Raw genomic sequence first — 109,034 nt, 5'->3', positions numbered from 1 at the left:
GCGCTCACGCTGGTGCAGGCGGGCGGCGGGGGCGGTGGTGGAGGCGGCGGCGGTGCCGTCCCACCTTCGGACGCGTGGCGCGAAAAGAAATCCCACACGATGTCCGGGTAGCTGGGCCCGCGCTGCAAGGCCCATTTGCCGTCGCGGCCCTGCGCGCCGCCGATCCAGTAATGGCCGTGGTCGGTGTCGCCCGGGTCGGGCGTGGCAGTGGGCCCGTCGTAGAACACGGTCTCGACCAGCGAGCGGCTGCCGACCCGCGCATCGACGGTGTAGAAGCTCTGCTGGCAGCCGTAGCCGCTGCCGTTGACCGGCGTGCAGGCGCGCTGCTGCGCCAGCGCCTCGGCCGGCGTGTCATGGCCCGTATCGCCGTTGAGCTGCAGCTGCGCATCGCGCAGGTTGCGGCCGGCGGGCTGGATCACGGTGCAGTCGCCGTTGTTCTGCAGCACCATCAGCGGGATCGGGTTGGCCGCGTTGCGCTCGGCCCGCATGTCCGACACCACCCGGCTCACCGCATGGAAGGTGGCACTGCCCGGACACCCGGAGAACGACACCGAGGCCGAGTCCTCGCCGTAGGGCAGCCCCGAGGCGCTGGCCGCGGCGGCGAAGTACTCGTTGTGCGTGACCGAGAGCACCACCGCCATCGCGCCGCCGGAGGACAGCCCGGTCACGTAGCGCCGCTTCGGATCGACGGCGAAGCGCGCCTCCACCTGCCGGCCGATCTGGTGCAGGTCCTCCGGCTCGCCGCGGCCCTGGTGCCGGTGCTGATCGAGCCAGAAGCCCCAGCAGTTGGTGTTGCGCAGGCCGTCGTAGCTGGTGATGAAGGGGGTGACGAGGATGAAGCCGTAGCGGTCGGCCGCCGCCGCCAGGCCCCAGTCGCGCAGCACGTCGTCGTGCGTCTGCTGGCAGCCGTGCAGGGCCATGACCATCGGCGCGGGCGCCGTGAGGCCGTCGGGCACATAGACCTTGTACTGGCGCTCGCGGGAGCCCGCGTAGCTTTGCGCGGAGAGGGTGAAGGCGCTGGTGGTGCCGGCGTCGGCCGGCAGCGCGGCGATGGCCAGCAGGGCGCAAGCGGCGAACCTGCACAACAGGGGGAAAGCCATGGGTCACCGTCCTTGCGGGGTAGTGCGGGCAACTGTATCAACGCGCAGGCTCGGCGAAGAAAGAAATCGCGACACATCCCCCATATTGCTGAAGCGAACGTCGACGGGTTGCCTCAGCATGCGCGGTGTGAATTCTTCGAAGTGACCACGATGGCCCAACGACCGGACGATGAAGACAATGAGCGCGAGACCACGCTGTACCACGGCACAACACTGGATGTCGCCGAGCACATCCTGGCCAGGAAGCAGTTCGAGGCGCGAGAGACCTACTTCGCGGCAACCCGGGACCTGGCGTGCCTGTTCGCGATCCGCTCGAGCAGGAAACGAGCGAATGCGCAACGCGCCGGTCACGAACTAGATCACTGCAGGCAGTTCGCCCGGATCGCCTGCGCATAGCGCGCCTGCTGCTCGAGCGCCGCGATCTGCTGCGCGGCGTCGCCCTGGGTCTCGCGCGAGGGCTCGAGCTGGAGTTCGCCGCCGGGGAACAGGATGAAGTGCTTCTTGCCCTTGTACCCGCCCGCCGGCTCCTTCACGCTGACATAGCCGCAGCCGACGCGGGTCTGCTTGCTGTACCAGACATGCTCGAATTGCGCGGAAGCGCCGTTGTCGAGCTTGGCGCGCACCGCGCCCTTCACGTCCTGCAAGGGAATCCAGTACGTCGAAGCCCACCACCCCGTCACGGCCACGGCGAACACGGCGATGCCGAACGCGACGGCCAGGAGGGCGTGCAAGCCCCGTGACTCGATCAAGGACCGTCTTCTGAACCGCTTTGCATCCACCGCCATGAACGCTCCCTTCTCGCTTGACGACACCAGCGCCCGAGTGTGAACGGCGCGGCCGCGCGGGCCCTCGTCACTATTGCTCTTGTCACGCGGTCCATGCTGGCGTATGCAGGCCTCACGCCGCCATCGCCAGCCGCTCGCGGACGAAGCGCGCCACGGCCCCCTCGTCGAGCCGGATGCCGCTCAGCCCGACATAGCCGTCCGGCCGCAGCAGGTAGAACGATTTCCCCGGGATGCTCGCACGGGCCAGCTCGGCCTCGTTCTCCGGGCCGGGCGGAATCGCGTGCACCCGCAGCAGCTCGCCGGCCGGCCAGCCGGTGCGGGCCGGCGGCTCCTGGCCGAACACGAGCAGGTGGAAGTGCAGGTCGTCCAGCTTCTCGAACACGTCCTCCACCGGCCCCTGCGGCGTGAAGCGCAGGCGCAGCCAGGGAAAGCGGTCGCCGGCGTACGGCGCGTTCTCGGGCGTTCCTCCCAGCGCCATCGACAGCGGGCTCTCCCGGTAGTGGATGCCGATCTGCGACACCGTGCGGAAGGCGGTGCGCTGGATGCGCGGCCGGCTCATGGCCAGGGCGCCGACGCGGGCCAGCACCTCGGTGCGCAGCAGGCCGGCGAACCAGCTGTCCGACACCACCAGCCGGAAGCCCCGGTCCGTGGTGTCCAGCAGGCGGCGCGCCACCGGCAGCCGCTCGGCCTCGTAGGAGTCGAGCAGCGAGGCGTCGGCCTTCCCCTGCGTGACCAGCGCCAGCTTCCAGCCGAGGTTGTAGGCATCCTGCAGGCCGGTGTTCATGCCCTGCGCGCCCAGCGGGCTGTGGATGTGGGCCGCATCGCCGAGCACGAAGGCGCGCCCCTCGCGGAAGTGCGAGGCGCTGCGGTGGTGGATGCGGTAGGTCGAGAACCAGCTGCAGCCCTTGAAGACCAGCCCCTCGCCGGCCTGCTCGCGCACCGACGAAACCACGTCCTCGAAGCGCACATCGGGCCGCCCGCGCAGCGCCTCGGGCAGGATGCCGACCAGCCGCCAGTGGTCCGTCCCGCGCATGGGGAACATCAGGTGAAAGCCCTCCTTCCACAGGTACACGTTCACCTCGTCGGGCACCATGCCGCCGCTGGCCTCCACGTCGGCGACGAAGAAGACATGCTCGTAGGGCGCGCCGGGAAAGCCGATGCCGCTCTGCTCGCGCACCGCGCTGCGGGCGCCGTCGCAGCCCGCGATCCAGCCCGCCTTCACCTCGCGCAGGCTGCCGTCGGGCCGCTGCAGCGTCGCGACGACGCCATCCGGCGTCTGCGTGAAGGCCATCAGCTCGGTGTTCCAGCTCACCGACAGGCCGAAGTCGTGCAGGCGCTCGCCGAGGATCTTCTCGTTGTCGTCCTGGCCGAGCACGAGGATGTAGGGGTAGGGACTGAGCCGCGCGCCGGCGTCCGCCAGCGGCACGCGCGCCATGCGGCGGCCGTCGGCCCAGAGGTTGGCGCCGTCGCCGCGCTTGCCGAGTGCCAGCGCCTGCTCCACCACGCCGAGCTTCTGGTAGATCTCCAGCGTGCGCGCCTGCACCCCGAGCGCACGGGTCTCGCGCGCCGGGTGGGCATGGCGGTCGATGATGAGGGTGCGCACGCCGCGGCGTGCGAGCTGGTTGGCGAGCATGAGGCCGGTGGGGCCGGCGCCGACGACGAGTACATCGGTGTCCATGGTCTTCCTCCTGTCGTTCCTGCGGGTGCGCATCAGCGCACCAGGTAGCCGTTGAGCGCGCGCAGGTCGTCCTCGCGCAAGTCCCCGGCGGCGGATGCGAGCCGGATGCGGCCCAGCAGATAGTCGTTCTTCGCCTGTGCCAAGTCCAGTTCGGCCGTGTACAGCCGCTGCTGGGCGTCCAGCACGTCCAGCTCGGTGCGGCTGCCCAGGTCGCGGCCGAGCGTGGTGGCCTCCAGCGCGGTGCGCGCCGAGAGCACCGACTGCTCCAGCGCGCCGATGCGGCTCACCCCGGTCTTCACCGCGAGAAAGGCGTCCTGCACCTGCAGCCGGGCATCGCGCTCGGCCGCGCCCAGCTCCTGCTCGGCCTGGTCCCGGCGCGCGATGGATTCGCGCCAGCGCGAGTTCAGCGCGCCACCCGTGTAGAGCGGCACCGTGAGCTGCACGCCGACGCTGGCGCCGCGCGCGCTGTCGGGCGAGACGGACGCCGGCAGGCCGCCGTTCTGGCCCTGGCGGGTGAAGCTGGCGACCAGGTCGACGGTGGGCCGGCCGCTCAGCCGGTACTTGTCGATCTCCGCGCCGGCGATGAGCAGTTCATTGCGCTTCACCTGCACGCGGGTGTTGCCGTCCAGCCCCCGGGTCTGCCAGCTCTCCAGGTTGTCGGGTTGGGGCGGCACGGGCGCGAAGCCGGCGCGCAGTCCGGCCAGGCCCTCGGCCGGCAGGCCGGTGAGCTCGCGGTATTGCGCCTGCCGCAGCGCCAGCGCGCTCTGGGCCGAGACCTCGCGCGCCGCCACGCTGTCGTGGCGCGCCTGCGCCTCCTGCAGGTCGGTGATGCGGCCGCGGCCCACGTCGAAGCGGGCCTGCGCGCGGTCGCGCTGCATGCCCACCGCGGTCATCTCGGCCTGCGCGACGCGCAGAGTCTCGCGCGCCAGCAGCACGTTGAAGTACGCCTCGGCCACGCGCCGCACCAGGTCCTGCTGCGCGTCGCGGTACCCGACTTCGGCCAGCGCGGTCTGCTGGTGCAGCTGCTTGCGCTCGGCGCCGGCCTTCGCGTCGTACAGCGGCTGCACCAGCTGCACGCCAACCTGGTGCACGTTGCCGCGGCTGTCCGACTGCGTGCTGCCGTAGCCCGTGCTGATCGTCGACTTCTCGCTCACCCGGTTCAGGCTGGCCTGCAGCGAGACCTGCGGCTTCAGCAGCGCGTCGCCCTGCACGGCCTTCTCGCGGCCCGCGATCACGGCCTGGTCGGCCGCGCGCATGGTGGGGTCGGCGCGCAGCGCGCTTTCATAGGAGGCCATCAGGTCGAGCCCGAAGGCCGCGCCCGACGCGCCGGCGACCAGCACCGCCAAGGCGGCCTGCTTGATGCGTATCGTGTTCATCCTCGTGTTCATCGTCGTGTCCGTGGAAGGTCATGCGGCCGCGGGCCGCTTCGCGCCGTACCAGCTGGCGTAGAGCGCGGGCAGGAAGAGGAGGGTGAGCAGGGTCGCGACGAAGAGCCCGCCCATGATCGACCAGGCCATCGGGCCCCAGAAGACCGAGCGCGTGAGCGGGACCATCGCGAGGATGGCGGCCAGCGCCGTCAGGATGATCGGCCGCATACGCCGCACGGCCGATTCGACGATCGCGGTCCACAGCGGCGCGCCGGCCGCCACGTCGTGGTCGATCTGCACCACCAGAATCACCGAGTTGCGGATGATCATCCCGGCCAGCGCGATCACGCCCAGCATGGCGACGAAGCCGAAGGGGATGCGGAAGGCGAAGAGCATCAGCGCCACGCCGATCAGCCCCAGCGGCGCGGTGAGCAGCACCAGCGCCATCTTCTTCAGGTCCTGCAGCTGCACCATGAGCAGCAGCAGCACGGCCGCCGCCATCAGTGGCATCACCGCGAAGATCGAGGCCTGCGACTTGCTGCTGGACTCCAGCGCGCCGCCGGTGTCGATGCCGTAGCCCAGCGGCAGCGTCTTCGCCAGCGCCTCGATCTTCGGCTGGAGCGCCAGCGCCACGTCGGGCGCCTCGGCGCCGGCCACGTCGGCGCGCACGGTGAGCGTGGGCACGCGGTTGCGGCGCCACAGCACGCTGTCCTCGCTGTCCAGCGACAGCCGCGCCACCTGCGAGACCGGCACGAACTTGCCGTCGCGCAGGTAGATGCGCGCGTCCTTCAGGTTGTTGAGGTCGGTGCGCTCTTCCTCCACGAGCCGGGCGATCACGTCGAGCTCCTTGTCGCCCTCGCGGTACTGCGTGATGGTCGTGCCGCTGAGCGAGCCCTGCAGCGCGGTCTTGACCTGGCGCGAGCTGATGCCGAGCTGGCGCGCCTTGTCCTGGTCGATGTCGACGCGCAGGCGCTTCAGCCGCTCGCCCCAGTCCTGGTTGACGCGCCGCACGTGGGGGTCGGCGCGCAGGACCGAGGCCACCCGGTCGGCGATGGTGCGCACCTGGGCCGGGTCCTGCCCGAAGACGCGGAACTGCAGCGGGTAGCCCACCGGCGGCCCGTTCTCCAGCCGGTTGACGCGGCCGCGCACCAGCGGAAAGCCGTTGTCGAGCAGGTGCTGGACCTTCGCCAGCACGCGCTCGCGCGCCTCGCCGCCCTTCGTCATCACCATCAGCTCGCCCAGGTTGAGGTTGGGCGTCTGCACGTCCAGCGGCAGGTAGAAGCGCGGGCTGCCGGTGCCGACGTAGCTGGTGACGGCAAGCACGTCCGGGTCTTTGCGCAGCTGCGCCTCGAGCGCCTCCACTTCGCGCTGGCTGGCCTCGAAGGTGGCGGACTGCGGCAGCCACAGGTCGACCATCAGCTCGGGCCGGTCCGAGGCCGGGAAGAACTGCTTGGGCACCGCGCCGAAGAGCGCGATCGAACCGGCGAAGAGCGCCAGCGTGCCGGCGATCACCCAGCGCCGCCGCGCCAGGCACCACTCGACCAGGACGCGGAAGCGTGCGTAGAAGCCGCGCTGGTAGATCGCATCTTCGTCATGGTGGCCCGCGTGCGGCTGCTCCTTCAGCAGCTTGAAGCCGATGTAGGGCGTGAACACCACCGCGACGATCCAGGACAGCATGAGCGAGATGCCCACCACCTGGAACAGCGAGAACACGTACTCGCCCGCGCCCGACCTGGCGAAGCCCACCGGCAGGAAGCCCGCCGCCGTGATCAGCGTGCCGGTGAGCATGGGGAAGGCGGTTGCCGTGTAGGCGTAGGTGGCGGCGCGGAAGCGGTCCCAGCCCTGCTCCAGCTTGAGCGCCATCATCTCGACCGCGATGATCGCGTCGTCCACCAGCAGGCCCAGCGAGATGATCAGCGCGCCCAGCGAGATGCGCTGCAGCTCGATGCCGAGCACATACATCACGAGGAAGGTCAGCGCCAGCACCAGCGGGATGCTGAGCGCCACCACCAGGCCGGTGCGCAGGCCCAGCGAGAAGAAGCTCACCACCAGCACGATGACCACGGCCTCCAGCAGGCTCTTCTTGAATTCGTGCACCGACTCGGCCACCACCTTGGGCTGGTCCGAGACGGCATGGACCTGCACGCCCACCGGCAGGCTGGCCTGGATGCGGGCGACGGTGGCGGAAAGCTGCTCGCCGAGGCGGATCACGTCGCCGCCCTTGCGCATGCTGACCGCCAGGCCGACGGCCTCCTGGCCGTCGAAGCGCATCTTCGAGGTGGCCGGATCGACCAGGCCGCGCCGCACCTCGGCGATGTCGCCGAGGCGGAAGGTGCGCCCATTGGCGCGGATGCCCATGTCGCGGATGCTCTCGACCGAATCGAACTCGCCGCTCACCGTGAGGCGCAGCTGCTCGGACGCGGTCAGCACCGTGCCCGCCGCATCGACCGTGTTGGCCGCGGCCAGGGTCGAGGCGATGAGCGAGGGGTCGATGCCCAGCGAAGCCAGCTTGGCGTTGCTGGCCTCGACGTGGATCTTCGGGTCCTGAGCGCCCACCAGCTCGACCTTGTTGACGTCGGCCACGCGCAGGAACTCGTTGCGCGCGGCATCGGCGAAGTCGCGCAGCTCGGCATAGCCGAAGCCGTCGCCGGTGATGGCGTAGAGGTTGCCGAAGGTGTCGCCGAACTCGTCGTTGAAGAAGGGCCCGCGCACGCCCTGCGGCAGCGTGGCCTGGATGTCGCCGAGCTTCTTGCGCACCTGGTACCAGACCTGCGGCACCGCGGCGGGCGGGGTGGCCTCGCGCAGGTTGACCTTGATCTGCGTGACGCCGGGCTTGGCGTAGCTGCTGGTGTAGTCGATCTCGGCGATCTCCTGCAGCTTCTTCTCCAGCTTGTCGGTGACCTGCTCGGCCATCTGCTGCGCCGAGCTGCCGGGCCAGGAGGCCTGCACCACCATGGTCTTGACGGTGAATTCGGGGTCTTCCTTCTGGCCCAGGCGGCTGTAGGCGAAGAGGCCCGAGAGGCCGAGCAGCAGCAGGAGGAAGACGATCATCTGCGGGTGCTTCAGCGCCCACTCGGAGAGATTCAATCTGCTCATGGCTGCGCTCCCTGCGCGCTCGCAGCCGCCTTCACCTTCTGCCCCGCATGCAGCATGTGCACGCCGGCGGTGACCACGGTCTCGCCGCCCTTCAGGCCGCCGGCGATCAGCACGCTGTCGTTCTGCGCGCTGCCCAGCTCGACGGGGCGCGCCGATACCTGCGTGCTCGCCGCATCCACCACCCACACCATCGGCTTGCCGTCCTGGTGGTGAATGGCCGACAGCGGCAGGCGGATGGCCGATCGGCCCTCCACGTCGGGCACGAAGACGGAGGCCGTCATGCCCAGCACCAGCGCCGCATCGGCGCCCTTGACGGCGATGCGCGCGGCGTAGGTGCGCGTCACGCTGTCGGCATCCGGCGCCAGCTCACGCAGGCTGCCCTCGTAGCGCTGGCCGGGCCGGGCCCAGAGCGACACCTCCAGCCGCTTCGCGCGCCGCAGCTCGTCGATGCGCGACTCGGGCACGCTCACCAGCACCTCGCGCTCGCCGTCGGCGGCCAGCGTGATCACCTGCTGGCCGGCAGAGACCACCTGGCCCGATTCGGCACTGATCGATGCGACCACGCCGTCGCGGTCGGCCACCAGCTCGGTGTAGCCGCGCTGGTTGACGCGCAGCTGCTGCTGCGCCAGCGACGAGCGCAGCTGCGATTCCGATTCGGCCAGCGCCAGGCGCTGCTGGTCCACCTCGGCCTGCGAGGCGAACTTGCGCGCCAGCAGCTGCTCGGTGCGCTGAAGGTCCACGCGGTTCTGCGAAACGCGGCTCCTCGCCGCGTCCACGCTGGCGGTGGCGGCCACCACCTGCAGCGCCTCCTGCGCCGGGTCGAGGCGCATCAGCGGCTGGCCGCGCCGCACGTGGGTGCCGATCTCGACCAGCCGCGCCACGATGCGGCCCGAGGCCTGGAAGCCCAGCTTGCTCTCGTAGCGCGACTGGACCTGGCCCGAGTAGGTCGCGCCCACGGTGCCGCTGCTTTCGCCGGCCACGACGCTGCGCACCGGCCGGATGTCCTCGTGGGCGGCTTCTTCCTTGGGGGCGCAGCCGCCGGCCAGCAGGGCGGCGCCGAGCAAGGCCAGCACGGTGGGGGGATTCATGGCGAGCTCCTTCTCCTTGTCGTCGTCGTTCATGGGCCCCGGGCTTCAGCGCAGCACGTAGCCGCGCCCTTCCATGCAGGCCTTGAAGGCCCGGTCGTAGGCGGACTTGTGCTGGGCCTGGGCCTGTTGCTGCTGCTGCGCGGCCTGGCGTTCCTTCATCTTTCCGCGCACCGCGGCACCGAGGGCACCGGCGGCGGCGCCGCCCGCCGGGTCGTGGTCGGCGATCGAGGCGATCGCCGCGCCGCCCATCGCACCGCGGGCCAGCGCGCCGGGCGGCTGGGGTGCGGGCGCCGCGGCGGTCTGCGCCTGTGCCGGGTCGAAGCCGGTCTGGTCGCGGGCCCAGGCGTAGCACTGGTACTTGTCCTTGTCCTGCTGCTTGGCGCTCTGGCCCTTGGCGGGGTAGATCGCGGGCGAGGCCGTGCCGGCGGCGTGGACCAGGCCGGCGGTGCCCAGGGTCAGCGACAGGGCGAGGATGGACAGGGTCTTGGAAGTCATGGCGGGTCTCTCTTTCAGGGGTTGGGGTTGGGGTTGGGGGCAGGAGGAAATCAGGCGGGAGGCTGCAGGCGCAGGAACAGGCTGGCGAGCCACAGGGCGGACACGACGGCGTGCAGGTAGAAGCCGGCGCCGCTGGTGGTCAGCGGGTTCCAGCGCGAGGGCGTGGGGAAGCGCAGGTAGCGCAGCTGCTGCGCCAGCGCGTTGCCGCGGTCACGCAGGCGGTGCCAGTAGGTGGTGGAGCGGAACTCCATCACCAGGAAGGCCAGGCTGATGACGAGCCCGCCGGTCTTCAGCAGCTCGGCGCGGGCGAAGCTGCTGCGCACGGCGTGGGAGGACAGCGCGGTGATGATGCTGCCGGTGGTGCCCAGCAGCAGCGCCAGCTGATAGAAGCGCAGCGTGGCGTACAGGCGCATGAAGTCGCACACGCCCTTGTATTCCTCCGCCGGGTCGCCGGAGACCGACTCCGGCGCCGCGTCCAGGACCTCGGCCGCGTTCACGACGCCGTCCTCCTGCGGCTCACCGTGCGCCGGGCGAAGCGCTTGCGCCCGCTCAGCACCTGGCACAGCTCGGCCAGGGACTGGAAAGGGGCGATCCGGCTGCTTTGGACGTCCTCGACGACGCCGGCGAGCGCCTCGGCGTCTTGGCGGTATACGCGGACCAGGTAGCTGCGAATCTCTCTCACGGGGGCTCCTTCTTTCGATGGGAGCCAGTGTCGAAAGAGAGCCTCTACTTATTGGCTACTTATTCGCGAATCGGCAGGCAGGGGCGGCAGCCGCGCACGCTGAAGCCCATGTGACGCGCTGTCTTACACTCTTCTGCACCCTTTTCTGCACCCTTGCACCGAGCCTGAGTGCCGTTCAGTCCTCGCATCGTGTTCGCCCAGTTCGTAGCCCTCGTTTCCGGAGGAGTTGATTCATGCTGAAGTCACTGCACCTTCAGGGCGTCGGCCCGGCGAGGGTGTTCGGGCCTGTCGAGTTCGCGCCGCGGCTCAACTTCATCTCGGGCGACAACGGCCTGGGCAAGAGTTTTCTGCTGGATATCGCATGGTGGACGCTGACGCGTACATGGGCCCGAGGCGTGCCGGCCGCGCCTCAGCGAGGCGCCAAGAAGTCTTCCATCTCCTACGCCTACAGTAAATCGACCCCCGGCGACTTCACCGAGGAAAGCGTGTTCAAGCACGCAGACCAGAGCTGGCCCGTCAAACCGGGGCGTCCACCGATTCCCGGGGTGGTGATCTATGCAGGCGTGGACGGCAGCTTTGCGGCATGGGACCCTGCGCGAAACTACTGGAGCGACAAGGATGCGCAAACGTTCGAGCGACTGCGCGCATTCAACTTCACGCCCGACGATGTCTGGAAGGGACTGGAAGGCGCGGGCGGTATCCGCCACTGCAATGGTTTGATTCAGGACTGGGTCCTTTGGCAGAAAGGCAACGACCCGGCATTCGGCGATCTGGTCAAAGTCCTGGACGCGCTTTCGCCCTCTGGCCAGGAGCACTTGACGCCGGGCGACCCTGTGAGGGTGGGACTCGACGTGACCGACTACCCCTCCCTGCGCATGCCCTATGGACAGGATGTCCCACTGGTCCACGCGTCGGCAGGCATGCGCCGCATCGCCGCGCTGGCGTACCTGCTCGTTTGGACGTGGCGCGAACACCAGTTGGCTTGCGCACAGACACGACGCAATCCAGCCAAGGAGATCATCTTTCTGATCGACGAGATCGAATGCCATCTGCACCCGCAATGGCAGCGGCGGATCGTCCCCGCACTGATGAATGTGATGCGCGCGCTGACGGGCAAGAACGTGCCGGTGCAGCTCCTGGTCGCAACCCACTCGCCATTGGTGCTGGCCTCGGTGGAGCCTGAGTTCGACGAAGATCAAGACGCGATCTTCACAATCAAGCTGCAAGCCGGAAAGGCCGAGGTCTCGCACGAGGCATGGGCCAAGCAGGGCGACGTGGTGAACTGGCTGGTTTCTGACGCCTTCGGACTTCAGCAGGCGCGTTCCGTGGAAGCCGAGGAAGCCATCGAAGCGGCGGAGGCGTGGATGCGCAACGACAAGCAGGCTCTCCCACCATACCTGTCCGATCAACAGCAGATCGATGAAGCGCTGAGGCGCACGCTGCCCGGTTCGGATCATTTCTGGCCTCGCTGGGTCGTCTGGGTGGAGAAGCACCCAGGACAGACGACGAGCGCATGAACCGCGTCGCCAACCCTATCGACGAGCCCGATGAGTTCGATGCGAAATGCCGCCAGAAGGGCCAGGAGTGGCTGGCGGCCAACCCGGGTGCGAAACGTCCCAAGGACTTGTGGTCGCCATTCAGGCTCGACTTGGCCAAAGGCTTTCAGAATCGCTGCGGATTCGGGGCGATGTGGATCTCGAGCGGCACCGTCGATCACTTCATCAGCTGCGACGAAGATTCTTCCAAGGCGTACGAGTGGTCGAACTATCGCTATATCGAAGGCTGGATCAACAGCTCCAAGAAGAAGCATCCGTCCAATGAACTTCTCGACCCCTTCGAAGTGCAGGAAGGGTGGTTCGAAGTCGATCTGCCCTCGCTCCAGTTGAAGCTGACCGATGCGGTGCCCGCGGCAGCCAGAGAGCGCGCGGAGTTCACGCTGAAGCGACTCAAATTGCGCGACGACGAGCGGATCGTTCGACAGCGGCGCGCATGGTATGAGCTCTACCAAACCAAGGATCTCACGCTCGAAGGCCTTCGCAAGATGGCGCCACTGATTGCCGCAGCGGTCGAACGACAACTCGCCGCCGCAGCAGCATAGGTGGCAGACGCTTCTTCTATTCCAGCCGCAGCGTCCGGTACAGCTTCTCGGTCCCAGCCGAGGGCGGCAGGCTCAGCGTGACCGACAGCGTCTGCTTCAGCCGGCGGTAAGCGCTGACCGCCTCGGGCAGCCGGTCGAGCCGGTGGTAGCAGCGCATCAGGCCCTGGTAGAAGGGCTCGACCACGTCGTCGGCCTCCAGCCCGCGCAGGTAGCAGGCGACGGCCTCCTCGTGGCGCTGGGCATGCTCCAGCGCGTTCGCATGGTCGGCCACCGCCTGGATGAACTTGCCGCGCAGCCGCTCGCGCATGGGAACGGGCCAGCTCTCGCCTTCCTCCTCGGCCAGGAAGGCGCCGCGGTAGAGCGCCAGCGCCTCGCCCAGGGCCGCGCCGTCGCCCGGCGGGGCGGCGCGCGCCGCCGCCAGGGCGCGCTCGAAGGCCCAGGCGTCGACCCACACCTGCGCCCGGTCGAGCGAGAGCTGGCCGCCCTGCTGGATCACCGCGTCGTCCGTTCCGAGCAGTCCGCGCAGGCGGCGCACGGCCGCGGCCAGCGAGCGCGCGGCGGCGTCGCCGGTCTCGTCGGGCCAGAAGGTGTCGACCAGCACGCCCTCGGGCGCGCTGCCGCCGCGCGCGACGATGGCCTTGAGCAGCGCCAGGGTCTTGCGCGGCGCCTTGCGGCCGAATTCGACCGGGTTGTCCTCGACCAGGAGCTCGAAGCCGCCCAGCGTGCGCACCCGCACCGGCCAGGGCCACCGCGCCAGCTCTTCCGCCGGCGGCGCGATGCGCCAGCGCCGGATCAGCCGCCGCACCAGATCGGTCTCGATGCCGGCCGCCAGCGCCAGGTGCAGCAGCACCGGCTTGCGCGTGACGGCGCGGTGCGCGTAGGCGGCCCGCGTGTGGTCGGCGGCGGCCAGGGCGAAGCCCTCGGCGAGCTTGGCCAGGGTGCCGGCGGCGTCGCCCTGCACGTGGGCGACGTAGGCCTCTTCCAGCAGCAGTTGGGCCTCCATCGCCTCCAGGTAGCTGCCGCGCGACAGGCTGCGCGAGCGCTCGACGATCGCCAGCGCCTGCGCGGCCTCGCCGCCGTCGGCCAGCGCGCTGGCGAAGAGCGCCGGGAACACGGCCAGGAAGTAGGCAGCGCCCACGCGCTCCACCGCCTCCAGCCCGCGGTGCGCGTATTCCAGCGCCGCCTGCGTCTCGCCCCGCAGCTGCGCCAGCATGGTGCGGGCGACGAAGAAGTTCATCTCGGCATCGCGCGTGCCGCGGGCCGGGTGGACTTCCATGCGCGCGATGCGCGCCTGCGCCTCGGCCGCGCGGCGGAAGGTCAGGTCGAGGTAGGCATGGAACTGCATCGCGGCGAACTCGGCGTGCGGCAGGCCCTCCTCGCGCGCCAGGTCCTCGGCGCGCTCGAAGCGCATGGCGGAGGCGTCGAAGTCGGCCTGCCGCAGGTCGTGAATGGCGCGGAAGACGAACCAGAAGGCGCGGTTGAGCGCGCTGGCCGGCAGGCACTCGACGGCCGCGTCGGTCTTGCCGATGAGTTGCAGCGCGAGCTCGTCCTCGGCCGCGTTGTGGAAGTAGGTGATCAGGTGGGTGGCGGTGACCAGGCGCTGGTTCCAGTCGATCGCCGCATCGTCCACCAGCGCGAGCAGCCGCGGCCCCAGGGCGCGCACGGCCGGATGCGCCGGCCGGCAGAAGGCGAGCGCGGCATGCAGGGCCGACAGGCTCATCAGCTCGACGCTGCGCGTGGGAAAGGCCGGCTCGCCGCGCATCAGCGGCTCGAGGCGGTCGACCCAGGGCGTGATCTCCGACCAGCCCAGGCGCGCATGCCACAGCGTCTGCACCACCGCGGCGCCGCAGGCGAGCTGGCCGACGGCGTCCGCGGCCTCCGCGAAGCGCTGGTGGCGCGCCTGCAGGATCTGCAGGGCGCGGTCGGGCGCGATGGCCATCAGCGCACGGCCTTCCCAGTAGCCGAGCCAGGGATCGCGCTCGCGCACCGGCGGCGGGATGCGGCCCAGCCAGTCGAGCAGGGTCTGGCGCCGGCCCTGCTCCAGAAGGCCCTCGGCATGCGCGCCGGCCAGCCGCGCGCAGGCGGCCCCATCGCCGGCCTCCCCGAAGAGCGCAAAGGCCTGCTCCCAGTGCCCCTCGGCCTCCATGAGCTGCGCGGCGCGGCCGGTCCATTCGCGCAGCTCGCCGACGGACCACGCCGCGCGCGCCTGGTGCTGCAGGAAGCTGCGGAACAGCGCGTGGAACTGGAACACGTAGCCCGCCGCCGGCTGCGCGACACGGCGCCGGTCGGTGAACAGGTGGCGCTTGTAGTGATGGTCGAGCAGGCGCCCGGCTTCCGGCAGGCCGGTGAGCCGTTCGGCCAGCGGCACGGTCATGAGCGGCAGGAAGGCCAGCTGCATCAGCGCACGCTGGTGCGCCGGCGTGGTGCCGTCGAACACGCGCTGCGCGAAGTAGCCGAACACGTGCTGCAGCGAGTCGGCCTCGTCCTCCTCCTGCGCCCCGGCGGGTTGCCGGGTGCGCGCGAGCAGCAGCGTGAGCCCGGCTGCCCAGCCGTGCGAGCGCAGCTGCAGCGCATCGACCCGCGCCTCGTCCGTCACGCCGCGCTTGCGGGCGATGGCCCGCGTCTCGGCCGGCGTGAGGCGCAGCGCCTCGCCGTCCACCGGCGCCAGCGCATCGTCCGCCAGCAGCGCGGCATAGGCCGCAGGCGGCTCGGCGCGGCTGAGCACGAAGACGTTCGTGCCCTCGGGCACCTGGGCCATGCCCTCGGCCACGATCGCGTGGAAGCCGGCGTCCTCGGGCACCTCCTGGAAGTTGTCGAGCACCAGCGCGGCGCCGGCGCCGAGGCCGGCGTACAGGTCGCGGAAGAAGCGCCGCGCGAAGCCGCGCAGGTCCGGCAGGTACTCGGGGGTCAGCAGCGGCAGCCGCTCGCCAGCCCCGGCGGCGGCCGCGGCCAGGCGCAGGTGGTAGACGAAGGAGGCGGGATCGGCATCGGCGGCATCGACCTGGTACCAGATCCCGCCGCGCTTGCGGGCCTCGCGGTGGCCGGCCACCAGGGTGGTCTTGCCGGCGCCGGGCTGGGCGCAGAGCCACACCACCGGGCGCCGCGCCGCCTTGTCGAGCAGGGCGGACAGCCGCGTGCGCGCGAGCACGTCGTGCAGCCGCGGCCGCGAGATCTTGGCGAGGGCCACCTGTTTGCCGGGCATGCGCGCCTCCTCGTGGCGCATGATACGGCGCGAGGCTACGATGCGGCTCGCGCCATGGGCGGGCGCGCATCAGGAGCTTTCATGGCAGCAACGGACGGCAACGGCAGCACGGCGGACTGGGGCGCGGTACGCCCGGCATGGTGGCCCTGGCTGCCCCTGCAGTGGAACCTGCAGGCACCGGAGAAGCTCACGCAGCCGATCAACCCCGGCTGGTCCTTCGGCAACGTCGTCAACGTGACGAACCTCAATTCGTCGGCACCCGACATCGAGCGCGACGTGCTGCAGAAGCACAGCTACGGGCGCCAGATCGGGCGGATGATGGACGCGGTGTCGGCACTGGTCGAGCAGTTGCCCGCGGCGGCGAAGCGCGACGGCCGCGTGGCCGAGTTCGTGGTCCTGGCGAAGGACGTGGCGCGCATCAAGGACGAGGCCCGCCTGCCGCGGCTGGAACGCCTTCGGATGGAGATCGAGGCGCTCGAGCGCGAGGATCCGCACGCTTACCGGGAGCTGCAGCGGATGCTGGCGCGCTAGCGCACTCCGGCGCCCGACCAAATCGACCCACCAATCCATGCGCAGCGTCGCACTCGCCGCGATTCGCCTCTGTCAAAAGTACCTCTCACCCTGCAAAGGGTTCTCCTGCGCATATCGGTACACACAAACCGGGATCCTTGCGTCAAATCTTGCAGATGGTCGCTACCCGAGTTGCGCCGCAGATCGATCTTCTACATTGCTTCCGCTTCACTCGTCAAAGTGAAGACTTGAAGCAGCGCAGGCGAGGCTGCTGGACCGTTCTTTCGAACGGACGCTCAAGTCAAATGCCACGCCGCTGACGAAGGATCGTTCATGCAGATGTGCGCCATTCCGTTCGGTACGACCGATTGGTCGAATGTCGAGCGTACTGAACACTACGGCGAGCGCGGCCTCGCCTACTGGCGCACACAAGTCTTCGGCAACATCCGCGTCCGGACGGTCGAGTACACGCCGGGCTATCGAGCGGCCCACTGGTGCAGCAAGGGGCACATTCTTCTGTGCACGCACGGCGAGCTTCACATCGAGCTTCAAGACGGTCGCGTCTTCACGCTGCGCCCCGGCATGAGCTACCAGGTTGCCGACGATGTCGAACCTCACCGCTCCTCCACAGAGGTTGGCGCCAGGCTTTTCATCGTGGACTGAGGAAAAGTCTTGCCCCTTCGGTGATCGATCGCGCGTCGATCACACGGTGCGGAGCGCCGCTACCACCGCCTCGCCCATCTCGCGCGTGCCCACGCGCTCGCAGCCGGGCTGGAAGATGTCGCCGGTGCGCAGGCCATCGGCCAGCACGCGGCGCACCGAGCGCTCGACGCGTTCAGCCGCATCCGCCAGGCCGAAGGAATGGCGCAGCATCATCGCCATCGACAGGATGGCCGCGAGCGGGTTCGCGAGGTTCCGGCCGGCGATGTCGGGCGCGGTGCCGTGCACCGGCTCGTACAGGCCCCTGGTGCCGGCGGCCATCGAGGCCGAAGGCAGCATGCCGATGGAACCGGTCAGCATGGCCGCAGCGTCGGAGAGGATGTCGCCGAAGATGTTGCCGGTGACGATCACGTCGAACTGCTTCGGCGCGCGCATCAGCTGCATGGCCGCGGCGTCGACGAACAGGTGCGTGAGCTCGACGTCCGGGTACTCGGCGCCCACGCGCGTGACGACCTCGCGCCACAGCTGCATCACCTCCAGCACGTTGGCCTTGTCGACCGAGCACAGCCTGCGGCGGCGCGCCCGCGCGGTGCGGAAGGCCACATGCGCGATGCGCTCGACCTCGGGCTCCGAATAGCGCATGGTGTTGAAGGCCTCGCGCTCGCCGCGCGCGTTGGTGCCGTGGCCGCGCGGCTCGCCGAAGTAGACGTCGCCGGTGAGCTCGCGCAGGATCATCAGGTCCAGGCCCTCGACCAACTCGGGCTTGAGGGTGGAGGCGCCGACCAGCTCGGGGAACAGGAAGGCGGGCCGGAAGTTGGCGAACAGGCCCAGCGCCTGGCGCAGCCGCAGCAGGCTGGCGCCCGGCCGCATCGCGAAGGGGATGGCCTCGTCGCCGGGCATGCCGGCGGAGCCGAAGAGGATGGCGTCGGCGCGGCGGCCGATGTCGAGGGTGGCCTCGGGCAGCGGATCGCCCGCGCTGTCGATGCCGGCCTGGCCGATCGGCGCCTGCGCCAGTTCCATGGCCTGGGCCGGGCCGAGCACGGCCTTCAACACGCGGACGGCCTCGGCCGTCACCTCGGGACCGATGCCGTCGCCGGGCATCACTGCAATCTTCATGGGAGCACTCTTCTTTCAGGGGAGGGAAAGGCCGGCGCGCTCGCGCTCGTAGGCCTCGATGCGCGCCGACTGGCGCAGGGTGTAGTCGAGCTCGTCCAGCCCTTCGAGCAGGCAATGGCGCGCGAAGGCATCGATCTCGAAGCGGGCCGTGCTGGCGTCGGGCACCGTCACGGTCTGCGCGGCGAGGTCGATGCACAGGCGCGTGCCTGGAAAGCGCTGCAGGGTGTCGAGCAGCCTGTCGACCAGCGGCTCCGCCAATCGCACGGGCAGCAGCCCGTTCTTCAGCGCGTTGGAGAAGAAGATGTCCCCGAAGCTCGGCGCGATCACCGCGCGGAAGCCGCCATCGGCGAGCGCCCACACGGCATGCTCGCGCGAGGAGCCGCAGCCGAAGTTGCGCCCCGCCACCAGGATGCGTGCATCGGCATACGCGGCATCGTTGATCGGAAAGTCCGGCCGCCGCAGGCCCTGCGCGTCATGCCGCACGTCGCGGAAAAGAAAGGCGCCGAAGTCCGCCGAGCGCGGCTTCTGCAGGTAGAGCGCCGGCACGATCTGGTCGGTGTCGACGTTGATGCGCGGCAGCGGCGCGGCCACGGCATCGAGCAGGGTGAAGGCTTCCATGGTCGAGGTCCTCAGGCCGGCATCAGTTCGCGCACGTCGGTGAGGTGCCCGGTCACGGCGGCGGCCGCGGCCATGGCCGGGCTCATGAGATGGGTGCGCGCGCCCGGGCCCTGGCGACCGACGAAGTTGCGGTTGGAAGTGGAGGCGCAGCGCTGGCCCGGCGCGACCTGGTCACCGTTGGTGCCCAGGCACATGGAGCAGCCGGCATGGCGCCACTGGAAGCCGGCCTCGCGGAAGACGGCGTCCAGCCCCTCCGCCTCGGCCTGCTGCTTGACCAGGCCGGAGCCGGGCACGACCCAGGCCTCCACGCCCGCGGCCACGCGGCGCCCGCGCGCCACCGCGGCGGCGCTGCGCAGGTCCTCGATGCGGCCGTTGGTGCAGGAGCCGATGAAGACGCGCTGCACCGCGACATCCGACAGCGGCTGGCCGGGCGCCAGGCCCATGTAGGCGAGCGCGCCCCGCATGGCCCCGGCCTTCTCCGGGTCCGCCGCGTCGGCCGGATCGGGTACGCGGCCGGAGATAGGCAGCACGTCCTCGGGGCTGGTGCCCCAGGTCACCATGGGCGCGATGTCGTTCGCATGCAGCCGCACCTCGCGATCGAAGACGGCACCGGCATCGCCGGGCAGCGCGCGCCAGCGCGCGAGGGCGCGCTCCCAGTCGGCTCCACGCGGGGCGTGCGGGCGGCCGGCCAGCCAGGCGAAGGTGGTGTCGTCCGGCGCGATCATGCCGGCACGCGCACCGGCCTCGATGGACATGTTGCACACCGTCATGCGCGCCTCCATCGACAGCGCGCGGATCGCCTTGCCGGCGTACTCGATGGCGTGACCCGTCGCGCCGGCCGCGCCGATGCGGCCGATCACGGCCAGGATCAGGTCCTTCGCGCCGACGCCGGCCCCGAGCCGGCCGTCGACCGTCAGCCGCAGCGTGCGCGGCTTGCGCTGCCACAGCGTCTGGGTGGCGAGCACGTGCGCCACTTCCGAGGCGCCGATGCCGAAGGCCAGCGCGCCGAGCGCGCCGTGCGTGGAGGTGTGGCTGTCGCCGCAGACGATCAACATGCCCGGCAGCGACAGGCCCTGCTCCGGCCCGACCACGTGCACGATGCCCTGGCGCTCGTCGTCCAGGCCGAAGAAGCGGATGCCGGCGGCGGCGCTGTCGTCCTGCAGGGCCTGTGCCATTGCGCGCTTCTCGGGGTCGGCGATGTGGCCGAGGTCCCGCGAGCCGGTGGGCACGTAGTGGTCCGGCGTGGCGAAGGCCAGGTCCGGGCGGCGCACCGGCAGGCCGCGCGCGCGCAGCATCTGGAAGGCGGGCGCCGAGCCGTCCTGCACCAGGTGGCGGTCGACGTAGAGCAGGCTCTGGCCGTCGTCGCGCTGCATCACGACGTGCTGCGCCCAGATCTTGTCGAACAGGGTGCGGGGTGTTTGAGCGACGGGTGTCATGGGGTGCGTTTCTCGGGGAACACCGCGGAACCGGCTTTGCCGGGCCGCTGGTGTTGCCCCCTGGAAGGGGGTTGGCGAAAGCGACACGTAGTGCGCGAAGCCTGGGGGTTAGTCCAGTTTTGCACCCGAAGCTTTGACGATGGATTCGTAGCGCTTGATTTCCGACACGATGAACTGCCCGAACTCCTCCGGCGTGCCGCCGCCGATCTCGGCGCCGAACTCGGCCATGCGGCGCTTGAGGTCGGCCGACTGCAGCACCTCGTTGGCCTGCGCGTTCAGCTTGTCGATGATGGGCCGCGGCGTGCCGGCCGGCGCCATCAGCCCGTACCAGGAGGAGGCGTAGACGCCGGGGAGGCCCACTTCGTCGAAGGTGGGCACGTCGGGCAGCGCGGGATTGCGCTTCCTGGAGGCCACTGCCAGCGCGCGCATCCGGCCGCTGGCGACGAAGGGCAGGCAGGTGGTGGTGTCCAGCATCAGCGAGATGTGGCCCGCCGCCAGGTCGGCCTCGGCCGGCGCGGTGCCCTTGTACGGCACGTGCACGATGTCGATCTTCGCGGCCGACATGAACTGCACCGCCGCCAGGTGCTGCGAGGAGCCGACGCCGCCCGATCCGTAGTTGAGCTTGCCCGGGTTGGCCTTCGCCGCGTCGATCACGTCCTTGACCGACTTGAAGGGCGAGGAGCCCGGCACCACCAGGATGTTGGGCACCGCCGAGACGTACACGATGGGCGCGAAGTCCTTGACGGGATCGAAGCCGAGCTTGGTGTAAAGGTGGAGGTTGACCGCGTTCGGGCTGATCGAGCCCATCAGCAGGTTGTAGCCGTCGGGCTTGACGCGCGCCGCCAGCTCGGTGCCGATGTTGCCGCCCGCGCCGCCGCGGTTGTCGATGACGATGGGCTGGCCCAGCTTCTGCGCCAGCGGCTCGGAGATCATGCGTGCCGTGGTGTCGACGCCGCCGCCCGCGGGCCAGGGGACCATGAGCTTGATCGGCTGGCTGGGATAGCCCGGCTCCGCTGCCGCGGCACCCGCCAGCGCGATCAGCACGGCGCTCAGGCAGGCATGCACTTTCTTCATCATGGGCTCGTCTCCTGTGCTTGTAGTGGGGACGATGCTAAGTACGGGCTGCTTGTGCGGCAATCACAATTAGGGCATGCATCCCATGAGCAAAGCTCATGTCTGAAAGTCCTCTGCCATGGCCCGTCGCCTGCCTCCCCTGAACGCGCTGCGTGCCTTCGAGGCCGCGGCCCGCCTGGGCAACTTCACGCGCGCGGCCGAGGAGCTGTGCGTCACCCAGGGCGCGGTGAGCCGCCACGTCGCCACGCTGGAGGGCTGGCTGCGGCTGCCGCTGTTCGAGCGGGCGCGGCACGGCATCCGGCTCACCGCCGCCGGGCAGGCCTACTTCGACACCGCGCGCGCGGCGCTGGACCAGATCGACTACGGCACGCGCCAGCTGCAGGCCGGCCCGGACGAGCGCCGGCTGCGCATCAAGCTGCCGCCCACCTTCGCGATCCGCTGGCTGGTGCCGCGGCTGGCGCGCTTCCATGCGCTGCACCCGCGCATCGACGTGCAGATCACCACCTCGCACGAGCGGGCCGACTTCGCGCGCGAGGAGGTGGACGTCAGCATCCATTCCGAGCCGACACCCCCCGCGGGCCCCGGCTTGCGGCGCCTGTTCGGCGAGACGCTGGTGCCGGTGTGCGCGCCAGGCCTGCTGGCGAACGGACCCGCGCTGACCCGGCCCGCGGACTTGGCGCATCACGTGCTCCTGTGCTCGATGAACCGCCCCAAGGACTGGCCTACCTGGCTGGCCGCCGCCGGCGCGCCGCAGATCGACGGCAACGGCGGCCTGAAATTCGAGAACGCGGCGCTGGCCTACCAGGCGGCGGCCGACCAGCTGGGCGTGATGGTGGCGCTCGACGCCTTCGTGCGCGAAGACCTGGCCGCCGGCCGGTTGGTGGCGCCCTTCGCGCTGCGCATTCCGACGATGGGCGCCTACTACCTGGCCTGGCGCGACCAGCAGCCCTTGCCCGAACGGGTGCGCGCCTTCGATGAATGGATCGCGGAGGAGGCGCAGGCGATGGAACGGGCCTGATCCTTCCCGACGGCAAACCATCACAAACGCCGGGCACGCCGGACTACAGCCCTTTTCCTTGGCTAGCGCATACTGGGCAGGTTGTGGACCGGCGAGAGACCGGCGAGAGCCAAGGGCTCATTGAATTCATGGACGACCTGCTGAAAGTCTTTGCCCGCGAGTACCCCGTCTGGCAAATGGTGCTGCGGGGGACGGTGGTCTACTGGTTCTTGTTGCTCGTCTTTCGATTCGTCCTGCGCCGCGACATCGGTTCGATGGGCGTGGCCGATCTGCTCTTCGTCGTGCTCGTGGCGGACGCATCCAGCAACGCGATGCAAGGCGAGTACAAGTCGATCAACGACGGGCTGGTGCTGCTCGGCACGCTGATCGCATGGAACTTCGCGCTGGACTGGCTGAGCTTCCGCGTCGAGGCGGTCTCGCGCCTGCTGGAGCCCACGCCCGTCGTCCTCGTCAGGCACGGCCGGCTCAACCACAGGGCGCTGCGCCGCGAGATGATTTCGACGGACGAACTGATGGGAAAGCTGCGCGAGCAGGGTGTCGAGCGGCTCGAGGAAATCCGGGTCGCACGCCTCGAGAGCGATGGGCAGCTGAGCGTGCTCAAGAGAAGCGGCGCGCCCGCGAAGCCGCCCACCCCCGACGATGGGCCGCCCGGCAGCTAAGCGCGCGGGTGCCAACGCACCCCCAGGGCGGCTGGCCGCCGAGCGGGCCAGCGGCCGGACCGCGATGCTGATCGTCGACATGATCAGCTTCTGGGACTTCGTGGACGCCGACAAGCTGCTGCCCGGCGCCGCTGCGATCGCTCCCCGCATCGCGAGGCTGAAGGCGCGGGCCCGCAAGGCGGGCGTGCCGGTCATCTATGCCAACGACAACGCCGGCCGATGGCGCTCCGACTTTCGCGCCCTGGTGAAGCAAGCCCTGGAGACGGAAGGCCCCGGCGCCGACGTAGCGCTGCAGCTCATGCCCGAGGAGGACGACTTCTTCGTGCTCAAGCCCAAGCAGTCCGCCTTTTTCGGCACTCCACTCGAACTGCTGCTCGATCATCTCGAGGCAGACCGCCTGGTGCTCACGGGCGTCGCGAGCGACCAGTGCATTCTGGTGACGGCGGCAGAGGCCGTGATGCGCGACCTGCAGGTCGTCACGCCGGCGGATTGCGTGGCCTCGCAGACGCGCGAGCGGAATCGATTGGTGCTGCGGCAGCTGGAAGACGTCCACGACATTCCGACCACGATGTCCTCCCGCCTGCGGCTGGGAGCGCGCTAGCGATCAATGGGTCGCGGTGCGGGGATGCTCGAAGAAGAAGCGCAGCATCTCGGCCGTGGCGTCGGGCCCCCGGGGATCGGTGTAGGAGCCCTTGGCGCTGCCGCCCGACCACGCATGGGGGCCACCATGGACCACCCAGTGTTCCGCCAGAACCCTGCCGTCCTGCGCGCGGTGGACCTTGCGCGTGGTATGGCGGCTGCCTGGCGCCGTGACCCGCTCGACTTCCGCGGCGCCCCCGGCGCCGGTGCTCGCCGCGACCACCTGCTCCCCGTTGCTCGCGTGCACGGTCGAGTCCGCATCGCCATGGAAGACGATGGTCGGCACGCCGCTCGCGGAACTCTGACGGGGGGCACCGCCACCTTGCATCGCCATCAGGGCCGCCGGAAGGTCGACGGCCGCGCCGGCCGCCAACCCGGAGTGGACCCCGATCGCCGCATACAGGTCCGGATAGGCCTCGCCCAGGATGGCCGCCATGGCACCACCCGCCGACAGCCCCGCCACGTAGACACGCCGGGGGTCGATCGCATGGCGCGCCATCACGTCCCGCGTCATGCCGGCCAGGAGCGCCGGCTCGCCGCGACCGCGCTTCTGGTGGCTGTGCTTGAACCAGTTCCAGCAACCCTGCGGATTGGCCTGCCGCGATTGGGCGGGGTACAGCACGAAGAAGCCTTGCGCCAGGGCCGCCTCGTTCATGGCGGTGCCGGCGGCGAAGTCGTCCGGGCCTTGAGTGCACCCGTGGAGCATCACCACCAGGGGCAGCGCGGCCTGGCCGGCCTGCGGGGGCACGAACAGCTTGTAGTCGCGACGGCCGGCCCCGGCATCCGCAAAGCTGCCGGTGATGAAGGTGCCGGCGGCATCGGCCTCGCGCGGCGGCACCGCCACGCCTTCTTCGGAGGTCGGCGCGTACGGCGGCAGCACGCGCGCCTCCACGTCGATCACGTCGTCCGGCTGCCCGGCCTGGGTCGGCACCTGCGTGGCACCGCGGAGCGCGGCCTGGATCGCCGCTGTGGCCGCGTGCAGATCGCCCGAGCGGGTGAGCTGCGATGCCTGCAGCATGAGTTGCTTGAAGTCGGGGTTCATGGGGTCTTTCAAGGAGGGCGGATACGCCCGGCGAGCGCCGTTTTGACGGCTGGGCTTGCATGCAGGGCGCCCAGCAAGGTGATGGATTCGATGGTGGCCAGCGCAAGCTCCGGGCCAACCTCGGGTGCGATCACCGCGAGGCCGAGCACCCGGATCTGCAGGACCTGCCCGGCCGCCTGGACGGCGCGCAGTTCCTCCGCGCTGAAGTGCTGAATGCCCAGCACCAGCTGCTTGCGTGCGACGACCTGGCGCACCACGTCGACCTGCGACGCCAGTTGGTTGCGGATGGCGGTGCGGATGAGGTCGGTGCGATTGGCATAGAAGCCCTCCTGCACCAGCAGGTCGATCTGGCCGAGATCCACGCAACCGAGGTTGATCGTGATCTTTTCGTCCGAGGGCTTGGCGGCTGCGGCCAGGGTGCTGCTTTTGCGGGGCATGGGCCATCCTACCATCTATATGGATGGTATATGGATGGTTTATGGATGGTCTATGGATGATTTTTCAGGCGAGCACGTCGACGCTCCGCAGGATCCACGGCAACTGGTAGGCGAGGTTCGCCACCGCCAGCCCCACGTGGAAGCGCCGGTTCGCTGTCCAGGCGTAGCCATGGACCAGCTTGTGCGCGTCTTCCTGCGCCACGCGAAAGCCCGCCTCGCCAATCACGGCGCAGATCAGGCTTTGGTGGGTAAGGTGCGTGCGGCCGACGCGCTCGTTTCCAAGGTCGTGGCCAGCCGCGCCGCGCGCTGCACCGACGCGGACTTGCGGTGGTCGATCAGCAGCACGGCCAACATGCCGATGGCGCCGGGTATGGCAATGGCGAAGAAGTTCTGTTGCAGCGGCAGTTTCAGGCTGACCAGCACGCCGATCACAATGGGCGCCAGGATCGCGCCGCCGCGGCCGATGCCCAGCGCAAAGCCCAGGCCGGTGGAGCGGATCGCCATCGGGTAGAACTGACCGGTGTAGGCGTTGGCCACGATCTGCGTGCCGATGGTCGAGGCGCCGGCCAGCCCCACCACAACGAACAGGAGTTCCTGCGGCATGGCAAACCCCAGCAGGCTGATGGACACCGCAGCCAGCGCGTACATGGACGCCAGCACGGTCTTGATATGGAAGCGGTCGGCCAGCCAACCGCCACCGACTGCACCGACGATCGCGCCGACGTTGAGCACCAGCACGAAAGTCAGCGCCGAGCCCAGGCTGTAGCCGGCGGCAGCCATCAGCTTGGTCAGCCAGGAACTGAGTGCGTAGACCATGAACAGGCACATGAAGAATGCGGTCCAGAACATGATGGTGCTGAAGCCACGGCCCTCGGCGAACAATTGCCGTGTGGGAGCGCCGTGGGCCTTGTCCCGTGCAGGCACCGTGAACTGGTCGCTGTCCTTCGGTTGGTAGCTCGGATCGACCCGCGCAGCGATGCGCTTGAGTTCCTCGTGACGGCCTTTGGCCAGCAAGAAGGGCATGGATTCGGGCAGTGACCTCAGGATGAAGGGGATCAGCAGCACGGGCGCGGCCGCCGCGAAGAACACCGACTGCCAGCCATAGCTCTCGATCAACCCTTTGCCAAGCAGTGCCGCCAGAATGCCGCCCACCGCGTAACCGCTGAACATCAACGTGACCAACGTGGCGCGCACCTTTTTGGGCGCGTACTCGGTCATGTGGGCAACCACATTGGGCATGACGCCGCCGATGCCCAGGCCGGCCAGGAAGCGCGAGGCGGCAAACAGCAGGGGGTCGCGGGTGAGCCCGGCCGCTGCCGTGAACACGCTGAACAAGGTGATGCACAAGACGATGGACCAGCGCCGGCCGATGCGGTCTGCCAAGGTGCCCAGGAAGATGGCGCCGAACGCCATGCCGAACAGGGCCGAGCTGACCATGAACCCCGCTTGCGCCGGGTCCACGCCCAGGTCTTTCATGATGGAGGGCAGCGCGATGCCCACGACGGCCAGGTCGTAGCCATCGAAGATGATGATCAGGGCGCACCAGAACAGCACGAGGCCGTGAAAGCGGTTGAAGCGGGCATCGTCCGCAAGTTGGTGGACATCGATGTGGCGCATGGTGTTTGTCTCTTTGGGGTTCTTGAAAGGGGGCTGCCGTCAGCGCCTGGTCACAGCTTCGACATCGGCGTGGCCAGGTCGGCCAGACGCCCGGCATCGACGGGTTTGCGCTGCTCGATGAGCCGGCGGGCAAAGCGCAGGTCGCGCGCTGCGTTGTGACCGATGGCGGCCTGCACCAAATCGCCACCCATGTAGAAGAGCAAAAAGCTGCCACTGGCCTCGTCGCCACGCCGCACCACGCGGTGCGCGGCGGTCGGGATGCCGTAGATCTGGAGGTTCATGCCGAACTGGTCGGACCAGAACCAGGGCAGCGGCTGGTAGTCCACCGTGTGGCCGAGGGCCGAGCGCGCCGCGGCGATGCCCTGCTCCTGCGCGTTTTGCCACGACTCCAGCCGCAGCCGGCGGCCGGCCCAGGGGTTGGGGGCCACGGCGACGTCGCCCGCGGCCAGGATGTCGGGGTCCGAGGTGCGGCACTGGGCATCGACGAGCACGCCGCCCTCGCAGGCCAGGTCCGCCTGGCGCGCCAGTTCGTCGTTGGGCACCAGGCCGATGCCCAGCACGATGGTGTCGCAACGCAGCGCGCTGCCGTCGGCGAGCAGGACATCCGAGCGGCCGTCCGCGGCCGGCGCGAAGCCGCTGACACCGGCCCCCAGCAGCACGCGGGTCCCTTGCGCGCGGTGCAGGGTGAGCAGGAGTTCCGAGATCTCGGCCGGCACGGTCCGTTCGCACAAGCGACTCTGGGTTTCCACGACGACCACCTCTGCGCCCTGCTGGCGCGCCGTGGCGGCCACCTCCAGGCCGATCCAGCCTCCGCCTACCACCACCACGCTGCGGCCAGACCCCAGCGCCGGTGCCAGCGCCTGTGCGTCTTCGATCGTGCGCAGGGTATGCAACGGCACCTGGTCGACGCCAGGCAGCGCGAGCCTCCGGGCGCGCCCCCCGGTGCACAGGATCAGCTTGTCGTAGGCCAACGCATCGCCATCGGCCAGCAGCACCTGCCTGGTGGCGCGGTCGATGCGGTGCACCTTGGCACCGGGTCGCCAGTCCAGGCCCAGGGCCTCGAAGGCCTCGGGCTTCATCAAGCGGGTGGTCTCGGGCAGCGCCGCGCCGGACAACACAGCCTTGGACAATGGCGGTCGCTCGTGCGGCGGGTGCGGTTCATCACCGATCAACACCAGCCGGCCCGTGAAACCCTCGGTGCGCAGGGTCTGCGCCGCCCAGCCGCCGGCCTGGCCGGCGCCGACGATCACGATGCTCTGGATCGGGCTGGCATCCGCGCATGCGGCGGCCGCGACCTCCGGTCGCTCAGCAGTCATGGGGTTCTCCTTGGGAGCGTTGCGTCAGTCGAGGGCCAGCCAGACGCGGCCGCCTTCGATCTTGACCGGGTAGGACCGGATCGCTTCGGTCACGGGTGCGCAGGTGGGCTGTCCATTGCGGACGTCGAACTTGCCCTGGTGCAACGGGCACTCGATCTCATGCCCTTCGAGAAAGCCTTCGCACAGCCGCGCGTGCCCATGCGTGCAGATGTTGTCGGTGGCGAAGATTTCCCCCTCCACGCTGTACAAGGCGAGATCCTTTCCGCCGACGATCATGCCGATGACATCGTCGGCGGGCACGTCGTCGACGGGTGCGGCGTCGGTCCAGTTCAACACGGTCATGGCGGGCCTCAGAGCGGATAGATGATGGAGTTGGGGATCATCTCGCTGTCGTAGATGACTTGGCGCGAAGAGAACTTGAGGCCCGCTTCGGTGCGAACGATGACATCGATGTAGCGGCCCACGTTGAACACCGTCGACAGCTCGGAGAGCTTGGTGCGGAACACTGCGTAGTTGGCCTCGCACTCGAAGCGATCGGACTCGGCCTTCTTGACGACGGGCGCGCCCACCACGTGACGCTGGTAGTACGGGTCGTGGAACAGTGTCTCGCGAATGCCGTAGACGCGGTCCCTGAGCATGCCCTTGCTCTCGAAGGAGAGGGTGGCCAACGGAAAGCCCCGTTCGAAATTCTCGCGCGGCTGCAGGCGATAAGTGCAGTCGTCGGTGAAGAACTCCGGCCACTTTTCCCAATCGCCCGAGCTGACGGCGCTGGCGTAGTTGGCGTAGAGCTGACTCAGTTCGAAGTAGTCCTGGAAGTCCATGATCTCAAGCCTCCATGACCTTGCGCCAGTATTCGTACATGCCACGTATCAGCGTCTCGGTCACCATGTGATCGGTGTCGCCGACTTCGCGCCCGCCGAGCTCGGCCAGCGTGCGGTGGAAAGGTTTCTGCTCGAAGCCCTTTTGCGACAGCTCGATGACCTCGCCATCGTCGGCCGAGACGAAGCCCGCGGGACCGAACAGGTTCGCCTGGCGCAGGCGCCGCTGCGTCATCTCCTCGCTATCGTCCTCGAAGCCGAAATGGGTCCAGACGAAATCGAAGGCGCCAGGGCCGCTCGGCTGGATGTGCCGCGTGGAGACACTGTTGACTTGCTGCTGGAAGATCACGCTCGGGAACAGCGTCATCATCACCGCCGTCGGGCCTTCCCACCAGGGCTCGGGCACGATGTCCAGGAAGCGGCCGTCGTTGAGCTGCATGCTCTCCTTGAAGCTCGACACCTGCGTCACCTGCTCGGCCTTGCCGCTGGTGCCGCGCGTCGAGATCATGGCAGCGTGCCGGTGGTGATCGTCCATCTTCAGCTGCGACTTGTTGTCGGCGCGCCAGAGGCCGAAGGTGACGAACCAGGTGTGCAGCAGGCCGGGGTGGTACGGGTCCTTGATGTTCTCCTGCATCAGCTTCCAGTTGCCTGGAATGCGCTGGCGGTTGTAGCCGAGGATCTTGAGCTTGCGGCCGTTGAAGAGGCGATCGAAGTAGCCCAGGATCGCCGGGCCCATGAAGTCCTCGAGCGATTCGACATCGGGATCGAACGACGCAAAGACCACACCGCCTCGCGTGGCGACCTTGAGCTTGTTCAGGCCATGCTCCGCGGGCTTGAAGTCTGGCGGCATGCCTCCGTTGATCTTGCCGTCCTGCTTGACGCCACGGCGGAACGGTACGCCTTGCAGGTCGCCGCCGAGCGAATAGTTCCATTGGTGATAGGGGCAGGTGAAGCCTTCGGCCTTCTTGTTGCCGTGCCGCTCGCGGCAGAACTGCATGCCGCGATGGGCGCACACGTTCTCGACAACGTTGATCGCGCCTTCGGCATCGCGAATCATGATCACCGATCTTTCGCCGACCACCGTGCGCTTGAAGTCGCCAGCTTCGGGAATCTCGGCCTCCAGACCAACGTAGCACCAATGGCTCTTGTAGAACAGGCGCTCGAGCTCGCGCCGGTGTTGCTCGGCCTCGGTGTAGGCCATGAAGGGTATGCGGCTCGTACCCTTGTCTTCCCAGTGGATCTTCTGGGGAAAGACGGATGCTGTGTCGTCCATCGCTTTGTCTCCTGTGCCGTGTCATCGCAGGACCGGCGTTGTGGGGTGAACGAATGATCCTCGTTGCGGGTTCATCGTTCAATAGAATATGAGTGATAGACAGCATTGATTTCGCGAATGTGAGGACGCGATGGAACTCAATGAGATCGACCTCAACCTGCTGGTTGTGTTCCAACAATTGCTGATTGACCGCCGCGTCTCGAAAGTGGCGACCAGCCTTGGGCTGTCGCAGCCCGGGGTGAGCAACGCGCTGGCGCGCCTTCGCAAGCTCACCGACGACCCCTTGTTCCTGCGAACGCCGAAGGGCATGGAGCCGACGCCTTTCGCGCAGCAACTCGCCGAGCCGACGGCGCGTGCCCTTCAGGTCATTCATGCAGCGATCAATCAGCGTGTCTCCTTCGACCCGGCCACGTCGAAGCGCGCATTCACCGTGGGCATGACCGACATCGGCGAGATCTATTTCCTGCCCAGGCTGATGAAGGAACTGGCGCACGTTGCGCCAGGTGTTTCGCTCAGCACGGTACGCAACACCTCGGTCAACCTGCAGGACGCGATGGAAGCAGGCCACGTCAATCTGGCGATCGGCCTGCTGCCGCAACTGAAGGCGGGCTACTTCCAGCGTCGGCTTTTCAGGCAACGATACGTTTGCATGTTCCGACGCGGGCATCCGCTCGACAAACGCAGGATTTCCCTTGACGAGTTTTCAGCCGCCGAGCACGTCATGGTGATCTCCGAGGGCACCGGCCACGGCCAGGCCGATGAACTCCTTCGGCGTCAGGCGGTTGCGCGCAAGATCGTCCTGACCGTACCGCACTACGTCGCAGTTGGCCACATCCTGCATGACTCCGACCTGGTGGCCACCGTCCCGGAACGCCTCGCACAAGCGTTGGTGACACCTTTCGGGTTGTCGTACGTGCACCACCCCGCGAAGCTTCCCGAGATCACGATCAATCTGTTTTGGCACGAACGCTACAACAAGGATCCTGCGAATGTCTGGCTGCGGGCCCTGATCATCCAACTGCACGGAGAGAGCGCCGGCAAGGTGTAGCCGGCCACCACCCATCACCCAGACCGCCAGCTGGGCCTTCGACCGACCGGCCGAATCACACCAGGCCCGATCCTTGGCCGCCGCCCCTCAGTCAAGCTTGACCTTCGCCTGCCGGATCACCTTGCCCCACATCGCGCGGTCGGTCTCGATGAAGGCGCTGAACTCGGCCGGCGAATTGCAGCGCAGTTCGCCGCCGTAGGAGCGCCACTTCTCCGCCAGGACCTTCGACTCGCAGGCCTTCTTCATCGCGGCGCTGAGCTTGTCGAGGATGGGCTGCGGCGTGCCCGCGGGCGCGAGCAGGCCCTGCCAGGCGATGGGCGCGTACTCGGGCAGGCCGGCCTCGGCGAAGGTGGGCACCTCCGGGAAGCTGGGATGGCGCGACTTGCCGGTGATGGCCAGCAACTTGAGCTTGCCAGCGCGGATGTTGCCGGCCGCGGCCGGCAGGCCGTCGAACATGAGCTGCACCTGGCCGGCGATCAGGTCGGTGTAGGGGCTGTTGCTGTTGTAGGGGACCAGGTTGGTCTTGACGCCCGCGGCCTCGTTGAACCACACGCCCGACAGATGCGAATAGCTGCCGATGCCGGCGGTGGCGACGGTGACCGAATCCGGCTTCGCCTTGAGCTCGGCGATGAGGGCGCGCGCGTCCTTCGCGGGCAGCGAGGGTGTGGCGATCAGCCCGGTGTTGAGCACCCCCATCAGGCTGATGGGCGCGAAGTCGCGCTCGGCGTTGAAGGGCAGCTTCGCGTAGAGGTGTGGCACCACCGACAGCGAGCTGGTGGTGCCGATGTAGAGCGAGTAGCCGTCGGCCGGCGCCTTGGCCGCGGCCTCGGTGCCGATGATGTTCGAGGCCCCCGGGCGGTTCTCGACAAAGAAGGACTGGCCCAGCACCTGGGTGAGCTCGGCCGCGATCTCGCGGGCGTTGGCGTCCGGGCCGCTGCCGGCGGGGAAGGGGGCAATGATCCTCACGGGCCTGGCGGGATAGTCCTGGGCCTGGGCGGCGGCCGTGGCGAGGGCCAGGGCGCCCAGGGCCAGCAGCGGGCGCAGGCGCGCGAATGCTTGCTTCATCGATGTCTCCTTGGGTGATGGGGGCGGGCGCATCGTACGAAAACAATGTGTGTTTGTCAAAATACGATAATCTGCTTGTTTTTTTACATCGCAATTGCCACAATCAGTCATCTGTTATCGACTGGAGACATTGAGCAATGAACACATTGCCCCAAGAAGCCCCGCCGTCGCTGCGCCTGCAGTTCAGCCACTTCGGCTTCCACGTACGCGATCTGCCGCGAATGGCGCGCTTCTACAAGGAGGCCCTTCGCTTCACGCAGACCGATGCCGGCGAGCTGGGCGCGGTTCAGCTCGTGTTCCTCAGCCGCGACCCGGCGGAGCACCACCAGATCGTGCTGGCCTCGGGGCGGCCGGAAACGCTGGCCTTCAACCCGATCAACCAGATCTCGTTTCGCGTGCCGGACATCGCGACGCTGCGGCGCTTCCATGTACGCCTGGTCGAGCACGGCGCGCAGGACGTGCAGCCGGTCACGCACGGCAACGCGATCTCGATCTACTGCCGCGACCCGGAGGGCAATCGGCTTGAGCTCTTCGTCGACACGCCCTGGTACTGCGAGCAGCCGCTGCGCGAGCCGATCGACTTCTCGCTGTCCGATGCGCAGATCCTCGCGCGGGCCGAGGCCATCGCGAAGCGCCTGCCGAAGTTCATGAGCCGCGCCGAATGGCAGGCCGGCGTGGCCCGGCGCATGGAGGAGGACCAGCGTGGATGAGAACCGGGTCTTCGACGTGGCGATCGCCGGCCTCGGCCCCACGGGGGCAACGCTGGCCAACCTGCTGGGCCTGGCCGGGCTCTCGGTGCTCGTGATCGAGAAGGAAGCCGGCGTCTACCCGCTGCCGCGCGCGATCCATTTCGACGGTGAGGTGCTGCGCGTGTTCCAGTCCATCGGCCTGCGCGAGGCGGTGCTCGCGCGCGCCCGGCCCGGCACGCAGGGCATGCATTTCGTCAATGCCGCCGGCGAGACGATGCTGATCCGCGGCGGCACTGCGGCCCTGGGGCCGCACGGCTGCGCGAACAACTACTACTTCCACCAGCCGGAGCTCGAAGGCCTGCTGCGCGAGGGGCTGGCGCGCTTTCCGGGCGTGGAGGTCCGGCTGCGCCATGCGCTGACCGGCATCGAACAGGATGGCGATGCGGTCACGCTCACCGTGCAGGCGCTGGACGAAGGCTGCGAGCGGCACTTCAAGGCCCGCTACCTCGTGGGCGCCGACGGCGCACGCTCCCCGGTGCGCGCGCACATGGGCAGCGCCCTGCACGACCTCGGCCTGCGCCAGCCCTGGCTGGTGTCCGACGTGCTGCTGAAGCGCCCGGCGGACCTGCCCGCCCACACCGTGCAGCACTGCGACCCGGCCCGGCCCATGACCTACTGCAACGTGACCGGCGCGCGCCGGCGCTGGGAGATCATGGTGCTGCCGGACGACGATCGCGAGGCGCTGCTCGCGCCGCAGAACCTGTGGCGCATGGTCGGGCGCTGGGTCACGCCAGAGGACGCGACGCTGGAGCGCGCCGCCATCTACACCTTCCACTCGGTGATCGCCGAGGGCTGGCGCCGAGGCCGGCTGCTGCTGGCCGGCGATGCCTGCCACCAGACCCCGCCCTTCCTGGGCCAGGGCATGTGCGCCGGCATCCGCGATGCCGCCAACCTCGCGTGGAAGCTGGAGGCGGTGCTGCGCGGCCGCGCGCCCGGGACGCTGCTCGACACCTACGAGAGCGAGCGGGCGCCGCACGTGCGCGCGCTGATCGAGCTCGCGGTGCGCCTGGGCAACATCATCCAGACCACCGACCCGGCGCTGGCCGCCGAGCGCGACGCGAAGTTCCGCGCCGGCGAGCCCGAGGTCTTCGAACTGCCGCCGCAGGCGCTGGGCGCCGGCGCCTTCGACACGCAAGGCGGCGCGCCGGCCGGCCGGCCCTTCCCGCAGCCGCGCCTGGCCGACGGCCGCCTGCTGGACGAGCTGCTGGGCCGCCGCGTGGCCGTCATCGGCCGCCACGGCACCATCGCCGGCGCCTCGCCCGCCACGCACGAACGCTGGGAGCGTGCCGGCGCGATCGTGATCGACCGGCCCGAGCCCTGCATCGCCGACTGGCTGGATGCGCACGGGGCCGACGCGGTCGTGCTGCGCCCCGACCGATATATCGTCGGGGTCGCGCGCACGGCCGATGAACTCGAACGCATCTCGCAATGGGTCCCTGCCGCGCCATGAACGACGACGAACGACCGACCCCGAGGACATCGCGTGAGCGAAGAAAAATCCAACTCCAGCCTGGAACGCATGCTCGCCGTGCTCGACCTGTTCGACGACCAGCACCTGGCACGCACGGCCGAGGACATCGCGGCGGCGCTGGAGGTCTCGCTGCCCACCGGCTACCGCTACGTGCGCACCCTGCTGGAGGCCGGCCTGCTGCAGCGCGTGGAGAACTCGCAGTACGCGCTGGGGCCGCGCATCATCCTGCTGGACCACTACATCCGCCGCGCCGACCCGGTGCTGCGCGAGGGCATCCCGGTGATGCGCGAGCTGGTCGAGCAGACCGGCTTCGACTGCGTGACCTCGGGCCTGTTCGGTATGCAGGTGCTCGACACCCACCGCGAGATGGGCAGCCGGCCCGCCACGCTGGCCTACGGCCGCGGCCGCCCCCGGCCGCTGTTCCAGGGCGGCGCGCCCAAGGTGCTGCTCGCGAGCTTCACGCCGGTGCAACTGCGCAAGGTCTTCGAGGCCCGGCGCGAGGAGGCGGTGCGCGCGGGCCTGCCGGGCGAGTGGAGCGACTTCCGCAAGTACTACGCCGCCATCCGGCGCACGGGCCATTACCTCTCGAAGGGCGAGCTGGAGCCGCAGTTGACCGCGGTGGCCGCGCCCATCCTCAAGGGCGACGGCAGCGCCTGGGCCGCTCTGTCGCTGGTGCTGGAGACCTCGCGGCTCGCGGTGGTCGACACGGCCAAGCTGGTCCGGCTGGTGACCGAGGGCGCGGCGCGCATCGGGGCCCGGCTGAACTGAGCGGCGCGGGGCTTCCTTCCTTCTTCTCTTTCTTCTTCCACACGGATTCGACTTCATCATGAAACTCATCAGCTACCGCTACCAGGACCAGGACAGCTACGGCGCCGTCCTGGCCGGCGACCGCGTGGCCGACCTGCGCGGCGTGTTCGGCACGCGCGCCCCCGACCTCAAGACACTGATCGCCGGCGACATGCTGGCCGAGGCCGCGCGCGCCGCGGCCGGCGCGAAGGAAACGCTCGCGCTGGCCGAGGTGCAACTGCTGCCGGTGATCCCCAACCCGGGCAAGATCGTCTGCGTGGGCCTGAACTATGGTGAGCACGTGCGCGAGACAGGCCGCACCATCACCGAGCAGCCGACCCTGTTCCTGCGCGTGGCCGAGTCGCAGCTCGCGCACGGCGAGGACATCGTGCTGCCGCCGGAATCGAGCAAGCTCGACTACGAGGGCGAGATCGCGATCGTGATCGGCCAGGGCGGCCGCCGCATCGCCGAGGCCGATGCCTGGCAGCACATCGCCGGCTACGCCTGCTACAACGACGCCACCCTGCGCGACTGGCAGAGCGCCACGCCGCAGTGGACCGCCGGCAAGAACTTCTGGCGCACCGGCGGCTTCGGCCCCTGGCTGGTGACCCGCGACGAGATCGCCGACGACCAGGTCATGACCCTGGTCACGCGCCTCAACGGCGAAGAGATGCAGCGCACCACCACCGACAAGCTGATCCACGGCATCCCGCGCCAGATCGCGCACATCTCCGCCTTCACGCCGCTTTCGCCCGGCGACGTGATCGTGACCGGGACGCCGGGCGGCGTGGGCGCCAAGCGCCAGCCGCCGGTGTGGATGAAGGCAGGGGACGTGGTGGAAGTGGAGGTGGATGCGATCGGGGTGTTGCGCAACGGCATTCGGGCCGAATAGGACCCGGGGCCTGCGGGCGCCGCGAAGGCGCCCCTAGAATCCGTGCCCCCGCCCGCCCTCGCAAGGGACAGTGCGGCCGCACGCCATGCCCCACATCCACGTCGAAGACCTCGTCAAGACCTATCGCGTCTCCGAACGCGCCCCGGGGTGGCTGGGCGCCCTGCGCGGCCTGCTGCAGCGCCGGTCGCGCACCGTCGAGGCGCTGTCGGGCGTGTCCTTCGCGCTGGAGCGCGGCGAACTGCTGGGCTTCATCGGGCCGAACGGAGCCGGCAAGTCCACCACCATCAAGATCCTCGCGGGCATCCTGCGCGCCGACGGGGGCAGGGTGGAGGTCGACGGGCGCGATCCCTTCGTGGATCGCGAGCGGCACGTCGGCCGCATCGGCGTCGTGTTCGGCCAGCGCACGCAGCTGTGGTGGGACCTCCCGGTCGGCGAGGGCTTCGACCTGCTGCGCGACATCTACCGGGTCGACCCCGCGCGCTACCGCCGCACGCGCGACGAGCTGGTCGCGCTGCTGCGGCTGGACGCGGTGCTCGGGCAGCCGGTGCGGCAGCTCTCGCTGGGGCAGCGCATGCGCGCCGAGATCGCGGCGGCGCTTCTGCACGAGCCGGAGATCCTGTTCCTCGACGAACCCACCATCGGACTCGATGCGCCTTCCAAGCTCGCGGTGCGCGAGTTCGTGCTGCGCGCCAACCGCGAGCGCGGCACGACGGTCCTCCTGACCACGCACGACATGCACGACATCGAGGCCCTGGCCCATCGGGTGATCGTGATCGGCCATGGCCGCGTGCTGGCCGACTGCCCGGTCGACGCGCTGCGCGCGCAGGTGCTCGCGCAGCGGCGGCTGGTCGTCGATTTCGGGCACGACGCGCCCGACGCGCCGGTGCTGCCGGGCGTCAGCGTGCACGCGCGCGAAGGGCGCACGCTGGTCCTCGGCTTCGACCCCGCGCAGATCGCGGCGCCTGCGCTGATCGCACGCCTCGCGGCCGAGCACGCGGTGGAGGACATCCGGCTGGAGGGGCTGTCGATCGAGGAGGTCATCGCCCGCTTCTATGCGATGCACGGGGCGGCCGAATCATGAATGCGCTGCGCCCCTACGCCGCCGCCTTCACTTCGCGCTTCCTGCAGATGCTGCAGTACCGCGCCGCGGCGCTCGCGGGCTTCGCCACGCAATGCTGGTGGGGCGGCATCAAGGTGATGGTGCTGGCGGCCTTCTATGCCGGCGCGCCCGACACGGTGCCGATGCCGCTGGCCGACGCCATCACCTACACCTGGCTGGCGCAGGGCCTGCTCGCGCTGCTGCCCTGGACCGGCGACCCCGAGGTGGCGCAGTCGGTGCGCACCGGCGCGGTGGCCTACGACCGCCTGCGCCCCGTCGACGCCTACGCGCTGTGGTACGTGCGCACCACCGGCTGGATCGCCGCGCGCGTGCTGCCGCGCGTGACGCTCATGCTGGCCTTCGCCGCGCTGGCGCTGCCGCTGCTGGGCTGGCGCGAATGGGCCTGGCAGCCGCCAGCCGGCGTGGCCGCCACGCTGGCCTTCGCGGTCTCGGCGCTGCTGGCCCTGCTGCTGTCGGCCGCGCTGGTCATGCTGCTCAACGTCGCGACCATGGCTGCCCTCAACGATCGCGGCGTCAACGCGCTGGCGCTGCCGCTGGTGATCGTGCTCTCGGGCAACCTGCTGCCGCTGGCCCTGATGCCGCCGTCGTGGCAGACGCTGCTGCTGGTGCAGCCGCTGGCGGGCCTGCTCGACATTCCGGCGCGCCTGTACTTCGGGCAGTTCGCCGGGTGGCAGGCGCTCGGCGCGCTGGGCCTGCAGGCGGCATGGCTCGTGGTGCTGGTCGGCGCGGGCCGCGCAGCGATGGGGCGCACGCTGCGGCGACTGGAAGTGCAGGGCGGCTGAGACCATGGGTACGCTGCCGCTGTTCATGCGCCTCGTGGCGGCCTCGCTCGGCGGCCAGCTGCGCTACCCGGCCTCGGCGCTGATGCTGACGCTGGGGCAACTGCTGGCCACCGGTGTCGAGGTCGTGGCGATCTGGGCGCTGTTCGACCGCTTCGGCAGCGTCCAGGGCTGGCAGCTCGGCGAGGTGGCACTCTTCTACGGCCTGGTGAACATCATGTTCGCCATCGCCGACGCACTGGGCCGCGGCTTCGACGTGCTGGGCACGGAGTTCCTGCGCACCGGCACCTTCGACCGGCTGCTGCTGCGTCCGCGCCCGCTGACCCTGCAGCTCATGGCCCACGACGTCCGCATCAGCCGCCTCGGCCGGCTGTTGCAGGGCGCGACCGTGCTGGCTTATGCCGGTGCAGCGACGGGCCTCGCCTGGACACCCGGCAGCGTGGCGCTGCTGCTGTGGGCCATCGCCGGCGGCGTCGCCCTGTTCCTGGGCATCCTGGTGCTGCAGGGCACGCTGTCCTTCTGGACCGTCGAAAGCCTGGAGATCGCGCACGTGTTCACCTACGGCGGCGTGGAGGCGGCGCAGTTCCCGCTGGCGCTGTACGCGCGCTGGTTCCGGCGCCTGCTGACCTTCGTGGTGCCGCTGGCCTGCGTGACCTACTACCCGGGGCTGGCCATCCTGGGCCGCCCCGATCCGCTCGGCGCGCCGGCGTGGTGGGGCTGGGTGTCGCCGCTGGCGGGCTTCGTGTTCCTGGCGCTGTCGTTCGTGGCGTGGAAGGCGGGCGTGCGGCGCTATGCGTCCACCGGCAGCTAGCCCATCCCCGGATCCGAACCGCCCGCGGGCGCAGTGGGGCGGGCGATGGAAGTCGGAAGGCCGATGGTGGCCGAGCGCTTCGAGGAGGCGGGCGCTGGGGGTGGTCCGCAGCTTCTGCCAGGACCTGGCGCGGGCCGAGGTCGAGGCCGGGCGCTGAAGAACCGGTGGGTACCTGGCCACGGAAGTGAGGGCGCCAGGGCCAAGTAAGCTCAGCGCCCATGAAGCAGCACAGCCCCAGGACGAAGTCCCGCAAGAACGCGCCAGGTTCTGCCGGGACCACCGCGGCGCCGGCCCCCCAGATGTTTGCGGTGCTGGCCCGTATCGAGACTGTGTGGCCCTCGCTCGGCCCGGTGGGCCAGCGCATTGCCGCCTTCATCGTCAGCAACCCGCAGGAAGTGGTCCACATGTCGGTGAGCGAAGTGGCGGAGCGCACCGGTTCCAGCGAGGGCAGCATCGTCGGCTTTTGCAAGAACCTCGGCGCCACCGGCTTCCAGCAGATCAAGATCGCGCTGGCCCAGGAAACCGTGCAGCCGGTGCAGTTCATCCACGAAGACCTGGAGCCGAGCGACGACGTCGACCTCGCCATCCGCAAGATCTTCCAGAGCAACGTCCAGACCCTGCACGACACCCAGGCCGCGCTGGACGTCCGGGCCATGCAGAAGGCGGTCGACCTGCTCAGGAAGGCTCGGCGCATCGAAATCTATGGCATCGGAAGCGCGGCCACCATTGCCGAGGATGCCCACTACCGCATGCTGCGCATCGGGCTCGACGTCAAGGTGGCGGTCGATTCGCACGTGCAGGCCATCAGCGCCTCGCTCACCGGACCTGGCGTGGTCACGCTCACCATCTCGCACTCGGGCAGCACGCACGAGACCGTGACCGCCACGCGCCTGGCGAAGGAGGCAGGGGCGTCCACCATCTGCATCACCAATTTCGGCAAGTCGCCGATCCAGGCCTTCTGCGACGTGCTGCTGTTCACGATGGCGCGCGAGACCAACTTTCGCACCGAGGCGATGACCAGCCGACTGGCGCAGCTCGCCATCATCGACGTGCTGATCGCCTGCCTCGCGCTCAGCGACTACGAGAAATCGGTCAAGACACTCCGGCAGACCTTCGACGTGCTGTCGCTCAAGCGGTACTGAACTTCATTGAACTCTGCTCAGTGCTTTGTTCTGATTCTTTGAGCATCATTCATTTTCCTGTCACCTGGGTTTCCTAAGCTCATCGGGGCTGGGGCGGGTCGCCGATCGCGCCCCTTCGATACCTCTCCCAGAAGGAACCCCACGATGCAACCTGTCTTCCTCGTCCGCGGCCTCGGCGCGGCCGCTCTTTTGCTGAGCCTTGCCGCGTGCGGCGGTGGCGACTCGGGCTTCGACGCCGGCGCCTTGGGCGCAACGGCGACCGGCAACCAGGCGCCGGCCGCGCAGAAGCCCGCCGGCGCGACGACCGGCGCTTCGACGGCGGATGAATCCTCCTCTTCGCCCACGCGCTGGGCGCCCTGACCCATCGCCCTCCTCGCCCTCCACATCTTCGAGTTGCAGCCATGACCACGAACCATCCCCCACGACGCGACTTCCTTCGCAAGACCGCCGGCGCCCTGGGCGCCGCGTCCGCCCTCACCGTGCTGCCGCCGTCGATCCGCCGCGCACTGGCAGTCGAAGCGCACGTCAAGACCCGCAGCATCAAGGACGTGCAGCACATCGTCATCCTGATGCAGGAAAACCGCAGCTTCGACCACTACTTCGGCACCATGCGCGGCGTGCGCGGCTTCGGCGACCGCTTCCCGATCCCGCTGGCGAGCGGCAAGCCGGTGTATTTCCAACCCAACCCCAGCGGCGGCGTGGAGATCCAGCCCTTTCGCCGCAATTCCAAGATCGGGAGGGCATTGATCGGATCCGGCACGCCGCACAACTTCCCCGACCAGCAAGCCGCGTGGAACCAGGGGAAGATGGATCGCTGGATCCAGTTCAAGAACCAGGCGACGATGGGCTACTTCCTGCGCGAGGACATTCCGTTCCAGTTCGCGCTGGCCGATGCCTTCACGATCTGCGACGGCTATCACTGCTCCGTCCTCACCGGCACCGACCCGAACCGCATCGTGTTCTGGTCGGGCTCGAACTTCAACCCGGAACTGCGCAAGCAGGGCATCAACAGCACGCACGCCGATGGCGAGCCCGTCAACTCGCGCTGCTGGCCCAGCCCGTCCAACTGGGTCGCGGGCCGGGCGCAGCAGGCGGACGGGTCGGGCCAGGTCGACCCCGGATCGGGTGCCTACAACTACAAATACGTCAACACCGCCTTCAAATGGGACACCTTGCCGGATGTCCTGCAGAAGGCAGGCATCAGCTGGCACATCTACCAGAACATGAACAACAACTGGACGGGCGCCATGCACGGCTGCCTGGCCTTCCAGAGTTTCCGCACAGCGCAGCCGGGATCGCCGATCTATGAGCACGGCCTGACGGGCGGCCCCGCGGCGGCGGACGGCGCCGTCAATTTCCTCGCCCAGCTCAGGCAGGACGTGATGAACGACACCCTGCCGCAGGTGTCGTGGGTGCTGCCCACGCAGGCCCTGGCCGAGCATCCCGGCAGCAGCGAAGGCACGGCCGGCGCCGCCGACTTCATCTCGGACGTGCTGGACGCGCTGACGTCCAATCCGAAAGTCTGGAGCAAGACGGTCCTTTTCGTGACCTTCGACGAGAACGACGGCTTCTTCGACCATCTGGCGATGCCGGCGGTGCCGTCGTACGACGCCAATGGCAACCTGATGGGCAAGTCCACCGTGGCGCTGGACGGCGAGTACTTCGACGCCTCCGTGGGCAACTACCTGAGCGCCGGCGACACCACCAGCGGCAAGATCCGCCCGTGGGGCCTGAGCTCGCGCGTGCCGATGTACGTGATCTCGCCGTGGAGCAAAGGCGGCTGGGTGGATTCGCAGGTGTTCGACCACACCTCCGTGGCCCAGTTCCTGGAGAAGCGCTTCGGCATCACGGTGGACGCCATCAGCCCGTGGCATCGCGCGGTCTGCGGCGACCTCACCTCCTGCTTCGACTTCGTCCACCCGAACGACCCGATCGTCCCCGCACTGCCCGACACGAGCAACTTCCCCGCGATCAATGCGGCGCAGAGGCTGCTGCCCACGGCCCCCATCACGACCGCGCCCGCCACGCCACAGCCGCTGTTCCAGGAGACCGGCGTGCGCCCGTCGCGTGCACTCCCCTACGAGCTGCACACCAGCGCGCGGGTGGAAGGGCGCGGCATGCTGTCGCTGACGTTTGCCAACAGCGGCAAGCAGGGCGCCGTCTTCCACGTCTACGACAAGCTGCACCTGGACCGCATCCCGCGCCGCTACACGGTGGAGGCCGGCAAGACACTGAGCGACACCTGGAACACGGGCCTCTCCGACAGCGGCAAGTACGAGCTCTGGGTCTACGGTCCCAACGGCTTCGTGCGCACCTTCAAGGGCGATGCCCTGTTCCACGACACCGCGGGATTCCAGCCCGAGATCCAGGTCGGCTACCAGCCCCACAGCGGCGACCTCTATCTGAGGGTGCGCAACAGCGGCAAGGAGACCGGCAGCGTGACGGTCACGTCCAACGCCTACCGCGACGATGGCCCGTGGACGATGAAGAAGATCAAGCCGGGCGACACCGACACGCAGCACTGGAACCTCAAGAAGAGCGGCGACTGGTACGACTTCACGGTCACGGCGCAGAACTTCGAGCGACGCTTCGCCGGCCGTGTCGAAACCGGCAAGGATGGCGTGAGCGATCCCGCCATGGCGCTGCACCTGGCGGCCTGAGCCGTCGTATCGGAGGATGGCCCCGCGCCGCACGGCCCTTGCGGCGACGGGTCCGGCAACGCCGCCTATTGCGCCAGCTGCTTGCGCCTGGTCCCGCCCTGCCGCTCCAGCATCCACCCCGGATACTCGGAGGGCAGGGCGCTCACCTTGTCCAGCTGCGCCAGCTCCTCGCCGCTCAGCTTCACCGCCGTCGCCGCGATGTTGTCGTCCAGCTGGTCCGCGCGCTTCGCGCCGATGATCACGCTGGTGACCACCGGCTGGTGCAGCAGCCACGCCAGCGCGACCTGCGCCACCGAGACCTTCTTCGCTTCCGCGATGGGGCGCATCGCGTCGATGACGTCGAAGGCGCGATCCTTGTTCACCGGTGGAAAGTCGAAGGTGGTGCGGCGGCTGCCCTGCTCGGCCTGGCTGCCCTGGCTATCGCGGCCGTACTTGCCGCTCAGCAGGCCACCCGCCAGCGGGCTCCACACCATCAGGCCGACCTGCTCGCTCTGCAGCATGGGCACCAGCTCGCGCTCCAGGTCGCGGCCGGCAATGGTGTAGTAGGCCTGCAGCGATTCGAAGCGCGCCAGGCCGAGCCGCTCCGAGACGCCGAGCGCCTTCGCGATCTGCCATGCGGCCCAGTTGGACACGCCCACGTAGCGCACCAGGCCCTGCTGCACCAGCGTGTCGAGCGCGCGCAGCGTTTCTTCGATCGGCGTGGCCGGGTCGAAGCCGTGGATCTGGTAGAGGTCGACGTGGTCCAGCTGAAGCCGCTTCAGGCTCGCCTGCACGGAATGCACGATGTGATGGCGCGAGGCGCCGCGCGCATTGGGGCCCGGACCCATCTCGCCCAGCACCTTGGTGGCGACGACCACGTTCTCGCGCGGAATCCTGAGGTTCCTGAGCGCCTGCCCGGTCATGATTTCCGAACGGCCCTCGGCGTACACGTTCGCGGTGTCGATGAAGTTGATGCCGGCGTCCATCGCGCGGCCGACCAGCTCGTCCACCTGGCCCTGCTGGAGCTGGCCGATCTGGCCCCACATTCCGCCCTCGCCGCCGAAGGTCATGGTGCCGAGGCACAGTTCCGAAACGAAGAGGCCGGTGCGGCCGAATTTCCTGTAGCGCATGAGGAAGACTCCTTGTCGAAGCCGCCCAGTATCGGCCTCGACCCGCGCCGGGCACATGCCGGATCGTGGCGCGAGATTGCCCGATCCTGCAAAGAAGCGCCCGCGCGATCTCGGGCAGTTCGAGGGCCATGGCTCAGACGAGAAGCTTGCGGATGCGCGCCGACACGAGATCGATCAGGCTCACGCTGATGACGATGATGATCATCACGGCACAGGTCTGCGCGTACTGGAAGCCCCGGATGATCTCCCACAGCACCACGCCGATGCCGCCCGCGCCCACCATGCCGACCACCGAGGCCGAGCGCACGTTGGACTCGAAGCGGTACAGCGCGTAGGAGATCCACAGCGGCATCACCTGCGGGATCACGCCGTAGACGATCTCGTGCAGCGCGCTCGCGCCGGTGGAGCGGATGCCCTCGACCGGCTGAGGATCGATGGACTCCACCGCCTCGGCGAAGAGCTTGGCCAGCACGCCGGTGGTGTGCACCCACAGCGCCAGCACGCCGGCAAAGGGCCCCAGGCCCACCGCCACCACGAAGAGCATGGCGAACACCATCTCGTTGATGGCGCGGCAGGCGTCCATCAGCCGGCGCACCGGCTGGTACACCCACCAGGGCACGATGTTGGCCGAGGCCAGCAGCGCCAGCGGCACGGCCGCGACCACCGACAGCGCGGTGCCCCACAGCGCGATCTGCAGGGTGACCAGCATCTCCTGCGCGTACATGCGCCAGTCGGTGAAGTCCGGCGGAAAGAACTCGGCCGCGTAGGTGGCCATGTTGCCGGAGTCGCGCAGCAGCTCGAAGGGCCGCATGTCGGCGCCCTTCCAGGAAGCCGCCAGGAGCAGCAGCAGGATGGCCCAGGAAAGATGCCAGGCCAGGCCGCGCTTGGGCGCGGCGGCCGCCAGCGGCGAAGGGGGGATGAGGACCGTGGGTTGCATGGGATCATCGCGCCGGCCGGCGCCGCGTCAGTTCAGCGTGGCGAGCTTCTTGTCGATGTCCGCGAGACGGGTCTTCTTGTCCGCATCGGCGAGCGCGGTGTCGGCCTCGATCTTGTTGCGCTGACCGAACAGGTCGAGCTGGCGGATCGGGACCAGCTGCTTGTCGCTCGATTCCTTGAAGCCCGAGAGCTTGGAGATCTTCATCACGATCTCCTTCTCGCGCGCATCGGTCTTGGCGTAGTTGTAGAAGAAGTTTTTCAGCTTGGCCTTGGTGGCCTCCGGCAGGTCCTTGCGCATGACCAGCGGATCGAGCGGGATCAGCGGCGAGGTCCAGACGATCTTGATGTCCTTGAACTTCTCGGGCGCGCGGTCCTTGATCTTGTCCATGTTCTCGCTGTTGTTGGTCGCCACGTCCACCTGCTTGTTGGCCACGGCCAGCGCGTTGGTCTCGTGGTTGGCGCTGCGGGTGAGCTTGAACAGCGACTTGGCGTCCACCTTGTTCTTCGCGAAGGCGTAGTAGCTGGGAACCAGGAAACCCGAGGTGGAGTTCGGGTCGCCGTTGCCGAAGCTCAGCGACCTGCCGTTCTTGATGACGTCGTCGAGCGTGTTGAGCGGGCTGTCCTTGTGCACGATCAGGTGCGAGTAGTAGCCCTGGGTGCCGTCGGCGTTGACCATCTGCGCGAACACCTCGCCGCCGGCGCGGTCCACCGCCTCCATGGCCGACTTGTTTCCGAACCAGCCGAGCTGCACCTTGTTGAAGCGCATGCCTTCGATGATGCCGGCGTAGTCCGGCGCGAAGAAGGCCGTGACCTTGAGGCCGGTCTGCCGGCTCATGTCGTCGATCAGCGGCTGCCAGTCCTGCTTGAGGTTTTGCGTGGCCTCGGTGGAGATGATGCCGAAGGCGATGTCCTGCGCGAGCGCGGCGGTCATGCCCAGGCCCAGTGCGAGGGCCGCACACAGTTTCTTGATCATGGAGTGACTCCGGTTGAAGGAAGAGGGGAAGGAGAGAAGAAGAGGAATCAGGCCGCCGCCGCCAGCGGCACCAGCGCCGGCTGCGGCAGCACGTGCACCTGGCCCCCGCCCGCCGGCGGTGCCAGCAGCTCGTCGGCCTGCACGCCGTAGAGCTCGCGCAGGAGCGGTGCGTTCAGGGCCGACGACGGGCCGTCGTAGACGATCGCGCCCTGCTTGAGCGCGACCACGCGCGGGCAGTACTTCATGGCGATGTCGACCTGATGCAGCGAGACGATCACCGTGCAGCGGTCCTCGCGGTTGATGCGCGCGAGGATCTCCATCACCTTGCGCGAGGACTCCGGGTCCAGCGAGGCGATGGGCTCGTCGGCCAGCACCACCTTGGCGCCCTGCACCAGGGTGCGCGCGATGGCGGCGCGCTGCTGCTGGCCGCCGGAAAGCGTGGAGGCGCGTTGCGCCTGGCACTCGGCGATGCCCACGCGCGAAAGCGCGTCGAGCGCCCGTGCGCGCTCCTCGCGGTTGAAGCTGCGCGTCCAGCTGCGCCACCAGGGCATGCGGTGCAGCCCGCCGACCATCACGTTGACCAGCACCGGCAGCCGCGCCACCAGGTTGAACTGCTGGAACACGAAACCCACCTGCGCGCGCACGCGGCGGATGCCGCGGTCGATGCGGCCGCGCTGCTGCACGCGCTGCCCGCCGATCTCGATCAGCGACTCGCTGCCGCCGTCGGCCGCCACCAGCCCGGCCACGTGGCGCAGCAGCGTGGACTTGCCGGAGCCGGAGGCGCCGATCAGGGCGACCATCTCGCCCCTGGCCACGTCGAGGTGGATGTTGCGAAGGGCGTGCCGGCCGTTGGCGAAATGCTTGTCGAGCTGGCGGATGCGCAGGGCTGTTTCCATCGTCGTGGTCGAAGTCGTCTAGACAACCGGGAGTCTGATCCCGGCCTGTGACGTGCTTTTGACGCTTTGACGACGGCCGCATGTCAGGGCGGCGCAGGGTGCTCAGTAGTGGTAGCGCAGCTGGGCGATCAGCAATGCGTCCTTCGCGGCCCGGTACGCGCCAATCTCGCGGATGATCACGACCCGAATGGCGCTGCGAATCGATGCCCTACATTGCGTCTGATTCATTCATCGCGGCGCAATCGGCCGGCCGGCAGCGGTCATGCCTGGACAACCGCACAAACACATCTACACGACCCGATGAAAACGCATGGGGGCTTCTGTCGACTAGCTGGCGTGTCGCTTCTGCTTGGGGCTCTCATGGCATGTGCTGGCGCCCCGAGAGCTCATGACGGACCTGAGTTGCCGAATACGATGACGCGTCGGATCCAAACGAGCCTGTCGCATTTCACCGTCCTGGCAGATGGGGTAGTGGGTGAATTGCCTGAAAGATGGAAATGCCGCCGCGGTCCGGCATGGATGGCCATGAAAGCATGGGCCTTGGATGCCGGTGAGGCGGAGCACATGACGCGCCTTATCGCCCAGCATATTGGCTTTGCCGTGACCGGTGAAGTACTTGTGTACGAAACGGAGCCTCAGGTTGCCCCGCAAGAGAGTCCTCACGGATACGACATCCAATTCACGCCGTATGACGGCTGACCGCATCCGCACCACAACCAGGGGCTCGCAGCTCAATTCCAATTTCGAAAACCACCAGGCATGAAGGGAAGGCTTTCTCCCAGCACGAAGCTCGACTTCGTGCTGGATTTCATCGATGGCATCGTTGGGTTTGGCCTCTTCTCAGGAGCTGCCCTGGCGGCGATTGTTGGGCAAGTCGTTCTAGGTGGTGTCCTGGTCGTTCTCGCTTTGGGCGTGTTCCTGAGGCTCAAGCGTCGGCGAGTGCGGAAATAGTAGGGATCGACCTCCGGGCCATGTGCAGTCATCAAGCACCAACGCTAAAGCACTCGCCGCCCCTCCCGCCACACCCCTCGCACCACCGCATGCCGTGACCCATCCGGCAGCTCGGCCATGCGCACGCGCACCAGGTCCGCGCGCAGGCCGGGCGCGAGTTCGCCGCGGTCGGCGAGGCCGGTGGCCTTCGCGGGGGCACGAGTCACGGTGGTGACCGCCTGCGGCAGCGTGAAGATGTCGTCCGCCACCAGCCGCATCACCGCACCCAGCAAGCTGCCGGGAACGTAGTCGGACGACAGGATGTCCAGCAGCCCCTGGCGCGCCAGCTCGGCCGCGGCGACGTTGCCCGAATGCGAGCCGCCGCGCACCACGTTCGGGCCGCCCATCACGGTGGCCAGGCCGCGCTCGCGCGCCGCCGAGGCGGCCGCCAGCGTGGTCGGGAATTCGGACATGGTCGCGCCCTCGGCATGTGCCTGCTCGACGTGGGCGACGGTGGTGTCGTCATGGCTCGCCAGCGCGATGCCGTGGGTGCGGCAGTAGTCGACGAAGTGGCGGCGATGCGGCTCCGCATACTGCGACTGCAGGGTCGCGGCATGCGCGACCTGGCGCTCGAACTTCTCGGCGCTCCAGCCCTTCTTGCCGGTGTAGTAGATGCGCGCGACCTCGAGGTTCTCCCACTGGCGCTGACCCGGCGTGTGGTCCATCAGCGAGATCAGCGAGACGCGCGGGTGGCCCTGGAAGGGCTCGAAGAGCTCGATGGTGTTGGGCGCCGGCAGCTCGCAGCGCACGTGCAGGTGGTGGTCGGCGCGCAGCAGGTCCTTGTGCGCGCAGTTGTCCAGCGTGGCGAGCGTATTGCGCCAGTTGCTGCCGCGAAGGCTTTCGGTGTCGGCCTCGCCCACGCCGAGCGCATCGAAGACGGTGGTGATGCCGGCGGCGGCCACCTCGGCATCGTGCGCCAGCAGCGCGGGCATCTCCGCCCACTGCACCTTGGGGCGCGGCATCAGGTGGCGCTCGAAGTTGTCGGTGTGCACCTCGACCAGGCCGGGCAGCAGGTAGTCGTTCTCGAGGTCGACGATGCCGGCCGCCGCAGTGTTGCCAGCGTCCAGCGCGGCGATGCGGCCCTCGGCCACCGCGAGGCTGCCGCGCACCACCTCGTCGGGCAGCACCATGCGGGCGTTGGCGAAGACGATGGGTTCGCTCATGCGGCACTCCTGAAGTCGGCGACGTTGACGCGGCGGGTAGCGACGGCCGCGCCCACTTCCGCGTCGTGGAAGATCCCCACCAGCGCGGCGCCGCGCGCGGTGGCCTCGCGGACCAGCTCGATCACGGTGCGCGTGTTGGCCGCGTCCAGCGACGCCGTGGGCTCGTCCAGCAGCAGCAGGGGCTTGGGCTTGATCATGTTGCGCGCGATGTTGATGCGCTGCTGCTCGCCGCCGGAGAAGGTGGCGGGCGGCAGGTGCCACAGGCGCTCGGGAATGCGCAGGCGCTCGAGCCAGCGGCGTGCCTCGGCACGCGCGGCCTCCAGTGCCTGCGGGTCGTCGCCGGCATCCTCGGCCAGCGGCTCGGCCACCACCTCCAGCGCCGGCACGCGCGGGATCACGCGCAGGAACTGGCTGACGTAGCCGATGGTGTCGCGGCGCAGCCGCACCATCTCGCGCGGCGTGGCCTCGGTGACTTCCACCGGGTCGGCGCCGGGCACGTGCACGGTGATGCGGCCGGCGCTGGCGCGGTAGTTCGAATAGATGAGCTTGAGCAGCGTGCTCTTGCCCAGGCCCGAGGCACCGTCGAGCACCACGCATTCGCCGGGCGAGACGCTGAGCTCGACGCCGTCGAAGACCGGCAGCGCGAGCTGGTTCTGGTGATGGAGGGTGAAGCGCTTGGCCACCCCCTGGAGCTGGAGCAGGGGCGCGTTCATGGTTGCAGGACCGAAGAGACGAGAAGCTGGGTGTAGGGGTGCTGCGGGTCGTCGAGCACCTGGTCGGTGAGGCCGGCCTCGACCACGCGGCCCCTCTGCATCACCATCATCCGGTGCGCGAGCAGGCGGGCGACCGCGAGGTCGTGCGTGACGATGATGGCGGCGAGCTGCATCTGGCGGGTGAGCTGGCGCAGCAGGTCCAGCAGGCGCGCCTGCACGGACACGTCCAGCCCCGAGGTGGGCTCGTCCATGAAGACCAGGCGCGGCCGCGTGACCAGGTTGCGCGCGATCTGCAGGCGCTGGCGCATGCCGCCGGAAAAGGTGCGCGGCGCATCGTCGATGCGGGCCGCGTCGATCTCCACGCGCTCCAGCCACTCGGAGGCAGCGGCGCGCAGCCGGCCGTAGTGGCGCTCGCCCAGGCCCATCAGCCGCTCGCCGACGTTGGCGCCGGCGGAGACATCCATGCGCAGGCCCTCGGCCGCGTTCTGGTGCACGAAGCCCCAGTCGGTGCGCGCCAGCAGGCGCTGCTCGGCCTCGCTCATCGCGAACACCTCGCGCAGGCCGCCGCCGCGGGTATGGAACTGCACGCTGCCGGCATCGGGCCTGTCGCGCGCGGCCACCGCGTTGAGCAGGGTGGACTTGCCGGAGCCGGATTCGCCCACCACCGCCAGCACCTCGCCGGGCCAGAGCTCGAAGGAGGCGTCGTGCAGGGCCACGCGGTCGCCGTAGCGCTTGTGGATGCCGCGCACGCGCAGCAGGGGCTCGGGGGCGGCCGTGGCCGTGACTGCGCTCATGCGGCCTCCGTCACGCGGTCGTCATCGGGCACTGGCGCATGGGCAGTGCCCTCCTGCTGCCGCGACTGGCAATAGTCCGAGTCGGAGCACACGTGCATGCGCGTGCCGCGGTCGTCCGTGATCAGCTCGTCGAGGAAGCTGTCGGTCGCGCCGCACAGCGCGCAGGCCGCGTCCCAGCGCTGCACCTCGAAGGGATGGTCCTCGAAGCCGAGGCTTTCCACCGGGGTGTAGGGCGGCACCGCGTAGATGCGCTTCTCGCGGCCGGCGCCGAAGAGCTGCAGCGCGGGGTTCATGTGCATCTTGGGGTTGTCGAACTTGGGAATGGGCGAGGGCGACATCACGTAGCGCCCGTTCACCAGCACCGGGTAGTCGTAGGTGGTCGCGATGTGGCCGTAGCGCGCGATGTCCTCGTAGAGCTTGACGTGCATCAGGCCGTACTCGGCCAGGCCGTGCAGCGTGCGCGTGACCGCCTCGCGCGGCTCCAGCCGCTGCATGGGCTCGGGCACCGGCACCTGGTAGACCAGCACCTGGCCTTCGGCGAGCGGCGTTTCGGGAATGCGGTGGCGCGTCTGGATCAGCGTGGCCTCCTGCGTGCGGGTGGTGGTGTCCACGCCGGTGGTGCGCTCGAAGAAGCGGCGGATGTTGACTGCGTTGACGGTGTCGTCCGAGCCCTGGTCGATGACCTTGAGGCGGTCGTGCGGCCCGATCAGCGCGGCCGTGACCTGGATGCCGCCGGTGCCCCAGCCGTAGGGCAGCGGCATCTCGCGCGAGCCGAAGGGCACCTGGTAGCCGGGAATCGCCACCGCCTTGAGGATGGCGCGGCGGATCATGCGCTTGGTGCGCTCGTCGAGGTAGGCGAAGTTGATGTTCGGGTCGGTGGTCATTCGTCGTCGTCCTTCGCAGTGGGGGCCCCGCGCATGCGGCGCACCAGGTCGAGCTCGGCCTGGAAGTCCACGTAGTGCGGCAGCTTCAGGTGCTGCACGAAGCCCGAGGCCTCCAGGCTGTCGCTGTGCGAGAGCACGAACTCCTGCATCTGCGCGGGCGACCCGACGCTTTCGCCCAGCTCGTCGGCGCGCAGGGCGCGGTCGACCAGGCTCATCGCCATGGCCTTGCGCTCGCTGTGGCCGAAGGCCAGGCCGTAGCCGCGGGTGAACTGGGGCGGCTCGGTCTTGCTGCCGGCGAACTGGTTGACCATCTCGCACTCGGTGATCTCCAGCTCGCCGATGGAGATGGGAAAGCCCAGCTCCTCGGGCGCGAGTTCGAGGGCCACCTCGCCGAAGCGGATCTCGCCGACGAAGGGATGGCTGTGCGAGTAGCCGCGCTGGGTGGAATAGGCCATGGCGAGCAGGAAGCCCTCGTCGCCGCGCGCCAGGTTCTGCAATCGGGTGGCGCGCGCGGCCGGGAAGCGCAGCGGCTCGCGCGTCAGGTCCACCGGCGCGGGGTCGCCCGGGGGCACGGGGCGGGTCTCGATCAGGCCTTCCTGGTTGAGCAGGTCCACCACGCGCGGCGCGGGAGCGGGCGGCTCGGCCAGCGCGGGCGCGGCCTCCTCGTCGGCCGGTGCATGGCCCTGCGCGAGCAGGCTGAAGTCGAGCAGGCGCTGCGTGTAGTCGTAGGTCGGGCCCAGGACCTGGCCGCCGGGCAGGTCCTTGAAAGTCGCGGAGATGCGGCGGGCGAGCTGCATGCGCGAGGTGTCCAGCGGCAGGCTGGCGCCCAGGCGCGGCAGCGTGGCGCGGTAGGCCCGCAGCAGGAAGATGGCCTCGACCAGGTCGCCCGCCGCCTGCTTGATGGCGAGCGCGGCGAGATCGGGGTCGTAGACCGAGCCCTCGGTCATCACCCGGTCCACCGCCAGCTTGAGCTGCTCGCGGATCTGCAGGGCCGAGAGCTCGGGTACGGCGGTATCGCCGCGCCGCTGCCCGGCGATCAGGCGGTAGCTTTGAAGGATGGCGGCTTCACCGCCCTTGACGGCCACGTACATCGCTCAGGCCTCCAGCTCGATCTGCGTGGTGCGCGGCAGCCCGACGATCTGGTACTGCGTGGCGAGGAACAGGTCCACGCCGCGCGGAAAGGCCGCATGCTGCGCCGCGCGCGGGGCGACGAGGCGCTGCGCCAGCGCGGGCGGCAGGCCGTCCACGCACAGGCGCGTGTGCGTGCGGATGCCGGGGCCGCGCAGGGTCCAGCCTTCCTCGTCCTCGCCGTCGGACAGCGAGGGCACGTCCACCACGCAGGTGGTCGACTGCTCCGGCGCGACGTCGGTGCCCTGCGCGAAGCGGTCGAACGCGGGCGCCTCGTCGCTGCTGGCGATCCAGGCGAACTGGGCCTGGGCCGGGTCGTCCACCAGCGTGCAGCCGCTGTGGAAACGCAGCCAGGCGGCGGCGTCGCTGCCGGCGAGCGAGGGCGAGAGCCAGAGTCGGCAGTCCGGATCGAGCAGGGCCAGCAGTAGCGCGGCCGAGGCCGCATGGCCGTGCTGCGGCACCTCGGCATCGTGCGGCAGGTCGACGATGCGGCCCGGATGCGAGAGCGCCTGCAGTGCCGCGCGGAACACGGCCTGGCTGCCCAGCGCGAGGTCGGAGAAGCCCGCGCCGACGGCGGACAGATCGGTGGTGGACATATCGGTGTTCATGCGTCTTCCTCTTCATCGCCATCGGCACCGCCGGCTTCGCGCGCGACGGTGATGAAATCGACCTTGCTGGCCTGCGCGCGCGCATGGCGCTCGGCGCGCCGCTGCGCGAGGTGGCGGCGGAGGGGCTCCAGCACGCTGGCATCCAGCGCCGCCTGCTGGCCCGGGTCCTGCAGCAGCGCGTCGGCCACCGCCGCGAGCTGGGCGTGGCGGTGCGAGCGGCCCAGCACGTAGGCCACGCCGACGAGCGCCTCCTCGCGCGACGCGCCGGCCAGTCGCAGCGCACAGCGCGTGACCGTGACCTCGCCGAGGTTGAAGCGCTCGCCGGTGCCGCCGGCGCGCCCCTGGACCATCGTCAAGCCGGTCTCGGGCGCGCGCAGCCAATGCGGCGTACGCTTCGCATGCTCGCCCAGCGCCTGCTCCAGCATCGGCAGCGGTGCACGCGCCAGCACGGCCATCCACTGCGCCCGGTCCAGCGGCGGGTTCGCAGGGTGGTTGTCAAAGGTATGAAACATGGGGGTGCTAACCTGGAAGAAGTTGTATAGACAAATCGAACAACGGGTGCCAGCTTAGGCACGGCCCATGTCCCTTTCATGACAAGCACGACGTCTTCTCCAGCCCTCGACCTCGCCACGCGCCCGCAGCGCGATTCCTTCTGGACCCGCATCGCCGCCGAGCTGGCCGAGGCGATCGCGCGCGGCGTCTATCCGCCCGGCGAGCGGCTGCCCTCCGAACACGCGCTGGCCGAGCATTTCGGCGTGAACCGCCACACCATCCGCCGCTCGCTGGCCAGCCTCAGCAGCCAGGGTCTGCTGCGGGTGACGCAGGGCAGCGGCACTTACGTGGAGGAGTTCGCGGTCGACCTGATGCTGGCCAAGCGCACGCGGCACCACCAGAGCATGGCGCTGGCCGGCATGCGCGGCGCCCTGCGTCTGCTGAGTTCTGGCACGGTGCGCGCGACGGCGGCGCAGGCGCGCGCGCTGCAGGTGCCGGCGCGCAGCGTGCTGCTTCGCCTGCAGGTGCTGCGCGAGGCCGAACAGCAGCCGCTGCTCGTCGGCGAGCGCTTCTTTCCATTGCCGCGCTTCGCGCAGCTGGCGACGGTGGTGCGCGAGACCGGCTCCATCACCGCCGGTTTCGCCGCCCACGGCGTGGCCGACTACACGCGCCAGGAGAGCCGCATCACGGCCCAGATGCCCGAGCCCGAGGTGGCCGCGCAGTTGCGCCAGCCGGCCACGCGGCCGGTGCTCTTCGTCGAGAGCGTGAACGTGGACACCGAGGGCGTGCCCATCGAGTTCGCACGCACCTGGTTCGCAGGCGACCGCGTCTCCTTGACGGTGACCCATGATGAGTAAGGCGCCGATGCACCGCTACGCGGTCTATTTCGCGCCGCGCGAGAACAGCCCCTGGTGGCTGGCCGGCAGCCGCTGGCTGGGCCGCTGCGCCGCACGGGCCGAGCCCTTGCCGCAGGTGCCGGTGCCGGGCCTGTCCACGCCGCGGCTGCACGCGCTGACGAAGGCGCCGCGCCGCTACGGCTGGCATGCGACGCTGAAGGCGCCCTTCGCGCTGGCGCCGGGCGTCGACGAGGCCCGGCTGCGCGAAGGCCTGCATGAGCTCTGCCGCGCCTTCCAGCCCTTCACCCTGCCGCGGCTGAAGGTCGCGCTGCTCGACGACTTTCTCGCGCTGGTGCCCGGCGGCGATGCCCACGCGATCGAGACCCTGGCAGGCGCGTGCGTGATGCGCCTGCATCCGCTGGCCGCGCCGCTCACGCCCGACGCGCTCGCGCGCCGCCGCGCGGCCGGCCTCACGCCCGAGGAAGATACGCTGATGCTGCGCTGGGGCTACCCCTTCGTGCTGCAGCGCTTCCGCTTCCACCTCTCGCTCACCGGCGCGCTGCGGGATGCCGAGCCCGCCGAGGTCGAGGCACTGAAGGCGGCGGCACGCCACCGCTTCGACCCATTGCCGCCCTGCCGCTTCGACACGCTCTCGCTGTTCGCCGAGCCGCGGCCCGGCGCGGACTTCCGGCTGGTGGAGCAGATGGAGCTTGGAACATGAGCGGGCGCCTGGTCTACGTGATGGGCCCTTCCGGCGCTGGCAAGGACAGCCTGATCGCCTGGCTGCGGGAACACCTGCCGCCGCACCTGCCTCTGCACCTCGCCCGCCGCACCATCACGCGGCCGGCGCGGCATGGCGATGAGCAGCACCACAGCGTCAGCGAGCAGGCCTTCGCGCTGCTGCACCAGGCCCAGGCCTTCGCGCTCGACTGGCAGGCCAACGGGCTGCGCTACGGCGTGCGCCACGACGAGATTGCGCCGCTGCATCGCGGCCGTTGGGTGCTGGTCAACGGCTCGCGCGCCTACCTGCCGCAGGCCCTGCTGAGGTTCCCGCATCTCACGGTCGTGCATGTGACGGCCAGCATCGAGGTCCTGCGCCAACGCCTGCAGGCGCGCGGCCGCGAGACGCCCGAGATGGTGGAGGCCCGGGTGCGGCGCGCGCTGGCGTTCCGCGCGCCCGCGGATGCGATCGAGGTGCGCAACGACGGCGCGCTCGCCGAGGCCGGCGCCCAGCTGCTGCAGGCTTTCGAAGGCCTGGCGAGCAAGGCCCGCTAGAAACGGGCCTTGACGAAGGCCGAGGGGCCGTGCAGCTTGACCTTGAGCTGCCCGGTGGCGGTGCCGCCGGTGCCGAAGTCATGCCGCAGGTCGATCTCGGTCGCGCCGTAGGACAACACCAGCCCGACGTTGTGCACCGGGAACCACTCGACGCCGAGGGCCGCGTTGTAGATATGGCCGTGCAGCTTGCTGCCGCCCTTGCGCACGCCGGAGAGGTCGGCGAAGAGGCGCAGGTCCGGCGTGATCGCATGGCGCACGCCCAGCTCCAGCAGCGGGGCGAAGGTATCGTCGCTGTCGTGCTGGATGAAGGTGGCGGTGGCGCCGTTGATGCCGGCGAAGGCGCTGGTGTCCAGCGTGGCCTTGTAATAGGCGACGCCGGCACCCACGCCGAACACCGTGTTGCCCGAGCCGATCCACCACTTGTAGGCCACCTTGCCGAACTCCAGCTTGGTCTGCAGGTTCACGTTGCCCAGCGCCGTGACGTTGCCCAAGGGCCCGACCGCGAAGCTGTTGGCGAAGCCGGTGCCGTAGTCGCGCTTGAAGCGGTAGTAGTCCAGCGAGAGGCCCTGGCTGTCGCCATGAAGAAGAACGATCGATGGGCGGCCCCTGCCCGGCGTTGAAAGCCGATGTGATGAAGGCCGCGAAGCTCCCCTGGCGCGAGCGCCAATCTAGGCCCCAGGCGGCGCGCGCCAATCTCCGGATGTCGTCTCCGGATGTAGGCGGTGGCCTCGGCGGGGAAGCTCGGCCGGCTAGCGCTCCGGCCGGCGCCAGAGCCAGATCGACGTGGCCAGCATGACCAGCGGGCCCGCGATCCGGGCCACCATCGGCAGCGACGCAAACTGCATCGCGACCGCGCTGATGGCCATGGCGACGCTGGCCGCCCACTTGGCCCGCCGCGACACCACCCCGGCCCGCCGCCATTCGCGTATGGGCGGACCGTAGATCGGATGCCCGAGCAGCCACGCCTCGAGCGCCGGCCACCCGCGCCCGCCGCACCACGCGGCCAGCAGGAGGAAGGGAACCGTCGGCAGCAGCGGCAGCACGACGCCGAGCAGCGCGAGCGCCAGGAACACGACCGCCAGCAGGCGCCAGAGCAGTTGCGTGACTCGGGTGGATCGCATCGAGGATGGGCGGGAAGGGAGGTCCGTCATTGTGTCGCCATCCCCGGCCCGGCCCCGGCTCAGGCCTCCTGCAGCCGCAGCCCGATGGTGCCGATCACGATCATGGCGATCGGCAGCAGCCGGCTACTTCAGCGCCACGGCCATCACGATCTCGACGGCCCCCGCGGCGAACAACCACAACCAGCCCATGCTTCCTGCTCCGTTATCGAGGAGCAGCGAAGATAGGGAGCGAGCCGCCGGCCCGCAAGTACGCACCTTCCGGTAACCATGACAAAGACGACGACCGCGGGCGCGCAGCGCGCCGATGTGCTGGACCTGGGCGGCAAGCCGCCGCACGTGGAATACGCGCTGAGCCCCAGCGGGCAGCGCCTGAGCGAGGCCTTCGTGGCGGTGGACCGCTGGGCCGAGGCGCATGGCCTGGCCATGGCGCAGGCGCGCGAGGCCTTCGACGCGCGCGCGGGCTGAAGGCGGCCGGCCGGGCCGCGCCGCGGATCAGCCCCGCAGGCCGTCGGCCGCCGTGATGATCTCCGCGGCGTCGGGAAAGTAGCAGAGCCTGTCCGGCCCCTCGCGCGCCTCGATGTGCGTCCACACGATGACGCCGGCCGCATCGACGAGGTAGTGGCCGACCAGCTGCGTGCCGTGCGCCGCGAAGATGGCTTCGTCGTCTTCGTCCAGCGCGAAGCCGTCCCGCGCGTTGAGCACCGGGTTGGCCGCCATCGGCTGCAGGGGCTGCGGCAGCACGCCGCCGGGATTGATGCGCGCGGCTTCGAAGCGCGCCACGGTCGTGCGGGCCGGCCACGCCGGCGGCTCGGCACTGCCCTCGGGCAGGAAGCCGACGCGCGGCACGCCGAAGGCGCGGTGCGTGCGGCAATCCGGGTCGGCCAGCAGGACGACCGGCAGCGGCCGGTAGCCGAAGTACAGCCGGGCGCGGGCCAACGGCGTGTTGATCACCGCCACGGTCTCGACGCCCTTGGCGCGCAGCGCGGGCTGCATCTCCGAGAGCTGCATCACCTGGCGCCGGCAGAAGGGGCAGTGCAGGCCGCGGAAGAAGCCGATCAGGAAAGGACGGCCGCGCAGATCGCCCAGGCCGAGCTGGCCCTCGCGGTTGACCGCGGGCAGCGCGAAGGCCGGCGCACGGTCGCCCGGCTGCAGCGGATTCTGCGGATCTCCCACGGATCACCTCCTTGGTGACGTTGTCCCGGCGAGCGAGGGACCACTACCGTAACACCGACAGCCAGGAGGCACAACGCGCGATTCCCGGACCCGCACCCCCTGTGCGTCGGCACGGCGGCGGCCCACAATGCCGTCCATCGCATGGCACGCCGCTGGCACCTCTTCCCCAAGTACGCATTGCTGATCATCGCGCTGGTCGGCGGCATGCTCGTCGCCAGCGGGGCGGTGGTCATCTACTTCTCGTATCGCGAGAACCAGGAGCACGTGATCGCGCTGCAGGCCGAGAAGGCACAGGCCGCGGCGACGCGGATCGAGCAGTACGTGCTCAACATCGAGCATCAGCTGGGCTGGACCGCGCTGCCGCGCCCGGAAGCGCCGGGCACCGATCTGCGTGACGCGCGCTACACCGAGTACCTGAAGCTGCTGCGCCAGGTCCCGCCGATCACCGACGTCGCCTGGATCGACGGCGAGGGGCGCGAGCAGTTGCGGGTCTCCCGCCTGACGATGAACGAGGTCGGCAGCGCCATCGACCGCGCGGCCGACCCGGGCTTTCGCAGCGCGATCGGGGGAAAGATGTGGTTCGGGCCGGTCTACTTCCGCCTCGGCACCGAGCCCTACATGGCGCTGGCGCGTCCGGCCGGCCCGGGCGGCGGCGTCACCATGGCCGAGGTCAACCTGAAGTTCGTGTGGGAGGTGGTCTCGCGCATCCAGGTCGGTGCCAAGGGCCTGGCCTACGTGGTCGACGCCAACGGCACGCTCATCGCCCACCCCGACATCAGCCTGGTGCTGAAGAAGACGGACATGGGCACGCTGCCGCAGGTGGCGGCGCGGCTGCGCCCCAATTCCGACGCGGCGCAGCAGGCCGCGCGCGACCTGTCCGGCGAGCGGATGCTGGCCACGCACACACGCATCCCCACGCTCGGCTGGACGGTGTTCGTCGAATCCCCGCGCGCGGAAGCCTTCGCCCCGCTGTACGCAACGCTCCAGCGGATGGCGCTGGTGCTGGTGCTGGCGCTGCTGGCCTCGATGGCGGCGACCTTCTTCCTGGCACGCGCGCTGGTGCGCCCGCTTCGCGCGCTGCAGGCGGGGGCGGCGCGCATCGGCGCCGGCGACCTGGACCGGCGCATCGAGGTCCGCACCGGCGACGAACTCGAGGGGCTGGCCGACCAGTTCAACCACATGGCGGCGCAGCTGCGCGAGTCCTACGCGCAGCTGGAGGGCAAGGTCGAGCAGCGCACCGCCGAGCTGAGCGAGGCGCTCGCTTTCCAGACCGCCATCAGCGGGGTGCTGCGCGTGATCAGCGAATCGCCGAACGACGTGCAGCCCGTCTTCGAGGCCATCCTCGACAACGCGATCCGGCTGCTCAACAGCAGCACCGCCTCGGTGTTGCGCTACGACGGCCGGCTGCTGCACCGGATCGCCCAGCGCAACTGGACGCCGCGCGCCATCGAGGACGCGGGGCGCTACTACCCCGGGCCGCCGGACCCGCGCATGCTCAGCGGCCGCGTGATCGCCGCGCGCACGGTGGTCACCATCGACGACGCGTCCGCCGATCCGGGCTACGACCCGCACACGGCCCTGGCGGGCGGCTGGCGGCGCATGCTGGGCGCGCCGCTGCTCAAGGACGGTGCGCCGATCGGCGTGATCGTGGTCGCCTGGACCGAGCCCGGGCCGACGCCGCAGCGCCAGATCGACCTGCTGGAGACCTTCGCCGGCCAGGCGGCGATCGCGCTCGAGAACCTGCGGCTCATGAACGAGACCAAGGAGGCGCTCGCGCAGCAGACCGCGACCGCCGAGGTACTGCGGGTCATCAGCAGCTCGGTGGCCGACGAGAAGCCGGCCTTCGACGCGATCCTCGACGGCTGCCAGCGCCTGTTCGCCGCCACCGGCATGGGCATCGCCCTGGTGGACGAGGGTGGCACGCTGCACAACGGCGGATTCCGGGGCGCCCGCGAGGCGTTGCTGCGAGCCATGGTCGGCGCCTTTCCGCGCCCGCTGGCGGGCAGCGCGACCGGGCTGGCGATCCGCGAGCGCCGCGTCGTCCACTACGCCGACGTGCTCGGCGCCGCTGATGCACCGGCGCCGGTGCGGCAGGTGGCCGAGGCCGCGGGCAACTTCTCGATCGCCATCGCGCCGATGCTGTGGGACCAGCGCGGCGTGGGCGCGGTGATGGTGCTGCGCGATCCGCCCCACCCGTTCGCCGACAAGGAACTCGCCCTGCTCAAGACCTTCGCGGACCAGGCCGTGATCGCGATCCAGAACGCGCGCCTGTTCGCCGAGATCCAGGAGCAGGGCCGCCAGCTGGCGCTGGCCAACCAGCACAAGTCGGAGTTCCTGGCCAACATGTCGCACGAGCTGCGCACGCCGCTTAACGCGATCATCGGCTTCAGCGAGGTGCTGGCCGAGCAGATGTTCGGCGAAGTCAACGAGAAGCAACTGGAGTACCTGAAGGACATCCACACTTCCGGGCATCACCTGCTGAGCCTGATCAACGACATCCTCGACCTGTCGAAGATCGAGGCCGGGCGGATGGAGCTGGACCTGTCGAGCTTCGACCTGCCGCTGTTGCTCGACAACACGACCACGCTGGTGCGCGAGCGCGCGCTGCGGCACGGGCTGACGCTGGCGCAGGACATCGATCTGCGGCTCGGAGAATGGGTGGCCGATGCGCGCAAGCTCAAGCAGGTGGTGATCAACCTGCTGTCGAATGCGGTCAAGTTCACGCCTGCCGGCGGGCGCGTCACCCTGCGCGCGCATGCCCTGGGCAAGGAGGCCGTCGAGATCGCAGTGATCGACACCGGCGTAGGCATCCCGCTCGATCAGCAGGCGCTGGTGTTCGAGGAGTTCCGCCAGGCCGCCGGCAACTACCTGCGCAAGGCCGAGGGCACCGGCCTGGGGCTGCCGCTGGCCCGGCGCTTCGTCGAGCTGCACGGCGGCACGCTGCGGGTCGAAAGCGCACCAGGAGAGGGGTCGATGTTCGTTTTCACTCTGCCGCGGCGCACGCCGGCAGCGACCGCCGCGCAGGATTGATCCGCGGCGGCAACAGGAGGAACATGGCGCACGGCATCACGATCCCGCACGGCGTCCTGGTCAGCGCCGGCAGGATGACCGAATGAGAAGGAGTTCCAGGCCATGGCCACCATCCTGATCGTCGAGGACAACGAGAAGAACATGAAGCTGGTGCGCGACATCCTGCAGCACGACGGCCACGTCACGCTCGAGGCGACCACCGGAGGCGAAGGCCTGCGCCTGGTGGCCGCGGCGCGGCCCGACCTGGTGCTGCTGGACATCCAGCTGCCCGACATGGACGGCATCGCCGTGCTGCGCGGGATCCGCGCCAACCCGGCGCTGGACGCGACCCCCGTGCTGGCCGTGTCCGCCTCGGTGATGCCCGACGAGCGGCTGAAGGTCGTGGACTCGGGCTTCGACGCGCTCATCACCAAGCCAATCCAGCTCCGGCAATTCCGCGAGACCGTCCGGCGCTTCCTTCACAAAGGACGCGACCGCACCGATGGCACCGACAGCCAGGACCCACCGCCGCACACGCCATGACCGCCGCTGCCACCATCCTCATCGTCGACGACACGCCGCTGAACATCAAGCTCCTCGCCGACCTGCTGGGCACGCGGGGCTACCGCATCGTGACCGCGCCGTCCGGCGAAGAAGCGCTGCGCAAGCTCACCGCGGAAGCGCCCGACCTGGTGCTGCTCGACGTGATGATGCCCGGCATGAGCGGCTACGAGGTCTGCGCCGCGATCCGCGCCGACCCCGCGCACGCGATGCTGCCGGTCGTGCTGGTCACCGCGCTCGATCCGGTCAAGGAACGTGCCAAGGGCCTCGAGGCCGGCGCCGACGACTTCCTGAGCAAGCCGGTGGCGCACGCCGAGCTGCTGGCGCGGGTGAAGTCGCTGCTGCGGATCAAGCAGCTCTACGACGAGGTCCAGCGGCAGCGCAGCGAGCTGGCCGAGTGGAACTGGACGCTCGCGCAGCGCGTGGACGAAGGCGTGCGCGAGCTCGAGCGCATGAACCGGCTGCGGCGCTTCTTCTCGCCGCAACTGGCCGAGGCCATCGTCAACGGCGGGGCCGTCGATCCGCTGAAGAGCCACCGCTGCGAGATCACCGTCGTGTTCCTCGACCTGCGCGGCTTCACCGCCTTCACCGAGACCGCCGACCCGGAGGAGGTGATGGCCGTGCTGGCCGACTACCACGCGGCGATGGGCCGGCGCATCCTCGAGTTCGAGGGCACGCTCGAGCGCTTCAGCGGCGACGGCATCATGGTGTTCTTCAACGACCCCACGCCCGTGCCCGACCCGGCGCCGCGCGCCACGCGCATGGCGCTGGCGATGCAGCGCGACGTGGCCCAGCTGGCGGAGCACTGGCGACGGCGCGGCCATGCGCTGCAGCTGGGCATCGGCATCGCGCAGGGCTTCGCCACGCTCGGCGGCATCGGGTTCCCGGGCCGCATCGACTACGCCGCGATCGGCACCGTCACCAACCTCGCGGCCCGGCTGTGCGGGGAGGCGGCCGGCGGCGAGATCCTGGTGTCGCAGCGCGTCTGGGGCCTGATCGATTGCATCGCCGAGGCCGAGCCGGCCGGCGACCTGGTGCTCAAGGGCTTCGCGCGGCCGGTGACGGCATTCCGCCTGCGCGGCAGTTGAAGCCGTACCTCAACAATGTGGGCCAATGCCCAAGGAAGTCACGCATCGCGCACCCGGCTGGCCGGGAAAACCCCCGCCGCCGAATACAGTCGCCGGGTGTCCATGCTCGTGCTCCGCGAAATCGCCTCCCGTCCGCTGCCCGCCATGATCGCCGGCGGCGGCCATGTCGACGGCGTCCGCGTCCTGGTGGCCGCGGGGCTGGTGAAGGCCACCATTCCCCCGCCCCAGCGGACGATGGACGGCTACGAGCAGCTGCCCGCGATGGTGACCGAGATCACCAGCCTCGGGCGGATGATGCTGCGGCGCTTCCCGGCGGCCTGAGCGGCCAGCGCCCCTCGGGTGGACGACCGCCACCTGCCGGTGGCCGGGGCGCCGGCCACCCGTGCCCTTCAGAAGCGGTCTGCGAGCCCCATCGCCGGATCGCTCACCAGGTGCCGCCCGGTTTCCACGCGGCCTGCGAAGCGCCGATAGAAGGCGGGGTCGGCATCGCAGGTGACGGCGAAGTCGTACCAGTTGCCGCTGTCGTCGAGATTCCATTGCATGCGGCTGTCGCCGCCGCCCTTGACGCGCACGCTCCACGGGTCGCGGGACCTGTCGTCGCGGCCATCACGGCCATCGCGCCGATCGCGATCGTCATGGTCGTCGTGGCCATGACCGCCGCCATCCCCACGCCCATCGGGCCGCGGGTAGACCTTGTTGTGCTGCACGGTGAAGCGGCAATCGCGCCGGCCGTCGTTGCGCAGCAGCAGGTGGATGTCGCCGCTGCGCCGGTCGTAGCCCACGCGGATCTCGGGCAGTGCCGCGCCGCCGGCACGCAGCCGGTTCAGGTCGCCCTTGAAGTGGCGGTGGAAGCCGTTCGGGCCGAGCACCCACAGGTCGTAGAGGCCGGCGTCGTCGGTCATCGCGGCCCAGTCGCCGCTCAATTGCCTGCCGGGCTCGACCATGTAGCGGCGCGGCAGGCGGTCCGCCAGGTGCAGCTTGTCGTAGACGTGGAACACCGCGGCGGCGTGGCCGCTGTTGGCGAACAGCAGCTGGATGCGGCCATTGAGCGCATCGCTGCGCGCGCTGGCATGCAGCTCGTAGGGCAGGGCGCGCGACGGGCGCACGCCGGTGGCCTGCTTCGGGAGCAGGAGGTCGGTCGGCGGCACGATCTTCGGCAGCGCCTGCTGGGCCGCCGTGAGCGCATCGGCCTCGTCCTTGGTCTTGCGGCCGGCCAACGTGGGCAGCCGCTCGTCGTTCGGCCGCTCGAAGTTGAAGGCGCTGGTGAGGTCGCTGCAGACCGCGCGGCGGTAGGCGCCGATCTGCGGCTCGGCCACGCCGAAGACCTTCTCCAGGAACAACAGCGTCGAGGTGTGGTCGCAGACCTGCGAGTTGACCCAGCCGCCGCGGCTCCAGGGCGAAACCACCCACAGCGGCACGCGCGGGCCGGGGCCGTAGGGCCGGCCGTCCTTCGCCGGCTGGCTCGTGGTCGCGGGCGTGAAGTCGTGGTACTCGACGGCCACGTCGGCCTCCGCCATCGTGGTGCCGCCGGCCAGCGTGCCGTCCGGGTTGCGCGAGGGCGCCGACGGCGAGGGCAGGTGGTCGAAGAAGCCGTCGTTCTCGTCGAAGTTGATCAGCAGCACGGTCTTGCTCCAGACCTCGGGGTTGGCGGTGAGCGCGTCCAGCACCTGCTGCACGTACCAGCCGCCCTTGGCCGGGCTCGACGGCCCGGGGTGCTCGCTGTAGGCCGAGGGCGCGATGATCCACGACACCGCGGGCAGCCTGCCGTTCTGGATGTCCTCGCGGAAGGTCTCCAGGAAGCCGTAGGGCATGGTGTTGTGGAAGCCTTTGGCCAGCGGGCTGAGCGCGTCGTCGACCACCGGGTCGTAGAAGGGCCCGGCCGCGGTCACCGGCTGCGTGATGTCGGTGGCCGGCACGAAGACCGGACGGCGCGCCGGCGGCATCTGCTCGACGGCGGTGCGCCAGTGGCGGAAGCCCATCATCTCGTTGCAGCCGAAGTTGTCGATCAGGCTCTGGTAGACCTTCCACTTCACGCCAGCCTTCTCCAGGCGATCGGCATAGGTGGTCCACGTCCAGCCCTGGGTGGAGGGGCCGATGTCGTTGCCGCCGTTGAACTGGTTGTTCAGCGCCGCGACCTGCACGCGGCTGCCGTCGACCGGGCTGATGCCGTTCGGGCCGTTGGTGCCGCTCCAGTAGAAGAGGCGGTTGGCGATGGTGCCGGTGTGCATGCCGCAGTGGTAGTGGTCGCACAGCGTGAAGGCGTCGGCCAGCGCGCGCTGGAAGGGCACCTCCTTCTGCTCGTAGTAGCCCATCGCGAGCTGGTTCTTCGCGTCGGGCCACTTGTACATGCGGCCGTGGTCCCAGGCCGCCTGCGAGTCGGACCAGGCGTGCGGCGTGCTGCCGGCGCGCTGCGCATTGCCCTTGCTCTCGTCGAGATGGTAGGGAACGAAAGTGCTCGGCGGCGTGGTCTTGGTGTAGGTCTGGTGGAAGACGGTCTTGCCGTTCGGCACGGGAATCGCGAAGCGGTCGCCGAAGCCGCGCACGCCCTTGAAGGTGCCGAAGTAGCTGTCGAAGGAGCGGTTCTCCTGCATCAGCAGCACGACGTGCTTGACGTCCTTGACGGTGCCGGTGTCGTGGTGCGCGGGGATGGCCAGCGCGCGGCGGATGCTGGGTGGGAAGGCGGCCAGGGTGGCGGCGGCGATGCCGGTGCTCCGGAGAAATTTGCGGCGTGAGTTGGTGTCCATGGTTTTTCGCGTCGAAGGGAGCCGCAAAGGCTAGGCAGCCGCAATGTCAGCGCCATGACGAGGAATGTCGGACGCCACGCCGCGCCGCCATCACCTACCACTTTCGTCGGATCGCGGCGCCGACGCGAACTGCCTAGCATCGTCGTTGCCCGCGGCTACCCCGGGGGCTGACCGGCGCCATCGCACCGGACCCCACGCGAAGGAGGCCTCCATGCCATTCCCCGTGACCCAGCGGATGTCCGTCGCCGATTTCCAGAGGGGCATCATCGATCACTACTGGCCGAACCTGGACAGGGCCATCGACGGCAACAACGCGCTGAGGAGCATCCCCTACCGCAGCCTGCTCGCCTTCGACTATGCCGAGATCGGCGCCTTCCTCACCGACCCGCGGCGCGTCGAGCGCTTCCTGATCCCGCTGGAGCGGGAGATCCGCGCCAAGATCCGCTCCGGCACGCTCATGCCCCGCACGGGCGCCGAGGCCAAGCCCTACACCACGCCCAGCAAGTTCGCGACGCCCACCGTGTCGTCCGCCAACGCCTACCTGAAGGCGCACAAGGTGCTGTCGAACGCGCTTCGCAAGTTCGAATCGGAATCGGGCTTCAACCACGAGAAGATCCAGCAGGGCACCTTCTTCGCCGATGCCAAGGAGGGAACGCTGTTCTCCACCGCTGCCACCAGCGACAAGGCCGGCAAGCTGCAGCGCGTCACGCCCAAGATCCAGGAGGCCCCCAACAAGTTTCGGGAGCCGAAGCCGCCCGAGATGAAGTCGGTTCCATTGCCCAAGGGCGTGCCCACGGTGGTGGGCGACCTGGATGCCCTGGCCTTCAATCCGCTGCTGCGCCACGGCTACCAGTTCAAGGACGTGGGCGCGGGGGCCTACCACGGCGAATACACCCACCGCCTCCAGTGGTACGCCATCATCGCGGCCGCCGCAGCCAGGGACATCTTTCTCTTCAACAAGCCGCTCGAGATCTACAGGAGCATGGGCTACCAGTCCGCGAAGGCACCGGACGACCAGAACGGCGGTGTCATCCCGAGCGGCAGCGCGCAGCAGCTGTGGCTCTGGCAGGCGCTGTTCGACACGGCGGAGAACGCGGAGCGCGCCATCTCGCTCAAGACCGTGGCGTGCCAGGGCGGCCTCTCCGTCTACACCTGTCCGGAGAGCTTGAACAAGGCGCTGATCAGCTCGGAGTTCCTAGAGCGCAATGCCTACGATCCGTCCAGCTGCGACAACCTCTGGTGCCTGCGCATCCTGCTGGCCACGCGCTGGAAGAAGCGCTTCGACCAGAGCGAAAACACCGCCGGCTCCGGCATCGGCGGCGTGCAGAAGGTCAGCGGCCGGCTCGCCGACGGGAGGACCAGCGCGGTGATCTCCTCGTCGTCGATGCAGAAGGAGATGAAGACCTACAAGGAAGTCGAGGTCAAGAAGACCCTCTTCGGCCCGACATACAAGGACCCGATCACCGGCATGCTCACGAAGGACAAGACGGTGACGACGGAGATCAAGCGCACCGAGATCGGCTCCGAGATGAAGGCCAAGGAGACCCCCACGCTGCAGGATGCGGGCTACGCGCTCGTCTGGTACCTGCGCAACGACACGGTGAGCTAGGCGCCCTGGCGGTTCAGCGCGCCGCGAGCTGCCTGCGCGCCATCTCGCGGAACTCGGTCGGCCGGTGGCCCGTGTGCTTCTTGAAGAAGCGGCCGAAGTAGGCCTCGTCCTCGAAGCCCAGCTCGGCCGCGACCTGCTTGATGCTCAGCGACGAATACACCAGCTCGCGCTGCGCCTCGTGCACCACGCGCGCGTTGACCGCGTCCTGCGTCGACATGCCCAGCACGTCGCGGCACAGCCGCGTGAGCTGGCCCAGCGTGATCCCGAGTTCGTCCGCATAGCGCTGCGTCGGCTCGCGCAGCCGGAAACGCGCGTCGAGCAGCGCGCGGAAGTGCTCGATCTGCGCCGCCCTGCGCGAGCGTGCGCTCTCGGCGGCCGATAGCGCGACCTCGCCGATGCGCGCGACCTGCACGAAGAGCGCGACCAGCAGCGACATGCCCGCCGCCACGCGGCCCGCGGTGTGCACCTGCGATTCGCGGTCGATCGCCTCGAACAGCGGCATCAGCGCCTGCGCATGCCGGCTCGCGGGATCGACGCGCAGCACCACCGGGCGATGGATGTGCGCCAGCAGCTCCGGCGCCGCGGTGGCGGCCAGCGATTCGAGCGGCTTCTGCGCCGCGGTGATGACGGGGCCGTCGACATCGCTGTGGAAGCTGAAGCCATGCACCGAGCGCGCGGGCACGACGATGAGGCAGGGCGGCGCCAGGGACCAGCGCACCTCGTCGATGAAGGCCTCGCCGCCGCCCTGGGTGACGTAGAGCACCTGGATCAGCGCGTCGTGGAAGTGCAGGTCGATCTCCCAGTCGAACAGGCTCGATCGCTCCGGGATGCGCTCGATGTGCACCAGATCCGCCCAGGCCGGCTGCTCGCCGCTCTCGCCATAGAGCGCGACGTTGTGCACCGATCTGCGTGCGGGCTTGGCGGTGGATGCGCGGAAGGCCATGCACGAATTGTCCGGTCCTTCGCCGGCTTTGTCGATTGAAGGAAAAGGCCCTCTCGCCGATGCTTCCCACTACTGGAACGCAATCGAAAGCAGGAGACAAGGCAGCATGAACAGCGCACCGAGCATGGCCCGCGCAAGCGAATCGTCCGGGCCGCCCGACAGGGGATGGTTGGGCCTGGAAGGCCGCGTCTGCGTCGTCAGCGGCGCGGGCAGCGGCATCGGCGCGGCAGTGGCCGAAGGCCTGGTGGACGCCGGCGCGCAGGTCGCGCTGCTCGACCGCGACATCGAAGCGGCACGCCGCGTGGCGCAGCGGCTCGGGGATGCGGGCCGTGCGTTCGCGATCGAATGCGACATCGCCGACGAAGCCGCGGTGCAGGCCGCCGCCGCGACGGTTCGCGCGGAACTCGGGCCCGTGTCGGTGCTGGTCAACAACGCGGGGATGCTCAAGCCCGGCAGCCTGGAATCGGTGCCGCTGGCCGACTGGAACGCGGCGCTCGCGGTCAACCTCACCGGCTACCTGCTGTGCTCGCGCGAATTCGGCCGCGACATGCTCGCGCAGGGCCGCGGCAGCATCGTCCACGTGGCCTCGGTCTCGGCGCTGCATCCGCAGACGAAGAGCGGCGCCTACAGCCCGAGCAAGGCAGCGGTGCTGCTGCTGTCGCGGCAGCTCGCGGCCGAATGGGGGCCGCGCGGCGTGCGCAGCAATGCGATCTGCCCCGGGATGATCCGCACCGCGCTCTCGGCCGCCTTCTACGAGGAACCGGGCTTCGAGGCCCGGCGCGCCGCGGTCACCGCAAGCGGCCGCGTGGGCGAGCCGGTCGACATCGCGAACCCGGCGTTGTTCCTGGCCAGCGAGCGCTCGGCCTACCTCAACGGCGCCGAGCTGCTGGTCGACGGCGGCCTGGGCTGCATGTTGATGGACATGGTGCCGCGGCCCGGCTTCAACGACGGCGTGAAGGCGGCCGCCTGATCCACGCACACCCAGGAGACACACCATGACGCAGAACACATCCGCGCCCCGCGACATCACCTGCGACCTGCTGGTCGTCGGCTCCGGCTCCGGCGGCCTCTCGACCGCCATCGTCGCGAAGAAGCACGGCCTCGACGTGGTCGTGGTCGAGAAGGAGCCCTTCTTCGGCGGCACCACCGCCTACTCCGGCGGCGTGCTGTGGATTCCCGGCAATGCGCACGGCCGCGCGAACAACGCGCAGGACTCGCGCGAGGCCGCGATGACCTACATGCGCGGCCAGACCGGCCCCTTTTTCGACGAGGCCGCGGTTGGCGCCTTCCTCGCCCATGCACCGGAGATGGTGGAATGGTTCGAGCGCGAGACCGAGGTGCAGTTCGTGCCGACGATGTACCCCGACTACCACCCCGACGCCGCGGGCGGCGTGGACATCGGCCGCTCCATCCTCGCCGCGCCCTACAACGCGCGCGGCCTCGGCGCCGAGATCCGCCGGCTGCGCCCGCCGCTTTCGACCATCACCTTCGTCGGCATGATGTTCAACTCCTCGAACGCCGACCTGAAGCACTTCTTCAACGCGACGAAGTCGATCGCATCGGCCGCCTACGTGGCGCGGCGCCTCGCCAGCCACTTCAAGGACCTGCTGCTGTACCGCCGCGGCGTGCAGGTCACCAGCGGCAACGCGCTCGCGGCGCGGCTGGCGAAGAGCTGCTTCGACCTGGGCATCCCGATCCACACCGAGGCCGCGGCGCGCGAACTGCTGCTGCGCGGCGGCAAGGTCGCGGGCGCACTCGTGCGCGGCAAGACGCACGACATGCGCATCGCCGCACGGCGCGGCGTGGTGCTGGCCTGCGGCGGCTACCCGCACGACGTGGAACGCATCGCCAAGACCTACCCGCACCTGCGGCGCGGCGGCGAGCACCTCTCGCCCGTGCCCACCGGCAACACCGGCGATGGCCTGAAGCTCGCCGAGCGCATCGGCGGCAAGGTGGACATCCGCTTTCCGGGCGAGGGCGCGGCGGCCTGGATGCCGGTCTCGCGCGTGCCGCTCCGCAACGGCCGCTTCGGCGTGTTTCCGCACCTGCTGGACCGCTACAAGCCCGGCATCATCGGCGTGCTGAAGAACGGCCGGCGCTTCACCAACGAGTCGAACTCGTACCACGACGTGGGCGCCGCGATGATCGAAGCCTGCCGCGGCCAGCGCGAGACCGCGATGTGGCTGGTGTGCGACCAGGCCACCATCGGCAAGTACGGCCTGGGCTATGCCAAGCCCGCGCCGATGCCGCTGGGCGGGTTGATCCGCAAAGGCTATCTCTTCAAGGGCCGCACCCTGGCCGAGCTGGCCCGTGCGGCCGGCATCGATGCCGATGCGCTCGAGGCCACCGTGCGCGCGTACAACGTGGGCGCCGCGCAGGGCGTGGATGCGCAGTTCGGCCGCGGCACGACATCGTTCAACCGCTACCTCGCCGACCCCGACAACCGGCCCAACCCCTGCGTCGCGCCCATCGGCCAGGGCCCGTACTACGCGGTCAAGGTGGTGATGGGCGACCTGGGCACCTTCGACGGCCTGCGCACCGACGCGGTCGGGCAGGTGCTGCGCGACGACGGCAGCGTCGTGGCCGGCCTCTACGCCGTGGGCAACGACCGCGCCAGCATCATGGGCGGCAACTACCCCGGCGCCGGCATCACGCTGGGGCCCAACATGACCTTCGGCTACATCACCGGGCGCTTCATCGCCGGTGCCGTCGAGAAGCCGGCCACGCAGGAGGTGCGCCATGCCGCCTAGGCCCCTCGTCGACCACCGCATCTACACGATCCGGCTGCGCAGGATGAACGAGTTCATCGAGGTCTTCGACCGCATGGCGATGCCGATCCTGCTGCAGACGCTGGGGCATCCGCTCGGCTTCCACACCAGCCAGGTCGGGCCGCTCAACCAGTTCGTGCACCTGTGGGCCTACCAGAGCCTGGCCGACTACGAAGAGCGCTGCCGCGCGCGCGACGCGCACCCGGACTTCGCGCGGTACCTCGCCGCATCGGAGCACCTGATCGTGGCGCAAGAGACGCGCCTGCTGCGCGCCGTCGGGCTGCGGAGCGTGCCGAAGCACATGCAGGCCTGAGCGGCGCTCCCCCTCATTCGATTCACGATCACGACAACCGGAGACAGACCATGAAGACTTCGACCACCCGCGCCCTCACGCGCCGCAACATCGCCAAGGCCGCCGCGGCCGCCTGCCTGCTCGGCGCGATCGGCCCCGCCGCCATCGCCCAGCAGCCATCCAACTGGCCGACCAAGCCGATCCGCCTCGTCGTCGGCTTCCCGGCCGGCGGCACCACCGACGTGATGGCCCGCGTGGTCTCGGCGCCGCTGCAGAAGGCCCTGGGGCAGGCGGTGATCGTCGACAACAAGCCCGGCGCGAGCGGCAACCTCGGGGTGAGCGAAGTCATCAAGGCCCCCGCCGACGGCTACACGCTGATGGTCGCGCCGATCTCGGTGCAGACCGCGAACCCGCATCTCTTCAAGCCCGCGCTCAACCCCGAGAAGGACCTGCAGCCGGTGGTCAGCCTGGGCCACGCGCAGCTCTACCTGGTCGCGAAGAAGGACCTGCCCGCCAGGACCGCCAAGGACCTGGTGCAGATGGCCAAGGCCAGCCCCGGCAAGCTCAGCTACGGCTCGGGCGGCCCCGGCACGCAGATGCACCTGGTGGGCGAGCTCTTCAAGCAGCAGGCCGGCATCGACGCGGTGCACGTGCCCTACCGCGGCGCCGCGCCCGCGCTGCAGGACGTCCTGGCCGGGCAGATCGACTACTACTTCGACCCGGCCACCGGCTTCCAGCACATCCGCGAAGGCCGCGCCAAGCTGCTGGCGGTGACCGGCGCGAAGCGCTCGCCCTTCTTCCCGGACGCGCCGACGCTGACGGAGCTGGGCATCCCCGGCGTGGAGCTGGGCAACTGGTTCGGCGTGTTCGCGCCGGCCGGCACGCCGAAGGAGATCGTCACGCGCATCGGCGGCGAGATCGCGAAGGCGATGGCGATGCCGGACGTGAAGCAGCGCTTCGCGGACCTGGGCGCCGATGCGGTGGTGCAGGACGCGGCGGCGTTCCGCAAGACGATCGCGCAGGAGAGCGCGCTGCTCTCGGGCCTGATCCGCGATCGGCGCATCGTGGTGGACTGAGGCAGTGCGGCGCATGCCGCACGTCGGGAGTTGAATGATCTGCATGACGCCCTTGCAGAGACATCCATTCCATCCGGATCGGCCTTCGTCCATCATCGCGTCCGACACTTCCGCAGAAGACCCGGACCATGATTGCCGAAACCCAGACACCCACCGAATGGTCCCAGGAGGCCATCGCGCACTGCGTGTCCTCGGTCGTTCGTTCGCGCCGGGCCGTTCGCGCGTTCAAGCCACAGCCCCTGCGTCGCGAGATCGTGGAAGAGATCCTGAAGGACGCAGCGGCCGCGCCGAGCGGCGCCAACATCCAGCCCTGGCGGGTGTACGTGGTCAGCGGCGGGGTGAAGGATGAACTGACCGAGGCCCTGGTCGCCGCGTCCCGCGCCGGGACCGCGCCGGCGCCGACCCACTTCCCCGAACCCTTGCCGGACGTGTTCCGTGCGCGGCTGCTCGACTTCGGGGGCAGGTACTACGGCTCCCTGGGGATCGATCGCGGCGACACCGAGGCGCGCACGCGGCAGACCGAACGCAACTATTCGTTCTTCGGCGCCCCGGTGGGGCTCATCTTCAGCATCGACCGCCGGTTGAGGCCGCACAGCTGGATCGACCTCGGCCTGTTCGCGCAGAACGTGATGATCGCCGCCAAGGCGCGTGGCATCGACACCTGCCCGCAGGTCGCCTTCGCGCCGTTCCATGCGCAGATCGCAGCCCATCTGCAGATGCCGCCGGAGGAGATCACCGCCTTCGGCATGTCGATGGGCTACGGCGACTTCGAGGCCCCGGTGAACCAGGCCAGCATGCCCAGGGAGCGCATGCACGACTTTGCGCGGCTCCTGGGCTTTCCGGCCTGAGCCGGCCGTTGGAGAAAACCATGATGCTCAAGGACATATCAGGGGTGCGTATCCCCGACAGCCGACTCGCGCGCGTGCTGACCCAGCTCATTCGCGACACCGAGAGCGATCTGCTCTTCCACCACTCGGCGCGGGTCTATTGCTGGGGCGCCCTGACCGGGCACCGGACGGGCCTGGCATTCGACCCCGAGCTGCTCTATGTGGCTTCGATGTTCCACGACGTCGGTCTCACCGCGCGCTACGAACACAGCCAGCTGCGCTTCGAGGTGGACGGTGCGAATGCCGCGCGCGATTTTCTTCGGGGGCACGGCATCTCCGAGAAAGACATCGAGACGGTCTGGAACGCCGTCGCGCTCCACACGACACCCGGCATCCCGCAGTTCATGCGGCCGGAGATCGCACTGGTGCAGGCGGGGGCCGGCATGGATGTGGCCGGCCGCGGCTACGACCAGTTCACCGACGCGCAGCGCGAGGCCGTCGTCGCCGCCTTTCCCCGCGAAGCCGACTTCAAGCACGGCATCATCGACGCCTTCTACCAGGGCATGAAGCACCGCCCCGACAGCACCTTCGGGACCTTCAACGACGACGTCCTGGCGCACAAGGACCCCCATTTCCGCCGGGTCGACATGTGCAGCGTCATCCATGCGTCGAAGTGGCATGGCTAGAGCGCCGCGGCCCGCTACGTGCGGTCGGAAACCGAGCGCTGGGTCCCGCTGCTGCAGCGCCTGGACCTGCCCAAGCAGGCCCAGTGACGCCCCTCGCCGTGGGCGCAACCTGCTGCCCGGCAAGGCCGGTTCCGCGGGTGCCCCGAACGGCCGGTTCGTCTAGCGGATGACGCTCTTCCTGCCGAGCGCCTCGAGTTGCGCGCGCGGCAGGTCCAGCAGCTCGCACAGCACTTCCGTGGTGTGTTCGCCCAGATGCGGCGGATGGCGGCGCACATCGGCCCGTTCGCCGTCAATGACGTAGGGCGGCGCATGGACGCCCTGTGGCCCCGCCTCCGCATCCTCGAAGGCATGCCACACCTGCGCCTGCCGTGTCCGCTCGGACTGCAGGGCGTCGTACAGGCCCAGCACCTCGCCGCACGGGATGCCCGCGCCGTTCATGCGCGCGAGAAGATCCGCCCTCGCATGCCGCCGGATCTCGGCCAGCAGGATGGGCAGGAGCTCGGCGCGGTTCTTCGCGCGTTCGGTGTTCTTCTCGAAGCGCGGGTCGCGGGGCAACCCGGGGCAGAAGATGACTTCCTCGCAGAACTTCCTGAACTGGCCGTTGTTGCCCACCGCGATCACGACCGGTCCGTCCGCGGCGTCGAACACGCCGTAAGGCACGATCGACGGATGCGAGTTGCCGAACTTGGCGGGGTCGCGCTTGTTCAGCCAGGCGGTGAGGCCGTAGTAGGAGGTGATCATCATGCCGCTGTCGTACAGCGACATCTGGATGTGGCGCCCCTCGCCGGTGCGGGTGCGCTGGTACAGCACCGCGAGGATGGCCTGCGCGGCATACATGCCGGTGAACATGTCGACGGCCGCCACGCCGAACTTCAACGGGCCCTGGCCTTCCTCGCCGTTCATGGCCATCAGCCCGGTCTCGCCCTGGATGACGAGGTCATAGCCGGGACGCGACTTCTCCGGCCCGAGCACGGAGTAGCCCGAGATCGAGCAGTAGACGATGCCGGGATGGACCTTCCGCAGATCCTCGTAGCCCAGGCCCATCTTCTGAGCGCCGCCGTACTTGAAGTTCTGGATCACGACGTCGCAGCGCGCGGCCAGCTCGCGCACGAGGTCGCGGCCTTCCGGGTCCTGCAGATCGACGCAGATCGAGCGCTTGTTGCGGTTGCAGCTGTTGAAGTAGGAGGTGTTGGTCTTGCCGATGCGCTGGCCCCAGTCGCGCGTGTCGTCGCCCCGCTCGGGGTGCTCCACCTTGATGACGTCGGCGCCGAGGTCGGCCAGCGCCATGGCGCACAGCGGCCCGGCCATGACGCGGGAAAGGTCCAGGACGCGAATGCCGGCGAGCGGCTGGGACAGGGAGGTCATCGGCGTCCTGCGTTCAATGCGCCTGCTTCGGCAGGTTCAGGCTCTGGAGCACCGGGAGCCAGCGCTCTGATTCGGTCTTGATGAAGCGGTCCAGGTCCTCCGGCTGGCCGCCGCGCGGCTCCATGCCGATCGCGCGGGCGCGGGCCACGAAGTCGGGATCGGCGATCACCTGGTTCACTGCCTTGTTGAGCTTCTCGATTGCGGGCCGCGGCGTGCCGGCGGGCACCGAGAGCGAATACCACAGCGTGGCTTCCATGTCGAAGCCCTGCTCCTTGAAGGTCGGCGCCTCGGGCACCTGCGGCAGGCGCTTGCCGTCCATGACGCCCAGCACGCGCAGCTTGCCGGCCTTGATGTAGGGCAGCGCGCCGGTGATCGAGGTGCCATGGATGTCGATCTGGCTGCCCAGCAGGGCCTGCAGCGCGGGCGCATCGCCGTTGAACGGAATGTGGGTGGTGCTGAAGCCCTGCGACTTCTCGAAGCTCATCGGGGCCAGGTTGGTGAGGATCGCCGCGCCGGGCGAACCGCGGTTGATCTTGCCGGGGTTCGCCTTGGCCCAGGCGACCATCTCCTGGATGTTCTTGTAGGGCAGGTCGGTGCGACCGACCACGATGGCGGGCTGGTAGGCGATCTGCGTGACGGAGGCGAAGCCCTTCACCGGGTCGTAGGGCAGCTTCTCGTAGAGCACGCTGTTGTTCGCCAGCGTGCCGAGCGAGGAGACCAGCACCGTCTGCCCGTCGGGCTTGGCGCGCGCCACGTAGTCGGCCGCGAGGATGCCGCTGGCGCCGGGCTTGTTCTCGATGATGACGTTCATCCCGTGCTTGTTCAGCTCCTGGGCCAGGATGCGGCAGTACTGGTCGGTGCCGCCGCCGGCGGCGAAGGGCACGACGATGCGGGTGACCTGCTGTGCGACGGCCGAGCCGAGGGCGAACGCGCCCAGCACCAGGCCGCCGATGATGTTGCGGTAGCTCACGTTGTCTCCTTGTTCCGGTCCGGAAGCGGACGCGCGAAATCAGTCTAGAGGGGGCCCGCCGCGCCGGGACTGCAGGGATTGAAAAGCTGCTTTGCAGGCCGCGGCGCGGCGGCACCCGCGCGCCCGCCGACACTGCGGCCATGCAGGTGGCAATCCGCAGGATCGGCGAAACCAGGGACCAGCTGGGCGAAAGCCCTTGCTGGGACGCCGACGCGCAGGCCCTGAACTGGATCGACGCGCTGGCCGGCACGCTCTGGCGCCTGTGGCCGGAGACCGGCGCGCTGGAGCGCCACGGCCTGCCCGCGCCGGTGGGCGCCATCGCGCCCTGCCGCAGCGCGGCCGTCGTGGTCGCGCTGCGCAACAGCTTCGCGCGCTACGACTTCGCTTCCCGGGCGCTGGAGATCCTGGCCACCATCCCCGTGGACCACCCGCGCGTGCGCTTCAACGACGGCAAATGCGACCCGGCGGGCAACTTCCTCGCCGGCACCATGCACATGGAGCGCCGGCCCGGCGAGCGCATCCTGGGCGGCCTGTACCGGCTGCGCCCCGACGGGCGGGTGGAGCAGTTGGCCGACGACATCGGCTTCGCCAACGGGCCCTGCTTCAGCCCCGACGGCCGCACGCTGTACCTGGCCGACAGCCTGGAGCGCACGATCTGGGCCTACGACTACGACCCGCGCGGGCCCCTGGCCAACAAGCGCCTGTTCGTGGACACCCGGCGCTTCGACTCCGGCCCGGACGGCGCCACGGTCGATGCGCAGGGCTTCTTCTGGACCGTGCTCACCCGCGCCGGACGACTGGCGCGCTTCGCGCCCGACGGATCGCTGGAGCGCCTGGTGGAAGTGCCCGCTACCTATCCGACCAGCCTGTGCTTCGGCGGCCCGCGGCTGGACGCGCTGTACCTGACCTCGATCTCCCGCAGCGCCCGCCTCGAAGGCCACGCGCCGCACGACGGCGGACTGTTCCTCGTCGAGGGGCTTCCCGCCTCGGGGCGGGTGCCGCACTGCTTCGCCTGCCTCTAGGAAGAAGGGCCCGCGCGAAGCTCTTCGTCCTTCAGGGCCTCGGCCACGAAGTCGACGAAAGCGCGCACCTTCATCGGGAGCGTGCGGCTCTGGCGGAACACGGCAAAGATGCCGTTCGAGTAGGCGCGCACCGCAAAGCGGTATTGCGGCAGCAGCCGCACCAGCGCGCCGCGCTGCAGGTCGTCGCGCACCGTCGCCTCCGAGAGCAGCGCCACGCCCATGCCGCCGAGCGCGGCCAGCCGCAGCAGTTCGCCGTTGTTGGCGCTGAGCACGCCGCGGATGGCAAGCTCCTGCTGCTCGCCCGATTCGTCGATGTACTTCCAGCTGGTGGCCTCCTGCTCGCGCCGGTAGGTGAGGCAGCGCACCTGCGGCAGGTCGGTCGGGTGCTTGATGCGCGCATAGACCTTCAGGAAGGAGGGGCTGGCCACCAGCACCTCGTCGCTGGACAGCAGTCGCTTGATGACGAAGCCCGAATCGTTCGATTCACCGGTGCGGATGTCGACGTCGAAGTCGTGCTCCACCAGGTTGACGGGGTGCTCCGACAGCTCGATCTCCACCTGGATGTCCGGATAGCGCTGGGCGAAGCGCGGCAGCAGCGGCGCCACCACGCGCAGGCCGATGTGGGTGCGCGAATGAACCCGCAGGCGTCCCTCCGGCCGCTGGCGCGCATTGCGCGCGGCCTGCTCGGCCTCGGCCATCGACTCCAGCACGACCTCGGCGCGCGAAAGGAAGGCCTGGCCCGCCTCCGTCATCTTCAGGTTGCGGCTGGTGCGGTCCACCAGCTGGACGCCCAGCTCCTCCTCCAGCGCGCTGATGCGCCGCGAGATGGTGGCGGGCGACAGGCTGAGGCTGCGCGCCGCGGCCGAGAGGCTGCCCTTGCGCTGGGTGGTGACGAAGATGCGCAGCGAGTCGAGGGCCTTCATTTCGAAAGACGCAAAGAAGCTGTGCGCACGTTGGTGAGCCACGGCCGGTCGCCGTTCCTACGATTCACCCCAGCCAACACCACATCGACAGGAGCAGCGGCCATGGATTTCGGAATCTTCATTCTGATGCAGCAGCGAAACAAGCATAAGACCTCCCACCAGATCCTGCGGGACGCCGTCGAGCAGACGCGCCTGGCGGACGAGCTGGGCTTCGGCGCGGCCTGGTACGCGGAGCATCACTTCAGCAACTACGGCATGTGCTCGTCGCCGCTGACCATGATCGCGCATTGCGCCGCGGCCACCCGCAGGATCCGGTTGGGTACCGGCATTGTCGTCGCCCCGCTGTACACCCCGGCTCGCCTGATCGCGGACGTGGCCATGGTCGACCAGCTGTCCAACGGCCGCCTCAACCTGGGCATCGGCTCCGGCTACCAGCACTTCGAGTTCGAGCGCTTCGGTGTCTCGCTCGAAAGCGCCAAGGGCCGCACCTTCGAGATGCTGGACATGCTGGAGCTGGGCCTGCGCCAGCCCAAGTTCAGCTACCAGGGCGAGTTCTACCAGCAGCCGATGAGCGCCATCAGCCAGCGCGCCGTGCAGCAGCCCATGCCGCCGATGTGGATCACCAGCGTGGACCCGGCCTTCGTGTCGCGCGCGGTCCGGTCCGGCCACCACGTGTTCGTCTCGGGCGGCGACGGCGGCGTGGAGAAGATGCATGCCCACCGCGCCCTGATCGACAAGGTGGCGAAGGCCGAGGGCAAGGACCCGGCCGGCGTGCCGGTGGGCCTGCTGCGCGCGGCCTACGCCAGCAACGACAAGGCCGAGGTCGAGGCCTACCTCGACTGCGCCCGCTACCAGCGGCGCGTGGCACTGAGCCTGAAGCGCCGCACCGCGCAGATCGCCGACGACTACCAGGTCGAAGAGGGCATCGTCGAAGGCGAGCCCACGCTCGACGAGATGCGGGCCCTGCTGCCGGTGGGCAGCATCGACACCGTGATCGAGCGCGTGGTCAAGGAGATCCGCGCGCTGAAGCCGGTGCACTACTGCTTCCAGACGCAGATGGGCGACTTCGACCATCCGACCATGCTGCGCCAGCTCGAGACCTGGGCCAAGGTGATCATCCCCACCGTGCAGCAGGAGATCGCCAACGATCCGCCGCACCCCAGCACCGCCGAGCGCGAGCTCGCCGTGGCTTGAGCCGCGCCGCCGCCGCAGCAGAACGCACAAGGAAGCGCCATGGCCGAAGTCGCCGATCGCACCGTCCCCGCCGTCGAACCCGCGCTGTTCCGGCAGCTGCTGGGGTGTTTCCCGACCGGCGTGGCCGTCATCACGACGCGCACGCCCGACGGCAAGCCGGCCGGCCTGACCTGCAACTCCTTCAGCTCGGTGTCGCTCGAGCCGCCGCTCGTGCTGTTCAGCCTGCGCCATGCGAGCCGGCTGCTCGATACCTTCCAGCAGGCGGACCGCTTCGCGATCAACATCCTGTCGGACCGGCAGGACGCGCTGTCCGGCCGTTTCGCCTCCAGCCGGATCGAGGACAAGTTCGAGGGCATCGACTGGCACCCGGGCCTTTTGGACATGCCGCTCATCGACGAATGCCTCGCCAGCTTCGAATGCAGCGTGTTCGCGCGCCACGAGGCGGGCGACCACACGGTCTTCATCGGCGAGGTCCGCCACATGGGCGCGGGCGCGGCCGACCAGGCGCTGGTGTTCTACAAGGGCGCCTACATGATGCTGGCCGAATCGCTGCGCAAGCTGGTGGTGCAGGGCCAGCTGGGCGACGCCGACGTCGACGAGGCCTACCGCACGCTCTACGGCACCCTGCTGCGCCTGGCCTGCGAGCGCGGCGACGATGCCGAGCTGGCCGAGGTCGAAGCCGCGGTGGATGCGATCGAGGCGCACCCCGAGGACGCGCCGCGCGACCACCGCATCGAGTCGGCCAGCCGCTTCTTCCGCGCCATCGCGGCCGCGGGCCACAACCCCGCGCTCAACCTGATGGCGCAGACCATGACCAGCGTGCTGCGCGAGCGCATGACGCACGTGCTGCCAGTGCGCGCGCGCCCCGATCTTTATCCGCTGCGCCGCAACATCGCGCAGAGCCTGCGCCGGCGCGACGCCGACGCCGCAGCGGCCGCGCTCGACGAGCTGATCACGCAACTGCGCCGCGGCTGAAAGCCCCAGAGCGCGTCGCCATCCAACACGAGGAGACACGATGTCCATCGACTACGCCGGCTTCCGGCGCGAACTGGAAGAGTTCGCCCGCCAGTCCTGCCCTTCCGAGATCCGCGCCGTGGTGGCGGCGGGCCAGAAGGTCACCAAGCGCGAATACCAGGCCTGGCAGCAGATCCTCAACGCCAAGGGTTGGGGCGCCCCGAGCTGGCCCACCGAGGCCGGCGGCACGGGCTGGGACATCCGCCAACGGCTGATCTTCGAGGAGGTGATGGCCGAGAACGACTGCCCGCCGCTGTACCACCACGGCCTGGGCCACATCGGCCCGGTCATCATCCGCTTCGGCACGCCGGAGCAGAAGGCGCGCTTCCTGCCGCGCATCCTGGACGGCTCCGACTGGTGGTGCCAGGGCTATTCCGAGCCGGGCTCGGGCTCGGACCTGGCCTCGCTCTCCACCAGCGCGCGCCTCGAGGGCGACGCGTGGATCATCAACGGCCAGAAGATCTGGACCTCGCATGCCCACGAGGCCAGCATGATCTACATGCTCGTTCGCACCTCGCGCGAGGCGAAGAAGCAGGACGGCATCTCGCTCATCCTGGTGCCCATGGACACGCCCGGCATCACGGTGCGGCCCATCCGGACCATCGACGGCTGGCACCACCTGAACGAGGTGTTCTTCGACGAGGTGCGCGTGCGCGCCGACAACCTGGTCGGCGAGGTGGGCAAGGGCTGGACCTGCGCCAAGTACCTGCTGGAACGCGAGCGCCTGCCGCCGGCCAACGTGGCCCGGCTGGAACTGGTGCGCCGGCAGGTCGCGCGCCTGGTCGACGAGGCGGCCAAGGCCGCCGCCGGCCGGCGCGACTTCAGCGGCCTGCACCACAAGCTGCTGCTGTGCGAGGCCGACGTGAAAGGCGCGCGCGTGATGATGGCCCAGGCGACGGACGACCTGATCCACCAGCGCCCGCTGGGCGTGCAGCCCTCGGCCATCAAGATGACCTGCGCCGACGTCGCGCAGCGCCTGACCACCATCGCCCTCGACGCGGTCGGCCCCGATGCCGCCCACCGCTTCCTCGCCGAGGCCGGCGACGACCTGCCGGCCGCGACCTGGATCCAGAACTACATGTTCACCCGTGCCCGCACCATCGCCGGCGGCACCTCCGAAGTCCAGCGCAACGTGATCGCCAACGAACTGCTGGGAGCCTGAATGAAGCTCTCCCCCAGGCTCCCCCACTTCGTGTGGTCCGCCACCCCCCTCTCCGGGGGCAACACCAGCGGCCCGGCAAAGCCGGCTCCGCGGTGTTCCCCGAATGTCCGTGAAAGCTTCATGCGTCGCAGGCCGCGCGAAGCGCAGTGGAGTAGATGAAAACCATGTCCTCTTTTCCTTCCCTCTTCCCCGGCATGCTGCTCGATGCGGCCAGCCGCTACGCGCAGGACCATGCCGCCGCGGCCGAACTGCCGGGCGACCCGGTGCGCGAACTGGGCTGGACCGCCACCCTGGTGGCGGAAGAAGCCGGCGGCGTCGGCGGCACGCTGGCCGACCTGGCCTCGATCGTCGAGGGCCTCGCCGGCCAGGGCCTGCAGCTGCCGGTGGTGGAAAGCTGCGCGATCGTGCCCCTGCTGCTGCAGGCCGCCGCGCCCGAGACGGCCACGCGCTGGCTGGAAGCCGTGGCCGACGGCAGCGCGCAGATCGCGCCGCTGACGGCCCTGTCTTCCATGCCCGACGACACGGTGGTGCAGGCGCGCCACCTCGACATCGGCTTCGAGCTGAACGGGACGGTGCAGGGCGTGGACCTCTCGCTGCCCGCCTCGCACTGGCTGGTGCCGGCCGAGGTGGAGGGCGAGACCGGCCTCTTCCTCGTCGATGCCGAACGCATCGGCGCGCCCGCCGCGCGCTACCGCACCATGGAAGGCCGCCGCGGCGCGGACTTCCGGCTCGCGCGGCTGGCGGTGCCCGCGGGTGCCTGCATCGCCCGTGGCGCCGCGGCGCGCGATGCGCTGGCGGCCGCGGCCGACGCGGCGCTGCTGCTCACCGCCACCGACACCGTGGCCGCGCTCGCCACCCTGCTCCAGCAGACCATCGGCCACCTGAAGGAGCGGCGCCAGTTCGGCGTGACGCTCTCCACCTTCCAGGTGCTGCGCCACCGCGTGGCCGACATGTACGTGAAGTACCTCGGCGCCAAGGGCCTGGTCGTGCACTGCTTCCACGCGCACGAGCAGAAGGCGGCCGACCTGCGCCGCACGCTGCGCCTGGCCAAGGTGTCGCTGGCGGAATCGGCCCGCGCCTGCGCGGAGGCGGCGATCCAGATGCACGGCGGCATGGGCGTGAGCGAGGAAGTGCTGGCCACCCGCCTGGCGCAACGGCTGATCGCCTCGGAGTTCCGCTACGGCGACCGGCTCGCGCACACCGCGCGGCTGCACCGGCCGCAGGCCGAGGCCGCCGCCCCGGCTTTCCAATCCAACCTCACAGGGAGCGCACGATGAGCGTCCACCTCGAAGTCTCCGAATACATCGCCGTCGTCCGCCTGGACAGGCCGCCCGTCAACGCCCTCGCCCGCGACACGCGGCGCCAGCTGATCGAGGCCTTCGACGAGATCTCCGAACGCAGCGACGTCCGCGTCGCGATCCTCACCGGCACCGGCAAGTACTTCTGCTCGGGCGCCGATCTCAAGGACCGGCCCGACCCCGACAAGGCCGGCGACTTCCTCGGCCACAACCGGCTGACGCGCGAGACGGGCAACGCCATCCGCGAATGCGCCAAGCCGGTGATCGCGGCCGTCAACGGGCCGGCGCTGGGTGCCGGCTTCGGCCTCATGGCGGCCTGCGACATCTTCCTGGCCAGCGAGGACGCGAGCTTCGCCATGCCCGAGATCAACGTGGGGCTGGCCGGCGGCGTCTCGATGCTGCGCACCATGGTCGGCCGGTCGTTCACGCGCCGCATGTTCTTCACCGGCATGCGCGTGCCCGCGGCCGAGCTCTACCGCCGCGGCGTGCTCGACGAGGTGGTGCCGGCCGGGGAGCTGATGCCGCTGGCCATGCAGATCGCGCAGGAGATCGCGTCCAAGGCGCCGCTGGCCATCGCCTATGCCAAGCAGGCCGCCAACATGATGGACCTGATGCCGCAGCGCGACGGCTATCGCTTCGAACAGAACATCACCATGGCGCTGTCGAAGACCGAGGACGCACAGGAGGCGCGCCGCGCCTTCCTCGAGAAGCGCCCACCGGTCTACCAGGGGCGATGACATGCAGGCAACGGAAGTGGGGCGTGGCCTCGACGCGCTGTTCAGCCCGCGCTCGATCGCGATCTTCGGGGCCTCGGACGACGTCACCAAGATCGGCGGCCGGCCGCTGCAGTTCCTGCAGAAGTACGGCTATGCGGGCCGGATCTACCCGATCAACCGCAAGGCGGGCACGGTGCAATCGCTGCAGGCCTATGCAGGGATCGCCGAGCTGCCCGAGGCGCCCGAACTCGCGGTGATCGCCGTGCCGCCCGAAGGCGTGCTCGACGCGGTGAAGGACTGCGCTGGACGCGGCGTGCGCGCGGCGGTGGTGCTGTCCGCCGGCTTCTCCGAGATGGGCGAGGCGGGCGGCCGATTGCAGGCCGAGATCGGCCGCGTGGCCCGGGCCGGCGGCATGCGCGTCGTCGGGCCCAACTGCCTGGGCGCGATCGGCGTGCCGGACAAGTGCATCGCCACCTTCTCCGTGGCGCTGGAGCATTCCTTTCCGGCGCCCGGACCGGTCGGCATCGTCTCGCAGAGCGGCAACCTCGGCAGCTACACCCTGCGCCTGGCGTCCGAGCGCGGCCTGGGCATCAGCCGCATGCTGACCACCGGCAACGAGTGCGACGTCGACATCGCCGATGCGATCGCCTCGCTGGCGATCGACCCGGGCACCACCGTCATCCTCTGCTGCATGGAAACCTGCCGCGACGGCGCCAAGCTCCGGCAGGCCATGGCCATGGCGCGCGAGGCCGGCAAGCCGCTGGTGGTGCTGAAGGTGGGCGTGTCGGAAGCGGGCAGCGCGGCCGCGGCCTCGCACACCGGCGCGCTGGCCTGCTCGGACGCGGTGTTCGACGCGGTGCTGCGCCAGGGCGGCGCCATCCGCGTGCCCAGCATCGAGCAATTGCTCGAAGTGGGGCATGCCCTGGCCGTGGTCGGCCCAGGGCGCGTGCCCCGCGGCAACAAGGTGGCGGTGCTCACCGCGTCGGGCGGCTTCGGCGTGCTGCTCGCCGATGCGGCCAGCGCGCAGGGCCTGGCGCTGCCCGCGCTCGCCGCGCAGACGCAGGAGCGCATCCTGCAGGTCGTGCCCTTCGCGTCGCCCGCGAACCCGGTCGACATGACGGCGCAGGTCTCCAGCCGGCCCGAAGTGCTGGCCAAGGTGCTGGCCGCGGTCGCCGGGGACGACACCTGCGATGCGCTGGTGCTGCAGTCCGCCAACGCCTTCCACCTGCCGCGGCTGCGCGAGGTGTTCCTCGCGGCCCTCGCTCAGGTGCGGCGGGAGCATCCCTCGCGCCTCATCCTGCTGTGCGCCCGCGCGCCGCAGGAGGTGCGCGCACAGCTCAACGCGATGGGCTTCCCGGTGGTGGAAGGCATCGACGCCGCCTGCGCCACGCTCGCGGCACTGGTGCGCTTCGGCACGCGGGATGCCGGCGCGCCGCCGGCCGCGATCGAGCCCGCGCACGAGCCGCTGCCCGCCGACGCCTTTGCGACCGAAGCCGCTGCCAAGGCCGCCCTGGCCCGCGCCGGCCTGCCGGTGCTGAAGGAAGTCGTCGCCGGCAGCCGCGAAGAGGCGCTGGCGGCGGCGCGCGACATCGGTTTTCCGCTCGTGCTCAAGATCGTCTCCCCCGACATCGCGCACAAGACCGAGGTGGGCGGCGTGGTCGTCGGCGTGCGCTCCGAAGGCCAGCTCGTCGACGAATACGAAGGCCTGCTGGCCCGGGTGGCGCAGAAGGCGCCACAGGCCCGCATCGCCGGCGTGCTCGTGGCGCAGATGGTGCAAGGCGGCACCGAGCTGATCCTCGGCACCACCCGGGACCCGGTGTTCGGCCCCATGGTCATGGTGGGCCTGGGCGGCATCTTTGCCGAGGTGATGAAAGACGTGGCCCTGCAGCCCGCGCCGGTCGACGAGGCGCAGGCCACGGCGATGCTGCGCTCGCTCAAGGCCTTCGCGCTGCTCGACGGCGCGCGTGGCAGGCCCAAGGCCGACGTGCAGGCCGCCGCCCTGGCCGTGGCGGCGCTGTCGCGCTTTGCCGCGCGGCATGCCGGCAGCGTCGCCGAGATCGACATCAACCCGCTGGTGGTGCTCGACGCGGGCCGTGGCGCCTTCGCGCTCGACGCGCTGCTCGTTCCCGTCTCGACCCAGAAAGGCAACACGCCATGAATGCATCCCTCGAAGGCCGCGTGGCCTTCATCAGCGGCGCCGGCCACGGCATCGGCCGGGCCACCGCGCTCGCCATGGCCCGGCTGGGCGCCACCGTCGGCATCAACGACCTCAAGCAGGAGTTCGTCGAGGAAGCGGCCGCGGCCGTGCGCGCCGCCGGCGGCCGTGCCATCCCGCTGCCGCGGGACGTCTCCCACCGCGAGGGCATGCGCGAGGCGGTGCTGCAACTGGCGCGCGAGGCGGGCCGGCTCGACATCCTGGTCAACAACGCCGCCTGGGTGCGCTACCAGCCGCTGGAGGAGATCACGCCCGAGGTGATGGACCGCATGGTCGAGATCGGCTTCAAGTCCGTGATCTGGGGCATCCAGGCCGCGGCCGAGGCGATGGATCCGGAGCGCGGCGGCGCCATCGTCAACGTGGCGTCCATTGCCGGCTTCAAGTCGCCGATGCGCTCGGTGGTCTACAGCGGCATCAAGGCCGGCGTGCTGGGCATCACGCGCGCGGCCGCCGCCGACCTGGGCGGGCGCAACATCCGCGTGAACGCAGTCGCGCCGGGCGCGGTGCCCACCGAGGGCACGGCCAAGCACCGCAATGCCGAGCTCGATGCCAGGCGCATCGCGCGCACGCCGCTGGGCCGCCTGGGCACGGTGGAGGACATCGCCGACGCCATCTGCTTCCTCGCAGGCGATGGTGCCCGCTTCCTGAACGCGGAGGTGCTGCGGCTCGACGGCGGCGCCTCGGAGACCTCGCTGTGAGCGCCGCGACGGCAGGCCCGCGGCGGCTTCAGAACGTGTACGTCGCGTCCGAGCAGCCGCAGCAGCTCCATGCCTTCTACACGGCAGCGCTGGGCCTGCAGCTGAAGTTCAACGACGGCGATCGCTGGTTCCAGTACGGCGTGGGCAACACCAACGTCTCGCTGGCCTGCCGCGAGGAGGCGGCACCCGCCGTGTCAGGCCTGGTGATGGTGTTCGAGGTGGATGGCTTCGAAGGCGCGCAGGAGCGCATCGCCGCAGCCGGCGGCCAGGTGCTCGGCGTGCGCGACATGGGCAGCCACGGAGCGGTGCTCTCGCTGCGCGATCCCGAGGGCAACATCGTGCAGCTGTTCCGGCGCGCGCCGCCTCCGGCCACCACATGAGCGATGCGGCAACGCTGCAGGCGCTGCTGGACCGCGAGGCGATCCGCGACTGCCTGGCCCGCTACTGCCGCGGCATCGACCGCTGCGACGAAGAGGCCTTGCGTTCGGCCTACTGGGAGGACGCGACCGACTGCCACGGTGCGTGGCAGGGCAGCGCCGGCGGCTTCATCGACCAGGCGCTGGCCAGGCTGAGACAGGGCGGGCGACGGGTGCACCAGGTGACCCACGTGCTGATCGAGCTGCACGGCGATGCGGCGGCGGTGGAAAGCAGCTTCTTCGCGCTGCAGGCCACGGCCGCGCAGCCGGAACGCGAGACCTTCCTGTGCGGGCGCTACGTGGACCGCTTCGAGCGTCGCGCCGGCGAGTGGCGCGTGGCGGCGCGCACGGTGGTCTACGACTGGATCGAGGAGCGCACGCGGCCGGAGCTGGCGCAGGACGACGCCAGCCTGTTCGGCGTGCGCCAACCCACCGGGGCCGCGATGCCGGACGATGCCGTCTACGCGCTGCTGGGTCGTCTGCGCGCAGGGTAGGGCATCCACCGCAGAAGACGCGCAGCGGCGATGATGGCGCCATCCTGGTCCCTGATCGAGCGCCATGAAGATCGCGAGCTTCAACGTCAACGGTATCAACGGCCGCCTGCCGCGGCTGCTCGAATGGCTCGAGGAGGCGAAGCCCGACGTGGCCTGCCTGCAGGAGCTGAAGTCGCCCGACGCCAACTTTCCGGCGGCCGCGCTGCGCGAGGCCGGCTACGGCGCGGTGTTCCACGGGCAGCGCTCGTGGAACGGCGTGGCCATCCTGGCGCGCGGCAAGGTGCCGATCGAGACCGGCCGCGGGCTGGACGGCAACGCGCGGGACGACCAGAGCCGCTACCTCGAAGCCGTGGTCGACGGGGTCGTCATCGGCTGCCTGTACCTGCCCAACGGCAATCCATGGCCCGGCCCCAAGTTCGACTACAAGCTCGAATGGTTCGATCGGCTCTGCGCCCACGCACAGCGGCTCTTCGCCTGCGGATTGCCGGTGGTGCTGGCGGGCGACTTCAACGTCGTCCCCACCGATGCCGACATCTACAACCCGGCCTCGTGGCGAAACGACGCGCTGTTGCAGCCGGAGAGCAGGGCCGCCTTCGCGCGGCTGCTCGCGCAGGGCTGGACCGACGCCATCCGCTCGCTGCACCCGCACGAGGCGATCTACACCTACTGGGACTACTGGCGCAATCGCTGGCCGCGCAACGCCGGCCTGCGCATCGATCACCTGCTGCTCAACGGCGAGCTCGCACCGATGCTGACCGCGGCCGGCGTGGACCGCGACGTGCGCGGGCGCCCCGGCGCGAGCGACCATGCGCCCGTCTGGATCGAGATCGCCTTGCCGCCGAGCGCACGGCTCATGTCCAGCGATAGCAAGACTAGCCTCGCACCACGCTCCTGAACGCCACCGAAAGCGCGGCAAGCGCATCGCGTGGCCGACCATCCTTCACCCTCGAATGAAGCAGCACCGGCAAACGCGGCAGATCGGGAAGCCCGAGCTTGGGTCCGATGTCCACTGCGCCCAATGGCAGCATGCGCGGCGCCAATGCGGCGACGCCGAGGCCGGCCATCACGGCCGCAGTGACCGCCGCGACGCCGCCGCCGACGAAGATTTCCATCCAGGACACACCGGCCGCATCCAGAAGCTGCGCGGCCATGGCGCGCACGCCGCAGGGCTCGGCCAGCGTCGCTAGCGGCAGGGGCTCGCCTGCGCGATGCTGCCAGCCCGGTGCGGCGAACCAGCCGAATTGTTCTTCGACAAGAAGCTCTCCGTCACTGCGGCCAGCATGCAGGCGGACGATCACCGTGTCGAATTCGCGCCGATCGAAGCTCTGAAGCAAGTCACCCGACGATCCGATCCGGATCTCGATCAACAGTTGCGGGTCTTGTGCGTTCATGCGCGCGATCAGCGCGGGCAGCTCCGGCCCTGCGACATGGTCGCTGATGCCGATGGTGAGGCGCTGCCGCCCCTTGGCAAGGCCGGCGAGCGCGCGATCGTGCACCTCCAGGAGTTCACGAGCATGTTCGAGAAAGGCTGCACCCTTCGCGGAAAGCTCCACGTACCGCGGTGTCCGCTCGACGAGCCGGCAACCGAGCCTGTCCTCGAGCCGCTTCAGCTTCAAGCTGACCGCGGCCTGCGTCGTCTGCAAGGCTTCCGCCGCGCGCGTGAAGCTGCTGAGCTCGGCGACGCGAACGAAAGCCTGGACCGCGTCCAGATCGAGAGGGCGTCCGATCATTTCGAAGCATTATTGTTGATATCAATTTCCATAGCTTGCTCAACTAGACATGCGGCCATTAGTCTGCCGTCAGCCCACATGGAAAGGACTCTTGATGCCGCTGCTTCACATCGCACTGCGTGCCGGAAAGCCAGATGCTTACCGGGAGGCGATCTTCGACAGCCTCTACCGCGCGATGCGCGACACTTTCGACGTGCCCGAAGACGACCAGTTCATGGCCATCACGGAACATGACGCCGCGAACTTCCGCTTTGGCGCGTCCTATCTCGGCGTCGCGCGGAGCGACGATCTCGTGTTCATCCAGATCACGGCGAACAACACCCGCACCGTGGAACAGAAGAAGGCACTGTTCCGGCGCATCGCTCAGCTGCTCGGCGAAAGCCCCGGCCTGCGGCCGGAGGACGTGTTCGTGAACCTTGTCGAGGTCGCGAAAGAGAACTGGTCGATCGGAAACGGCCTCGCGCAATACGCTTGAGCATCGACGCTCCAGCGCGCGATCAGTCCGACAGCAGTCCGCGCTGTAGCGCAAGATCCCGCCAGCGCCGCCATTCGCGGGCGATATGCGCTGCGAACTCATCGGAAGTGCCCTCGCTCGGCTCGATGCCGCCCCGCCCCAGGGCCGCTCGCGTTTCCGGCTCGGCCAGCACGGCACGGATGTCGGCATGGATCCGGGACACGGTGGCCGGTGGCATGCCTGCCGGACCGACCACGCCCCACCAAGCCGACACGTCGAGCTCCTGCAGCCCCTGCTCGCGCAGCGTCGGAACCTGCGGCAGGCTGGCCAGGCGCCGCGGGCCGGTGACGGCGAGCGCCCGCACGCGGCCGCTCTCGAACAGCGCGATCGGGCCCGGCAGGCTCTCGAACATGCCCTGGATGTCCCCGGCCAGCAGGCCCTGATAGGCCGCCGCCCGATAGGGCACATGCACCATGTAGAAGCCCTCGTTGCGCTTGAGAAGCTCGGTCAGCAGATGGTGTTGCGTGCCTTGCCCCGGCGTGCCGTAGTTGAGCTTGCCCGGTTCGCGCCGGGCCCACGCGACGAACTCGGGCATGGTGGCCGCGGGTGCATCCGCGCGGACCAGCCAAACATAGGGCGTGCGGGCCACCTCCGCCACCGGCGTGAAGCTGCCGACCGGGTCATAGGGCGGCTGCCGCAACACGGCGGGCGCGACCGACAGATTGGCCGCCACGCCGAAGAGCAAGGTCGAGCCGTCGGGCCTGGCGCGGGCCACCGCGGCGGCGGCCAGGGTGCCGCTGGCACCCACCTGGTTCTCGACCACGACCGGCTGCGACCATCGCCGTGCCAGGCCTGCGGCGAGCAGCCGCGCGGTGGTATCGGGGGCGCCGCCCGCCGCGAATCCGACCACGATCTTCACCGGCCCGGAGGGGTAAGCTGGCGCGGAGGACGCAATCTGGGCCAAGCACAGGCCCAGCCTCAGGCCCGCGCCCAGGAGCCATCTGAATGCCTGCATCGCATGGATCTCCGCAGGAAGATGGGTGCAGATTAGCGGCAGCGCATGCAGTTGTTCAAAACAATCGTGAAAGGCCTCGCCGATGAGCCTCTGGAACCCGCAGGTGCATGACGACCTGATCAACTACCAGCTCAAGCGCATCGTCAACCTCGGCGGCCAGCCGGCCGTCCGGCTGTGCGAGGGCGGATTCGGCATCACGCGCAGCCAGTGGCGTCTGTTGGCCGCACTGACCGAAGAGGGCCCGCGCTCGGCTTCGGCATTGGCGCAGCGCTGCCACATGGAGCGCGCCCGCACCTCGCGGCTGCTCGCGCAGCTGATCGACCGCAGGCTGGTGGAACGCGTCGCGCCCGAGGGCAGCGCCGCCCGGCGCAACCTGCTGGCCGCCACGGAACAGGGCAAGGATGTCTACGCCCGCCTGTTCCCCCAGCTGGTGGAGATCAACCGCCGCATCATCCGGACCCTCGGCGAGGAAGAAGCGGCGCTGCTGGAAGGCCTGCTGGGGCGGCTCTTCGAGCAGGTGCAGCGCATCCACGCGGAGGGCGACGGCGTCGCCCAGCGTGCGGACCGTTGGCGCGGAGGCCACCGGCCGATGGCGCGATGACCGCTGCGCTCAATGGATGATGGCGAAGCGGATCGGCACTTCGCGCCAGACCTCGGTGCCGTCGTCGGGCGTCGGCTTGAACTGCCACTTGCGCACGGTCTCGATGGCTGAGCGATCCAGGCGGGAATAGCCGCTGGACTCCTTGACCTCGACGGTCGTCGGGCGGCCCGCGGGCGTCGTCCGCACGCGAAGCAGCACCGTGCCCTGCTCCCGGGCCGCCATCGATTCGGCGGGATAGGGCGCCTTGGGATTGGGGGGGTTCGGAGCCCATTCGCCGGAGGAGGTGGCGGGCGGCGCCGCGCAGGCCGCCGTCAACAGCGCGATTGCCACGCCCGCCGCGAGCGTCTTGCCTGTGTGCCAGGGAGTCATTGCATTTCCTGTCTTGTGGGTGTGAGGCCAGCGATCATGGCCCAACGAAGCCACCTGCTTCAAGCGGCGGCGGCCCAACGTGGCGCATTGACGGCCCAGGACCGCAGGCATAGCATCATTGCCCCTTCTGCGGAGGGGACGAGCAAGACCAAAACAGGAGACATCGTATGAATCGACTGATCTTGGGGGTGCTTCCATGCGTGCTCGCTGCCTGCAGCACGCCGTCCGCGGTCACGACGGGCGCCGCGCCGCAAGGGGCCGCCGCCGCTGCGCAAGGGGGCGCTCCCGCGCTGACCCACGCGCCCGTCCTCACCAAGCTCGAGAGCCCATGGGACATGGCATTCCTTGCCGACGGGACCATGTTCTTCACCGAGAAGTGCCACGGACTCTCGGTGCGGCAACCGAGCGGCACCGTGGTCAAGTTGCTCGGCATGAAGGATGCCAAGGGCTACGCCGCGACCGCGAACGACCTGTTCTGCGAAGGCCAGGCCGGCATGATGGGCGTGGCGGTCGATCCGAACTTCGCCAGCAACCGCTTCCTCTACGTGTACTCGACGTCGAGCATGACGGCGCCGGGCACCAACCGCGTGATGCGCTTCAAGGTCAACGCCAACGCGACCGCGGTGGCCGAGCGCAGGGACATCGTCACCGACATTCCCTACAAACCCCGCGCCAGTGACCACCCGTTCGGTGGCCCCGGCGCCCACAACGGCGGGCGGATCCGCTTCAGCCCGGGCGACGGTTTTCTCTACGTGACCACGGGCGACACGCACAACGGCGAGGTGCCTCAAAGCCCCACCCGCATCGGCGGCAAGGTCCTGCGCATCGACCGCGAGGGCAAGGCCGCGCCGAACAACCGCGCACCCGCGGGCTTCGATCCCCGGATCTACACCTACGGGCATCGCAACCCGCAGGGCCTCACCTTCCGGCCGGGCACGAACCAGCCGTACGTCGCGGAAAACGGGCCTTGGCACACCGATGAAGTCACGGCGCTGGTGGCCGGCGGCAACGGTGGCTGGGACCCGCGCCCCAACATCGGAGGCCGTGGGGCCTGCCCGGACAACTACTGCGGCTACAGCCCCAACCAGATGGGGGCCGTGGACCCGAAGGTGCGGTCGGCCTTCATGTCGATGACGGACACCAAGACCTACCCGGCTGCGATGAAGCCGGCCTGGACCAACGACGGCCTGTCGCAGGGTCTGTTCGCTGGCACCTTCCTGACCGGCCCGCGCTGGAAGTCGTGGGACGGCCGGATGATCATCGGCTTTGCAGGGATCGGGATCCACGGCACGCCGGTCGGCAATCGGCTGGACGTGCTCGAGATCAGCGCCGACGGGTCGACCGCCACGCGCACCACGGTGAGCCTGCCCATGCCCGCCGCGCGCTTCCGTTCGCTGGTGCAGGGGCCGGACGGCAACCTGTACGTGGCGACGGACGAAGGCGCCATCTCGCGCCTCACGCCGAGCTGATCCGCAACGGCATGAAGCCAGTCATCGCCCTCCTCATCGCGGGTCTGTGGATGTCGAGCGGCCCGGCATCCGCAGACGACGAGATGTACAAGACCAAGAACTGCTTCGCCTGCCACAGGATCGACAAGAACCACCTGGGCCCTTCCTTCCAGAGCGTCGCGGCCAAGTACGCCGGCGAGAAGGGTGTCGACGCGAAGCTGGCGAAGAAGATCCGCGAGGGGAGCGGCGGCGTCTGGGGGCCGACGCCGATGCCGGCGCAGACCCAGGTGACGGAAGCCGAGGCGATGACGCTGGCGCGGTGGATTCTGGCGATCAAGTAAGGCGGCTTGTCCCGATGCTCCAGATGGAGCCATCCGCCAACTGGGATATGTAAAGGTCGAACTGCGGCGTTCCCTCGATCACGACTTCGAACTGTTCGTTCAGCGGCAGCCTGAGTGCAATGGCATCGCGGACCTGGTCCAGCGTCTTCGCGGCGATGACGACAGACGTCAGTTGATGGCCAGCCGGCAACAGCGATGCGGACACCTCGGAATAGATTTTCTCGACCTCTTCGTTTCCGCCCATTTCAAAAACGAAGATCAAATGCCCGTGTGCAGTGTCGAGTCCGAACGGGTGATTTGTGCCATCCGGCGCTTCAACCCATGGACAGCTGAAGCCCCGCACTTCTCCGGAGCTGAAAGTCATCTGCATCGGCTTTGCAGGGTTGCTGACAACCGATTCCATCACATCAAAAGCGTCCGACCATCTGCCGAGTGACCGGGCCCGTTCGCAGAACTGTTTGACCTCTACAACTTCAAGGGCGATTTCGCGACCGCTTTCGATCAGCGCCTGTCGCCACTCGCCGGCGAGTTGGAAGAAGACGGGCCGCCGCAGCCGGTCGATGGAAAACTCGAACGCACGATTCAATCCTCGCTCCGCGGTACGGAAGGAAGCTTCAAGGTGCTCCATCACCGAATCGATGGCTGCCGAGAGCTTTTCCTGCTCCAGCGCGGTCGCGCTCTCGCCGAACGCATAGTGCGATCCCGCCATCTGCAGATACCAGCGGACCATGAGCAGCCTGGTGTTGACGGCGACCAGGTGCAAAAGTACGTCAAGCTTGTCACGATGGGTCGGCGACGGGGTGCAGGCCACTTGCGAGATGCGCCGACAGCGGTCGTGCAGCCCGATGATGCCAAGCGAAAGACCCATCTCCCATACGAAAGACAAGAGGTCGAAGTCGAGTCGCTCCTCGCCTGCAGGCGAAGCCTCACTCGGTCGATGCATGATCTCGACAGTCGAGGCGAAGAGAACCGATGTGGCGAAGATGTCCGCCATGCCTTCACTGCGCAGGACATCCGCTCCCAGAATGAAGCTGTCTGGTTTTGCGCGCGCCAGCTCCAGTGCTTCCTCGCGCAAAGCGGGGGAGTCGAAGACCTCGTCAAGGATCGTCCCCACCTTGTCACGGATGAAGTCGTCCCCGAAGGTTTGTCTGACCAGATCTTTGTCATGTGCCTTGATATGCCCGAGTTCGTGACAGAGGCCGTAGAACCAACAGGCCATGTACGCAGAGCTCAGGGGCTCCGCCTCCAGAGAGAGCACGGAGTTGGCCAGCTTTGTGATGCCGCGCTTCACCATGAGCGACTTGATGAACGCGCTGGCGGCGAAGTCCGGGTCGTCCTTGGCCAAGGACAGCTCGGCAATCAGTCGCAGGGACAGCTGCTCGAACAGTCCTTCAAGAAGATCCGGTGCGAATGTCTTGCTGGTCAGAAGGCCGCGGAAATCAGCCCAGAGCTCGATGTAGCGCGTGCTGAACACGGCGACGGGCTCCGAGAAGCCTTCAAGGCAGAAGACTTCCGGCGCCGCGTTCTCAACCCAATACACGGTGAACGCCGCGCCCAGCTGCTTCTCGGCACGTTCGAGCACGAAGTTCATCGGGGAGTTCAGCGTCCGATCGTACGGACGCATCCTTGCTGATCGGCCCACCTGCGACCGCAAGATGTCTTCGACCAACGACAGTTCGTCGGGATCCATCATGACGGGTCAGTCGGACTTGATCTTCTCGCGCAGGCGTTCGATGTCGTCACGCGTCGGGTTCTCGATCTCGATCTCTCCCACCTTGATGCGCTTGACCCTGCCGAGCTCGATGCACTTGATCACGAAGTTGAGAACAGTGGGGAGCGCCTGGACCGCCAGGGTTGCCGCGACGATCCAGGTGGCCTCCTGGCCCGTCAGATTGCTTCGCTTCACGAAGCGAGGCTGGGTCTCGGCTACGGCTTCGAATGCCTTTTTTCAGTTCTGCGACCTGGTCGTCGCGGGCAACTTCGATCTGCAGCTGCATGGAGCCTCCGTGGCCGGAATGCGTAAGCGCTGGGATGAAACGGACCACGATGCGCGACGTGTCCGTGACCGCCACCCTGCGTCCGAAGGTTTTCTGTCGACGAGTATGGTGAACCGGGCTGAGCGGCGCAATCCCTGGATGTGTGGATACCGAAGCGAGCCGTGTACGTTGAGCCGTACGCTCACACACCGTGCGCAACTCCTGAGAATGAGCGGGGGTGTCACAGTTGTCGTCGAATGGTTTTACCATTATATTGGATGACCACGAACGTCAACCAGATCCTCACCATGGACATTGATCCTCGCTACCACCTTCTCGCCCTCGAGCACATCGCTCAGCTGAAGGCGCGGTATTGCCGCTATATCGATACCAAGCAGTGGGAGAAGTTGGCCAGTGTCTTCACGCAGGACTGTCGCTTCGAGGGACTGGGCTCCGCGCCAGCAGGCGCGGACGTGGCGACCTTCGTGAAAGGCGTATCAGCGCGTCTGGCCCCCACGATTTCGGTGCATCACGTCCACCAGCCCGAGGTGGTGCTCACGAGCGCTTCGACGGCCCGCGGCGTCTGGGCCATGGAGGATTTCGTTGAATGGCAGGATGGAGGCGCCGTCAAGGAAGCACCGGGCGCGAAGGGATTCCGCGGATACGGCCACTATGAGGAAGAGTACCGGCGCGAAGGAGACACGTGGAAGATCAGCTTCCTGCGCCTGACGCGTCTGCGAATCGATCCGGTCCCACTTGACAGCTCCAATCCTCGGATGGGCAGTCGCCAAGCCACTCCCGACTGGATCGAGCAAGCGACGGCAAGACCTCCAGAAGAGCTCCTGAACTGGAGCACGAACTAGGTCGTCCCGCGGACTGTCCCGCCCCACCCGAGGATCTCGCACATGCTGCAACGCAGACATCTCCTTTCCTTCGCTGCTGCCACGGCCCTTCCCTGCCTCTCGTCTGCACAGGAAGTCTGGCCGCAGAAACCCATTCGGATCATCAATCCCGGAGCCGCCGGCGGCACGAACGACATCCTTTCCCGCTACATCACGGAGCCGCTCTCGAGGCTGCTCGGTCAACCCGTGTTCGTGGACAACAAGCCCGGTGCTGGAGGGATCTTGGGCGTGCAGTACATGTTGCAGCAGCCGGCGGACGGCTACACGATCCTTACCCATCACACCGCACTGGTTACGTCGCCACTGCTCAGTCCCAACGCGCGCTATGACGCCCTGAAGGATGTGGTTCCGCTTTCGCTCAAAGGGACCGCTCCCCTCGTGCTCATGGTTCATCCGTCCATGCCCGCGACGCTGTCGGAGTTTGTGGCCTATGGTCGCGCGAATCCACGCAAACTGGAATGGGGAACGTCCGCCTTGGGGGGCGTAGGTCATCTGGGCACGGAGGTCTTCAACGATGCGGCAGGAATCAAAGACACCGTCAGAATCGCCTATTCCGGCTCTGCGCCCGCATTGCAGGCTTTGGTGGGAGGGCAGATCAAGTACTTGCTGTCCTCGATCACTGCTGCGACGGCAGGTCTCGTTCAGGAAGGCAAGATTCGCATCCTGGGTGTCGCATCGCCGGCGCGCACCTCCCTTGCTCCGGGCATTCCCGCCATCGCGGAAGTCGTACCGGGCGTCGAGGTTGAGAGTTTCTATGGGTTCGTTGCCCGGTCCGGTACACCGCGGGCCATCGCTGCTCAACTGTCGGAGACAATTGCCAAGGTGATCGCCCAGCCCGAGATCGCGGAAAAATTCCGCGGCATTGGCATCCAACCGGCGAAGGGAGGGCAAGAAGAGTTCGCGGCACTGATTCAGCGTGAACACCAGCGGTGGTCGCAGGTCATACGGGAAAAGGCAATCAAGTTGGACGCTTGATCATGTCGACCCCATCTCTCGTGGTCCCGATGCTCGTCCTGTTGAGCCGGCGAGGGTCCATCAGTCCCGAGGATTTCCGCGCCTACTGGCAAGACGTGCACGGCCCACTTGCTGCACGTCTCCCTGGCCTGCATCACTACCGCCAGTTGCACCTTCAGGCAGAACGTGGGTGGTGGCCGGAAGTCGACGGAGTGGATCCTGGCGTACCTCCGCAGGACCGTGTAGATGGGATCGCTGAGATGGCGTTTGCGTCGTATGAAGGACAACAAGCATACGCTGCCCACGCACACCTCACGCGCGATGACGAGCAGTATCTCTTTCGTCGCACGGTGCGCTATCTGGCAGACGAAGTGTCTGCGACTGAATCGACCGTCCGAATCCATCAGCCCGACACGACGCAAGCAACGCCGTTCCGGCTTTGCGTACTGTTTCGGCGCCGCACGGAGCTCAGCCCCTCGCTGTTCGCAGAGCGCCTGCGGGCGCTCCTTCTACCCATTTCTGACTGCACCGTCTGGACGCTGCAGCCACGTGACAATGGCAAGAACCACCTTCTGTCGGTGAATGTGGACCACGATACGCCGCCTGGCCGCCAGTACGACGCCATCGGTGAGCTCGGCTTTGCAAGTGCAATGCAGGCGCGGCAGAGACTCGCCGAACGTGGTTTTGTCGAACAGCAAGCCTCGGTGCTCTCCGCTGCTCACGTCTACAGAATTGAGCAAGTCGCACCGATGTTGCTGCAGGGACGCATGACATTGAGTGGGCGCCGAGGCCACACCGTCGCACAGCTCATTGCACGGGTAGGCGCTTCGAACCAGGTCGAACCTGCAGTACTGTCGTACTTTGGCGAACGGCTCAGCACCTAGCCATAGCTGGCGAGGCTCTGGGTTCGAATCCATATGCATAACGTGGCGGTGCCAAGGACACCCACGCAAGGACCACGGCCTCATGCAGCCCGGATCGGTCGGTGCCACTGGCATAATCTGCCAATCATGGCCAGCCGGCCTGCTGCTCGCAATTTGGAGCCCACACCATGCCCACCCGGAACGTCGTGCTGAGTGAACATCAACAGCAACTGGTGGAGACCCTTGTGCAGTCCGGTCGCTACCAAAACGCCAGCGAGGTATTGCGAGAAGGACTGCGCCTCATCGAGGCGCGGGAGCATCGCGAAAGCGCCAAGCTCAAGGCCCTGAAGCAGGCAGCGCGTCAGGGCTGGGCGGATGTGTCCGCTGGGCGGTACGCGGATGTTGCCGATGATCAGCTCGAAGACTTCGTCGGACAACTGGGGCGCCGTGCAGCGCAGCCTGCCACGACAGCGCGTTGATGCTTCGTTATCGGTTGTCGGAAGCCGCGCAGGGCGATGTTCTCAGCATCCTCGGCTGGACACATGATCAATTTGGCGAGGCTGCTCGCCTGCGCTACGAAAGCCTGATCGTCGCCGCACTTCGCGACGTGGCAAGCGAGCCCGACAGACCCGGCAGTCTCCCTCGGGCCGAACTCGGCGCGGGTGTTCGATCCTGGCACCTGCGCCTGAGTCGGAACCGCGTCAATCCGGATGTGGCAATCGTCCGGCGGCCGCGCCACTTTCTTGTCTACCGCTCTGAACCTTCTTTGGTCATCGTCGGTCGGGTGTTGCACGACGCCATTGAATTGGCGCGGCACCTGGACCCTGATACGTCTTGGACTTAGTCAGCCAGGCACTGGGTGCCGCCGCAGCCACGGCCAGCGCGCTTGGTACGACGCCACCTTGCGCTCGAACAGCGCGCGGTGCGGCACCAGCGGGTTCATCGTCAGCACGCCCTCGTACAGCAGTGCCAAGCCGTTCGGCGCATAGAGCTCGCCGGGCCGCACGCCGACGCAGGTGGCCGGGACGAGGAAGCGCTCGATGCCCTCGCGCGCGCTGCGCAGTTCGTGCCCGTAGGGATGCCCGAAGTGCGACTCGTACCAGAGGTGGACCCGCGCCTGGTTCGACGCCTCGACGGTGATGCCGAGGTCGCCCAGCACCTCGTTGACGTGTGCCTGCACGCTGCGCTCGGCGGCCTCGCTGGTGTCGGTGGTGTCGAAGTAGAAGAGGTCGTAGTCCTTGATGTCCGCCTCCGGGGCGCGGCCGGACTGGAGGTTCCACACGGTCTGGAAGAGGCAGCCAGCGACGAGCCAGCCATCGGGGAGCTTCAACGCGGGCCAGCGGGCGAGGATGGCGCGGTTGTGGCTGTTACTGAGGATGTCGGTGAGGAAGCGGGCTTGCATGGGTGGGCGAGGCGGCATGGGAGGGCCGGCAGGCATTGTGGCTTGGGTCTGATCTGGAGCTTCCTTAGGGGCGGGGGCGCGTTGCACTATGCTCCGGCGCGATTGCAGCCGGAGGACTTCAATGCCAGTGAATGAAAACAACGCGTCAAGCCAGCGCTCTTCGGGATCCAGTTGGACCTTGGCGGTCAGCGTGTTGACGGCCCTTGTCGCGGTAGGTACGGCGACGCTTCACCTGCTGGTCCGGGTCTCGCATCAGGTCTATCTCCAATCCTGGGGCATCGACGCGGGCGTGTTCCCGAAGCCCACGGATTGGCTACTGATCTACGGCTACTACGGCATGGTCGACCGCTCCGTCGCCGTCTTCAATGCCGTTGCAAGCAACCTTGGCTGGTTAGCCGTAGCAATGGTTGTCGCCGCTCTCTATCTGTTCGTGTTGTTCTCGCCGAGCGGCCTGGGCACGGGCACCGTGCCGAAGTGGCTGCAACATCCCCCATGGCGCCGGCGGCTCGCCAAATACCTGGTCATCGGTGGCCTTGTTGGCGCGGCGATTCCGGGCGCACTGGTCTTGTGGACCACGCTCATGGTGATCCCCGCCGCGTTGGGCGAGACCGCAGGCAAGGCACATGCCGAACGAGAGGCGGCGGAGTTCAAGAAGGGCTGCGAGCATGCGAAATACACGTGCGTGCAGCTCAAGAAGGGCGGCGAGTTGCTGGGCTTGGGGTTCGTGCTCGATGGCTCGCCGTCGCACATCGCCATTTACGATGTTCAGGTGCAGCGCGCTCGGGTCATACCTCGGGACGCTGTCGAGATGGTTTCGGGAAGGCCCCTTGGCGAAACTGAGTTAGTTACGCCTTGAACCCGCTCTACCGCTCTGATGATCTTGATCGATCCGGCAAAGACCTCTTTAGACTGCGAGCAGGCGTTCGCGCTCGTCGGTCTGAACTTCTCTAGTCGGCCAGAAGCGGTCTTCCGCTCGAACCATCCGTTTGAAGGATATGCCCTCCCAACTACTGGCTGGGGTCGGCAGCCAAGCCAGTCCAGAGACGGCACTTCATTGACCTGCATCAATTCCCGGCGCACATCGCAGCGTATCTTCGGCTGAGCACTTTGCCGCCAGCTCGGACGACCGAGTCGGCCAGATGCAAGGCGCGGGCGCGACGACGGCTCCGCCTTCCCCTTGACGACGCCGTCGAGCTGACCATCAAGGAGTGACTGCCATGACAATGTTGCGAAGAGCGGCACTTGCCGCATTGCTCACCGGCCTCATGAGCGCAGGAGCGGCTCTCGCTCAAGCGCCGGCTCCAGCCGGAACATCCGTGCCGACCGACGCGCAAGTGCGCGAACTGCAGCAGCAAGTTGAGACGGTGCAAAAGCAGTTGGACCAACTCATGGCCGCGCCCGACGCGGCCGCGCGCCAGCAACTGATGCAGCAACACTGGCAGAGCATGCAAGGCTGCATGGGACAGATGCACGACCGGTGGGGCATGGCGTATCCGTGGAGGATGGGACATCCATGGTCGATGACGGGACCCGGAATGATGGGGGGGAGATGCATCGTGGCCCACGCCCCAGGGCGTAACACCCGACCAATACAGCCAGCAGATGCGCGACTACACGCAGCGGATGCAAGAGCAGATGAACAAGATTGCGCAGACCCCGGACCCGCAGGAGCGCCAACGCCTCATGCAGGAGCACTGGCAAGGCATGTATCAGAGCATGCAGACCATGCGCGGCCGGGGATGGATGTCGGGCGGCGGCATGATGGGCCCCGGAATGATGGGTGGGGAAATGATGGGGGGCGGCCCACCGCCGAGTTCGAAGCCACTACCGGACGCCAAGTCCGCGGGCGCCAAGCTGGTCTCAACCTATTGCGTTCAGTGCCACGCAGCGCCGGCGCCCTCACTGCATACCGCGAAGGAGTGGTCCAGCGCGACCCAGCGCATGCACATCCACATGGACAGCCGCTGGCAGAGCATCAACACGCCGACTGAACAGGAGATGAATTCAATCGTCGCGTACATGCAAGCACACTCGGCGATAGCCCTGTGCTTGGTGACGGCGCGGGCCGCAGGAAGGTGCTGATGCACGAGGGAGCGAACGTCAGCTTCGTGGCAATGGGAACAATCGGTTTGCGCCCGGCTATGCCGTTTACTGCCCAGCAGTTCTTCGAGGTATTCGGCCGCTACAACGTCGCTGTTTGGCCGGCGCAGGTTGTTTTGAACGCGTTCGCCGGCCTTGCCATCCTTCTCGTCTCCCGAGGTCGGCCATCCGATGGCCGATGGGTCTGCGCCATCTTGGCGGCCCTCTGGGCCTGGATGGCAGTTGCGTATCACTTCGCTTTCTTCGCTGCCATCAACCCCGCCGCCTGGGTCTTCGGGGGTGTCTTCCTCATTGGGGCCATCTGGCTTGCCTGGGTCGGGTGCGTGCAGGGACGTTTGCAGTTTCGGGCGAGCGGCGGCTGGCGCGGATGGAGCGGTGCGGCGCTCATTCTGTTCTCGCTCCTTGTCTATCCAGCGCTCGGTTGGGTGCTCGGCCACCGATATCCTGCCTCGCCGAGCTTCGGACTGCCCTGTCCGACGACCATCTTCACGATGGGACTGCTGATGTTCGCCAGGGCGCCAGTGCCGTGGTCGGTGTACGTCGTACCCCTGTTGTGGGCCGCGGTGGGCTCGACCGCGGCTGTGACACTCGGCGTCTACCAGGACCTGGGACTCCTGGCCGCCGGCGCGTTGGCGCTTCTGCTGCTGCTTCGTCTCAAGAGCGATGGCGAAGCGGTATCGCGGAGGGTTGCGCAAGGTCCGAGCTCCCGAAGCGGTCGAAGCTGACCAGCCCCGCGACGACACCGAGCGCTGCGACGGGGCCTGCAGCGGGGTGGACGATGGAGGCCAGGATGGGGGCAACGAGGACGAGATGCCTGAGTCCCCAACTGTAGAGGACTCCGGCTCTTCGCACGTAGGTCTTTCCGGCAGCGCTCCAGCGATTGCGTGCCTCGGAGCCCACCGGCATCGCGCTGATGAAGCCCGCATGGTTGTAGTAACGCACCGCCATGACCGATGACAGGAGCGAGGCGAACAGCAGCGACATGAGAACGAACTCCAGCGCGAGTCGCACTGTGAACGTCGGCAGCCCAGGTGCGTCGCCGAAGGCCGAATGCAGCGAGGGAGCGGCCAGGGTCGCGGTGCCCATCAGCGCCAGCGCAGCCGTCGATGCGGTCATCGTCGCCGACATCAGCGAGTTGCGAAGCGTCTGCACAGCCAGGATTTCCGAGCCCTTCTGCGCCGAGACCGCGGCGAACCATTCCTCGCGCAGCGCCGCGTGCGCCGTGCGCGCGAGGCGTTCGGGCCTTTGGCGATGCCCGAAAGCGAGCGCGACCTCGTAGGACACGAGGACGGCTGTCGTGGCAAGCGCCGCGAGCCAGGTCGCCATGTTCGTCATCGGCCGACCTCAGGCCGCGTGCGGCGCCGGCGCACGCTTGCGGCGCTCGAAGAGCTCGAATGCGCCCATGCCCACCAGCATCGCAGCCACGAAGACGAGCGCCCTGAATTCGCCCATTCCGAGGGAAACGAGCGCCGGGCCGGGGCAGAACCCGGCGACACCCCACCCAATGCCGAAGAGCACGCTGCCGAGCACGAGGCGGCGGTCGATGTGGCGCGCCGAAGGCAGCCGCATCTCGGCGCCGAGACAGGACACCGTACGCCGTCTGGCCACCATGAAGCCGACCATGCCCACGGCGATGGCTCCCGCCATGACGAAGGCCAGGGAGGGGTCCCAGGCGCCGGCGAGGTCCAGGAAGCCGAGCACCTTGGCCGGGTTGGCCATGCCGGAGACGATGAGGCCGAGTCCGAAGACAAGGCCGGCGAGCAACGAAGCGAAAACAAGCATGAAGAACTCCTCAGATGCTGAGCAGGTGACGCGTCACGAAGACCGTGACGAAGCCGGCGCCCATGAAGGCGGCCGTGGCGACCAGCGAGCGGGGCGACAGGCGAGACAGACCGCAGACGCCGTGGCCGCTGGTGCAGCCGGAGCCGTAGCGTGTGCCGATGCCCACCAGCAGTCCGGCCAGAACAAGCGAGCCATACCCGGCGTCAATCTGTGGTTTGGGCAGTGCCGCGAACAGCAGGTAGGCCAGCGGCGCACCGACCAGACCCAGGACGAAAGCGATGCGCCAGGCGCTATCGCCCTTGACGGGCTTGAGCAGCCCTCCGAGCACGCCGCTGATGCCGGCGATGCGACCGTTGAGCAGCACGAACATCGCCGCGGCAATGCCGATGAGAGCGCCGCCGGCCAGCGCGGTGAGCGGCGTGAAGTGGTTCCAGTCAATGGACATCATTCTTCCTTGGGACAGTAGAGACGGTAGAGAAGGGCGAGGATTTCGAGCATCGACGGGTCGGCGACGCTGTAGAAGATGCTCTTTCCCTCGCGGCGCGTGTGGACCGCCCCTTCGTTGCGAAGAACACCGAGTTGCTGCGAGAGGGTTGGTTGGTGGATGTTCAGTGTCCGCTCGAGGTCGCTCACGCACATCTCGCCTTGCGAGAGCTGGCATAGCAGGAGCAGCCGGTCTTCGTTGGCAAGCACCTTGAGGGCGCCGACCGCCTCACCAGCAGCGCTGCGCAGGGCGTCGGGGTCGATGACGGGGGAAGGGTGCTGCATGGAGTAAGCGAATCAATATCGATTGACATAGTATGTTGTAAAACATAATATTAGTCAATCGATTGAACATCGCATCCACGGAACACCTCATGGCGACCCGCACGACAACCCAAGGCTTCTTCGACCCCAATACCTGGACGGTCTCCTACGTCGTCTGGGACCATGCGACAGAGCGCGCCGCGGTCATCGACCCGGTGCTGGACTACGACTTCAAGTCGGGGCACACGAGCACAGCCTCGGCCGACCGGCTGCTCGCCTACGTCCGGGAGAAGGGTCTGCAGGTCGACTGGATTCTGGAAACCCACGCGCACGCCGACCACCTGTCCGGCGCACGCTACGTTCAGGCGCAGGTCGGTGGACTCATCGCCATCGGCGAGAACATCCGTTCCGTGCAGGCAACGTTCAAGAAGCTTTTCAATTTCGAGCGCAGCTTCCTGCCGGACGGAAGCCAGTTCGACCACCTCTTCAAGGATGGCGAGGTCTTCAGGATTGGCGAGGTCGAGGCCACCGCGCTGCTGGTGCCGGGCCACACCCCGGCCGACATGGCCTATCTGGTGGACGGCTCCGTCTTCGTTGGCGACACGCTCTTCATGCCAGACGTCGGCAGTGCGCGCGCGGATTTCCCGGGTGGCGACGCTCGCCAGCTCTACGCCTCGATGCGCAGACTGCTGGACCTGCCGCCCGAGACCACGATGTACGTCTGTCACGATTACCCGCCTGCGACCCGACAGCCCCGGTGGCGGACCACCGTCGCCGAGCAGCGAGCCCACAACATCCATGTCCGCGACGGCATCAGCGAGGATGCCTTCGTCGCAATGCGCACGGCTCGCGACGCGACGCTCGAGGTGCCGACACTCATCCTTCCGTCAATTCAGGTGAATGTGCGGGCTGGGCAACTGCCGCCCCCCGATGAAAACGGCGTCGCGTACCTACGCATTCCGTTGAACGCCCTTCCCGTTCACCAGCCATCTGTAGCGAAGGCGGGCAATTGAACTTTCCTCAGCCGCGATAGCCAACGGCGAGGCCTCCGCCTGGCCCGGCTCAGTGACGATGCGGGTGCTGATGGCGGATGTCCGGAAAGTGCTCGTGTTCGTGCGCCAAGGGTTCATGACGATGCCAATGCGTATGCCTGGTCCCGTCCGATGGGCCATCAGCATGCGCATGCTGGTGATGCGGCTCGTGAGCCGGAGCGCCGAGGGTGATCCCTGCGCAGACACCTCACCGAGGTGCTACCTAAGAACGGTATGCGTCAGACGACTCTTCTGCATCCTCCGGACTGGCGATGCGGCGGAAAGCCATGGCTTGAAATGAGCGAGAAATCGCACAGACTCGATGAATGATCCGCGAAGCACAAGGCCCAGTCGCACACGCCGTGGGCAGCAGCCCGGACAACAAACTGCGTGAGGCGCTCCTCAAGGAATACGGAGATGTAGCGAATAACTTTCGTGGACTGGCGGACGTCCGGTTCAAGCTTCTCAATCTCCTGCCCATCGCGGCGGCAGCGACCGCTGCCTTCAAGGGCGACAAGCCTGACGGACTCACCTTTTTTATCTCGCTGTTTGGCTTGGCCGTCACGATCGGGCTGTTGGTCTACAACGCCCGCAACGACCAGCTGTACGACGAGCTTGTCGGCCGCGCCGCAGCCATAGAACGGGCCGTTAGCCTCCCCGATGGGGCGTACGCGAATCGGCCACGGCCCTGGCTGGACATACACGCCTTGGGGCATACGTGGAACGTCGATCATCGCAGCGCGGTAGCTCTGATCTATTCCGCGACGATCTGTCTTTGGCTGACGCTCGGACTGGCTTCAATCCTTGAGACGCTCAGGCAGTACTTCGTAGGGATCGGTTGGGATCGCCTCAAAGGATCGCACGCTCTGTTCGTGGTTCAGCTTTGCTCCTTTGCGGCAGCTGCGCTTGCCACGTTTGCTTGGGGGCAACGCATCGTCGGGGAGCAAGTCAGCGCGCGTAGGAAACTTCTAATCAGGCTGGCAAAAGAAGCGGTGGCGAGCATGCTTGCGACCACGTGGGACTTTCCCATGAGAGCGCCTGGCGAGCGGGCCATTCGGCTCTGTGCCTGTCTTGCCAGGAGCCGCGACTTCTTGGCCGAGCTTCATGACTTGCCCCTTTGCAAAGAGCTCACCGGGGTATCGAAGGCAAGGCTGTATCGCAAGGAGAAGCATGAGCGGCGACGCTTGTTGGCGGAGTTTCGGCAAGCGCGCAAAGCGGTCCGTGCGCGCTCGCGGTTCTTCGGTCAGCTCACCGGCGAGGAGCTTCAGGTCTACATTCCGGTGAGCTCTCCGGCCATGAGATCCGCGTATCTGGTAGCGCTGCTCACAGATCTTCCGGCGAGATGGATCTTCGATTGCTGGGCCGGGCGGAGAATCTCCATCTCCGGGCAAGCCGGGGCCGTCACGAAGAAGACCTGGGAGGATGACGGGCGGATAGGTCTGCGGAAGCCTCCTCCGCCGTCCCGACCGGCCAGGCGAGGTTCGTGATCGCGAGGGGAACGATCCCCGCGAAGAAGCCTCACCCCACCTCGCGCGCCAGCTTCGCCCGCCGTTCAACTTCCTTCGCGCTCGGCTCCTCCTGCGCAAACGACCCAAGCGGCACCTCTCCCGCCGGCACATAGGTGCTCATCACCACACCAGTCGCCGAGGTCCGCGAGGCGACCAGTCGCAGCGCACCCGGCTTCGCGCCAGCTTCAAACAACCGCTTGCCGCGCCCAAGCACCACGGGAAAAGTCCACACGTTGTATTCATCGATCAGCGACGCAGCCTGCAGCGTCTGGATCAGGTTGCCGCTGCCGATGATCTGAAGGTCCTGCCCCGGCTGCGACTTGAGCGCCGCGACGGCCGCGGCGACGTCGCCTTCCAGCAGCGCCGAGTTGTTCCACAGCAGCTGGCCCTGCTTCAGCGTGCGCGAGGCCACGTGCTTGCGGGTCGCGTTGAAGGTCTTCGCGATCGGGTTGCCGTCCGGCTGGTAGGGCCAGTAGGCCTCGAAGATCTCATAGGTCCTGCGGCCGAGCAGGAGCTCGCGGTCCTTGCCGTCCAGGCCGTTCATGTCCTGGCTGGCGGCCTCGTCCCAGTAGGGGAAGGTCCAGCCGCCGAAGGCGAAGTCGCCGGTGGGGTCTTCCTCGGGGCCGCCCGGGGCCTGCAGGATGCCGTCGAGCGAGAGCATGGTGGATGCGATGAGCTTTCTCATGGGTAACTCCTTGAGTTGAGAGTGGGGGCATGGACGAAGGCCGTCCCATCTCTACGTCGAACGAGCCTGGTCGATTTCGACACGATCCCGTTGGAAAAAAAGCCCCAGGGTTCGGGCGGGTCAGCCTCGCGCCTGGGCGAGGCATTCCAGTGCGTCGTCGCGCCACCACCCCACGGCGGCGAAGTAGCCTTCCCACACGCAGCCGTTGCAGCCGCGGCCGCAGCAGGTGGTGGGTTCGGGGGGTGGCTTGCGAAAGTTTTCTACACCCGCGGCGCGCAGGCGCTCGGCGACCTGGTGCAAGACCGCGCGGGCGGAGCAGGCATCGGTGACGAGGGGCGGCTGCAGGTCCATGCGCCGATGCTAGCGGGCGCAGCCCGCACGCGACTACTGCGCCTCGATGCTCGCCGCCTTCATCAGCTTCTCGGTCAGCGCGATCTCCGCCTTCAGGCTTTGCGAGAAGACCTCCGAGCTGCTGGGCCGCACGGTCGCGCCGGAGGCCTCGAGCTTGGTGCGCACCTCGGGCATGGCCAGCGCCTGGGCCAGCGCGTCCTGCACCTTCTTCACCACGGGGGCCGGGGTGCCCTTGGGCACGGCCAGGCCGCCGAAGGAGACGACCTCAATGCCCGGCACGCCGGCCTCGGCCAGGGTGGGCACCTGGTCGAGGCGCGCGTTGCGCTTGGGCGAGAGCACGGCCAGGGGCTTGAGCTTGCCTCCCTGGATGTGCGGCAGCGCCGGGCCGACGAGGGCGAGCGCAAAGTCGACCTGCTTGCCGGCCACCGCATTGGTGGACTCCGAGGCGCCCTTGTAGGGCACGTGCAGGGCCTGGGTCTTCGTGGCGGCGAGCAGCAGCTCGGCGCCCAGGTGCGAGGGCGTGCCGACGCCGCCGGAGGCATAGGCCAGCTTGCCGGGGCTGGCGCGCAGGCGCTCGACGAGCTGCTTCACGCTGGTGATGCCGGAGTCGGGGTTGACGACGATGACGGAGTCGGACTGGGTGATGCCGCCGACGTGCACGAAGTCCTTCATCACGTCGAAGCCGGGGTTGCGGTACATGCGCATGTTGGTGGCCATGGGCGAGCTGCTGTAGACCCAGGTGTAGCCGTCGGCCGGCGCCTTGGCGGCGAGCTGGGCGCCGAGGTTGCCGGCCACGCCGCCGCGGTTCTCGACGACGATGGGCTGGCCGAGGATCTTGGACAGGGCGTCGCCGGTGATGCGCACGGCGGTGTCGGGCGCGGTGCCGGCGAGGTAGGGCACGATCCACTTGATGGGGCGGCTGGGGTAGTCCTGCGCGTGGGCGCCGGCCACGGTGCCGAGCGCGGCCGCGGCGACGACGAGAGCGCGGCGGAGGGTGTTCATGGGTGTGTCTCCTGTGGATGTTGTAGCGGAGTTCTTCAGCGGATGGCGTCGCCCAGCAGCTCGCGGGCGATGGTGTTGCGCTGGATCTCGCTGGTGCCGGTGAGCACGCGGTACATGCGCAGCAGGCGGAACATGAATTCGACGCGGCTGCCCTGGACGATGCCCTCGCCGCCGAGCACCTGCACGGCGCGGTCGGCGATGCGGAAGGCGGCCTCGCTGCAGAAGAGCTTGGCCATGGAGGCGTCGGCACGCGCATCGCCCCCGGCGTCGAGGGTGCGGGCCACGCTGAGCATGAGGGCGCGCGCGGCGGCGAGCTCGGTGGCCATGTCGGCCAGGAGGTGCTGCACGGCCTGGAAGGCGCCGATGGGCTGGCCGAACTGGCGGCGGCGCGTGGCATGGGCAATGGCGTCGGTCAACGCGACGCGGGCATGGCCGAGCATGGCGGGGCAGTGCAGCAGGCGGTTGACGGTGATGCGGCCGAGCGCGAGGGCGAGGCCCTGGCCCTGTTCGCCGATGCGGTTGGCGGCGGGGATGCGGCAGTCGGTGAGCACGATGTTGCCGGTGCTCGTCTGGCCGGCGAGGGTCTTGTAGCCGCTCTGGACCTCGAAGCCGGGGCGGTCGCGCTCGACGAAGAAGGCGGTGGTTTCGCGGCGCGCGGGGTCGTCGCTGGTGGAGGCGATGACGACGGCCATGTCGCAGAAGGGCGAGCCGGAGATGAAGCGCTTGGTGCCATTGAGCACGTAGTCGTCGCCCACGCGCACGGCGCGGGTCTGCACGGCGCCGGCGTCCGATCCGGCCTCGGGCTCGGTGATGGCGAAGCAGATGGCCTTCTCGGCGCGGGCCACGGGGAGGATGAAGCGCGCCATCTGGTCGGGGGTGGCCTGCTTCGCCAGGGCGCCGACGCGGGGCGGGCCGGAGAGCTCGCCGAGCACGTGCGCGGCCAGGGGCGAGCCTGTGGCGTAGATGGCTTCCTTGATGAGGCAGTGGTCGTGCACGCTGAAGCCGGCGCCGCCGAGCTGCTTGGGCAAGGTGACGCCGTAGAAGCCGTGCTCGCGCGAGCGTTGCCACACCTCGTCGAGCAGGGCGCGCGGGGCGCCGGATTCGTAGGTGATGCCGTGCTCGGCGGCCAGGGGCTGGATCTCGTCGCGGATGAAGGCCTCGACGCGGGCGATGAAATCGCGCGCGGCGTCGGTGCCCTCGAAGGGCGGCATGCCGGCGGTGCGCGGCACGGGGGCGGTGGGGGCG

General features: G+C 68.7%; 118 protein-coding genes. 61 read left to right on the top strand and 57 right to left on the bottom strand.

Annotated elements, in window-relative coordinates; translation table 11 throughout:
* Positions 1-1,100 (bottom strand): extracellular catalytic domain type 1 short-chain-length polyhydroxyalkanoate depolymerase (locus A8M77_RS19780; protein WP_086923215.1); only part of this gene is annotated, 1,100 nt, incomplete at its 3' end.
* A gap of 141 nt (positions 1,101-1,241) precedes the next feature.
* Between A8M77_RS19780 and A8M77_RS19775 the strand changes: the two genes are divergently transcribed.
* Positions 1,242-1,496 carry a hypothetical protein gene (locus tag A8M77_RS19775; RefSeq protein ID WP_143694663.1) on the top strand — a complete coding sequence of 85 codons (255 nt, stop codon included), beginning with the start codon at positions 1,242-1,244 and terminating at the stop codon, positions 1,494-1,496.
* Here A8M77_RS19775 and A8M77_RS19770 read toward each other — a convergent pair.
* From A8M77_RS19770 to A8M77_RS19735, 8 genes are all read right to left on the bottom strand, one after another.
* Positions 1,460-1,849: a hypothetical protein gene (locus tag A8M77_RS19770; protein WP_086923213.1), complete on the bottom strand. Its 390-nt coding sequence runs from the start codon at positions 1,847-1,849 to the stop codon at positions 1,460-1,462. The genes A8M77_RS19775 and A8M77_RS19770 overlap by 37 nt on opposite strands.
* A gap of 148 nt (positions 1,850-1,997) precedes the next feature.
* On the bottom strand, positions 1,998-3,563 hold the full coding sequence (locus A8M77_RS19765) for an FAD-dependent oxidoreductase (RefSeq protein ID WP_086923212.1): 1,566 nt from the start codon (positions 3,561-3,563) through the stop codon (positions 1,998-2,000).
* A gap of 32 nt (positions 3,564-3,595) precedes the next feature.
* On the bottom strand, positions 3,596-4,939 hold the full coding sequence (locus A8M77_RS19760) for a TolC family outer membrane protein (protein WP_238136893.1): 1,344 nt from the start codon (positions 4,937-4,939) through the stop codon (positions 3,596-3,598).
* A 30-nt stretch (positions 4,940-4,969) separates the two neighbouring features.
* Positions 4,970-8,026: an efflux RND transporter permease subunit gene (locus A8M77_RS19755; protein ID WP_086923210.1), complete on the bottom strand. Its 3,057-nt coding sequence runs from the start codon at positions 8,024-8,026 to the stop codon at positions 4,970-4,972.
* Positions 8,023-9,147, bottom strand: coding sequence for an efflux RND transporter periplasmic adaptor subunit (locus A8M77_RS19750; protein WP_238136892.1), 1,125 nt, complete (start codon positions 9,145-9,147; stop codon positions 8,023-8,025). Before A8M77_RS19750 ends, A8M77_RS19755 begins: the two co-directional genes overlap by 4 nt.
* Before the next feature lie 12 nt (positions 9,148-9,159).
* Entirely contained in the window at positions 9,160-9,609 is a 450-nt protein-coding gene (locus A8M77_RS19745; RefSeq protein WP_238136891.1) for a hypothetical protein, read from the bottom strand.
* A 50-nt stretch (positions 9,610-9,659) separates the two neighbouring features.
* Complete coding sequence (locus tag A8M77_RS19740) at positions 9,660-10,106, bottom strand: hypothetical protein (protein WP_086923209.1); 447 nt, start codon at positions 10,104-10,106, stop codon at positions 9,660-9,662.
* Positions 10,103-10,291 (bottom strand): hypothetical protein, encoded by a 189-nt coding sequence (locus A8M77_RS19735; protein ID WP_086923208.1) that lies wholly within the window; start codon positions 10,289-10,291, stop codon positions 10,103-10,105. Before A8M77_RS19735 ends, A8M77_RS19740 begins: the two co-directional genes overlap by 4 nt.
* A 233-nt stretch (positions 10,292-10,524) precedes the next feature.
* Here A8M77_RS19735 and A8M77_RS19730 point away from each other — a divergent pair, with 233 nt between their 5' ends.
* Both A8M77_RS19730 and A8M77_RS19725 read left to right on the top strand, forming a co-directional pair.
* On the top strand, positions 10,525-11,808 hold the full coding sequence (locus A8M77_RS19730; protein ID WP_086923207.1) for an AAA family ATPase: 1,284 nt from the start codon (positions 10,525-10,527) through the stop codon (positions 11,806-11,808).
* Positions 11,805-12,389, top strand: a complete 585-nt coding sequence (locus tag A8M77_RS19725) for a hypothetical protein (protein WP_086923206.1) — start codon at positions 11,805-11,807, stop codon at positions 12,387-12,389. The genes A8M77_RS19730 and A8M77_RS19725 overlap by 4 nt, the downstream gene beginning before the upstream one ends.
* A 16-nt stretch (positions 12,390-12,405) precedes the next feature.
* Here A8M77_RS19725 and A8M77_RS19720 read toward each other — a convergent pair whose 3' ends face one another.
* Positions 12,406-15,591 (bottom strand): BTAD domain-containing putative transcriptional regulator, encoded by a 3,186-nt coding sequence (locus A8M77_RS19720; protein WP_143694662.1) that lies wholly within the window; start codon positions 15,589-15,591, stop codon positions 12,406-12,408.
* An 81-nt stretch (positions 15,592-15,672) separates the two neighbouring features.
* On the opposite strand from A8M77_RS19720, the gene A8M77_RS19715 reads away from it, so the two are divergent.
* Together A8M77_RS19715 and A8M77_RS19710 are read left to right on the top strand one after the other, a co-directional pair.
* A complete protein-coding gene (locus A8M77_RS19715) occupies positions 15,673-16,122 on the top strand; it encodes a hypothetical protein (RefSeq protein WP_086923204.1) in 450 nt (149 codons plus the stop codon).
* Between the two features lie 312 nt (positions 16,123-16,434).
* Positions 16,435-16,764: a DHCW motif cupin fold protein gene (locus A8M77_RS19710; protein ID WP_086923203.1), complete on the top strand. Its 330-nt coding sequence runs from the start codon at positions 16,435-16,437 to the stop codon at positions 16,762-16,764.
* Positions 16,765-16,803: 39 nt separating this feature from the next.
* On the opposite strand, the gene leuB is transcribed toward A8M77_RS19710, so the two are convergent.
* The 4 genes from leuB to A8M77_RS19690 form a co-directional block, all read right to left on the bottom strand.
* Positions 16,804-17,877 (bottom strand): 3-isopropylmalate dehydrogenase, encoded by a 1,074-nt coding sequence (gene leuB, locus A8M77_RS19705; protein ID WP_086923202.1) that lies wholly within the window; start codon positions 17,875-17,877, stop codon positions 16,804-16,806.
* 15 nt (positions 17,878-17,892) lie between these two features.
* Positions 17,893-18,495 (bottom strand): 3-isopropylmalate dehydratase small subunit, encoded by a 603-nt coding sequence (gene leuD / locus A8M77_RS19700; RefSeq protein ID WP_086923201.1) that lies wholly within the window; start codon positions 18,493-18,495, stop codon positions 17,893-17,895.
* Between the two features lie 11 nt (positions 18,496-18,506).
* On the bottom strand, positions 18,507-19,931 hold the full coding sequence (leuC, locus tag A8M77_RS19695) for a 3-isopropylmalate dehydratase large subunit (RefSeq protein WP_086923200.1): 1,425 nt from the start codon (positions 19,929-19,931) through the stop codon (positions 18,507-18,509).
* 108 nt (positions 19,932-20,039) lie between these two features.
* On the bottom strand, positions 20,040-21,008 hold the full coding sequence (locus tag A8M77_RS19690; protein WP_086923199.1) for a Bug family tripartite tricarboxylate transporter substrate binding protein: 969 nt from the start codon (positions 21,006-21,008) through the stop codon (positions 20,040-20,042).
* Between the two features lie 115 nt (positions 21,009-21,123).
* Here A8M77_RS19690 and gcvA point away from each other — a divergent pair, with 115 nt between their 5' ends.
* From gcvA to A8M77_RS19675, 3 genes are all read left to right on the top strand, one after another.
* Positions 21,124-22,023 (top strand): transcriptional regulator GcvA, encoded by a 900-nt coding sequence (gene gcvA, locus A8M77_RS19685; RefSeq protein WP_086923198.1) that lies wholly within the window; start codon positions 21,124-21,126, stop codon positions 22,021-22,023.
* A gap of 128 nt (positions 22,024-22,151) precedes the next feature.
* A complete protein-coding gene (locus A8M77_RS19680) occupies positions 22,152-22,682 on the top strand; it encodes a DUF421 domain-containing protein (RefSeq protein WP_086923197.1) in 531 nt (176 codons plus the stop codon).
* A gap of 64 nt (positions 22,683-22,746) precedes the next feature.
* The gene (locus A8M77_RS19675; RefSeq protein WP_238136890.1) at positions 22,747-23,283 is read left to right on the top strand and encodes an isochorismatase family cysteine hydrolase; all 537 of its coding nucleotides are present in this window, start codon (positions 22,747-22,749) and stop codon (positions 23,281-23,283) included.
* Positions 23,284-23,286: 3 nt separating this feature from the next.
* Here the strand turns inward: A8M77_RS19675 and A8M77_RS19670 are convergent, their stop codons facing one another.
* The 8 genes from A8M77_RS19670 to A8M77_RS19640 all read right to left on the bottom strand — a co-directional run bounded on the left by A8M77_RS19670 (position 23,287) and on the right by A8M77_RS19640 (position 29,824).
* Positions 23,287-24,363, bottom strand: a complete 1,077-nt coding sequence (locus A8M77_RS19670; RefSeq protein WP_086923195.1) for an extracellular catalytic domain type 1 short-chain-length polyhydroxyalkanoate depolymerase — start codon at positions 24,361-24,363, stop codon at positions 23,287-23,289.
* Between the two features lie 8 nt (positions 24,364-24,371).
* Positions 24,372-24,800, bottom strand: a complete 429-nt coding sequence (locus tag A8M77_RS19665; protein ID WP_086923194.1) for a CopG family transcriptional regulator — start codon at positions 24,798-24,800, stop codon at positions 24,372-24,374.
* Between the two features lie 64 nt (positions 24,801-24,864).
* Positions 24,865-25,026 (bottom strand): hypothetical protein, encoded by a 162-nt coding sequence (locus tag A8M77_RS36115; RefSeq protein ID WP_158100953.1) that lies wholly within the window; start codon positions 25,024-25,026, stop codon positions 24,865-24,867.
* A gap of 8 nt (positions 25,027-25,034) precedes the next feature.
* On the bottom strand, positions 25,035-26,417 hold the full coding sequence (locus A8M77_RS19660; protein WP_086923193.1) for an MFS transporter: 1,383 nt from the start codon (positions 26,415-26,417) through the stop codon (positions 25,035-25,037).
* A gap of 50 nt (positions 26,418-26,467) precedes the next feature.
* On the bottom strand, positions 26,468-27,733 hold the full coding sequence (locus tag A8M77_RS19655) for an NAD(P)/FAD-dependent oxidoreductase (protein ID WP_086923192.1): 1,266 nt from the start codon (positions 27,731-27,733) through the stop codon (positions 26,468-26,470).
* A gap of 24 nt (positions 27,734-27,757) precedes the next feature.
* Positions 27,758-28,075, bottom strand: a complete 318-nt coding sequence (locus A8M77_RS19650; RefSeq protein ID WP_086923191.1) for a non-heme iron oxygenase ferredoxin subunit — start codon at positions 28,073-28,075, stop codon at positions 27,758-27,760.
* Between the two features lie 8 nt (positions 28,076-28,083).
* Complete coding sequence (locus A8M77_RS19645) at positions 28,084-28,554, bottom strand: aromatic-ring-hydroxylating dioxygenase subunit beta (protein ID WP_086923190.1); 471 nt, start codon at positions 28,552-28,554, stop codon at positions 28,084-28,086.
* 4 nt (positions 28,555-28,558) lie between these two features.
* Positions 28,559-29,824, bottom strand: a complete 1,266-nt coding sequence (locus tag A8M77_RS19640; RefSeq protein ID WP_086923189.1) for an aromatic ring-hydroxylating dioxygenase subunit alpha — start codon at positions 29,822-29,824, stop codon at positions 28,559-28,561.
* Between the two features lie 130 nt (positions 29,825-29,954).
* On the opposite strand from A8M77_RS19640, the gene A8M77_RS19635 reads away from it, so the two are divergent.
* Positions 29,955-30,872 carry a LysR family transcriptional regulator gene (locus A8M77_RS19635; protein ID WP_086923188.1) on the top strand — a complete coding sequence of 306 codons (918 nt, stop codon included), beginning with the start codon at positions 29,955-29,957 and terminating at the stop codon, positions 30,870-30,872.
* Positions 30,873-30,959: 87 nt separating this feature from the next.
* Here the strand turns inward: A8M77_RS19635 and A8M77_RS19630 are convergent, their stop codons facing one another.
* Positions 30,960-31,937, bottom strand: coding sequence for a Bug family tripartite tricarboxylate transporter substrate binding protein (locus A8M77_RS19630; protein WP_086923187.1), 978 nt, complete (start codon positions 31,935-31,937; stop codon positions 30,960-30,962).
* A gap of 137 nt (positions 31,938-32,074) precedes the next feature.
* Between A8M77_RS19630 and A8M77_RS19625 the strand changes: the two genes are divergently transcribed.
* The 10 genes from A8M77_RS19625 (at position 32,075) to A8M77_RS19580 (ending at position 42,347) form a co-directional block, all read left to right on the top strand.
* Positions 32,075-32,647 (top strand): VOC family protein, encoded by a 573-nt coding sequence (locus tag A8M77_RS19625; RefSeq protein ID WP_086923186.1) that lies wholly within the window; start codon positions 32,075-32,077, stop codon positions 32,645-32,647.
* On the top strand, positions 32,640-34,136 hold the full coding sequence (mhpA, locus tag A8M77_RS19620; protein ID WP_086923185.1) for a bifunctional 3-(3-hydroxy-phenyl)propionate/3-hydroxycinnamic acid hydroxylase MhpA: 1,497 nt from the start codon (positions 32,640-32,642) through the stop codon (positions 34,134-34,136). Before A8M77_RS19625 ends, mhpA begins: the two co-directional genes overlap by 8 nt.
* Before the next feature lie 33 nt (positions 34,137-34,169).
* Positions 34,170-34,925 (top strand): IclR family transcriptional regulator, encoded by a 756-nt coding sequence (locus tag A8M77_RS19615; RefSeq protein WP_238136889.1) that lies wholly within the window; start codon positions 34,170-34,172, stop codon positions 34,923-34,925.
* A gap of 58 nt (positions 34,926-34,983) precedes the next feature.
* Positions 34,984-35,835: a fumarylacetoacetate hydrolase family protein gene (locus A8M77_RS19610; protein WP_086923184.1), complete on the top strand. Its 852-nt coding sequence runs from the start codon at positions 34,984-34,986 to the stop codon at positions 35,833-35,835.
* A gap of 85 nt (positions 35,836-35,920) precedes the next feature.
* Complete coding sequence (locus A8M77_RS19605) at positions 35,921-36,916, top strand: ABC transporter ATP-binding protein (RefSeq protein ID WP_086923183.1); 996 nt, start codon at positions 35,921-35,923, stop codon at positions 36,914-36,916.
* Positions 36,913-37,737, top strand: coding sequence for an ABC transporter permease (locus tag A8M77_RS19600; protein WP_086923182.1), 825 nt, complete (start codon positions 36,913-36,915; stop codon positions 37,735-37,737). The genes A8M77_RS19605 and A8M77_RS19600 overlap by 4 nt, the downstream gene beginning before the upstream one ends.
* A gap of 4 nt (positions 37,738-37,741) precedes the next feature.
* Complete coding sequence (locus A8M77_RS19595; protein WP_086923181.1) at positions 37,742-38,545, top strand: ABC transporter permease; 804 nt, start codon at positions 37,742-37,744, stop codon at positions 38,543-38,545.
* A gap of 218 nt (positions 38,546-38,763) precedes the next feature.
* Positions 38,764-39,687, top strand: coding sequence for a MurR/RpiR family transcriptional regulator (locus A8M77_RS19590; RefSeq protein WP_238136888.1), 924 nt, complete (start codon positions 38,764-38,766; stop codon positions 39,685-39,687).
* A gap of 144 nt (positions 39,688-39,831) precedes the next feature.
* Positions 39,832-40,047, top strand: a complete 216-nt coding sequence (locus A8M77_RS19585) for a hypothetical protein (protein ID WP_086923180.1) — start codon at positions 39,832-39,834, stop codon at positions 40,045-40,047.
* A gap of 41 nt (positions 40,048-40,088) precedes the next feature.
* Positions 40,089-42,347, top strand: coding sequence for a phosphocholine-specific phospholipase C (locus tag A8M77_RS19580; RefSeq protein ID WP_086923179.1), 2,259 nt, complete (start codon positions 40,089-40,091; stop codon positions 42,345-42,347).
* 65 nt (positions 42,348-42,412) lie between these two features.
* Here the strand turns inward: A8M77_RS19580 and A8M77_RS19575 are convergent, their stop codons facing one another.
* The 5 genes from A8M77_RS19575 to A8M77_RS37255 form a co-directional block, all read right to left on the bottom strand.
* Entirely contained in the window at positions 42,413-43,456 is a 1,044-nt protein-coding gene (locus A8M77_RS19575) for an aldo/keto reductase (protein WP_086923178.1), read from the bottom strand.
* 133 nt (positions 43,457-43,589) lie between these two features.
* A complete protein-coding gene (gene phnE / locus A8M77_RS19570; RefSeq protein WP_086923177.1) occupies positions 43,590-44,393 on the bottom strand; it encodes a phosphonate ABC transporter, permease protein PhnE in 804 nt (267 codons plus the stop codon).
* A 27-nt stretch (positions 44,394-44,420) separates the two neighbouring features.
* Complete coding sequence (gene phnD / locus A8M77_RS19565) at positions 44,421-45,365, bottom strand: phosphonate ABC transporter substrate-binding protein (RefSeq protein WP_086923176.1); 945 nt, start codon at positions 45,363-45,365, stop codon at positions 44,421-44,423.
* A 47-nt stretch (positions 45,366-45,412) separates the two neighbouring features.
* Positions 45,413-46,261 carry a phosphonate ABC transporter ATP-binding protein gene (gene phnC, locus A8M77_RS19560; RefSeq protein WP_086923175.1) on the bottom strand — a complete coding sequence of 283 codons (849 nt, stop codon included), beginning with the start codon at positions 46,259-46,261 and terminating at the stop codon, positions 45,413-45,415.
* Positions 46,262-46,363: 102 nt separating this feature from the next.
* Positions 46,364-46,489 carry a hypothetical protein gene (locus tag A8M77_RS37255; protein WP_272947446.1) on the bottom strand — a complete coding sequence of 42 codons (126 nt, stop codon included), beginning with the start codon at positions 46,487-46,489 and terminating at the stop codon, positions 46,364-46,366.
* A 186-nt stretch (positions 46,490-46,675) separates the two neighbouring features.
* On the opposite strand from A8M77_RS37255, the gene A8M77_RS36605 reads away from it, so the two are divergent.
* Together A8M77_RS36605 and A8M77_RS19550 are read left to right on the top strand one after the other, a co-directional pair.
* Positions 46,676-46,960 (top strand): hypothetical protein, encoded by a 285-nt coding sequence (locus A8M77_RS36605; protein WP_202820634.1) that lies wholly within the window; start codon positions 46,676-46,678, stop codon positions 46,958-46,960.
* Between the two features lie 60 nt (positions 46,961-47,020).
* Positions 47,021-47,212, top strand: a complete 192-nt coding sequence (locus A8M77_RS19550) for a hypothetical protein (protein ID WP_086923173.1) — start codon at positions 47,021-47,023, stop codon at positions 47,210-47,212.
* A gap of 44 nt (positions 47,213-47,256) precedes the next feature.
* Here A8M77_RS19550 and A8M77_RS19545 read toward each other — a convergent pair whose 3' ends face one another.
* The 7 genes from A8M77_RS19545 to phnG are packed head-to-tail and all read right to left on the bottom strand — an operon-like array spanning position 47,257 to position 53,053.
* Positions 47,257-48,414: an alpha-D-ribose 1-methylphosphonate 5-triphosphate diphosphatase gene (locus A8M77_RS19545; RefSeq protein WP_086923172.1), complete on the bottom strand. Its 1,158-nt coding sequence runs from the start codon at positions 48,412-48,414 to the stop codon at positions 47,257-47,259.
* Positions 48,411-49,127 (bottom strand): phosphonate C-P lyase system protein PhnL, encoded by a 717-nt coding sequence (gene phnL / locus A8M77_RS19540; RefSeq protein ID WP_086923171.1) that lies wholly within the window; start codon positions 49,125-49,127, stop codon positions 48,411-48,413. Before phnL ends, A8M77_RS19545 begins: the two co-directional genes overlap by 4 nt.
* Complete coding sequence (phnK, locus tag A8M77_RS19535) at positions 49,124-49,921, bottom strand: phosphonate C-P lyase system protein PhnK (RefSeq protein ID WP_086923170.1); 798 nt, start codon at positions 49,919-49,921, stop codon at positions 49,124-49,126. Before phnK ends, phnL begins: the two co-directional genes overlap by 4 nt.
* Positions 49,918-50,805, bottom strand: coding sequence for an alpha-D-ribose 1-methylphosphonate 5-phosphate C-P-lyase PhnJ (locus A8M77_RS19530; protein ID WP_086923169.1), 888 nt, complete (start codon positions 50,803-50,805; stop codon positions 49,918-49,920). Before A8M77_RS19530 ends, phnK begins: the two co-directional genes overlap by 4 nt.
* A complete protein-coding gene (locus A8M77_RS19525) occupies positions 50,802-51,896 on the bottom strand; it encodes a carbon-phosphorus lyase complex subunit PhnI (protein ID WP_086923168.1) in 1,095 nt (364 codons plus the stop codon). Before A8M77_RS19525 ends, A8M77_RS19530 begins: the two co-directional genes overlap by 4 nt.
* 3 nt (positions 51,897-51,899) lie before the next feature.
* Positions 51,900-52,541 carry a phosphonate C-P lyase system protein PhnH gene (gene phnH, locus A8M77_RS19520; protein WP_443271812.1) on the bottom strand — a complete coding sequence of 214 codons (642 nt, stop codon included), beginning with the start codon at positions 52,539-52,541 and terminating at the stop codon, positions 51,900-51,902.
* The gene (phnG, locus tag A8M77_RS19515) at positions 52,538-53,053 is read right to left on the bottom strand and encodes a phosphonate C-P lyase system protein PhnG (protein ID WP_086923167.1); all 516 of its coding nucleotides are present in this window, start codon (positions 53,051-53,053) and stop codon (positions 52,538-52,540) included. The genes phnH and phnG overlap by 4 nt, the downstream gene beginning before the upstream one ends.
* Before the next feature lie 78 nt (positions 53,054-53,131).
* On the opposite strand from phnG, the gene phnF reads away from it, so the two are divergent.
* From phnF to phnN, 3 genes are read left to right on the top strand one after another with little or no spacing between them, the layout of a single operon-like run.
* Positions 53,132-53,890: a phosphonate metabolism transcriptional regulator PhnF gene (phnF, locus tag A8M77_RS19510; protein WP_086923166.1), complete on the top strand. Its 759-nt coding sequence runs from the start codon at positions 53,132-53,134 to the stop codon at positions 53,888-53,890.
* The gene (locus A8M77_RS19505) at positions 53,880-54,590 is read left to right on the top strand and encodes a DUF1045 domain-containing protein (protein ID WP_086923165.1); all 711 of its coding nucleotides are present in this window, start codon (positions 53,880-53,882) and stop codon (positions 54,588-54,590) included. Before phnF ends, A8M77_RS19505 begins: the two co-directional genes overlap by 11 nt.
* Entirely contained in the window at positions 54,587-55,144 is a 558-nt protein-coding gene (phnN, locus tag A8M77_RS19500) for a phosphonate metabolism protein/1,5-bisphosphokinase (PRPP-forming) PhnN (RefSeq protein ID WP_086923164.1), read from the top strand. Before A8M77_RS19505 ends, phnN begins: the two co-directional genes overlap by 4 nt.
* Here phnN and A8M77_RS19495 read toward each other — a convergent pair.
* The gene (locus tag A8M77_RS19495; protein ID WP_086923163.1) at positions 55,141-55,635 is read right to left on the bottom strand and encodes a hypothetical protein; all 495 of its coding nucleotides are present in this window, start codon (positions 55,633-55,635) and stop codon (positions 55,141-55,143) included. The genes phnN and A8M77_RS19495 overlap by 4 nt on opposite strands.
* 258 nt (positions 55,636-55,893) lie before the next feature.
* Positions 55,894-56,265, bottom strand: coding sequence for a YbaN family protein (locus tag A8M77_RS19490; protein ID WP_086923162.1), 372 nt, complete (start codon positions 56,263-56,265; stop codon positions 55,894-55,896).
* 267 nt (positions 56,266-56,532) lie between these two features.
* Here A8M77_RS19490 and A8M77_RS19485 point away from each other — a divergent pair, with 267 nt between their 5' ends.
* Entirely contained in the window at positions 56,533-56,730 is a 198-nt protein-coding gene (locus A8M77_RS19485) for a winged helix-turn-helix transcriptional regulator (protein ID WP_086923161.1), read from the top strand.
* Between the two features lie 27 nt (positions 56,731-56,757).
* On the opposite strand, the gene A8M77_RS19480 is transcribed toward A8M77_RS19485, so the two are convergent.
* Entirely contained in the window at positions 56,758-57,438 is a 681-nt protein-coding gene (locus A8M77_RS19480; protein ID WP_086923160.1) for a peroxiredoxin-like family protein, read from the bottom strand.
* Positions 57,439-57,579: 141 nt separating this feature from the next.
* Between A8M77_RS19480 and A8M77_RS19475 the strand changes: the two genes are divergently transcribed.
* From A8M77_RS19475 to A8M77_RS19460, 4 genes are all read left to right on the top strand, one after another.
* Positions 57,580-60,468 carry a GAF domain-containing protein gene (locus A8M77_RS19475; RefSeq protein ID WP_086923159.1) on the top strand — a complete coding sequence of 963 codons (2,889 nt, stop codon included), beginning with the start codon at positions 57,580-57,582 and terminating at the stop codon, positions 60,466-60,468.
* 102 nt (positions 60,469-60,570) lie between these two features.
* A complete protein-coding gene (locus tag A8M77_RS19470) occupies positions 60,571-60,990 on the top strand; it encodes a response regulator (RefSeq protein ID WP_086923158.1) in 420 nt (139 codons plus the stop codon).
* Positions 60,987-62,096, top strand: a complete 1,110-nt coding sequence (locus A8M77_RS19465; protein ID WP_086923157.1) for an adenylate/guanylate cyclase domain-containing protein — start codon at positions 60,987-60,989, stop codon at positions 62,094-62,096. The genes A8M77_RS19470 and A8M77_RS19465 overlap by 4 nt, the downstream gene beginning before the upstream one ends.
* A gap of 102 nt (positions 62,097-62,198) precedes the next feature.
* The gene (locus A8M77_RS19460; RefSeq protein WP_086923156.1) at positions 62,199-62,417 is read left to right on the top strand and encodes a hypothetical protein; all 219 of its coding nucleotides are present in this window, start codon (positions 62,199-62,201) and stop codon (positions 62,415-62,417) included.
* Between the two features lie 68 nt (positions 62,418-62,485).
* On the opposite strand, the gene A8M77_RS19455 is transcribed toward A8M77_RS19460, so the two are convergent.
* The gene (locus A8M77_RS19455) at positions 62,486-64,840 is read right to left on the bottom strand and encodes a phosphocholine-specific phospholipase C (protein WP_086923155.1); all 2,355 of its coding nucleotides are present in this window, start codon (positions 64,838-64,840) and stop codon (positions 62,486-62,488) included.
* 211 nt (positions 64,841-65,051) lie between these two features.
* Between A8M77_RS19455 and A8M77_RS19450 the strand changes: the two genes are divergently transcribed.
* Positions 65,052-66,449, top strand: coding sequence for a LirA/MavJ family T4SS effector (locus tag A8M77_RS19450; protein ID WP_143694661.1), 1,398 nt, complete (start codon positions 65,052-65,054; stop codon positions 66,447-66,449).
* Between the two features lie 13 nt (positions 66,450-66,462).
* On the opposite strand, the gene A8M77_RS19445 is transcribed toward A8M77_RS19450, so the two are convergent.
* The gene (locus tag A8M77_RS19445; RefSeq protein WP_086923153.1) at positions 66,463-67,392 is read right to left on the bottom strand and encodes a helix-turn-helix domain-containing protein; all 930 of its coding nucleotides are present in this window, start codon (positions 67,390-67,392) and stop codon (positions 66,463-66,465) included.
* 106 nt (positions 67,393-67,498) lie between these two features.
* On the opposite strand from A8M77_RS19445, the gene A8M77_RS19440 reads away from it, so the two are divergent.
* The 6 genes from A8M77_RS19440 (at position 67,499) to A8M77_RS19415 (ending at position 73,041) form a co-directional block, all read left to right on the top strand.
* Positions 67,499-68,362, top strand: coding sequence for an SDR family NAD(P)-dependent oxidoreductase (locus A8M77_RS19440; protein WP_238136887.1), 864 nt, complete (start codon positions 67,499-67,501; stop codon positions 68,360-68,362).
* Between the two features lie 25 nt (positions 68,363-68,387).
* Entirely contained in the window at positions 68,388-70,142 is a 1,755-nt protein-coding gene (locus A8M77_RS19435) for an FAD-dependent oxidoreductase (RefSeq protein WP_086923152.1), read from the top strand.
* Positions 70,132-70,473: an NIPSNAP family protein gene (locus A8M77_RS19430; protein ID WP_086923151.1), complete on the top strand. Its 342-nt coding sequence runs from the start codon at positions 70,132-70,134 to the stop codon at positions 70,471-70,473. The genes A8M77_RS19435 and A8M77_RS19430 overlap by 11 nt, the downstream gene beginning before the upstream one ends.
* Positions 70,474-70,523: 50 nt before the next feature.
* Positions 70,524-71,528, top strand: a complete 1,005-nt coding sequence (locus A8M77_RS19425; protein ID WP_086923150.1) for a Bug family tripartite tricarboxylate transporter substrate binding protein — start codon at positions 70,524-70,526, stop codon at positions 71,526-71,528.
* A gap of 128 nt (positions 71,529-71,656) precedes the next feature.
* Positions 71,657-72,376, top strand: coding sequence for a nitroreductase (locus A8M77_RS19420; protein WP_192871641.1), 720 nt, complete (start codon positions 71,657-71,659; stop codon positions 72,374-72,376).
* 23 nt (positions 72,377-72,399) lie between these two features.
* Positions 72,400-73,041, top strand: a complete 642-nt coding sequence (locus tag A8M77_RS19415; RefSeq protein WP_143694664.1) for an HD domain-containing protein — start codon at positions 72,400-72,402, stop codon at positions 73,039-73,041.
* 159 nt (positions 73,042-73,200) lie between these two features.
* Here the strand turns inward: A8M77_RS19415 and A8M77_RS19410 are convergent, their stop codons facing one another.
* Positions 73,201-74,406, bottom strand: coding sequence for a CaiB/BaiF CoA transferase family protein (locus A8M77_RS19410; RefSeq protein WP_086923148.1), 1,206 nt, complete (start codon positions 74,404-74,406; stop codon positions 73,201-73,203).
* A 13-nt stretch (positions 74,407-74,419) separates the two neighbouring features.
* Complete coding sequence (locus A8M77_RS19405) at positions 74,420-75,376, bottom strand: Bug family tripartite tricarboxylate transporter substrate binding protein (protein WP_086923147.1); 957 nt, start codon at positions 75,374-75,376, stop codon at positions 74,420-74,422.
* Positions 75,377-75,516: 140 nt separating this feature from the next.
* Between A8M77_RS19405 and A8M77_RS19400 the strand changes: the two genes are divergently transcribed.
* Positions 75,517-76,398: an SMP-30/gluconolactonase/LRE family protein gene (locus tag A8M77_RS19400; protein ID WP_086923146.1), complete on the top strand. Its 882-nt coding sequence runs from the start codon at positions 75,517-75,519 to the stop codon at positions 76,396-76,398.
* Here A8M77_RS19400 and A8M77_RS19395 read toward each other — a convergent pair.
* Positions 76,395-77,321 (bottom strand): LysR family transcriptional regulator, encoded by a 927-nt coding sequence (locus tag A8M77_RS19395; RefSeq protein ID WP_086923145.1) that lies wholly within the window; start codon positions 77,319-77,321, stop codon positions 76,395-76,397. The genes A8M77_RS19400 and A8M77_RS19395 overlap by 4 nt on opposite strands.
* 102 nt (positions 77,322-77,423) lie before the next feature.
* Between A8M77_RS19395 and A8M77_RS19390 the strand changes: the two genes are divergently transcribed.
* From A8M77_RS19390 to A8M77_RS19345, 10 genes are all read left to right on the top strand, one after another.
* Positions 77,424-78,515: an LLM class flavin-dependent oxidoreductase gene (locus A8M77_RS19390; protein ID WP_086923144.1), complete on the top strand. Its 1,092-nt coding sequence runs from the start codon at positions 77,424-77,426 to the stop codon at positions 78,513-78,515.
* 39 nt (positions 78,516-78,554) lie between these two features.
* On the top strand, positions 78,555-79,490 hold the full coding sequence (locus A8M77_RS19385; RefSeq protein WP_086923143.1) for a flavin reductase: 936 nt from the start codon (positions 78,555-78,557) through the stop codon (positions 79,488-79,490).
* A gap of 40 nt (positions 79,491-79,530) precedes the next feature.
* A complete protein-coding gene (locus A8M77_RS19380; RefSeq protein WP_086923142.1) occupies positions 79,531-80,691 on the top strand; it encodes an acyl-CoA dehydrogenase family protein in 1,161 nt (386 codons plus the stop codon).
* A gap of 164 nt (positions 80,692-80,855) precedes the next feature.
* Positions 80,856-81,968 (top strand): acyl-CoA dehydrogenase family protein, encoded by a 1,113-nt coding sequence (locus tag A8M77_RS19375; protein ID WP_086923141.1) that lies wholly within the window; start codon positions 80,856-80,858, stop codon positions 81,966-81,968.
* Positions 81,965-82,726, top strand: coding sequence for an enoyl-CoA hydratase/isomerase family protein (locus A8M77_RS19370; RefSeq protein WP_086923140.1), 762 nt, complete (start codon positions 81,965-81,967; stop codon positions 82,724-82,726). Before A8M77_RS19375 ends, A8M77_RS19370 begins: the two co-directional genes overlap by 4 nt.
* Before the next feature lies 1 nt (position 82,727).
* On the top strand, positions 82,728-84,863 hold the full coding sequence (locus tag A8M77_RS19365) for an acetate--CoA ligase family protein (RefSeq protein ID WP_086923139.1): 2,136 nt from the start codon (positions 82,728-82,730) through the stop codon (positions 84,861-84,863).
* Positions 84,860-85,618 (top strand): SDR family NAD(P)-dependent oxidoreductase, encoded by a 759-nt coding sequence (locus tag A8M77_RS19360; RefSeq protein WP_086923138.1) that lies wholly within the window; start codon positions 84,860-84,862, stop codon positions 85,616-85,618. Before A8M77_RS19365 ends, A8M77_RS19360 begins: the two co-directional genes overlap by 4 nt.
* On the top strand, positions 85,615-85,998 hold the full coding sequence (locus tag A8M77_RS19355) for a VOC family protein (protein WP_086923137.1): 384 nt from the start codon (positions 85,615-85,617) through the stop codon (positions 85,996-85,998). Before A8M77_RS19360 ends, A8M77_RS19355 begins: the two co-directional genes overlap by 4 nt.
* A complete protein-coding gene (locus tag A8M77_RS19350; RefSeq protein ID WP_086923136.1) occupies positions 85,995-86,528 on the top strand; it encodes a nuclear transport factor 2 family protein in 534 nt (177 codons plus the stop codon). The genes A8M77_RS19355 and A8M77_RS19350 overlap by 4 nt, the downstream gene beginning before the upstream one ends.
* A 64-nt stretch (positions 86,529-86,592) precedes the next feature.
* On the top strand, positions 86,593-87,423 hold the full coding sequence (locus A8M77_RS19345; RefSeq protein ID WP_086923135.1) for an exodeoxyribonuclease III: 831 nt from the start codon (positions 86,593-86,595) through the stop codon (positions 87,421-87,423).
* On the opposite strand, the gene A8M77_RS19340 is transcribed toward A8M77_RS19345, so the two are convergent.
* Entirely contained in the window at positions 87,401-88,258 is an 858-nt protein-coding gene (locus A8M77_RS19340; RefSeq protein WP_086923134.1) for a LysR family transcriptional regulator, read from the bottom strand. The genes A8M77_RS19345 and A8M77_RS19340 overlap by 23 nt on opposite strands.
* Positions 88,259-88,352: 94 nt before the next feature.
* On the opposite strand from A8M77_RS19340, the gene A8M77_RS19335 reads away from it, so the two are divergent.
* Complete coding sequence (locus A8M77_RS19335; protein WP_086923133.1) at positions 88,353-88,733, top strand: tautomerase family protein; 381 nt, start codon at positions 88,353-88,355, stop codon at positions 88,731-88,733.
* Between the two features lie 22 nt (positions 88,734-88,755).
* Here A8M77_RS19335 and A8M77_RS19330 read toward each other — a convergent pair whose 3' ends face one another.
* On the bottom strand, positions 88,756-89,727 hold the full coding sequence (locus A8M77_RS19330) for a Bug family tripartite tricarboxylate transporter substrate binding protein (protein ID WP_086923132.1): 972 nt from the start codon (positions 89,725-89,727) through the stop codon (positions 88,756-88,758).
* A gap of 82 nt (positions 89,728-89,809) precedes the next feature.
* On the opposite strand from A8M77_RS19330, the gene A8M77_RS19325 reads away from it, so the two are divergent.
* Entirely contained in the window at positions 89,810-90,328 is a 519-nt protein-coding gene (locus A8M77_RS19325; RefSeq protein ID WP_086923131.1) for a MarR family winged helix-turn-helix transcriptional regulator, read from the top strand.
* 9 nt (positions 90,329-90,337) lie between these two features.
* On the opposite strand, the gene A8M77_RS19320 is transcribed toward A8M77_RS19325, so the two are convergent.
* Positions 90,338-90,697 carry an energy transducer TonB gene (locus A8M77_RS19320; protein ID WP_086923130.1) on the bottom strand — a complete coding sequence of 120 codons (360 nt, stop codon included), beginning with the start codon at positions 90,695-90,697 and terminating at the stop codon, positions 90,338-90,340.
* Between the two features lie 167 nt (positions 90,698-90,864).
* Here A8M77_RS19320 and A8M77_RS19315 point away from each other — a divergent pair, with 167 nt between their 5' ends.
* Together A8M77_RS19315 and A8M77_RS19310 are read left to right on the top strand one after the other, a co-directional pair.
* Positions 90,865-92,166, top strand: a complete 1,302-nt coding sequence (locus A8M77_RS19315; protein ID WP_086923129.1) for a PQQ-dependent sugar dehydrogenase — start codon at positions 90,865-90,867, stop codon at positions 92,164-92,166.
* 11 nt (positions 92,167-92,177) lie between these two features.
* A complete protein-coding gene (locus tag A8M77_RS19310; RefSeq protein ID WP_086923128.1) occupies positions 92,178-92,486 on the top strand; it encodes a c-type cytochrome in 309 nt (102 codons plus the stop codon).
* On the opposite strand, the gene A8M77_RS19305 is transcribed toward A8M77_RS19310, so the two are convergent.
* Positions 92,479-94,179 carry a hypothetical protein gene (locus tag A8M77_RS19305; protein WP_086923127.1) on the bottom strand — a complete coding sequence of 567 codons (1,701 nt, stop codon included), beginning with the start codon at positions 94,177-94,179 and terminating at the stop codon, positions 92,479-92,481. The genes A8M77_RS19310 and A8M77_RS19305 overlap by 8 nt on opposite strands.
* A gap of 6 nt (positions 94,180-94,185) precedes the next feature.
* A complete protein-coding gene (locus tag A8M77_RS19300) occupies positions 94,186-94,392 on the bottom strand; it encodes a hypothetical protein (RefSeq protein WP_086923126.1) in 207 nt (68 codons plus the stop codon).
* A 348-nt stretch (positions 94,393-94,740) separates the two neighbouring features.
* Here A8M77_RS19300 and A8M77_RS19295 point away from each other — a divergent pair, with 348 nt between their 5' ends.
* From A8M77_RS19295 to A8M77_RS19275, 5 genes are all read left to right on the top strand, one after another.
* The gene (locus A8M77_RS19295) at positions 94,741-95,325 is read left to right on the top strand and encodes a nuclear transport factor 2 family protein (protein WP_202820633.1); all 585 of its coding nucleotides are present in this window, start codon (positions 94,741-94,743) and stop codon (positions 95,323-95,325) included.
* Positions 95,326-95,367: 42 nt separating this feature from the next.
* Positions 95,368-96,339 carry a Bug family tripartite tricarboxylate transporter substrate binding protein gene (locus A8M77_RS19290; protein ID WP_086923125.1) on the top strand — a complete coding sequence of 324 codons (972 nt, stop codon included), beginning with the start codon at positions 95,368-95,370 and terminating at the stop codon, positions 96,337-96,339.
* Between the two features lie 2 nt (positions 96,340-96,341).
* Positions 96,342-97,202 (top strand): EthD domain-containing protein, encoded by an 861-nt coding sequence (locus A8M77_RS19285; RefSeq protein ID WP_086923124.1) that lies wholly within the window; start codon positions 96,342-96,344, stop codon positions 97,200-97,202.
* Between the two features lie 167 nt (positions 97,203-97,369).
* Positions 97,370-97,660, top strand: coding sequence for a type II toxin-antitoxin system ParD family antitoxin (locus A8M77_RS19280; protein WP_086923123.1), 291 nt, complete (start codon positions 97,370-97,372; stop codon positions 97,658-97,660).
* The gene (locus A8M77_RS19275) at positions 97,660-98,025 is read left to right on the top strand and encodes a type II toxin-antitoxin system RelE/ParE family toxin (RefSeq protein ID WP_086923122.1); all 366 of its coding nucleotides are present in this window, start codon (positions 97,660-97,662) and stop codon (positions 98,023-98,025) included. The genes A8M77_RS19280 and A8M77_RS19275 overlap by 1 nt, the downstream gene beginning before the upstream one ends.
* Here A8M77_RS19275 and A8M77_RS19270 read toward each other — a convergent pair whose 3' ends face one another.
* On the bottom strand, positions 98,026-98,583 hold the full coding sequence (locus tag A8M77_RS19270; protein WP_086923121.1) for a nucleotidyltransferase family protein: 558 nt from the start codon (positions 98,581-98,583) through the stop codon (positions 98,026-98,028). It abuts the gene before it with no gap.
* Between the two features lie 121 nt (positions 98,584-98,704).
* Here A8M77_RS19270 and A8M77_RS19265 point away from each other — a divergent pair, with 121 nt between their 5' ends.
* From A8M77_RS19265 to A8M77_RS35310, 3 genes are all read left to right on the top strand, one after another.
* Positions 98,705-99,439 carry a hypothetical protein gene (locus A8M77_RS19265; RefSeq protein WP_143694660.1) on the top strand — a complete coding sequence of 245 codons (735 nt, stop codon included), beginning with the start codon at positions 98,705-98,707 and terminating at the stop codon, positions 99,437-99,439.
* 746 nt (positions 99,440-100,185) lie between these two features.
* Positions 100,186-100,665, top strand: coding sequence for a hypothetical protein (locus A8M77_RS19260; RefSeq protein ID WP_086923119.1), 480 nt, complete (start codon positions 100,186-100,188; stop codon positions 100,663-100,665).
* Entirely contained in the window at positions 100,665-101,408 is a 744-nt protein-coding gene (locus tag A8M77_RS35310) for a DUF6064 family protein (RefSeq protein ID WP_143694659.1), read from the top strand. Before A8M77_RS19260 ends, A8M77_RS35310 begins: the two co-directional genes overlap by 1 nt.
* Here the strand turns inward: A8M77_RS35310 and A8M77_RS19255 are convergent.
* The 4 genes from A8M77_RS19255 to A8M77_RS19240 are packed head-to-tail and all read right to left on the bottom strand — an operon-like array spanning position 101,338 to position 103,233.
* Positions 101,338-102,009 carry a DUF599 domain-containing protein gene (locus A8M77_RS19255; RefSeq protein ID WP_337590023.1) on the bottom strand — a complete coding sequence of 224 codons (672 nt, stop codon included), beginning with the start codon at positions 102,007-102,009 and terminating at the stop codon, positions 101,338-101,340. The two genes, A8M77_RS35310 and A8M77_RS19255, sit on opposite strands and share 71 nt — an antisense overlap.
* 18 nt (positions 102,010-102,027) lie before the next feature.
* Complete coding sequence (locus A8M77_RS19250; RefSeq protein ID WP_086923117.1) at positions 102,028-102,465, bottom strand: YeeE/YedE family protein; 438 nt, start codon at positions 102,463-102,465, stop codon at positions 102,028-102,030.
* A gap of 10 nt (positions 102,466-102,475) precedes the next feature.
* A complete protein-coding gene (locus tag A8M77_RS19245; RefSeq protein WP_086923116.1) occupies positions 102,476-102,910 on the bottom strand; it encodes a YeeE/YedE family protein in 435 nt (144 codons plus the stop codon).
* On the bottom strand, positions 102,910-103,233 hold the full coding sequence (locus tag A8M77_RS19240) for an ArsR/SmtB family transcription factor (RefSeq protein ID WP_086923115.1): 324 nt from the start codon (positions 103,231-103,233) through the stop codon (positions 102,910-102,912). The genes A8M77_RS19245 and A8M77_RS19240 overlap by 1 nt, the downstream gene beginning before the upstream one ends.
* An 89-nt stretch (positions 103,234-103,322) precedes the next feature.
* On the opposite strand from A8M77_RS19240, the gene A8M77_RS19235 reads away from it, so the two are divergent.
* The gene (locus A8M77_RS19235; protein ID WP_086923114.1) at positions 103,323-104,225 is read left to right on the top strand and encodes an MBL fold metallo-hydrolase; all 903 of its coding nucleotides are present in this window, start codon (positions 103,323-103,325) and stop codon (positions 104,223-104,225) included.
* A gap of 344 nt (positions 104,226-104,569) precedes the next feature.
* Positions 104,570-105,730 carry a hypothetical protein gene (locus A8M77_RS19225; protein ID WP_086923112.1) on the top strand — a complete coding sequence of 387 codons (1,161 nt, stop codon included), beginning with the start codon at positions 104,570-104,572 and terminating at the stop codon, positions 105,728-105,730.
* A 31-nt stretch (positions 105,731-105,761) separates the two neighbouring features.
* Here A8M77_RS19225 and A8M77_RS19220 read toward each other — a convergent pair whose 3' ends face one another.
* From A8M77_RS19220 to A8M77_RS19205, 4 genes are all read right to left on the bottom strand, one after another.
* Positions 105,762-106,436: a dihydrofolate reductase family protein gene (locus A8M77_RS19220; protein WP_086923111.1), complete on the bottom strand. Its 675-nt coding sequence runs from the start codon at positions 106,434-106,436 to the stop codon at positions 105,762-105,764.
* Positions 106,437-106,556: 120 nt separating this feature from the next.
* Positions 106,557-106,787: an oxidoreductase-like domain-containing protein gene (locus A8M77_RS19215; protein ID WP_086923110.1), complete on the bottom strand. Its 231-nt coding sequence runs from the start codon at positions 106,785-106,787 to the stop codon at positions 106,557-106,559.
* Positions 106,788-106,820: 33 nt separating this feature from the next.
* A complete protein-coding gene (locus A8M77_RS19210; protein ID WP_086923109.1) occupies positions 106,821-107,789 on the bottom strand; it encodes a Bug family tripartite tricarboxylate transporter substrate binding protein in 969 nt (322 codons plus the stop codon).
* Positions 107,790-107,824: 35 nt separating this feature from the next.
* Positions 107,825-109,000, bottom strand: a complete 1,176-nt coding sequence (locus tag A8M77_RS19205; RefSeq protein ID WP_086923216.1) for an acyl-CoA dehydrogenase family protein — start codon at positions 108,998-109,000, stop codon at positions 107,825-107,827.
* Positions 109,001-109,034: the final 34 nt, after the last annotated feature.

Source organism: Variovorax sp. JS1663, from assembly GCF_002157355.1.
Lineage (GTDB): Bacteria > Pseudomonadota > Gammaproteobacteria > Burkholderiales > Burkholderiaceae_C > Variovorax.
The sequence above is the reverse complement of the archived record's forward strand: the minus strand, read 5'-3'. Positions and strand labels throughout refer to the sequence as shown.

Coding starts and splice junctions, on each gene's coding strand:
- phnN (WP_086923164.1), top strand. CDS start 54,587: ATGAGCGGGCGCCTGGTCTACGTGATGGGCCCTTCCGGCGCTGGCAAG.
- A8M77_RS19340 (WP_086923134.1), bottom strand. CDS start 88,258: ATGATCGGACGCCCTCTCGATCTGGACGCGGTCCAGGCTTTCGTTCGC.
- A8M77_RS19445 (WP_086923153.1), bottom strand. CDS start 67,392: ATGGCCTTCCGCGCATCCACCGCCAAGCCCGCACGCAGATCGGTGCAC.
- A8M77_RS19270 (WP_086923121.1), bottom strand. CDS start 98,583: ATGCAAGCCCGCTTCCTCACCGACATCCTCAGTAACAGCCACAACCGC.
- A8M77_RS19275 (WP_086923122.1), top strand. CDS start 97,660: ATGCTTCGTTATCGGTTGTCGGAAGCCGCGCAGGGCGATGTTCTCAGC.
- A8M77_RS19375 (WP_086923141.1), top strand. CDS start 80,856: ATGTCCTCTTTTCCTTCCCTCTTCCCCGGCATGCTGCTCGATGCGGCC.
- A8M77_RS19485 (WP_086923161.1), top strand. CDS start 56,533: ATGACAAAGACGACGACCGCGGGCGCGCAGCGCGCCGATGTGCTGGAC.
- A8M77_RS19305 (WP_086923127.1), bottom strand. CDS start 94,179: ATGATGGATCCCGACGAACTGTCGTTGGTCGAAGACATCTTGCGGTCG.
- A8M77_RS19525 (WP_086923168.1), bottom strand. CDS start 51,896: ATGTACGTGGCCGTCAAGGGCGGTGAAGCCGCCATCCTTCAAAGCTAC.
- A8M77_RS35310 (WP_143694659.1), top strand. CDS start 100,665: ATGCACGAGGGAGCGAACGTCAGCTTCGTGGCAATGGGAACAATCGGT.
- A8M77_RS19690 (WP_086923199.1), bottom strand. CDS start 21,008: ATGATGAAGAAAGTGCATGCCTGCCTGAGCGCCGTGCTGATCGCGCTG.
- A8M77_RS19505 (WP_086923165.1), top strand. CDS start 53,880: ATGATGAGTAAGGCGCCGATGCACCGCTACGCGGTCTATTTCGCGCCG.
- phnC (WP_086923175.1), bottom strand. CDS start 46,261: ATGGAAACAGCCCTGCGCATCCGCCAGCTCGACAAGCATTTCGCCAAC.
- A8M77_RS19675 (WP_238136890.1), top strand. CDS start 22,747: ATGCTGATCGTCGACATGATCAGCTTCTGGGACTTCGTGGACGCCGAC.
- A8M77_RS19380 (WP_086923142.1), top strand. CDS start 79,531: ATGTCCATCGACTACGCCGGCTTCCGGCGCGAACTGGAAGAGTTCGCC.
- A8M77_RS19265 (WP_143694660.1), top strand. CDS start 98,705: ATGCCAGTGAATGAAAACAACGCGTCAAGCCAGCGCTCTTCGGGATCC.
- A8M77_RS19435 (WP_086923152.1), top strand. CDS start 68,388: ATGACGCAGAACACATCCGCGCCCCGCGACATCACCTGCGACCTGCTG.
- A8M77_RS19680 (WP_086923197.1), top strand. CDS start 22,152: ATGGACGACCTGCTGAAAGTCTTTGCCCGCGAGTACCCCGTCTGGCAA.
- A8M77_RS19425 (WP_086923150.1), top strand. CDS start 70,524: ATGAAGACTTCGACCACCCGCGCCCTCACGCGCCGCAACATCGCCAAG.
- A8M77_RS19285 (WP_086923124.1), top strand. CDS start 96,342: ATGTCGACCCCATCTCTCGTGGTCCCGATGCTCGTCCTGTTGAGCCGG.
- phnG (WP_086923167.1), bottom strand. CDS start 53,053: ATGTTTCATACCTTTGACAACCACCCTGCGAACCCGCCGCTGGACCGG.
- A8M77_RS19335 (WP_086923133.1), top strand. CDS start 88,353: ATGCCGCTGCTTCACATCGCACTGCGTGCCGGAAAGCCAGATGCTTAC.
- A8M77_RS19475 (WP_086923159.1), top strand. CDS start 57,580: ATGGCACGCCGCTGGCACCTCTTCCCCAAGTACGCATTGCTGATCATC.
- A8M77_RS19605 (WP_086923183.1), top strand. CDS start 35,921: ATGCCCCACATCCACGTCGAAGACCTCGTCAAGACCTATCGCGTCTCC.
- A8M77_RS19645 (WP_086923190.1), bottom strand. CDS start 28,554: ATGGACTTCCAGGACTACTTCGAACTGAGTCAGCTCTACGCCAACTAC.
- A8M77_RS19630 (WP_086923187.1), bottom strand. CDS start 31,937: ATGAAGCAAGCATTCGCGCGCCTGCGCCCGCTGCTGGCCCTGGGCGCC.
- A8M77_RS19575 (WP_086923178.1), bottom strand. CDS start 43,456: ATGCGCTACAGGAAATTCGGCCGCACCGGCCTCTTCGTTTCGGAACTG.
- A8M77_RS19360 (WP_086923138.1), top strand. CDS start 84,860: ATGAATGCATCCCTCGAAGGCCGCGTGGCCTTCATCAGCGGCGCCGGC.
- A8M77_RS19280 (WP_086923123.1), top strand. CDS start 97,370: ATGCCCACCCGGAACGTCGTGCTGAGTGAACATCAACAGCAACTGGTG.
- A8M77_RS19655 (WP_086923192.1), bottom strand. CDS start 27,733: ATGACTGCTGAGCGACCGGAGGTCGCGGCCGCCGCATGCGCGGATGCC.
- A8M77_RS19415 (WP_143694664.1), top strand. CDS start 72,400: ATGCTCAAGGACATATCAGGGGTGCGTATCCCCGACAGCCGACTCGCG.
- A8M77_RS19455 (WP_086923155.1), bottom strand. CDS start 64,840: ATGGACACCAACTCACGCCGCAAATTTCTCCGGAGCACCGGCATCGCC.
- A8M77_RS19390 (WP_086923144.1), top strand. CDS start 77,424: ATGGATTTCGGAATCTTCATTCTGATGCAGCAGCGAAACAAGCATAAG.
- A8M77_RS19395 (WP_086923145.1), bottom strand. CDS start 77,321: ATGAAGGCCCTCGACTCGCTGCGCATCTTCGTCACCACCCAGCGCAAG.
- A8M77_RS19410 (WP_086923148.1), bottom strand. CDS start 74,406: ATGACCTCCCTGTCCCAGCCGCTCGCCGGCATTCGCGTCCTGGACCTT.
- A8M77_RS19330 (WP_086923132.1), bottom strand. CDS start 89,727: ATGCAGGCATTCAGATGGCTCCTGGGCGCGGGCCTGAGGCTGGGCCTG.
- A8M77_RS19245 (WP_086923116.1), bottom strand. CDS start 102,910: ATGTCCATTGACTGGAACCACTTCACGCCGCTCACCGCGCTGGCCGGC.
- A8M77_RS19370 (WP_086923140.1), top strand. CDS start 81,965: ATGAGCGTCCACCTCGAAGTCTCCGAATACATCGCCGTCGTCCGCCTG.
- A8M77_RS19755 (WP_086923210.1), bottom strand. CDS start 8,026: ATGAGCAGATTGAATCTCTCCGAGTGGGCGCTGAAGCACCCGCAGATG.
- A8M77_RS19315 (WP_086923129.1), top strand. CDS start 90,865: ATGAATCGACTGATCTTGGGGGTGCTTCCATGCGTGCTCGCTGCCTGC.
- A8M77_RS19345 (WP_086923135.1), top strand. CDS start 86,593: ATGAAGATCGCGAGCTTCAACGTCAACGGTATCAACGGCCGCCTGCCG.
- A8M77_RS19240 (WP_086923115.1), bottom strand. CDS start 103,233: ATGCAGCACCCTTCCCCCGTCATCGACCCCGACGCCCTGCGCAGCGCT.
- A8M77_RS19215 (WP_086923110.1), bottom strand. CDS start 106,787: ATGGACCTGCAGCCGCCCCTCGTCACCGATGCCTGCTCCGCCCGCGCG.
- A8M77_RS19470 (WP_086923158.1), top strand. CDS start 60,571: ATGGCCACCATCCTGATCGTCGAGGACAACGAGAAGAACATGAAGCTG.
- A8M77_RS19310 (WP_086923128.1), top strand. CDS start 92,178: ATGAAGCCAGTCATCGCCCTCCTCATCGCGGGTCTGTGGATGTCGAGC.
- A8M77_RS19610 (WP_086923184.1), top strand. CDS start 34,984: ATGAAACTCATCAGCTACCGCTACCAGGACCAGGACAGCTACGGCGCC.
- A8M77_RS19430 (WP_086923151.1), top strand. CDS start 70,132: ATGCCGCCTAGGCCCCTCGTCGACCACCGCATCTACACGATCCGGCTG.
- A8M77_RS19710 (WP_086923203.1), top strand. CDS start 16,435: ATGCAGATGTGCGCCATTCCGTTCGGTACGACCGATTGGTCGAATGTC.
- A8M77_RS19255 (WP_337590023.1), bottom strand. CDS start 102,009: ATGGCGACCTGGCTCGCGGCGCTTGCCACGACAGCCGTCCTCGTGTCC.
- A8M77_RS19385 (WP_086923143.1), top strand. CDS start 78,555: ATGGCCGAAGTCGCCGATCGCACCGTCCCCGCCGTCGAACCCGCGCTG.
- A8M77_RS19720 (WP_143694662.1), bottom strand. CDS start 15,591: ATGCCCGGCAAACAGGTGGCCCTCGCCAAGATCTCGCGGCCGCGGCTG.
- A8M77_RS19550 (WP_086923173.1), top strand. CDS start 47,021: ATGAAGGGAAGGCTTTCTCCCAGCACGAAGCTCGACTTCGTGCTGGAT.
- A8M77_RS19295 (WP_202820633.1), top strand. CDS start 94,741: ATGACCACGAACGTCAACCAGATCCTCACCATGGACATTGATCCTCGC.
- A8M77_RS19465 (WP_086923157.1), top strand. CDS start 60,987: ATGACCGCCGCTGCCACCATCCTCATCGTCGACGACACGCCGCTGAAC.
- A8M77_RS19590 (WP_238136888.1), top strand. CDS start 38,764: ATGAAGCAGCACAGCCCCAGGACGAAGTCCCGCAAGAACGCGCCAGGT.
- A8M77_RS19545 (WP_086923172.1), bottom strand. CDS start 48,414: ATGAGCGAACCCATCGTCTTCGCCAACGCCCGCATGGTGCTGCCCGAC.
- A8M77_RS19625 (WP_086923186.1), top strand. CDS start 32,075: ATGAACACATTGCCCCAAGAAGCCCCGCCGTCGCTGCGCCTGCAGTTC.
- A8M77_RS19580 (WP_086923179.1), top strand. CDS start 40,089: ATGACCACGAACCATCCCCCACGACGCGACTTCCTTCGCAAGACCGCC.
- A8M77_RS19460 (WP_086923156.1), top strand. CDS start 62,199: ATGCTCGTGCTCCGCGAAATCGCCTCCCGTCCGCTGCCCGCCATGATC.
- A8M77_RS19440 (WP_238136887.1), top strand. CDS start 67,499: ATGAACAGCGCACCGAGCATGGCCCGCGCAAGCGAATCGTCCGGGCCG.
- phnK (WP_086923170.1), bottom strand. CDS start 49,921: ATGAGCGCAGTCACGGCCACGGCCGCCCCCGAGCCCCTGCTGCGCGTG.
- A8M77_RS19225 (WP_086923112.1), top strand. CDS start 104,570: ATGATCCGCGAAGCACAAGGCCCAGTCGCACACGCCGTGGGCAGCAGC.
- A8M77_RS19420 (WP_192871641.1), top strand. CDS start 71,657: ATGATTGCCGAAACCCAGACACCCACCGAATGGTCCCAGGAGGCCATC.
- A8M77_RS19530 (WP_086923169.1), bottom strand. CDS start 50,805: ATGACCACCGACCCGAACATCAACTTCGCCTACCTCGACGAGCGCACC.
- A8M77_RS19670 (WP_086923195.1), bottom strand. CDS start 24,363: ATGAACCCCGACTTCAAGCAACTCATGCTGCAGGCATCGCAGCTCACC.
- A8M77_RS19325 (WP_086923131.1), top strand. CDS start 89,810: ATGAGCCTCTGGAACCCGCAGGTGCATGACGACCTGATCAACTACCAG.
- leuB (WP_086923202.1), bottom strand. CDS start 17,877: ATGAAGATTGCAGTGATGCCCGGCGACGGCATCGGTCCCGAGGTGACG.
- gcvA (WP_086923198.1), top strand. CDS start 21,124: ATGGCCCGTCGCCTGCCTCCCCTGAACGCGCTGCGTGCCTTCGAGGCC.
- A8M77_RS19490 (WP_086923162.1), bottom strand. CDS start 56,265: ATGCGATCCACCCGAGTCACGCAACTGCTCTGGCGCCTGCTGGCGGTC.
- A8M77_RS19585 (WP_086923180.1), top strand. CDS start 39,832: ATGCAACCTGTCTTCCTCGTCCGCGGCCTCGGCGCGGCCGCTCTTTTG.
- A8M77_RS19665 (WP_086923194.1), bottom strand. CDS start 24,800: ATGCCCCGCAAAAGCAGCACCCTGGCCGCAGCCGCCAAGCCCTCGGAC.
- phnE (WP_086923177.1), bottom strand. CDS start 44,393: ATGCAACCCACGGTCCTCATCCCCCCTTCGCCGCTGGCGGCCGCCGCG.
- A8M77_RS19715 (WP_086923204.1), top strand. CDS start 15,673: ATGGCAGCAACGGACGGCAACGGCAGCACGGCGGACTGGGGCGCGGTA.
- A8M77_RS19765 (WP_086923212.1), bottom strand. CDS start 3,563: ATGGACACCGATGTACTCGTCGTCGGCGCCGGCCCCACCGGCCTCATG.
- phnL (WP_086923171.1), bottom strand. CDS start 49,127: ATGAACGCGCCCCTGCTCCAGCTCCAGGGGGTGGCCAAGCGCTTCACC.
- A8M77_RS19250 (WP_086923117.1), bottom strand. CDS start 102,465: ATGCTTGTTTTCGCTTCGTTGCTCGCCGGCCTTGTCTTCGGACTCGGC.
- A8M77_RS19600 (WP_086923182.1), top strand. CDS start 36,913: ATGAATGCGCTGCGCCCCTACGCCGCCGCCTTCACTTCGCGCTTCCTG.
- A8M77_RS19745 (WP_238136891.1), bottom strand. CDS start 9,609: ATGACTTCCAAGACCCTGTCCATCCTCGCCCTGTCGCTGACCCTGGGC.
- A8M77_RS19730 (WP_086923207.1), top strand. CDS start 10,525: ATGCTGAAGTCACTGCACCTTCAGGGCGTCGGCCCGGCGAGGGTGTTC.
- A8M77_RS19450 (WP_143694661.1), top strand. CDS start 65,052: ATGCCATTCCCCGTGACCCAGCGGATGTCCGTCGCCGATTTCCAGAGG.
- A8M77_RS19365 (WP_086923139.1), top strand. CDS start 82,728: ATGCAGGCAACGGAAGTGGGGCGTGGCCTCGACGCGCTGTTCAGCCCG.
- A8M77_RS19650 (WP_086923191.1), bottom strand. CDS start 28,075: ATGACCGTGTTGAACTGGACCGACGCCGCACCCGTCGACGACGTGCCC.
- A8M77_RS19235 (WP_086923114.1), top strand. CDS start 103,323: ATGGCGACCCGCACGACAACCCAAGGCTTCTTCGACCCCAATACCTGG.
- A8M77_RS19290 (WP_086923125.1), top strand. CDS start 95,368: ATGCTGCAACGCAGACATCTCCTTTCCTTCGCTGCTGCCACGGCCCTT.
- leuD (WP_086923201.1), bottom strand. CDS start 18,495: ATGGAAGCCTTCACCCTGCTCGATGCCGTGGCCGCGCCGCTGCCGCGC.
- A8M77_RS19320 (WP_086923130.1), bottom strand. CDS start 90,697: ATGACTCCCTGGCACACAGGCAAGACGCTCGCGGCGGGCGTGGCAATC.
- phnD (WP_086923176.1), bottom strand. CDS start 45,365: ATGATCAAGAAACTGTGTGCGGCCCTCGCACTGGGCCTGGGCATGACC.
- phnH (WP_443271812.1), bottom strand. CDS start 52,541: ATGAACACCGATATGTCCACCACCGATCTGTCCGCCGTCGGCGCGGGC.
- leuC (WP_086923200.1), bottom strand. CDS start 19,931: ATGACACCCGTCGCTCAAACACCCCGCACCCTGTTCGACAAGATCTGG.
- A8M77_RS19210 (WP_086923109.1), bottom strand. CDS start 107,789: ATGAACACCCTCCGCCGCGCTCTCGTCGTCGCCGCGGCCGCGCTCGGC.
- A8M77_RS19220 (WP_086923111.1), bottom strand. CDS start 106,436: ATGAGAAAGCTCATCGCATCCACCATGCTCTCGCTCGACGGCATCCTG.
- A8M77_RS19350 (WP_086923136.1), top strand. CDS start 85,995: ATGAGCGATGCGGCAACGCTGCAGGCGCTGCTGGACCGCGAGGCGATC.
- A8M77_RS19635 (WP_086923188.1), top strand. CDS start 29,955: ATGGAACTCAATGAGATCGACCTCAACCTGCTGGTTGTGTTCCAACAA.
- A8M77_RS19750 (WP_238136892.1), bottom strand. CDS start 9,147: ATGAACGACGACGACAAGGAGAAGGAGCTCGCCATGAATCCCCCCACC.
- A8M77_RS19400 (WP_086923146.1), top strand. CDS start 75,517: ATGCAGGTGGCAATCCGCAGGATCGGCGAAACCAGGGACCAGCTGGGC.
- A8M77_RS19595 (WP_086923181.1), top strand. CDS start 37,742: ATGGGTACGCTGCCGCTGTTCATGCGCCTCGTGGCGGCCTCGCTCGGC.
- A8M77_RS19725 (WP_086923206.1), top strand. CDS start 11,805: ATGAACCGCGTCGCCAACCCTATCGACGAGCCCGATGAGTTCGATGCG.
- A8M77_RS19660 (WP_086923193.1), bottom strand. CDS start 26,417: ATGCGCCACATCGATGTCCACCAACTTGCGGACGATGCCCGCTTCAAC.
- A8M77_RS19760 (WP_238136893.1), bottom strand. CDS start 4,939: ATGAACACGATACGCATCAAGCAGGCCGCCTTGGCGGTGCTGGTCGCC.
- A8M77_RS19205 (WP_086923216.1), bottom strand. CDS start 109,000: ATGCCGCCCTTCGAGGGCACCGACGCCGCGCGCGATTTCATCGCCCGC.
- A8M77_RS37255 (WP_272947446.1), bottom strand. CDS start 46,489: ATGAATCAGACGCAATGTAGGGCATCGATTCGCAGCGCCATTCGGGTC.
- A8M77_RS36605 (WP_202820634.1), top strand. CDS start 46,676: ATGACGCGTCGGATCCAAACGAGCCTGTCGCATTTCACCGTCCTGGCA.
- A8M77_RS19640 (WP_086923189.1), bottom strand. CDS start 29,824: ATGGACGACACAGCATCCGTCTTTCCCCAGAAGATCCACTGGGAAGAC.
- phnF (WP_086923166.1), top strand. CDS start 53,132: ATGACAAGCACGACGTCTTCTCCAGCCCTCGACCTCGCCACGCGCCCG.
- A8M77_RS19260 (WP_086923119.1), top strand. CDS start 100,186: ATGCGCGACTACACGCAGCGGATGCAAGAGCAGATGAACAAGATTGCG.